The following is a 114,772-nucleotide window of genomic DNA, read 5'->3' as shown; positions in this document are numbered from 1 at the left end:
TCTTTACAAATAGATTTCAAACCGGCTGAGAAGCCTTTCCTAACTATATAGACTCAGGATTCAGTTGAATCATCTCCCAAGTCGTATAGGTTCCAACTGGACTCCAAAGCACATAGGGGAGTAATAAAAGAGCCGATAATCCAGAAATCGGTAATACAAACAATGCTAAAAGAACCCCTAAAATAACGCCCGATCCCCCTAATAGCGTACCGACTGTAAGGCTGCGGAGTCTGAGCGTGGTAGGAATGTAAGCGACTGTGACAATTTCCAAGAGTAGGTAAAGTGCCATCAACAACCAAGTTTTGAGGCTACCTGGATCTTGTTCCCAAATTATGGTTGCTGATAAAGCTCCGCCTGCAAAAACAATCGTCCAGATAAACGGAATCAGAGGCTCAAAGACAAGCCAACTAGGTCGGGTCAAGTTTTTGACCCATTGAGTATCGCGCGGTCTAAACAAGAGACTTCCTAGCGCAACGAATAAGGTCACGCCCCCAATAATCATCATTGAATTAATCATTTTTTTACCCTCTGCGATCGCCTAGCGTGCCAAATGGTTTATCGCTATACTTGCGCTCCCGATTGAGCTGAAGCAACCTGTACAAATCGATCGTGTCAATTTCAAGAATGACTTTAATCAGTCTTTGGTGTGAGAGTGTGGGTAATTTTGACTGTTATTCGCTTCACAGCACCCTTTATCTATCAAAAGATAGATTCAAAATTTCAATCCATTCTAGATATAGAACTTACAGTTTTTTCTACTATTTCTGTGGTGGTAGATGAATCTCATAAATGAAGGGAGTTTAAATAAAGTATTGATTATGCATCTTCCTTAAGTCTGGCTTGTTTTATCTAAACCAAAACTTCATAAAGTTTCAGTAGAACTACTTAAAGCCAGACCGACCGAATCATCGGGTCTTTAAGGGTTTTTTCGTTTTCTTGGCTCTTCAAAGTTTATTGTTTTGATAAAGATTCAGTATAACTACTAGCATTTTTCTTAAAAAATATGTGAAACTTTCATGACAAGCGAAAACACTCTAAAAAACCTGGCGATCGCCAGATTACCAGCCTAAGTAATTTCCGCAAATATTTATCGCTTCTGTTGAGCGCCAAAGATACACAGTTGCCCTTGGTAAGACAATTGTGGCGATCGCACTTTGGATCATTTCCAATATCAAAATTAAGCTTTACGGAGGGAGGGTTATTTTATGTCTATTTCAACTACTTGGAATAAGTTATCAATGGCTGTTGCCGGTGCAACATTGATTGTAGGAACATTTCATTCGGCTCCTGCGAACGCCATAACATTTAAATTTCAAGGGGATGCTGAAGACGCAGGCTCAGTTGAAGGCAGCTATACCGTCGCCGATGATATCCTCAAAACCTTAGTTAGCGATGTACGGATACAAGCTCCTTTCCTACAGGTAGAGAATCCTTTGGATTTTTTTTCCTTTACCGTGAATGGCAATAACATCTTCAGTGGCAAGCCATCATACTCATCTTTAACATCTTTAATTCCGGTAAATGGAGTCTTTGCTTTCAGGGAGGTTTTGAGACTAGACGTTATAGATGATCGGGGCCTATTTTTCGCCTTTAAGCTAGATGTCGCAACCGCTGATGAAGGACTGATAGAACCGGTTGACCAGTGTTTAGTTAAAGAATGTCAAGGATTTCTGGGTTTTGCCCTTGGAGGTGGAATCAACTCTCCACCAGGCGTTATCGGAGGTGGCTTTGTTCCGCATAAACCTGTGAATGATGTCGAATCCGTACCAGAACCAACGGCAGCGATCGCGCTAGGTGTCATCGGCGCTTCTATGCTAATCCGCAAAAGAAAATTATCGTCCTCGCCACACGCCTAAACTAGATTTCAATTAGCAATATTTGCCAGAATAAACTGCTTTGCTACAGCTGGCAATCCCTAAGAATTTGGCAGATTCATGACGATTGCATAGGCAGTTAAAAGCACCGAGTTTATCAACATTCAACTTTACTGAGGCTCGTTTTATGTCTACTTCAACAATGTGGAAGAAATTTTCAATAGCTGTTAGTGCAGCATTTTTGGCTTTGGGAACAGTTAATTTGGCTCCTGCGAACGCCATAACATTTAACTTTCAAGGGAATCTTGACGGAGACTCAGTTGAAGGCACTTACACCGTCGCCGATGAAATTCTAGACTTATTAGTCAGCGATGTACGGATAGGAAATTATCTAGATGTCAAAAATCCTTTTGATTTTTTCTCCTTGAGCGTGAATGGCAATAATATCTTTAGTGGCAAGCCATCAGACTCATCCTTAACATCTTTAATTCCAGTAAATCAAGTCTTTGCTTTCAGAGAGGTTTTGAGGCTAAATGTTAAGGAGACAAATTTGGACTTTCAGCTAAGTGTAGCAACGGCTGATCAGGGGCCAAGAGAACCTGTTTCCCAGTGTTTAGTTAAAGAATGTCAAGGATTTACGGTTTTTACGGCTCCAGGCGTTAACGGATATGGATTTGTTTCCCATAAACCCGTGAATGTTGTCGAGTCCGTACCAGAACCAACGGCAGCGATCGCGTTAGGTGTCATCGGCGCTTCTATGCTAATCCGCAAAAGAAAATTATCGTCCTCGCCACAGGCCTAAACTAGCTTCCAATTAGCAATATTTGCCAGAATAAACTGTTTTACTACAGTCTGCACATTCTGGCAAATTTTTGGTAATTGCAAAACAAGTAACTCCTCTTGTCGCTAGTCACTCCATTTCAAAAGAGAAATAGCTATGAAATTACACTTGAGCATTCCCACAGCATTGATGGGCTTATGCCTCAGCTTTTTGGCAGCGAGAGAAGTGCAAGCTGCCAGCTTCACCTTTACAAAAATTGCGGATACAAGCGATCGCTTCAGTTCCTTTCTGTCATCTCCCGCCTTAAATAATGCTGGAACCGCCGCCTTTTTGGCTGGACTAGATACAGGGAGCATAGGTATTTTCACGGCCAATGGCTCCACAATTACCACGATTGCCAACACCAATAATTTCTTTAGTAGCTTTCGTACTCCTCTCTCCATTAATGATGGAGGAACCGTCGCCTTCAGCGCTGTCCTAGCTCAGGTAGCCACAGGTATTTTCAAGGGGAACGGAACAACAACGCCCACTCCTGTCGCCCTTGCTTTCCCTCAATCCGACTCGAATGGTGTTGAGTCACCCTGGATTGATGATGACGTTATTGTCGCGAAGGACTACTTTAGCGATTTTTATTCGCCCTCGATTAATAATGCTGGAGTTGTAGCTTTCGTAGAGAGACTTTACCGGGGCGAACGTATTCTCACCAGCGAAGGAAAAGTTATCGATACTATCTTTTATGGCAGCGTCAATTCTCCCTTCATCAATGATGAAAGAACTGTAGCCTATAGAATTGAAAGTGGGAATCCTAGCACGGTAATTGTTACGAGTAACGGCACTACAAGGACTATCGTTGCCAGCCTTGGAAATAATTATCCTGAGGATTCTGGCTTTGGTTCCCCTGCCCTCAATAATGTAGGAAACGTTGCCTTTTATGCTCCCCCGGCTATTGATCCAAGCAATGATTGGTATACTCCGCCAGAGCCATTTGTGGGAGGAAAAAATGCAGCTTTGTTCGCTAGCAATAGCAAAACAACAACCTTAATTGCAGACACGAGCGGCTCCTTGAACGGCTTTCTTGGCGTTCCCTCAATTAATGATGTGGGAACTATTGCCTTTTTTGCTGAACTGGATGCAGGCGGGACAGGGATCTTCACTGGAGCCGATCCCCTAAAAGATAAGGTAATTAGTACTGGTGATACTCTATTTGGTTCCACCGTAACGTCCCTTAGTTTTTCGCGGGAAGGATTAAATAATGCTGGTCAGGTGGCATTTCTTGCCAGTCTTGCGGATGGCACTATGGGCATTTTCCGCGCCGATCCGGGAGTGTCTAGCGAACCGCCAAAGGATGTTCCAGAACCCGCTTCAGGTTTGGGTTTACTCGCATTGGGTGCTTTGGGTGCTGGTTCAGTGATGCAGCGTCAACAGAAACAGCAGATCGACGACTAATTATAGATAGCGATCGCATTCCACTTTTACCCATTCCCACTTGCAACTTCTACAATTTTTGAGAAATAGCTTGTATGGCTACCTTCAGAAAAACACTTTCAGCCTTAGTCTTCAGCACAGTCTGCTTTTCCTTATCTGCCCTGATGGTACCTAAAAGCGTGCAGGCTGCTACATTGACTACATTAACTTTTGATGAGCTGCCGACTCAACCAGCGGATGATTTGAGTTTTAAGGGCGTTACATTTGGCTTTAAAGTAAATGGAGAAAACTCAACTGCTGCCACCTACAATGTTGAAAGAAAATTGAATCTCGGAGGTTTGTTCGGCGTTGAAGAAGCATTTTATTTCCTTGATTTATCACCCCCCGTCTTAGAGATCGGTGCGCCGGGAATTTTAACACTTGACTTTGCCATGTCTACTTCTAATATTATGTTCGACGTGGCGAAACTAGGGGATTTTCGATTTCAGCCTCTACCCAAATTAACTGTCCAACTCTTTGACGAAAACTTCACTTCTCTGTGTATTACAGAGGTAACTCTGGATAAAACATTCGTAGACGACTTTCCTTCCCCGCTTAGAATTAGTGTTTCCGGCACTACTTTTACCTACAGCGGCACCCCTGTAAAACGGGCAGTTGTAGATTTCACTAACAATTCAGGTTCATGGGGATTTGACAACCTTAGTTATCTAACCGCCGATCGAACCGCTTCGGTTCCCGAACCAGCTTCTGTATTCGGTTTACTGGCATTGGGTGCTTTCGGTGCAACTTCACGACTTAAGCGCAAACAGAAAAAGTAAACTAACTCGGCATCCTAGACAAAGCAACCACCGATTTAGGAAAGCGACTCTTTAACGCGGGTATCACCGGACACGGTTTTTTCTCCTGTAAATTGTCTTGATTATTCCAGTTGAAGGTGTTCCAGCGGAAAGGTCCCTTTTGAGCAGCTGCCATCCAGAGTAGGCGCTTCGCTCGTGTCATCGCCACGTAGAGGAGGCGGAATTCCTCTGCGTTTTTGAGCTGTCCCGCTTGTTCCCAGGCTGCGGGTGCTGGGGGTAAGGGATATTGACCGTGGAGACTGGCGCGAATCTGCGCCCTAGCGACCTCTGCTAGGGTAAAATCGCCCAGGAATTGGGCAGCAGTAGGCACCCAAGGACTGCCGGGAATACTATCTTCGTGCAAAAACGGCATAAAGACATAATCCCAGTCCAATCCCTTGGCTTTGTGCATCGTAATGATGGTGAGTTGACCGGCGCGGACATAGCGGGCGTCTGTGTCCTCAGTTTCTACGGGTTCAAAGCGTTCGGAATTCACAATTTCGCTTAAGACTTCCAGAGTAGAACTCATGGAACTGTTGCCGTAGGTTTGTTGGGCGATGCGTTCGGCTAATTTATCCGCTGTGGCGAGTTCGGACGGGTCGTATTTTAAGGTGAGAGCGAGAAAGGTGGGCAATTGGTAGTGGGGCAGTTCCAAGCGGGCGCGAAGCAAACTGCGACAGTACCGCGCCGCCTGATGCACGGGTGGCGTTTGGGGAGGATCGAGCGGGCCGGGATAGAGAAATTGCTCTGGAAAAGTGGCGAGGGCGTTGAGGTCTTGGGTGGGAATCAGCTGACGCTGTACGAGTACCTCTAGTGCGGCTTTTATGTAGTCGGGGGAGTGGGGACGATCGAGAAATTGTAAGAGGGCGAGGATTTCGGTGGGGACGTTAGAGTGGCGATCGCTCTGGGAAACATCGTACACCTGAATTTTGTGCTGGCTTTGCAGATAACTCAGCCTTTCAGCCACAAATCGGGCTTGCCGATTTTCCCGCACCAAAACCGCCGCCCGACCTTTGGGATTTTTCTCAAATAATTCGATCGTCCGTTCTCCGATCAGCTGGACGGTATGGTAAATGTCGCGGGGGGTGTAGATTTCCAATCCTCGACCCGTTGGTTCCGGGTTGGCGTCAGATTGGGGATCGCCCGCGTCAACGGGATGAATGGTTTGGGGACGAAAGGGCAGTTCAGTTGGGTTTTGGGAGGATTTTGACGAAGTTGTTCCTCTACGGTCGGGTTTGCCTCCATAGGTGTGATTCACCCACTCCAGGACGAAGTTCGCGGCGTCAACAATGGTCTGACTACTCCGACCCGCCCGATCCATCGTTGCCAAGCGTTGCTGGCCTTCGCAGGCTTCGCAGAAGCGACGGAAGTATATCGGATCGGCAGGGGTGAAGGTGGAGTTAATTGCCTGGTTGGGGTCTCCCACGCGCACCAAGTTGAGGGCTGGGGAATTGCTGGCGGGTTGAGCGGCGAGAATTTCTAAAAGTCGGCTTTGGAGGGGGCTAGAGTCTTGGGCTTCATCTTCAAAGACGGCAAAGACTTGGTTTTGCCAAAGTTTGCGGGCGCTTTCGTTTTGCAGCACCCGCAGGGCACCGAGAATCATTTCGTCGTAGTCGATCAAGTCGCGCGATCGCAATAAAGCTTGATATTGTTCGTACAACCCAGCAGCGACGCTCAAAATTCCATAATCATCCGGCGTCTGTCTTGCCAGTTCCCACAAATTTTCCGGCAACAATCCAGAGCTTTTTGCTTCGTGAATCACTGTGTTAGCAAGACTGGGCAACACTTCGGTGCGTAAAACTGCCTGACGGCGCAACCGCTCGGTTTCTTCCCCATCAAATTGCAATCCCTCCAACAGCGTGGAGTAGCGCTGAGGATTGTGGGAAATCCATCGCTCTACGCAGTCTCGAATCAAGCGGTGGCTTTGGTTTGGAGAAACCAAAGTTACCGTTTCCAAATTCAAACCCGATAGCTCTGGATGACGGGTAGCAATATTCAGTGCCAAACCGTGTAACGTATGGACAACAAAGCCCGTTTGCGGTAGTCGCAAATCCTCCCGCAGGCACTGCCGAATCTTGGCTTTAATATTTGCCGCAGCCGAGCGAGTAAAGGTGACAACGACTAAATAGCGTCGAGTATGCAATTGGTAACGAGCGATCGCTAATGCCGCCGCCACTGCCATCCCGGTAGACTTACCCGCACCGGGTACGGCAGAAACCGCTAAAGGGCCACCTCGCCAGTCAGCCATGCTTTGCTGCCCCGCTCGCAACCCATTGCGGAGTCGCTGCATTGCCTGTTCGCGCACTGCTGCTAGCGACACCTGAGCCAAATCCGGCACCATTTGGGCTGCTGTACCATCTGGGTGAATAAGATTATCGTCATTCATGGCTAATGGCTTGTGAGAGTTTTGAGTTGTAGAGTCGCGGTTTGTCGCGTCTAAGGTTTAAGTTTTGAGGTTTGAGTTGTAGAGTCGCGGTTTATCGCGTTTGAGGTTTGAGTTCCAAGAGAATTTTTTAGTTCAAAATTTAACACTTAAAACTTTTTACTAATTAGCAGCTAACAACAGAAAAACATGAATCGCCTAAAGTTCTTTCTACATTATTTAGCGCTAGCTGGGGTAATTGTCTTGGGCGCTGCTTTGCGGTTTTGGCATCTTGACCTGAAACCGCTGTGGCTAGATGAGGTGATTACAGGGTTATTTAGTTTGGGACGGACTTACAATGATGTCCCGCTTGACGTAGTTTTTCCCCTATCAACCTTAAAGCAAATTTTTACCCTGAAGCCAGACGTTAGCTGTGCTGAAATTGCTCATACACTTGCAACTCAGTCTACCCATCCTCCCCTATTTTTTTGCCTGATGCACGGCTGGCTAAAATTACTCAGCCATGAGTACGGACAAGGCGCTACCGTCCCCCTACTGCTCAGCACTGACTTGCGATCGCTTCCTGCAATTTTCGGAGTCGGCGCGATCGCGGCAATTTACTGGCTGGGACGCATCGCCTTCTTCCCCGCGGTCGGTTTGATGACCGCCGCAATCATGGCGGTTTCCCCTTTTGGCGTCTACCTCTCCCAAGAAGCACGGCACTACACCCTTCCGGTGCTGTTGATTACCTTGGCACTGGTAGGATTCATTCAAATTCAGCAAGACCTGGAAAAAAATCGGCAGACGGGATGGCGCGTTTGGCTTGGCTGGGGCGTTGTCAACAGTATTGCCTTCTACGTCCACTACTTTTTTGTCTTGGCTTTCGTGGCGCAGCTGGTGACGCTCCTGACGATATTTTACTGGCGGCGGCGATCGCTTAAAATTCACACCTGGGTTGGGCTGAGTCTGACAATTTTGGGGATTGTACTCAGCTTTCTGCCTTGGTTGCCGGTACTACTGGGACATTCTGGACGTTCCGAAACCAGTTGGCTTCCGTCTCCCCATAATGTTGCGCCTTTATACCAAACTTTGGTCGGTTGGCTGCTGATGGCGATCGCCCTACCCGTAGAAAGTCAGCCTTTATGGATTGCGATTCCATCGGGGCTGCTGATGCTTCTGTTTGGCTGTTGGCTGGGAAGGCAAATTTATAATTTTTTTAAGGGAAAGAGGCAATTAACCGCCTCTGGAGGGCACACGCAGGTAAATCCAAGTCGCTTTAAAACCCTCTATTCCTCAGCAATTTTCGCCTTGGCTAGTTTCACTTTTTGCGTACTGCTGCAATTCTTAGCCATTGTCTACCTGCTGGACAAAGACATCACCATTGCCCCTCGCTATCACTTTGTCTATTACCCAGCTTTGTGCGCCCTTTTGGGAGCTATCCTCACCATCGGGACTGCGGCAAAAGAATTGCCGACTGAAGATGCCCAAGAAAATTTTGATGGAAATGCACGAACTCAGCACCAAAGCCAAGATCCATACTTACTCCTGAGTCCTCAGTCCTCAGCTGTACTGCTAGTTTGCCTTCTCAGCAGCGTTTTTGTCGTTTTTAACCTGGCATTCTTAAAGCCCTTTAACCCCCTGCAAGTCTCCCACCACATGAACTTAGAACCGACCGTTCCTCTAATGGTTGTGGTGGGATACCATGATTCCCAGGATGTAGCTTTGGGGTTAAGCTTTGCCCTTGCTGTCGATAAAATCCGGGCACCCCGCGTCGGTGATTTTGAGCCGGAGGGCGAAAAAGCCTACTTTGCTTTCTTAAACGCGAAACCTAGTTATGATGCCCTTTGGCAAAATCTCTCTGCCATCCAAACTCCTTTGAAATCGCCACTGAATTTGTGGGTGGTTGCCCCTGGACTCAAGCGGGTCGATTATCCCCAGTCTTTGGCACTTGCCGAGCCAACGAGTTGTACGATTGACTCTACTCAGCACTACCGAATCGGGGTTCCTTATCAGCTATATCGATGTCGTTAGCCAGTTTTGAGTTTTGAGTTTTGAGTTTTGAATTTAGGACTTACGCACCAGGAACGGAAAAATGAACCATCTTCGCTTAAGACACGAAGAAATAAGAGTGTGAGAGAGTTTTTGCATAAGTCCTGGAATGAAAAATTCTCTTGTAACTCAAAACTCAAAACTCATAACTCCCATCAACTATTCTTCGATCTGCCATAAATCCTTAGTCATGTCTTCATCGACAATTTTCTTCGGACGCAACACCAGGAGGATTTGTCCCAAAATGGGCACAGTAGGAGCATCGGGGAACCAGTGAAGTTGCAGCTCTCCTGACTGGTCAACGATAAAATAGCTGCTGTCATTCCATTCTTGTCGAGATCGATCGATGAGAACTAGAATTCCTTCCGGTTTGTTGGTATGTTGGCTGGGCAACTGGCTGCTGTTGCAGAGAATGACGACCGGGTCTTGTGCGTTCAAGACGACTTGCCAACCGGGTAGAGACACCCAAGATCCACTCCAAGAAGTTTGCACTAACCGGAACGGCTCAATCTGTTCTACTGGGGGAACCAATTGCAAGTCTGCGGGTGTCAAGGGCAAGGCACCGGCGACGGGTATCGTGCGAGGGAGTTGTTCGTCCTCATCCAGTCGGTACAGGGGCAAAGAGGGGGCACGACGAGGGGCAGCACCGGCAATTCCTTCGGTTAGCAGCTGTTCGATTTGATTTCGGGCAGTTTGGCTGTGGGCAAACATTAAGCCGCGTGCAATAAAACGCGATCGCTCTTGCAAATTACTTAATTGTTTTGCCCGTCTCCAATACTGATAAGCAACCGCGTCTCCAGGATGGTCGGTAAACCCCTGCGGTAGAGTCCGCATCCGGGACAATTCTTTCACATCTTTGGCGACTTCACGGGCAACATCGGCGTCGAGGTTTCTGGATCGGATAAAGTCTGCCGCGGCGACCCGTTCCGGCTCAGTCAGAATCCGCAATTCGTATAAAATATCACTGCCAGTGCGAGAATAGTGCGATCGCACTTCTTCTACTGCCCCACCGTTCACCAACGACGTATAGACTTGTGAACCTACAATTACTTGATTCTGATGTATTGGCTCAAAGCCAGTTGCCTCAAAAATCGCTTGGGTACTGTAACCGGCTTTTTGCAATTTGGCACAGGCGTGTCCCCAGTCAACCCAGGTTCCTTCTTTACGTCGGAGCAAGAACAGCAAATCTTCAGCATTCACGTTCGCTGACTCTGGTTGAAGGCTACGATCGGGAGTGTCTGCGGAAGGTGTTTCAGTCATAATGACCTCAAAAAGCTTTTCATCGCTATCAAGCGACCAGGAACGTTTTTAAATGTATCGCGTTCGGGTCACGAATAAATTTACATGGCAAGTTTAGTTTGATGTCCGGTCTGTTTGACGCAAACCAGGAATTCCTAGTTATGTCATTTGTCCCGAAAGCGCTACTAAACAATCGGTCTTAAGATAGATGTTTTGTGTATCTGAATTTGCCTGAACAAGTTGACCAAGAGTTTGTTGTATCGTTATGGACAATGCTATTCCAGAGCTTGATAGTATCAGCCGTCAGTTAATGAGCCTAGAACGCCCCAAGAAGCCCAAAATGTTGGTGGTAGACGATGAGCCAGATAATTTAGACTTGCTCTACCGCACTTTTCGACGAGATTTCAATGTGCTGAGAGCCGAAAGCGGTATTCACGCCCTGGAAGTGCTGGCGACAGAAGGGGAAGTAGCCGTGATTATCTCCGATCAGCGGATGCCAGAAATGAAGGGAACGGAATTTTTGAGCAGAACCGTGCCCAAGTTCCCGGATACGGTACGAATCATCCTCACGGGTTTTACCGATGTGGAAGATTTGGTAGAAGCGATTAATTCTGGACAAGTCTACAAGTACATTACCAAGCCTTGGGACCCCAACGAATTAAAGGCGGTAGTCCAGCGGGCAGCAGATACCTATGAATTGCTAAAGCAACGCACGGAGGAACTGCATCGCGCTCAAGCACAAACGGCACTGCTGGCAACGATTGTGCAAGTGGCTCAGGAGTCTCCCAATGTAGAGGCAACGCTAGAACCCATCGCCAGTGCCTTTGGCAGAAATTTCGCAGCAGATGGCTGTATTTTACAGCAGGTAGATGGCAATCAGCTGGTAGCGGCAAAAGGAACTTATAGTGCTGTAGGCGACACGGAAAACTGGCTGGAAAAAGACCCTCTGGTACAGGATGCGATCGCCTCTCGAAAACTTCAGGTTTGGGTAAATACTCCGGGAACGACTCCTCCAGCAAGTATCGAACAATACCAAGCTTCCGGTCTCCAGGCGCATCTAGCGATCCCGATCATCTATCGGAGCGACGTGCTAGCGTTGCTATCCCTCCAGTGGAAACGACCCTGTAAACTACGCGAAGATGAGTTGAAATTCATTCACTTATCCGCCCAGCAAATTGCTCTGGTTCTAACCACGACCCGCACTCATCAGTAATCGTTAAGGGCTAATGGTAATTTCCTAATTAGCCATTAGCCCTTACCTGTTAGTAACTGAAACATCATGACCTCTGAGCATATTCAAGCCATCTTTGACCGCATTGCACCCGTTTACGACGAGCTTAACGATCGCTTAAGTCTGGGACAGCACCGCGTATGGAAGCTGATGACGGTGAAGTGGAGTCATGCAAGTCGGGGAGATATTTGCTTAGATGTCTGCTGTGGGAGTGGTGACATCGCGCAGCTACTGGCGCGACAGGTAGGGGAGAAGGGTCAAGTATTTGGGGTAGATTTTTCACCGGCGCAATTAGCGATCGCCAGAGAGCGGTGCGAAAATAGGGACACCCAAAAGGAGTGCCCTATCACCTGGATAGAAGGAGATGCCCTCAATCTCCCCTTCCCCGACAACTATTTCGACTGCGCCACAATGGGTTACGGACTTCGCAACGTCACCAATATTCCCCGCTGTCTTGAGGAATTGCACCGCGTCCTCAAGCCGGGTGCCAAAGCCGCTATCCTAGACTTCCATCGTCCCAGCAATCGTTTAATGCGAAGCTTTCAGCAGTGGTATCTCGATACCATCGTCGTCCCAACCGCCAAAGACATGGGATTGACTGAAGAATATGCCTACATTAGCCCTAGCTTAGATAAATTTCCCACGGGCAGCGAACAAGTGGATTTAGCCGGAAAAGCGGGATTTACCGCCGCGACCCACTATCAGATTGCGGGTGGGGTCATGGGCGTATTGGTAGTAACCAAAGCCTAAGATGGTAGTAGGGGGTAGCAGATGAGTTTTGAGTAATCAGTGTTGAATTATCAGTTATGAATTGACCCTAACTCAACACTCAACATTCAACATTCATAACTTCCCTTAAAACGTAACCCCTGCCTAATTGGATCGCCGCCTTGAATTGGTCTAACCTCTGGCTTTACGTCAGCCCCCCGATTGTTGGTGCAATTATTGGCTATTTCACCAACGATATCGCCATTAAAATGTTATTCCGCCCCTATCGGACTCTTTACATCGGTGGGCGGCGCGTCCCTTTCACGCCTGGATTAATTCCCCGAAATCAGGAACGCCTAGCCAACCGGGTTTCTGACACCATCATGGGTTCTCTGCTGACGCCAGAAGAATTGCAAAATCTGGCACGACGGCTGCTGCATACAGAACGGGTGCAGGGAGCAATTCTTTGGTTACTCCGGCTAGCGCTAGAGCAGGTCAAACCCGATGCCGAGCAGAAAACCGCTAAAATTATGGCGGGAATTCTGCGGGATTTGCTGGGTGAATCGTTTCCTCGCCTGCTGAAAGTTTTAGCCCGCCGCGAGGATTTTCTGGAAATCCAACTTAATCAAATTTTTGATAAGGTTTTGCTGGAATTTCAGCTGAGTGACGATCAGGCAAAGAAGCTTTCTGACTGGATATTGCAAGTGGTGCTACCACCAGATATTGTGCGGCAAGCTTTGATAGATTTTTTGACTGACCGCAATATTCAAGTCATTGATGAAGGCTTTCGGGCAAAGACGAGTGGCACTTACTGGGTAGTGGCGAATTTGTTTGGTCTTCGCAACACTCTGACGCGCCTGCGGACGTTTTGCCTGGATGAAAAAGAGGAAACAAATCAGCGGATAACAGAGTTGATTCTCTCTTTGGGAATTCGAGAACGTTTGCAGGAATGGCTGCAAAATCTCTCTTTACAAAATTTGCCGGTTTCGACGGTGCGCCAGTTGCGGAAAACGATGCGCGATAGCGTCCGCAGTTATATTCAAGAGCGGGGCGCTGATTTGTTGCAGGGATTGAGTGACTCTGTGGACTGGGAAAATATTGCTAAGTTAATCCTGGGTCGGCTGCGAACATCGCCTGCTGTCAACGCTTCCTTAGAAGTGGTTAGCAAAGAATTGGCTTTAATTTTAGAGCGCTATTTGGAGCGGGATCTGGAAAAAATTGTCGCTCAAGTAATTCCGATTTTGTCGATCGATCAGGTGATTATTGACCGAGTCAAGGGAACATCGGCGGCGGAATTGGAAATGGCAATTCAAGGCATCGTCAAAAGTGAGCTGCAAGCAATTGTTAATTTGGGGGGCATCTTAGGGTTTGTGGTGGGTTTGTTACAGGGGGTTTTGTTGTTGCTGCGTTAAGCTGTGCAAAAATTAACACGGTTCGTTTCGGAGTCGTTGGTAAGCTATGGCTTGGGCAGCTGGGCAGAGGTTATACGGCGATCGCTATATCATCGAAAGACCCCTGGGTCAGGGTGGTGTTGGGATTACCTATCTTGCTAAAGACAGAAAAGGCAATCAAGTTGTCATCAAGACGCTGAAGGACGATGTCCTCAACAACCCAGAACTCGCTTCTTTCCGGGATAAATTTCAGCGGGATTTCCGAGATGAGGCGCTACGCTTAGCCTTATGTCGTCATCCGCATATCGTGCAGATTGACAATGCTTTTCAGGAAGGCTCGCTTCCCTGTATGGCGATGGAATATGTGGAAGGGGAAGATTTATGGAAGTGGGTGAACAGGTGGGGACTGCTGTCGGAAATAGAAGCACTGCGCTACATTCAGCAGATTGGTGAAGCGCTTACCGTCGTTCACGATAAAGGGTTGCTGCATCGGGATGTAAAGCCGCACAACATCATGCTGCGTTCTGGGAAATTAGAGGCAGTTTTGATTGATTTTGGGATTGCACGGGAGTTTATCCGGGATACTACCCAAGCTCATACTCAAGCTTTAACCCACGGTTTTGCACCGATTGAGCAATATGCTGAGGAAGCGAGGCGAGGCGAGTATACGGATGTCTACGCCCTCGCTGCCACTCTGTATTATTTACTCACGGGAAAGCGCCCGACTCCGGCTTTTGCCAGGGCGGCGAAAGTTCCCTTAGAGGCACCGAGACAAATTAATTCTAGTATTAGCGATCGCGTTGAGCTGGCAATTCTCCTGGGAATGGAGTTTGAACCAGAGAATCGTCCTGCTTCAGTGCAAGCTTGGTTGGATTTATTTAATTTCAGCAGTCTCAATCAAGATGCGGCGACGTTACCCATCCGAAACGTTGAATCAGTCATTACTACGTCTGACATCACGCTTCCCACGACAATGTTTGTCTCTTCAGACGCTTCCCACAATAAGCTGAGTCCGGAGGTGGGGGAAAATTACCGTCAATTGCGGGATTTATTAGCAGCAGGGAAGTGGAGAGAAGCCGATATGGAAACGGCGGCAATTATGCTGAAGGTAGCCCGTCGGGACGAAGAATGGCTGGATTACGAACACATTGAATCGTTTCCAGGGCAAGATTTACGCACCATCGACACTCTCTGGGTAAACTACAGCAACGGACGCTTTGGCTTGAGCGTCCAGAAGCGGATTTACAACGAGTGTGGGAAAGATTTTGTCACGTTTGGCGATCGCGTGGGTTGGCGCGTCAACGAAACTTGGTTGTGGTGGAATGACCTCAATTTCACTTCCGGTGCTCTCCCCGGACATCTTCCAGGGTGGCGAGTTGGGGGTTCGGGGGGTGTTTGGGGTTGTTTTGTAACGGTTGGCGAGTCGCTGCTGGCGCGTCCCGATTTGTAAGCGGATCAACTCAAGAGCGATCGCTTTGTTTTGAAGCAGCTGGTTCGCAAGATTTCTGGAAATTAATTCTTAAACAAGTTGAATTTGAAAATTTTCCATTGCTTGTTTTTTCTGGGCGTAGAGACTCCGCAACCTCCGCAATTGAGCCTCTGACAGCACAGATTTAATGACGCTCAGCAATTCCCCCCATCTGTACATTTCTGCCAAGGAAGGGGCTGTGTTTAGTTTCTGCTCGTAAAAATTTACCCAAAAGCCGGGGGCTTTATATTGATGCTTTCTCCAACGCTTGCGCCATCTGAGGAAATCTTTGGCAGTGGGTGTCTTTGCGCCTAAAACGGGTGGCAGATCCGCATAGCTGACAAACGTACTCACGCCTTTGCCAACAACGTGGATGACATATTGCCAGCAATCGATCCGATATATCTGTTCGGGGTTGAGGTTAAGCAAAAGCGCGATCGCTTCTTTCGTCACAAACCGAGCCAATTGATGAACAACCCTTGCTTCAGGCTGTGAGCTTGATATCATAATAATTAACTCCAATATCATGGAGTTTTTGTGGAATTAGCGATCGCTCTTCAGTTTCCGACGCCAAAGGGCGATCGCTTTTTACTGGATAAAATATTTTAGTCGAAATTTAAACTCTATGTCAAGAACAGAGTTAATAAAGTTGCGGATTAGGGAGTTTGCCGCCAAGGAAGGCTGGACGCTGAAGGAGGTTTCCGAACGTTCCGGAGTCTCCTACAGCACCATCAAAACTTATGCAGTGTCGCCGGGAATGGTGATGGCTGACTTAGCTGCTTTACGAAAGTTAGCGCGAACCTTTGATGTGTTAATTGAAGATTTGTTGGAAGTGGTACAAGAATAAGCGGCGTAACATTCAATAAAGTTTAAGTGAGCGATCGCGCTGTGGGGACATTTCTTGGTACTGTGTCAAAATGAACCCAAGCGTTTCAACATTGCAATCGATGGTTTGGGGCGGTGCAATTAATTTCAGCAGTAGGAATGGACTACAGCAGACTGCAAGATTGACTAGTAGATGGAAATGGAAAGAAGCTGATAAAGAAACTGCGGCTGTTGTACTTAAAATAACCAATCGAAAAAGAAGGTTTGCTAGATATAGAAGCGATTAAAAAGATTCCCTATCCAGACTTTTGTACTATCGAAAAACTATGGTTAAGATACAGCAACGAGCATTTTGGTTATAGCGTACAAAAGAGTATCTGGCAGAGTGTCGGTGGTAAGCTGCACGCTGGCGATAAAACTTGGCAAAGTTTTGGCGATCGCTTGGGATGGTTTGAACAAGGTTGGTGCGAATATGATGAACTTACCTTCAGCTTGGATGCACCAGCAGGACATCTTCCTTGGATGCGATCGCTTAATTTCTATCTTAATGGGGACGTGGGTTCTTCATTTTTAATTGTGGAAATGTCTTCTCTCGCGTCGAGACTGGCAACTTGTAGCCAAAAGTAATTTATAGCGGTTTGTAAGATTTGTAAAAGACGAGTGATGGGAAGCGATCGCTCTCTCTTGTCATCTAGTTTTCACAAGCGATCGCTTCTGGCAAGATAAGGAGAAGCGTCACATTCACAAAGGTCATCAGTTGCTATGCGTTTGAAGCGAATCCTTGGCTTTTTGGTGTTGTGTGCGGGTGTTAGCAGCCTCTTCATCTGGCAAGAAGGGCGATCGCTACCCGTCTCCCAAGCTCAACCTCCACCCTTGCCGGAGGGCGTGCGATCGCAGACTGATGTGCCCTATGTGCCAACGCCTAACGAGGTGGTGACAGCAATGCTAAAGATGGCTGACGTTACTCAAGATGATGTCGTTTACGATTTAGGTTCTGGCGATGGCAGGCTGGTTATCGCAGCCGCGAAGGAATTTGGCGCGAAAGGTGTTGGTTTCGAAATTAACCCGCGACTAATTCAGGAAAGTAACGAAAAAGCTAGATTAGCAGGTGTGAGCGATCGCGTGAAGTTTGTCGAGCAAGATTTGTTCCAAACTGACCTCAGCGAAGCTACCGTGGTGACGCTTTACCTGTTGCCTAAAGTTAACGTCCAACTGCGACCAAAACTGCTGCGCGAACTCAAACCGGGAACGCCCGTTGTGTCTCACCAGTTTGACATGAAGGAATGGAAACCCGATCGTACTGAAGTGTTGCGGGTTGGTTCTCGCATTCATAGAGTTTTCTATTGGGTGATTCCCGCACAGGTAACAGGAACCTGGCAATGGAATATGCAATCCGTTGGCAGCAAAAACCCCTACACGCTGCAATTACGTCAACAGTTCCAAGAAGTTACGGGAACGGTGAGAATGAGCAATGACGAAATACCAATTACTGAGGCGAAATTAACCGGCAACCAACTTAGCTTTAAAGTTACACAGCCGAAGCAAGGGAAGCTAGTAACCATGCAGTTTAATGGGCGCATTTCTGACAACACCATTATTGGAAGCGTGGATATATTAGGCGGTGCCAAAGTAGATAGACGCAACTGGTCAGCCCGACGCTAATACTAAATTGGTCAAACTCCTTTGATGCAAGAGTTTTAACTTTTACTCTAACGCGAGCAACAAAAGAGCGATAATTGCCCGAATTAAAGGAGTTAAACAGATTGTATCAGTCTGATGAAATGATAGTTAGCCTGCTTCGTTTCTCGGTGGGCACGTACCGTAACATTGTCTGTAGAGTGTCATCCTTAGACCTCCTGCATGAATAGGAAAGCAATGTACCAGTTAGCGATTAAGGTAAAGGAGAATCGGGAAAACCTTAGGAAGAAGGACGGCAAGAGGGAGTTAAAATGCCCTATAGCGAATTAGAACATCTATCCGGTAGAAACTTTTTAGCGACTTCTGGCAAGATTAGGAGTCTTGAAGAGGTCATATTGAACCAGCAGTTTCCCTGGCAGCTTCTCGCAGCCGCTCCACATCACGCATCGGTGGTGCACCAAAGAGCCGCTTGTATTCCCGGTTGAAGTGCGAGGCGTCATCATAACCCACATGGTAGGCAGCACTGTTAGCGTCAAGGTTTTGCCCCAGCATCAGACGGCGAGCCTCTTGAAGCCGTAGTTGCTTCTGAAACTGCAAGGGACTCATAGCAGTGACCGACTTGAAGTGATGATGAAAGCCTGAGACACTCATTCCTAGATCGCGTGCGATGCTTTCAATCCGAAGCGGCTGGTTAAAGTCTTTGCGAAGTCGATCGACAGCTCTAGCGATGTGGTGAGTGTAGCCACCTAAAACGGCAATCTGACGCAGCCGATTTCCTTGCGTTCCCATTAGGAGTCGGTAGATAATTTCCCGTTTAATCAGGGGTGCAAGCACATGGGTTTCGGCAGGAGAATCGAGAAGCCTGACAAGCCGCACCACAGCATCCAACAGGTCTGCATCCAACGGACTCACGTCGATCGCTTTTACACTAGCACCCCGTTGCACTGAGGGATAGCCTGCCTCAACCATAGCTGAGCCAACGAGGGTAGGGTCGAGATCGAGACGAATGCCTAGGTACGGTTTTTCCTGAGTTGCTTCTAGAATTTGGCTGGCAATCGGCAGTTCGACTGTCCCCAGCAGATAGTGCATCGGATCGTACTGATAGCGATCGCTGCCTAGAAGGACTTCTTTACTGCCCTGAGCAATGACACAAAAGGCAGGAATAGAGACACTATGAAAGCATTCCGAAGGAGAGGAGGTGCGATAGAAGTGCAATCCTTTGAGCGGCTCTTTCGCTCCATCTTGACAAATCGCTTGGGCAATTCGCTCCGTTAGTTCCTCTCGGTTGGCTTGCGCTCTGTCTGCCTCGCGCTTTGCCTGTGGGGTGTTAGTTAAATACATATTGAAAACAGAGGTTTGAATTGTAAAACATTGACAGGAAACCGCACAAATCAAATTTCATCTGAGTGCTTCAAGTTTGCTGAGTAGGAGGTTAACGAACACTATAAAAGCTCCTCCCTCTTCTGGAGATGGATCAACTAAGCGATGAGCAGACGGGTTACGAAAAGTCCCAACGATGCCAGCGTATAAATCTCGGTAGCCCTGTCGTTCTGAAGCAACTGTGAACTTCGAGGCTAACGTTCCTTTGTCACTAAATACGTTGTTCACTAGGGCAGAGCCAGTGCAATTTGGATCGGAGATGGAACCGACATCACGCAATCGCTCTTCTAGGATGACACCTGCTGTCCTTACAGCGGAATCCCACAGCATGGAATCTGAGCTTCCTGCACCTAAAATTGGTAAACACCGCTTTTTTAATTGCTCATCAAAGTTACTGATGTCTGCTAAAGGAGTTAAGTGAGTAATGAAAGATGTGTCGGGGGCGCTAAAGTCTGCGTCTATAGCCTCGTACGCTTTGCCCATTACAGTACATTTACGTGCAGTCTCATTCTGTCTTCCTGACTTATCTATTTTGTAAACGATATCGCAATGGATGAGTTTATTTTCTGCCAGAACATTTAATGCGCCTTGAGTAATTGAAATTTCAGATAACTCTTCGTCAGTTCCTTTAAAATCAAGCATTACAGCTTCAAGCGATGGTGCATCAAAGGTAGGAACCCACATAATTCCGAATTCCTCATTCAATTTTCCTTCTTGAATTTTTTGAACGAGCCATCGGACAAGGTCTTTTTGCTGATTTGTCAGGTTATACATCTGTAGAAGAATCACGACAGAAAAAATTAAGCAAAGGCAGGAATAGAGACACTATGAACCAGCCCTGTATAAGAATCTAGCGTGGCTTGAATCGAAATCGGTGCAAGTTTGCAGGATTGTACAACCATCCTAGACGATCGTTTTATTGCTTGCCTTTCAGGATTCATAGAATGAAGTTAAAGCAATGAAACGTGATTCCGGCTTCTTGTAAGCGTCTGGATTTTTCTTCAAGAGAATACTCAAGTTTATTTAATCAAGCGCTTCTCGCGATCGCACGAGAAGCATCATCAAATCCACGGCAGGCATTGGTCGCTGTGGGAAAGCTTTGCATGACAAAGCACAAATTGGAGGAACAGAAATGAAACGGCTCACGATACCTGTCATGGCATTTTCCTTATTGGCTTTGGGGTTCGCGCAGGCAGGTCATACTCAAGTTTCATCGGGCGATCGCCCACAGACGGTAGAAATCACGCGGAACGGTTCGCAGCCTTCCACTGAAGGATCTGCCGAATATTTCACGGGTTCTGTACGCATCAATCCTCTTTTTCCGGCGCACGATCCATCCCGTGCATCTGGTGCAAGTGTCACCTTCAAGCCAGGTGCCCGAACCGCATGGCACACCCATCCTTTGGGGCAAATTCTGATTGTGACGGCTGGAGTTGGCTGGGTTCAGCAGCGGGGCGGTCAAATTCAGGAGATTAGACCCGGTGATGTTGTCTGGATTCCACCGAACGTAAAACACTGGCACGGAGCCACAGCAACTACAGCCATGACCCATACTGCGATTCAAGAACAACTTGACGGCACCCCTGTGAACTGGATGGAACAGGTCAGCGACGAACAGTACGAAGGGAGATCCTGATGCTTTCGAGATGGCTTCCCACTAGAGGAAAAAACGGTCAGAAGCGAATGCTGATTTTGGTTCTCGCTTTAGCAATGTCCCTAAGTTCCTCAGCCTGCCATGCCGATAACAGTATCACCAGAAATGCCCCGTCAGAGATACCAACTGAACTATCAACCGAGCAGGCAAACAGGATGAAGATCAACATCCAGCTCGGAAACAAGGTCGTAACAGCCACGTTGATTGACAGCAAAACCACTCAGGATTTTATTTCCCTGCTGCCATTAACACTGACGTTAAAAGATTACGCAAACACCGAAAAAATTAGTGATTTGCCAAGACGATTATCGACAGAAGATGCACCTCCGGGCACCGAGCCTGCGGTTGGAGATATTGCTTATTACGCTCCCTGGGGGAATTTAGCGATGTATTACAACGATTTTGGATACTCAAACGGACTCATTATCCTCGGAAAAATTGACGGTGACATCGAGGCATTGAATGTGCCTGGTTCTGTAGAAGCGACGATTGAGTTGCGATCGCAGTAAAGAGGGTACGAAATGAAACTGCTTGCGACGACTATTGAGCCAAAGTGAACTCGCTAAATAAACCCACACATACGAACAAATTAATGAAACACCGCGTTCTAATACCAACCCTCTTGATGAGTGCAATCTGTGCAACGGCGGCATTTGCGCTCGACAAAACACACGTCTGGCGTAATAGCCCCCAAGCACTCGCGCAGCAGTCCCCTGTGGTCGAGGGGGCGGACAACTTCTACAAGAGCGACAAGGTGACGGTGCAGAAGGTTACATTCAAAAACCAATACAACATGCAGGTTGCTGGGACTCTCTTCATCCCCAAAGCCTTGAATCAGAACGCCAGGAATCCGGCAATCATTGTCGGGCATCCAATGGGCGCAGTCAAAGAACAGAGCGCAAATCTGTATGCCCAAAAGCTGGCTGAGCAGGGATTCGTCACCTTGTCCCTCGATTTGTCTTTCTGGGGCGAGAGTGAGGGGCAGCCTCGCAACGTTGTTTCGCCGGATATTTATGCCGAGGATTTCAGTGCTGCGGTCGATTTTCTGGGCACCCGACCATTCGTTGATAGAGATCGGATTGGCGCTCTTGGAATTTGCGGTAGCGGTAGCTTCGTCATCAGCGCCGCCAATATCGATCCGCGAATGAAGGCCATTGCGACGGTCAGTATGTATGACATGGGTGCTGCTGCTCGCAACGGGCTTAAGCATTCTACGACCCTGGAACAAAGGAAGAAATGGATCGCAGAGGCGGCTGAGCAGCGCTATGCGGAGTTCACAGGTGGCGAGACCAAATACACAAGCGGGACTGTGCATGAACTAAATGAGAACTCCAGCGCCATTGAGCGTGAGTTCTATGACTTCTACCGCACTCCCAGAGGCGAATACACCCCCAAAAGTTCGTCGCCGAAACTGACAACGCATCCGACACTTACCAGCAACGTCAAATTCATGAACTTTTACCCGTTCGATGACATTGAGACGATTTCGCCTCGTCCCATGCTGTTCATCACGGGTGACAATGCCCATTCTAAGGAGTTCAGCGAAGATGCCTACAAACGCGCAGCCGAGCCAAAGGATCTCTATATCGTTCCGAACGCGGGACACGTCGATTTGTACGACCGGGTGAACCTTATCCCGTGGGACAAGCTTGCGTCCTTTTTCAATCAGCACCTCAGTCGGTAAGCGAGAAACTGGCAGGAGAATATATGCTACTCAACTCGAATGGAAACTTCACAGATAAGGTGGCTTTTGTCACCGGAGCAGCGAACGGCATCGGTCGAGCGACAGCGCTGGCATTTGCTCGTGAGGGCGCTAACGTGGTGGTCGCTGACATTTCAGAACAAGGCAATCAAGAAACAGTCCGCATAATTGAGGAACTCGACGGGCGGGCGGGAGCTTCGCTGCTGCCGAAGGCAATCGCCATCAGGTGCGACGTGACGCGAGCCGAGGACGTGAAGGCGGCTCTGGATAAGACCATTGAGATTTTCGGGCGACTGGACTTTGCCTTTAACAACGCTGGTGTGGAACAGAAGATAGCGGCGACTGCGGAACTGGATGAGGCAGATTGGGACCGCATCGTCAACATCAACCTGCGCGGCGTGTTCCTGTGCCTGAAGCACGAAATCCTGTTGATGCTTAAGCAAGGAAGCGGCGCGATCGTGAATACCTCTTCAGGTGCTGGAGTCAAAGGCTTCAAAGGTCAAGCTGCTTACGTGGCTGCAAAGCACGGCGTGGTCGGACTAACCAAGGCAGCGGCTCTCGACTACGCCGCGCAGAACATTCGCATCAATGCTGTATGCCCCGGAATCATCGACACCCCGATGATGGATCGCTTCAGCGGCGGCACTTCCGAAGGACGAGAACGAGTGATCTCGCAGGAACCAATTGGCAGGATGGGCCAGCCCGAAGAGATCGCCAACGCCGTCGTCTGGCTGTGTTCGGATGCGTCCTCCTTCGCCGTCGGGCACGCCCTGGTCGTCGATGGCGGTCAAACGGTGTAGTGATGTGCAGCGCCAACCCGATCGAACCCTAAACGCACGACAATAAAGCATTGTCGCCATCGTCTCCTTCACCGCCAACGGCGATGACTCATATCGCTACTCAGGAGGTACTCGACCCCAAGCCCTTAGACTGGATGGAAAAGGTCAGCGACGAACAATACCAGGACAGATTCAAGACCGAGTAGAAGTAAACCAGCTTATCTTCCAGATTGGAGCATCAATTTATGTACAACGCCAAAGCTTACTCCGCAGTCAGTGCAACATCACCCCTGGCCTCCGACACGATCGCACGGCGCGATCCAACCGAGCACGACGTTCAGATTGAAATTCTCTTCTGTGGCATCTGCCACTCCGACCTCCATTCAGTGCGGGACGAGTGGAGCGATTTCATGTCCACAACCTACCCGATCGTTCCCGGTCATGAGATTGTTGGACGGGTCACTCAAGTCGGTTCAGCAGTGACCAAGTTCAAGTCGGGCGATCTAGTGGGAGTTGGCTGCATGGTCGATTCGGATGGTCACTGTCCCAAATGCAAGGCTGGCTTTGAGCAGTTTTGCCAAAATGCGATCTTCACCTACAACTCCCCAGACGAGCACAAGACCGCTCCAGTTACCTATGGTGGCTATTCCAATAGCATTGTTGTCGATCAACGCTTCGTGCTGCGCGTTCCCCCAAACCTCGATCTAGCTGGAGTTGCGCCGCTCCTGTGTGCAGGCATTACCACGTATTCGCCACTCCGTCATTGGGGAGTTATAGAGGGTAAGAAAGTAGGTGTGGTCGGTCTGGGCGGATTGGGGCACATGGGCGTGAAGCTTGCTCATGCAATGGGAGCGCACGTTGTTGTCTTTACCACGTCCCCCGACAAGAAAGAAGACGCGCTCCGCCTGGGTGCCGATGAAGTTGTTGTTTCCCGCAATGCTGACGAGATGCAAAAGCACGCTGGTAGCTTCGATTTTATCCTCGATACCGTCGCTGCCAAGCACGACATTAATGCTTATCTCAACCTGCTGGACCTCGACGGTAACATCACCCTGGTTGGTGCGCCTGAAAAGCCTCTAGATGTCGCGGCATTTAGTCTGATTATGAGTCGCCGCAGTCTTTCTGGCTCTATGATCGGCGGCATCGCCGAAACCCAAGAGATGCTCGACTTTTGCGGTGAACACAATATCACCGCCGATGTTGAAGTCATCCCCATCCAGAAGGTCAACGAAGCCTACGAGCGACTGCCCAAGTCCGATGTGAAATATCGCTTTGTAATTGATATGGCTTCTCTGAAATCTGAATAACCGAGGTGAAACTTCGCAGGAGTACCAATGCAAACGGGCTTACGAGCGCTTGGTGAACAAGGACGCGCGCTATCGCTTCGTCATCGACATAGCCCCGCTGAAGGCAGGCGCGTCGAACCGAAGCTAACCCGCTAGATAAACCCACACATACGAACAAATCAATAAAACACCGCGTTCTAATACCAACCCTCTTGATGAGTGAAATCGGCGCAACGGCGGCATTTGCACTCGACAAAACACACGTCTGGCGTAATAGCCCCCAAGCACCCGTGTAGCAGTCCCCTGTGGTCGAGGGGGCGGACAACTTCTATAGGAGCGACAAGGTGACGGTGCAGAAGGTTACGTTCAGAAACCAATACAATATGCAGGTTGCTGGGAATCTCTTCATTCCCAAAGCCTTAGATCAGAACACCAAGAATCCGGCAATCATTGTCGGGCACCCAATGGGCGCAGTCAAAGAACAGAGCGCAAATCTGTATGCCCAAAAGCTGGCTGAGCAGGGATTCGTCACCTTGTCCCTCGATTTGTCTTTCTGGGGCGAGAGCGGTCGTCGGATCGAGCGCCCGTTTGCGACCACCTTCCGTGGAAGCTCAACTCCGGAGAGCGACGTGACAACGAGTAGCCTGACGAAATCCCCGAAGCGGTTCTTTGGCTTGATTCGGATGCGACTTCGTTTGTAATTGAACATGCCGATGTCCGTCGATGGAGGATTTGTACGCTCCCAAACTGAGGAGGACGCTTCAGGGGCGACACTGGCACTAATTTGACAACAGGATGGTTGTCTTTCGAAATCGTGATTTCTTCACCACGAAGTGCCACCTCAATTAATTTGGGCAGAGGTTGAGATGCCGCAGCGAGATCGATTTGCTGCATAAATCTAACCCTCTTTTTTATTCATCTTCCATCTTTTCTGAAAAATCCGTGTCTTGATACACTTGGTCAAGTGCCTGCTGTTGAGTGCGCCGGGAAGGACGACGGTATTTTTTTGCTTCCAACCGGGGTTCGTATTGACTGTGCCCTTTACCCTTCGTTTTCATTTTCAGGGTGGCGTCGGGATCGGCTTGTTGGTTCAGATGAGTAGAAAGAGCGATCGCATCTTTCAGAAAATCTAGATAATGCTCGTAACGTTCCCAATCCCCTCGCACCGCACAATTCGGCTCATCCCGATGCAGACAGTCACTAAATTGACATCGGGCAACGGCTAAGCGCTGTCGTGCCTCTGGGAAATAATGCACCAAATCTTCCGGGGTCGCATCCAAGTCTGGTTGGTTGAAGCCAGGGGTATCTGCAATGAATCCGCCTGTCGGTAATTCAAACAATTCAACGTGTCGCGTCGTATGACGCCCTCGGCTGAGCTTGCCGGAAACTTCCCCGACGCGCAGATTGACGCTGGGAATGAGAAAGTTTACGATGCTCGATTTCCCGACGCCAGAAAGACCCGCAAAAATAGTAATTTTATGATTTAGTTGATGCTGGAATTCTTCTAGACCTCGACCTGTGTGGACGCTGATAAATATCGGTTGGTAGCCCCACCCTTGCAAGCGATCGCGCCATTGGTTGAGTTGGTCAGTTGTCACTAAATCGCTTTTATTTAAGCAAAGGCAGACTTCTAAGCCAGTAGACTCTCCTTTTACCAGAAAACGACTCAATTGATAGGCATCCAACGTAGGTTCTTCTAGGGCAAAAACGAGAAGAATTTGCTGAGCATTTGCCACTGGAGGACGATCTAGTTCGCTTGTGCGGGGGAAAACTTCAGCGATCGCTCCCCGTCCACCTGCCCAGTCAGCTTCCTCAATCAGAACGCGATCGCCTACCATCACCTTCTGACCTATTTTTTTCAGCCTTGCGCGACGAGTACACAGGAGAAAGGGAGTTATCGGCGGGGTGTCAGCTTCCAACTCCAAACTACTGAGGTCTAGTCGCACTTGGTAGAAATTCGCCTGCACAGCCACCACCGTCCCAATTAACGGCGAAGATTCTTCCAACCGATCAACCGGATCTGGAAATTTCTCCTCCCTCTCCTCTCCTGTCGGCGGTAGCGACGGAGGTGGTACAGAACTCATAGGGAAGCTGGACGCCGCACCCTCAGGGCAAAAAAGCCTGTGCGGTCTTCAGACGCAATGAATCGCGTCTCTTCAATTGTGTAGCCCGCCATCGCTAAACTATCAGGAACCTGCTCAATTGGCTCACCCGGATCTAGCCACACTTCTAATAAGGTGCCGGGTGCCATTTGTTCCAGGCGGAGTTTAGTGCGAACGAAGTTAATTGGGCAAGGCGTCCCCCGCAAGTCCAGCTGAGCGTCCGGCACATCCGTTGCAGTCGCTGGATTGTCGATCACTTGAACAACCCTCCTAAAAATCCTTCTAAACCGCCTTTCCCAGTGCGATCGCCTTTGATTTTAGCCAGCTTTTCCAGCAGTTCGCGTTCTTCAGCCGTAATTCGATTGGGAATATCAATTCCTACATTAATTAGGTGATCTCCCCGGCTGACTGGGTTCCCTAGTTTGGGTACGCCATGATTTTCTAGCGTCAGCACCGTATTCGGTTGCGTTCCCGCCGGAATTGTTAACTCTACCGGCCCATCTACTGTATTCACTTCCAGACGGCATCCTAAGATCGCCTGCAAGTAGCTAATCTTAATCTCTGACAGGACGTTAATCCCATCCCGATGAAACTCTGCGTCTTCCTCAACAAACAAATAGACGTACAAATCTCCCGGAGGGCCACCGCGCAGACCAGCGTCTCCTTCTTTAGAAACGCGCAGCCGGGTTCCATTATCTACCCCTGGAGGGATAGTAATTTTAAGCTTTTTCGTTTCCTGTTTGCGACCGACGCCTCCGCAAGTTTCACACTTGTCCTCAATTACCTGCCCTTCACCGTTACAGGTGGGACAGACAGAGACTTGGGTAAAGCTACCAAAGGGAGTCCGTGTCGCACGACGCACTTGACCGGAACCACTGCAAGTCGGACAGGCTCGCGGTCGCGTTCCCGGCTTGGCACCTGCACCGCTACAGGTAGCACAGGTTTCTAGATGGGGAATCCGGATTTCTTTTTCGCCCCCAAAGACGGCTTCCCGAAATTCCAGCTTTAAATCTAACCGCAGGTCGTCACCGCGAACGGGACCGCTACGTCTGCGAGCAGCCGTTTGACCCCCGGCACCCCCAAACCCACTGAAGAAGCTTTCAAAAATATCGGCAAAGTTACCAATATCGCCTAAGTCTGGGCCAGCTCCGACACCAGAAGCCACCCCGGCTTCTCCATAGCGATCGTAGCGAGTCCGGGTTTCTGGTTCCGAAAGGACTTCGTATGCTCGATTGATTTCTTTAAAGCGTTCTTCCGCCCCTGGCTCTTTATTGACATCCGGGTGATATTTCCGGGCCAGACGGCGATAGGCACGCTTAATTTCCTCTTTGTCTGAGTCACGGGAGACCCCGAGAATTTCATAGTAGTCGCGGGCCATAGAACGCTGCTTCTTTAGGGGTTAAGGGTTAGGAGAACGGAAAAATGAAAACTTTAGATATCCTTCAATTTTTCATTTTTCCTTTTTTATTTTTAATTGATTTAGTCAACTGGCTCGTAGTCAGCCTGAACGGTATTATCGTCATCAAATCTAAAGTCATCGTCATCGGGTGTGGAGTCAGGCGCTTCACGAAACTCTGGGGATATGCCACTTTCCAAGCTTTCGTAATCATCCGGTGTCTCGCGTCCGCTGGCTTGCTGGTACACGGCAGCACCAATCGCAAACAGTGTCTGCTGAAAATCGTCAATCTGTTGTTTGATCTCCTCAACACTAATTGAGGGGTTAGCCAGCGCCGCTCGCACCGCTGTAGCCTTCTTATTTGCCTGCGTTTTGATATCCTCTGCAACCAGCTCCCCGTTATCATTTAACGTCGATTCATAGCTGTAGAACAGGCTATCAGCCTGATTTTTCAGCTCCACTACTTGCATCCGACGCTGGTCTTCTTCGGCATAGGTTTCAGCTTCGTGCCGCATCCGTTCGACTTCGCTGGCACTCAAGCCGCCGGTATTGCTAATCCGGATACTCTGCTCTCTCCCAGTGCCTTTGTCTTGAGCCAATACTTTGAGAATTCCATCAACGCCAATTTCAAAGGACACTTCAATTTGAGGGATGCCTCTGGGAGCGGGGGGAATTCCTGCTAGGAGGAATTTGCCAAGACTTTTGTTATCTTTCGCCATCGCCCGCTCACCCTGTAAGACGTGAATTTCCACGCTGGTTTGTCCGTCGGTGGCGGTGGAAAAAACTTGGGATTTCGTCGTGGGAATTGTGGTGTTGCGCTCAATAATTTTTGTAAACACTTCTCCCAAGGTTTCAATGCCCAAGCTTAGGGGGGCAACATCCAATAGCAGCAGATCCTCGACTTCGCCGCTTAAGACGCCTCCTTGGATCGCTGCTCCCAGCGCCACTGCTTCATCCGGGTTGATCGACCGATCGGGTGCTTTGCCACCAAAAAACTTCTTAATCGCATCTTGAACGGCAGGAATTCGAGTTGAACCTCCCACCAGGATGATCCGGTCAATCTCATTGGCTGTCAAACCGCTGTCTTTGATCGCCTGAGCTACAGGCTCAATGGTACCTTCCACCAAATGGTTGACGAGTTCTTCAAACTGGGCGCGGGAAAGTTCCATCTCTAAATGTTTTGGCCCGGTTTCATCGGCGGTGATGAATGGCAAATTGATGGAGGTGCTGCCCATGCTGGAAAGTTCGATTTTGGCTTTCTCTGCTGCCTCTCGCAACCGCTGGAGAGCCATTTTGTCGGTTCCCAGGTCGATGGAATCTTGCTGTTTGAAGTTTTCGATCATCCAGCGGACAATGCTGTTGTCAAAGTCATCTCCGCCTAGATGGTTGTTTCCAGAGGTAGCTTTGACTTCAAAAACACCGTCACCCAATTGGAGTACGGAAACGTCGAAGGTGCCGCCCCCTAAGTCAAACACCAGAATGCACTGCTCTTCATCTTGTTTATCTAAGCCGTAGGCAAGAGCAGCTGCCGTGGGTTCGTTGATGATCCGTAAAACTTCCAGTCCGGCAATGGTACCGGCATCTTTTGTCGCCTGCCTTTGGGCGTCTGTGAAGTAGGCAGGTACGGTGATGACTGCCTGGTCTACCTGTTCGCCAAGAAAGTTTTCTGCATCCTGCTTTAGCTTTTGCAGGATCATCGCTGAGATTTCTTGGGGGGTGTAGTTGCGTCCCCGAATTTGGACATCGACGGTATCATCGCGACCTTTGATACAGGTGTAGGGCACGCGCGATCGCTCTACTTCGGTGTCATCCCAGCGGCGACCGATAAAGCGTTTAATGCTGTATACCGTATTTTCGGCATTGGTGACAGCTTGCCGTTTCGCTAGTTGACCAACTAGGCGATCGCCGCCCTTGCCAAATCCCACGATACTTGGGGTCGTTCTCCCTCCTTCTGTGTTAGAGATGACGATGGGTTGACCCCCCTCTAAAACAGCCACGCAACTATTGGTCGTGCCCAAGTCGATGCCAATGACTTTTCCCATAGCTAGCTGTAGTAAAGGTTTACAGGATTTGTTAAGTAGCCGTCGAATTGCTTGTCCGAAATGGTTCGGACCCGGCACCAGATTTCCATCAATTTGATTGTAATTTCTGACGCCTTCAACCGTCGATGCAGTGCATCAAACTCCATTAACTTTCGCCAGAAAGCGGATGACCTTCCTCTGAGGTTACCACGGGCTCCATACCAGCAGCAACTTTGACTAGGGCGTGGCGCAAGACGCGATCGCCCAAGAAATAGCCGCGCACCAGCTGTTCGATCACGGCTCCTTCTGGATATTCATTCGTTGGTTCCCGCATCACGGCTTCGTGGAGATTGGGATCGAAATCTTGACCCTCCGGACGCATGGGAGATACTCCGATGCGCTTGAGAGCGTCTGCCAGCTGTTTGTAGACACTCTGGTAGCTTTTGTGGATGCTCCATTCTCCATCAGTTTGCGGCTTGATCTGCGATCGCGCCCGCTCAAAATTATCCACTACGGGCAGTAACTCAGTAATGGTTGTGCACTTGATCTGCACCTCCGAGTCTTCCTTCTCTTTGAGAGTCCGCTTGCGGAAATTTTCAAAATCTGCGGCTATCCTCATGTACTGAGTTTTGAAAGAGTCACACTGTTGCGTGCGCTCTTCCACTTGCGCTTTTAAAGCCTCCACTTCCCGCGTCAATGCTTCTACAGCCGCTGTGTTGCTGGCTGCTTCTGCGTTACTTTCGTCTCCGCTGGCTCCGGAGGTTGCACTGGCATCTGATACCACATCAGATGTTTGGCTTGTGCCATACACTGACGCCTCCCCTAATGGTTCTCCATTTAAGGTTCCCGTTTCAGATAATGGTTCATTCCCCATTTCCTGTGCCACCGCCTGGTTATCAACCATTGGAGGTGAAGTATTGTCTTGCTGATTTTCTTCCTCGTTCATTGGGCTATCATCCCAGCTAAGAGACTGCTCGCGCTCATTTTAATGGGTAGTCCTGTCGATATCGCCACTACCACCTCCCCTTCTGTATCAGGTTGGTGTCTCACCACTCCCTGAGTTAGGGATGGAGAGAACCGGCGCATTGCCACAAAACTTTCCCCTTTCTAGAATCATAGTGTGCCCAGGCATCCTGCCAATACTCTTTAAAGCTTTTGGCTTGACTTTCTGACAAGCTTGGGTGGGAAAACCGTATCAACACGCCAACCCTACCTTAACCCTACATTGTGCCAAGCTATGCCATCCGCTGGCATTTGCACAGAATTTTCTTTATAGAAGCAATTGCCTACTTTCAGATTGTAACGTCATCTTCACGAATTTCAGAACAGCCATTAAGCGAGTGGGCGTGCCAGACATCAGAATCTAGACAGTAGACTATGTATGAATCGCAAAATAAATTAAGACAATCCTACGCCTAAGACTTGGTTAAGGCTATTATCGTGAATGTTCCCTACCACGTTCAGCCTTACACGCTCTTTGTGATTAACCAAGTCGTGTCCGAGTCTTCCAAGGCTCCGGCAGGTCTTAAATCTTAAAACTTACAGCATCGTTGTACGGATATTACTGCTTGCGGCTAGTGAGGAGCAAATTGGCTTATCGCGTCAATTTTGCCTTTAAAATCGCCGCAACGGCTCAGCATAAGTGATGAAACGGTCTGGTGATACTGCGGGGGCGCAAGCCTAAGTCGCGATCTAGATCGTAAAAATTTAGTTTTGGGCTGACGATAGCAATTTTCCTTCATGGTTTTGGGAACAATTTGTAAAGAGGTATTCTCACGGATCTATGACTCAATCCTCACCACGAAATCGCGCCCTTGCTGTCCGCAATGAGTTTTCGCCCTTCGGCAACCAGCTGATTCAGGCAGGCTATGTTGACACCGACCAAATGCGGCAGGCTATGGTAGAAAGCCGCAAGTCTGGTAGACCCTTAACCGAGGTTCTAGAAACGATTACTGGGCGATCGCTTCCCCCAGATTTGCTACGTCAGTATAAAAAACAACAGCTTTTTGAACTCAAAATTCTTTACGGAGTTGAATCTCTAGATCCGGAAATCAGCCAAATTCCCACTTCTCAGATTGGGTCTTTGATTGAAACCCTGATTCCGATCGATATCTGTAGCCGCTATAAACTGGTACCTTTAACGAAAAATGACACCCAGCCCCCCTCGGTACTGGTGGCAATGGTCGATCCAGATAATTTAGCGGCTCAGGACGATCTCAACCGCATCTTACGACCCCAGGGCATCGCCTTGCAGCGAATGGTGATCACTCTGGAAGACTGTTTGAATCTAATTAACCAATACAAGGATGAGCAAACCAGGAAAGAGGAAGTAGCGCGAATCCAAAAGTCTGTGGATGTCTCAGACGTTCTGGATAATTTGAACGACTTAGGCGATGCGCCTCCTGAAATTGAAGATGACCTGAATGTAGAGGATGCACAGGGCGCTCCCGTCATCAACCTGGTTAACAGAATCCTCCTCAAGGGTCTGCAAGAGCAGGTTTCAGACATTCACATTGAACCCCAAGAAGAATTCTTACGCATTCGCTTCCGGAAGGATGGGGTGCTACAACAAGCCTTCGATCCGTTTCCGAAAAAAATCATCGCAGCCGTCACAGCTCGCTTCAAAATTATGGCTGAGCTAGACATTGCCGAGCGACGGATGCCCCAGGATGGTCGTATCCGGCGGGTGTTTGAAGGGCGTAAGGTTGACTTTCGGGTGAATACCTTACCCAGCCGCTACGGCGAAAAGGTGGTCTTGCGAATTCTCGATAACTCTTCCACCCAGCTAGGTTTGGATAAGTTAATTTCCGATTCAGAATCGCTAGAAATTGTCAGAGAAATGGCAAGCCGTCCCTTCGGCTTGATTTTAGTAACCGGGCCAACTGGGTCTGGTAAATCTACCACCTTATACTCGGTTCTGGCAGAACGGAACGATCCGGGAATTAATATCAGTACCGCAGAAGACCCGATTGAGTATGCCTTGCCTGGGATTACTCAGGTACAGGTAATTCGAGAGAAGGGAATGGATTTTTCCTCGATCTTACGAGCCTTCATGCGCCAAGATCCGGATGTAATTCTGGTGGGTGAAACGCGGGACAAAGAAACGGCGAAAACCGCAATTGAAGCAGCACTAACCGGACACTTGGTGCTGACAACCCTGCACACCAACGATGCCGCCGGTGCGATCGCCCGCTTAGACGAAATGGGCATCGAGCCATTCATGGTATCGGGTTCGCTGATAGGCGTTCTGGCGCAACGCTTGATGCGGCGTGTTTGTAGCGAATGTCGCCTTTCCTATTCACCCACTTCACAAGAACTCGGTCGATTTGGTTTATCGGCTTCTGGGGACGGGGATATTACCTTCTACAAAGCCAATACTTTACAACCCGATGAAGCGAAGGAAGCCAAAAGCAGAAATGCTCTGTGCCAAAAATGTAATGGCATTGGCTATAAGGGACGTGTGGGTGTTTATGAAGTTATGCGAGTGACCGAACGCTTGCAAAATTTAATCAGCCAAGGTGCCCCCACTGAGCGCATTAAAGAAGCAGCCGTGGAAGAAGGGATGAAGACATTGCTGGCCTACAGCTTAGACCTGGTACGCCAAGGTTATACCACTCTCGAAGAAGTAGAACGGGTGACATTTACAGATTCTGGCCTTGAGGCAGAACTCAAAGCCAAGCGGAAGAGCGGTCTAGAATGTGTCACTTGCACTGCTGAGTTAAAACCAGAGTGGCTAGATTGTCCTTACTGCATGACGCCTCGCTTTTCAGAATAAATGTCAATCGTCAATCGTTAATGGCGAATGGCAATCACCCAAGCTACGCCCTTAGTCACGGAAAATTAGCAACTGAGAAATCAAGAATCACCCCAGGAGACAGCCTCATGGAATTAATGATTGAAGACTTGATGGAGCAACTCATTGAAATGGGCGGCTCAGATATGCACATCCAGGCAGGAGCGCCGGTTTACTTTCGCATTAGTGGGAAACTCAACCCCATTGGGGACGAACCGCTTCCTCCCCAGGAGTGTCAGAAACTCATCTTCAGTATGCTGAACAACACGCAGCGTAAGGAATTAGAGCAAAACTGGGAACTTGACTGCTCTTATGGGGTTAAGGGATTGGCTCGCTTCCGCGTCAATGTGTACAAAGAGCGGGGCTACTATGCGGCGTGCTTAAGAGCGTTGTCTTCTAAAATTCCGAACTTCGATCAGTTGGGTCTACCAGACGTCGTGCGGGAATTGACTCACAGACCGAGAGGAATGGTGTTGGTGACGGGGCAAACGGGTTCTGGGAAAACCACCACCCTGGCTGCGATGCTCGACTTGATCAACCGGACGCGGGCAGAACACATTCTAACGGTGGAAGACCCGATTGAATATGTTTACCCGAACATCAAGAGCTTGTTTCACCAGCGTCAAAAAGGCGAAGATACTAAGAGCTTTGCGAATGCGCTGAGAGCCGCGCTCCGGGAAGACCCCGATATTATCCTGGTAGGGGAAATGCGCGACCTAGAAACCATTGGTCTGGCGGTATCAGCGGCTGAAACAGGTCACTTGGTGTTCGGCACCCTGCACACCAGCTCAGCAGCAGGTACTATCGACCGGATCTTGGACGTATTTCCTCCAGAGCAACAGCCCCAAATCCGCGCTCAGTTGTCTGGTTCGTTATTGGCAGTCTTCAGCCAATGCTTAGTGCCCAAACATAATCCGAAACCCGGTGAATATGGTCGGGTAATGGCGCAGGAAATCATGCTGGTAACACCAGCGATCGCTAACTTGATTCGAGAAGGAAAATCTGCTCAAATTTACTCTGCTATCCAGACTGGAGCAAAATTGGGAATGCAGACGATGGAACAGGCTCTAGCTGGCTATGTCAAAGCTGGTGCCATCTCCTTTGAGGCGGCAATGGGCAAATCATCTAAGCCTGAAGAATTACAGCGTATCCTGGGGACATCGCCCGCGACGGGGGCAAAAGCTGGCGCTCGGTAGGTTCGAGGCGGTGTAAAACCTATTGCACTAAGCTTGTATGATGCCAGGTAGTCCAGACCGAAATATCTTCGGTCTGGACTACCTGGCAGCCCTCAGCAGAAATTGTCAAAAACCTCCCCGGAAGACACCTTCCCATTACACAAATTTTCCTTTAAAAAGCCATTCTTCTTTCACTTAGAGGTGAGGTATGCCTACCTATATTGCTGATGTTCGGGACTCTAAAGGAGCCGCTAAGAAAGACAAAATAGTTGCCGACTCCCTGGGCAGTGCCCGCGACGCCCTGCGCGAAAAATGGGTTTCTGTTGCAAATATCAAAGAAACTCAAAGCTTTGACCTGAGCAAATTAAACCTACAAGACATTCAAACTTCTTTAGCGAAGGTTACAGTCAAGGACAAAGCCGTCTTTTCTCGTCAATTTGCTGCGATGGTCAATGCGGGTGTGGCGATTGTTCGATGCTTGGGTGTGCTTTCCGAGCAATGTACCAATCCCAAGCTCAAAAAAGCGCTTGTGGAAATTAGCTCTGAGGTTCAACAAGGTGTGAATCTCTCGGATGCGATGCGTAAACATCCGGAGTGTTTCGATAATCTCTACGTCAGTATGGTGCAAGCTGGAGAGGTCGGTGGTGTCCTCGATGAGGTACTCAACCGATTAGCCAAAGTCCTAGAGGATATGGCACGCCTGCAAAACCAAGTCAAAGGAGCAATGGCATACCCCGTGGCAGTGGGCATCTTGGCAATCATTGTCTTTATTTGTATGACGGTGTTTTTGATCCCGATCTTTGCTGGCATTTTCCAAGATTTGGGGACAGAATTGCCTGCGCTAACCTTGTTCATGCTGTGGCTCAGCGACATCCTCAGAAGTTGGAAGGTCATCATCCCTATCATTAGTGTTATCTTTGCCTCTTTTGTTTACAGGCAGTATTACAAGACGCCGGTTGGTCGTGTGACAATGGATCGCTTTTTCTTGAAAATGCCGCTATTGGGTGACTTGAATGAGAAATCATGTGTTGCTCGTTTTTGCCGCATTTTTGGAACCTTGACTCGTTCTGGAGTGCCCATTCTCACTTGCATGGATATTGTGAGAGATACGGCGGGGAACCAAGTAATTGCCAACGCAGTGGAGGCAGCCAAGCAAGACATTCAACAAGGTGGGATGATGAGCTTAGCTTTGCAAAAAGAGCAAGTTTTCCCAATCCTGGCAATTCAAATGATTAGTATTGGGGAAGAGACAGGTCAGTTAGATGCCATGATGATGAAAGTGGCAGATTTCTATGAAGATGAGGTTGAGCAAGCGGTGAAAGCACTCACCAGCGTTCTCGAACCCATCATGATGGTAGTGTTAGCGGGGATGGTCGCGGTGATTTTGCTTTCGATGTATCTCCCCATGTTTAAGGTGTTTGACGAGCTAGGCTAATCAATTTCAGGTTTTGGATTTTTCTCATTCCCAGATTTATCTGGGAATGAGATTTGGGATGGAGGGCTTATGGTACTTAACGATGACCTAATCTCCAATCTAAGATTGAAAATTTAAAATCAAAATATGTTTGTTAAGCAATCCTATTACGAAGCTAGCTTGGCAGAGTACAGTGACCTGTCGGGAGCGATCGCATTGCTCAAGCAGCACCGACCTTATCTGGAGATGATTCCTAGTATGCGCCGGTCTGAGGAGAGCGCGATCGCCATTCCTTTGCCGGTGGTGCGGATTCGCCATGCCTTATCTAAAGCAGAAAGCGCTAGCGTTGTTACATCTAGAGGAGAAGCCATTCGTTTGCCCTGTGATGTAGCAATTTTAATGTGTGACCCCGAATGGAAAATCAAAATGGGGGTGGAGATTTTTGTCTTTATTCACCGTCCCCAAGAAGACTTCTCCGACTTGTTGAGTCGCTGGCGGCAGACCCAAGTGTGGCTGGACAAAGAATATGAGTGGTTGATGCCACCTCGCCATCAACACATTTTCAGCGAGGGCGCTGACAAGCTATATCCTTTGTTTGTTGTATTTCCAGAGACGCCAGAACGAATTAAGCGAGGCTTAATGGGAGCCTGTCTCCCCTTTGTCATCCAGACCCCAATGTTGGATGTTGAGGAACAGGCACAGGAATCTTTTTTGCCTGAAAGTCCCAACGTTTGACGGTTGAAGCAGGTTGAAGTGTAATCAACCTGCTAACGTACCCATTTTCAACCTGTTAACTACTTGACAAACTGCGGCATGACTTCGGCGGCGGTCAACAAACCGTAGATGCCTCGACGATGGAGTGCGACTCCGGCTTTGAGATAGCCGAAGGCAGGGCCGCAGACATTGGCTGCCATACTGGTTTCATCGCCAAGGGTAAAGGTATGGGTAGAAATCTTGCCTTCAAAGGTGCGACCTGTCACTTGGACATTCGTGCTGAGTGGTTTTTTGGGATTGCGGGTATCGACGACGCCGCCGACCGTAACGCGATCGCGCGGACAAATTCCAGCTAGCTCTAGCATCACATCATCAGCGTGTTCCATATTCTCCAGAGCCAGGATACCGTTGGTTTGATCCAGCAATGCTTCCACTTCGGCATCACTCATGGCTCTGGCGCGCTCCACATCGTATCCGGGTAGATGGGCAATATCTTCCCGAATCGTCGCTCGGTAGGCTTCCCAATTTGCAATCCCTACTCCAAACGTAATCTTGACGCTATGGATTTCGGCATAACTTTGGGCGGCAAGAGCCGCTGCCGCGGTCAACAATCCAGGCGTCGCCCCACAGCCAGTCAGATAAGTAATTCCTGCTGCAAGAAGTTCCTCTTGCAGATCCAGTAGCTGCTCGACAGCGCTGGTACGCTTCATGGCGTCTACCAGAACCCCCCGCCAGCCAGATTGAATAAATTGCCGCGCGACGGACGCCATAAAGGTGTTGGGCAGATTGGGCAGTGCTAGGAAATATCCATCTACCGGCTTAGCTCGTTCGATTAAGTCCTGGATGCTCTGGCTGCTGAGGGTGCCTGTCGGCTCTAAATAGCCAAGAGAACCCCTTGTTTGGTAAATCCCAATGCTGGCATCTGGATCTAACCCTTGGGCGGCGTAGGTATAGCCTTTCTGGTCAGCAGCTGCAACCCAGATCATCTCGCGTTTTGGCGCAAGCACTCTGGCGGCAGCCTGCCCCAGTCCACCAAAGCCCAAGACGCCCACTCGAATGGGGGTTGGGGAGTTGATTGAACCTGTGACTTGCTCTGCACTCATAGCGTCTTCTTGCAATTGAACAAACTTTAATTATCCAGGCTCCTGGACGCGCCGGTTCGTTCACTTTTGAGAGCTTGAGCGATCGCTCAAGAAGTCTGTTGGCTTTTTTGCTCAATTTCGGATAATTTCTCTATCTTGACGCAGATGTAAAGTTAAGCGACACTGACAAATAATCAAAGTAAGACTCGCCTAATTAATTAAGTTTTGTTACGTTTTAACTCGTTGTGACTCAATTGCTCAACATTTGAGCAACATTAATTTATTAATATCCCAGCGAGTCAGTTCTAAGAAAGATGTCTTATCCGGCAGCATCAGCAGTATGGTTCGTGCCGCCGCCTAACTTGAGCAATCCCTAACCAATGAGCATGGAAACGCTAGAGTTTATCATTTATCCGGATGGTCGGGTGCAGGAGAAAGTCACCGGAATTACTGGGAAATCCTGTGCCGAAGTGACTGCCGCTATTGAAGCCCAATTGGGTCTGGTACTAACTCAGGAACCGACTTCTGAATTTTTTGCCTCAGTGATTCATCAGAGTGCGACGGCGACAGCCGGGGCAACTTATAGCGAGTGGTAAGGTAAGTTTTTTTTGAGTCCAACTTAATTTATTTGAAAAAATCGTCATGTCACACTTTAGCAACATCAAAACTCAAATCCGCAATCTTGTCTCGTTAGAAGCCGCTTTGACCGACTTAGGAATAGATTGGAAATCTGGCCCGCAAACAGTGCGCGGCTATCGCGGTCAAACCCTTACGGCTGATGTTGCCATTGAGCAAAAAAATGGTTATGACATCGGTTTTCGTTGGAACGGTCAAGAATACGAACTTGTTGCTGACCTACAGTATTGGCAGCAAACGGGTTCTGTAGAGCGGTTTCTCAACCGAGTGACTCAGCGTTATGCTTACCACACGGTTGTCAAAGAATCTGCAATGCAGGGCTTCCAAGTTGCCGAGCAAAAACAGAATGAAGATGGTTCAATCCGCCTAGTAGTGCAGCGCTGGAGTGCCTAATGTCTGATTACCCAACTCCTGAACAGCCAACTCCCGAACGTTCTGGCTTGGAGCCAGAGTTAGGTGGTATTTGGCGGGATGCCCCGGAACGTTCGGGTTTGGAGCCGGAGTTGGGTGGCACCCTGCGGCAAAAAGGCGTCTATGTTGATGAAATAACCTGTATTGGCTGCAAGCACTGTGCCCATGTTGCTCGCAATACTTTTTATATTGAGCCAGATTATGGGCGATCCCGTGTAGTTCGGCAGGATGGAGACTCGGAAGAAGTCATTCAAGAAGCCATTGACACCTGTCCGGTCGATTGTATCCACTGGGTCGATTACACGGAATTGAAAAAGCTTGAACAAGAGCGGCAATATCAGGTGATTCCATTGATCGGATTCCCTGCTGACCATGCGATTACGGCTGTGAAGCAGCGGCAAAAGAAGGTTAAGAGAAAGCAACAGAAATCCGTAGACTAAAGATTTGCTGGTATAAAAAGTGCCCGTCTGTACGGGCTAAATAAATAAAAGCCCCAACCGCATGCAACGGTTGGGGCTTTTATTTAAAGCATTGCACTCAGTTTCTAACGAGAAACCCCTTGCACGACTGGACGCACACCAGAGCCAGGGAACGGTTCCGGAGTACCCAACCAGTTAAAGTCATTAAGCCGAAAACTGATGGAACCCAGCTCCAAAACAGGGTTGTAGCGCAGGACGATGTTGTAGGTGCGGCGGCTGTATTCCAGAAAGTAGTCGGTGCTGATGTTCTCCTTAGTATTTAAATTGACCGAGGTTTGAAAACCCAGGCGAAACGGGCCATAAATCTGTTGGGTAATGCCCGCGGAAAGGACGTTGGTGTCCACGAGGCGGTCAAATAAGAAAGGTGATATACCACCACGAGCAACTTGAGAGTAGGTAACGTTAAACCCGGTGTAATCTAAAAAAGGTCGGGAGAAATGACCGAATTGCCCTTGCACCCCAATGCTCCCGCTCAGGGATTCCTGGCTATCCCCACTACTGTAACCACTATAAACGCCGGTGACGCCCGTCGTTAATAGTACATAGGGAACAACTGGCACGGGTGTGTAGCGCAGTCCTTCGGTGGGGGTGGCAGGCAACCCTTTACCCCGCCAAAGTAAAAAGTTGCGGTTGAGGGAGGCACTGGCTTGATAGCGACTGAGACTGACGCGATTGTTGGTTTGCCCTGGTTCGAGCAAGTCTAAACGGTCTGTATCTGCGTTGATGAACTGGGCACCCGCTTGATAAGTGAGGTTGATGCCAGTATTCCCTAAGGGAATGACCGGAGAAGTCAGAACTGCGCCTAAACTACTCTGGACCGTTTGATAGCCGAGGGAGCCGTTGAACAGGCGATCGCGGTAGCTATATTCTAAATTTAAGGTATGGGGTAGACGGGTGCCGATAATCTGGCGCAGCCGCAGGCTCGCTCTTAGCTGGTCGTCTGCGATCTCTTCGGGATCTAGACTGGTGAAAACAGCCGACCCTCTCAAGGTTGTGGTGGGACTGAGGGTGGCATCTAGTCTAGTCCTGAGACCAAACACGGAGGGATCGAGGAAGCTCCCCTCAGAAACCGCTTTTTGAAGAAAATATTGCGGGGTGACGCGCAATCGCACGCGGTTGGTAGAAATCAGTTGAAAGGTTCGTTCCGCAAACACACCACCTCGGTCTTCAGCATCATACCCGAAGGTGACGAGACCCGGTTCGGTTTCGCTCCGGTCAATCACTCTGCGATCTTGAAAAATTGGGATCGAAAAACCCTGGTCAAAAACGACGCGGGAGCGGGTGGTGGTAATTTCATCTACCAGGGGCGAAATCCGCCTAAATCTGGCTGTATCTGCCCGTACCTCAAGTTCTGGTGGCGAAAAGGGATCGTTGGTTAGGCGAACATTGGTAGCAAAAGCTCCTTCAGAGTCGAAATCCACCCGGTCGGCTTGAAAGCGCAGCCGGTTAATTGCGCCCCCTTCCTGAAACGGCTGCTGGTTTTGGATGTTCTGGCTAGCCCCAACGACCAGTCCGTAGCCGCCAGGACTGGTGATATTCGAGACGGGTTGGTTGGCGGTAATGCGATCGCTTAACGGTCGCACTGACGCAGCCGCAGCACTGACATCATTGGGTAAAGGACTCGAAAAATCTGCCCCTGCTGAAGGCTGGTAAATCTCGCCACTGGCATTTAAGAGGAAACCGCTATCCTGGGCAAAATAATACTCAACGCGATCGCCCCGCAGCACTTGTTCGCCTCGCGTCATGGCGACATTCCCGTCGCCCACTACAACGCGATTCGGCAAGTTTACCTGTAGCCGATCCGCATCTACTACCGCACCCTGGTAGCGCAAGACAACATCGCCTTCTGCTGTAACGACTTGTCGATCTACATCGTATTCTTGCTGGTCAGAAGTTAATTCCACAACGCCTCCCGTACCGCCAGAAGTCGTAGGCGGAGGTGGCGTCGTACCGGGGGCGGGGGCGGGTGCTGGTTGATTTTCTGGGGTGGGAGGTGCGGGTGCTGATGCCGGTGCCGGTGCCAATTCTTCTTCAGGCCAAGGCTCACCCTCCGACACGGGCGCTGGAGGAGCCGATTCTATCGGAGTTTCACTCGGCGAAGATTCCAGAGCTTCCAGAGATTCTGAGGGTTCTGGAGGCTGTTGCTCGACACTCGGCAGCTGCTTTTGCAACATAGGAGTTGCCGTGCGTTCTTTTACGTTTACAGCCTGACTTCCCGCGTTCTGAGTGCTAGGTTCTGACTCTTGATTTTCTACCGACGAAGCACCAAATTCAGCAACGTTCGGAAAATCCTGATCTGGGTATGCGTAAGGGCGAAGCCGTTGTGCTGACAATGCAGGGTCGTCGTCATTCTGGTCTGTCTGCACAGATGCTTCTTCCCTACCACTCCCATTCCTGACAATTGGATGACCCACTGAAATTGGGGCACCAAGGGGGGCAGCTTTTCTGGTGGGGATAGAAATTACAGAGAGCGAGGAAGAAGACTCCGGCGCAAACGTTTCCGGCTGCGTCGGGGCAGCAAGGGTCTCAGGTTGCAGGGTTCGCTGGGAATCCGATGCAATTGTTTGAGCGGAGACAGCTAGAGAAGTGACATCCTCTGGCGGCAACGTGTTGATAATCGCAGGCGGTGGGGGCGGCGGAACTGGTTGGGGCATCTTCTAGCAACAGGAGTTGAGCGGACAGCACCAATGCCTATCCTCAACTGCACTCTGAGTAGGGTGCCTCGCAGTGGACTGCTGCCCCGACATCGGCCTGAGGCATAAAGCGATCGCTGTTTATTCCAGATCCCGGCGTTTTGGGTTACGGGAAGGATCGCTGGACAAAAATCCAAACACAAAGAGCAGGCTGAAGAAGGCAACGACTATATAAACGACAATTTTGAGAGTCACCATACCGATATCTACTCCAGACGGGAAAGGCTGAATGTTGCTGCCTTAAAGGCAGAACAACTTTCTCATAATACCGAAATATTGCTTCATTTTTGCCTTGAGTCTGGAGTGATTGTTGACCTCAAGCGGTCAGTCCAGCCGTCGTTTGAGCTGCTTAAACTGCTCTGACGATTGCCAGAGCGCGAAGTTTCCCTAGCGATCGCTTAGTTGTTATACCACGAGATCGCACCCGGTTCCTGGGTTTTAACTTTTCCCTAGCTCAAAATCAAGGAAATTGCAGAACCCGGGAAATACTGAAATCCTTGCTAGGGTGCGATCCCAGATAGCTAAGGTGTTTGGACGCCAGGAGGATAAACACGCGAATGCCACTAAATGCCACTAATGGTGCCCAAGGGCAGCGTTGCAAGAGACGCGATGTTCACCGCTTTTAGGCGATCGCTCCTAGCACGGGAGCGCTTTTCTAAACAAATTTTCTCAATATTCCCTGAAAAAACTAGGATTTTAGATTGAAAGCGGCAGCTTGCTAAGGGCAGCTAGCTGGATAAAGGGATCAACATTTCCAGTCCAAAAAAAGAGTATAAAGAGCATCCAACTTGTAGCGGAAGTGAGTACACAATAGCTCTATTAAGACTTGAGAGGCTTTGTCAATGCAGCCGATTCGGACATTTAACGTTTCCCCCGCTTTGCCGTCAAGGCTAGAACCCTTACGAAAACTGGCATACAACCTGCATTGGGATTGGAACTTTGAAACCAAAGAGTTATTTCGCCGCCTAGACCGCGATTTGTGGGAATCCAGCCGTCACAATCCAGTGCTAATGCTGGGAACTATTTCTCAAGCGCGGCTACAAGAAGTTGCTGAAGATGAAGGCTTTGTTGCCCACATGGAACGAGCCAGCCGCCAGCTAGACGACTACCTGCAAGAACGGACGTGGTATCGCAAACACAGGAATGAGGTGAACGGTCAGAGGACTGAGAAGAAACAAGAAAATTCTTCTGCTTTCTCGCTCCGTCCTCAGGACTCAGGACTCAGGACTCAGGAGTGTTATGCCTATTTCTGCGCGGAATTTGGTCTAACCGACTGCCTGCCCATTTACTCTGGTGGCTTGGGCGTTCTCGCGGGAGACCATCTGAAATCAGCCAGTGACTTAGGCTTACCCCTCGTTGCCGTCGGCTTACTCTATCAGGAAGGGTATTTTGCCCAGTACCTCAATGCCGATGGTTGGCAGCAGGAACGCTATCCGGTTAACGATTTCTACAATATGCCGTTGCACCCGGAGCAAAATCCTGACGGTTCGGAACTGCGGATTTCTGTAGAGTATCCAGGGCGCACCGTCTATGCCCGTGTCTGGCGCGTGCAAGTGGGCACTGTGCCCCTATACCTGCTCGATACCAACATTGAGCCGAACAATCCCTACGACCACGACATCACCGACGAGCTGTATGGTGGTGACTTGGATATGCGGATTCACCAGGAGATGATGTTGGGCATCGGGGGCTTCCGGATGCTGAAGGCGCTGGGATACAAACCCACTGTTTACCATCTGAATGAAGGTCACTCAGCGTTTCTGATTCTGGAACGCATCCGGATGCTGATGCAGGAAGAGAAACTGGATTTTGCCGCCGCTAAACAAGTGGCGCAAGCAAGTCAAGTTTTCACGACTCACACGCCTGTCTCTGCTGGGTTCGATTTGTTCCCCCCGGATAAGGCTCTTTATTACGTGGGGCACTATGCCGATATTTACGGACTTTCCCACGAAGAGTTTCTCGGCTTAGGACGGGAGGACACTGGGGATTTGGCGTCACCGTTTAGCATGGCAGCACTGGCGATGAAGACATCGAGCTTTGTCAATGGGGTTGCTCAGCTGCACGGGTTGGTGTCGCGGAAGATGTTTCAGAGTCTCTGGAAAGATTTTCCACTCAATGAGGTGCCGATTACCGCGATTACGAATGGAGTCCACGCCCGCACTTGTGTAGCGAAGTCAACGCAGGAGCTGTATGACCGCTACCTTGGCCCTCAGTGGTCTGACGCGCCAGTAGACGATCCGTTGTGGGAGCGGGTGCAGTCGATTCCGGATGAGGAGTTGTGGCGCAATCACGAGCGTCAGCGGTCAGAACTGGTGGTGTTTGTGCGCGATCGCCTAGTGAGAAAGTTGCGCGATCGCGGTGCTTCTCCCTCTGAGATTGACCAAGCGCAGGAAGTATTAGATCCAACGGTGCTAACAATCGGGTTTGCCCGTCGTTTTGCGACTTATAAGCGGGCAACTCTGTTTTTGCGGAACCTAGACCGGATCAAGAAAATCTTGTTGGGCGATCCAAATCGGCGGGTGCAATTCGTCATTGCTGGAAAAGCTCATCCCAAGGATATGCCTGGGAAGGAACTGATCCGGGATATCATTCATTTCTCGCGGGAAGAAGGAATGAATGCCAGTGTGGTGTTTATCCCGGACTACGATACTTATGTTGCCCGGTTAATGGTGGCGGGTTGTGATGTTTGGCTGAACACCCCCAGACGTCCGCGAGAGGCATCTGGCACCAGTGGAATGAAGGCGGCGATGAATGGTTTGCCAAATCTGAGCGTGCTGGATGGCTGGTGGGATGAGGCAGATTATGTCCGCACTGGCTGGCCCATCGGTCACGGGGAAGACTATGAAGACCTCAATTATCAAGATGATGTGGAAGCGAATGCTTTGTACGACTTGCTAGAACAGGAAGTCGTGCCGCTGTTCTATAACCGGGATGGAGCTGGAATTCCCCGCAAGTGGACTGCCAAAATGAAGGATTCGATTCGGTTGAATTGTCCGTTCTTCAATACGTCGCGGATGGTGCGGGAGTATGCAGTGCGGGGATATTTCCCAGCAAGCGATCGCTACTCTACGATGACCGCAGACAACTACGCCCCCGCCAAGGATGTAGCCGCCTGGAAGCAACGAATCTTCGAGCAATGGTACAACATCAAAATCGAAGAAGTTGATGTCTCTGAACCGGCTGGGATTATGGTCAACCAAACCGTTAGCGTCAAAGCGCGGGTTAATCTGGGGGAACTCAGCTCCGATGATGTTCAAGTTGAACTTTATCAGGGTGCAGTTGGTGTCGATGGGGAAATTGTCAACGGCATTCCCGTAGTGATGGATTACCAAGGCAAAGATCAACAAGGATGTAGTATTTACACTGTTGATATTCTTTATACCTCCAGTGGTTTGCAGGGTTTCTCTTTACGGGTTTTGCCAAAACACAATAATCTATCAAGCCCCTACGAATTGGGACTGATTCTTTGGGCTTAGAAAGTTTTGAGTTTTGAGTTATTAATTCAAAATTTAAAACTCAAAACGATTTTTGGGGACAACAATATATCCAGTGGTGTCATCTCCCAGCACCAGATTTCTTTCTAATCCCCAGTACCACCAATGAGCGCCCACATAGGCACAGATGAGGCTATCTAGCTTATCTTCTAAGGCTTTAAAGGTTGCAAGAGTACTGGGGATTTCTGCAAGCATCGAACCCCAAAGATGGAGAATCGGCACAGAGGATGAAGAGACATTTAGGGCAGGGTGGAAAGTTGGTAAGCTATTGACAATATACTGGCGGAGTTTGATTAGTTCTAATTGACGCTCTGCCAGCTTGCCTTTTTTGTATTTAAGAATCCGCTCTAAGCTGAATAAATTTACGATGGCTGGGTGGGGAAATACTTCGATTTGATAGCGTCCCGGTTGCTGGGGTTTGATAATTGGTGCGTGAGCAAATCTACGGGATTCAAGGCTGAGTCCAAATCCTACGATGCGTTGGGCGAAGGGGAGTCCTAGATTCTCTGGGTAGCAACCCGCGTGATAGCGACCAAAATATTTGTGGGTAAGTTTATCAGGTAGTCGTGTCCCGGTGGTATTAGGAATCAGCGTTGGGGCATCAACGGCAATCATCGCTGGTTCTGCTGCGGGTGCCCAGGTATCAATCCAGTTGAGAATCTCTTCTATTGTTTCGAGTCTATCTAAATCCAGCAGATGCAATTGCCCATCTTCCCAAGCGAGGCAGCATAATCCGCTGGGTTGCGATCGCCATCCCAAATCAATGCCTAAAAATTTCATCACACTGAAATTTTATTATCTATGGTCATCTTAAGGGATTTATGGAATCCTCTGCTTTGTTTTTCTTTATGTCCTTGGTTGGCGTTTTTAGGAATTTATTTAAAAATGCTTTGGAAATAAAATAGAATTACTGTGTTAATTTTATTAGATTGAATTGAGTTTTTAAAAAACTAGCTTTTTTATCACTTTTTTCCGCCCATGTAATCTACTAAAATTTCGCTTTAAAATAAAGATAAAATAATTTTTTATTAGCTATACTTGAACAACTCTCAAAAAATGAATTTTAGCGAGTCTATACTACCCGAAGATGTAATCATTTTGGTTGTCTATTTTGTGCACCCAGAATCTCTAGATGCAGTTCTGGAATTTAGAGAAATAATCTGCCAGTAAATTTACCAATAAAACTCCTGAAAAGCGCGATCGCATTCTGAGTAGGGTTGGTTATTTTCCATCCCAGCAAAAAAACTGATTATGGGTAAAATGGAGCGTTTAGGTAACGAATAATTGCAAAAGACGCGATCGCTCCTTTACTTCTGGGCTGTTAAAATAACGCCGCGCTGATTCCATAAAATGTCAAACTAGATAGATAAGTTTTGTTAACGCAGGCATCAAAACTGCGCTTCTAGATAGCTAAATTGAAATTCATGGTTAAGCAACGCGTTCTCTCTGGGGTTCAACCAACGGGTAATCTGCATCTGGGTAACTACTTGGGAGCAATCCGCAACTGGGTAGAAGGGCAGAGTCAGTACGAAAATTTCTTCTGTGTGGTGGATTTGCACGCGATTACCGCGCCCCACGATGCCAGTACGTTAGCTGAAAATACTTATAAAATTGCTGCTTTGTATTTGGCTTGTGGGATTGATTTGGAAGATTCTAGTATTTTCGTACAATCCCACATCCCGGCTCACAGCGAACTGACTTGGCTGCTTAACTGTATTACTCCCCTTAACTGGCTGGAAGATATGATCCAGTTCAAGGAAAAGGCACTTAAGCAGGGGGAAAATGTCAATACTGGCTTGCTAGACTATCCAGTGCTGATGGCGGCAGATATTTTGCTCTACCAGGCGGATAAAGTGCCGGTGGGAGAAGACCAGAAGCAGCACTTAGAATTAACCCGCGATATTGCGAATCGGTTTAATTACCAATTTTGCCGGGAAAAGCCGGTGCTGAAACTGCCAGAGCCGCTGATTCGGACTGAGGGTGCTAGAGTAATGAGTCTGACGGATGGCACTCGGAAGATGTCGAAATCCGATCCTTCGGACATGAGCCGAATTAACCTGCTCGATACCCCAGAGCAAATCCAAAATAAGATTAAACGCTGCAAAACTGACTCAGTGCGCGGTCTAACTTTTAATGATTCGGAACGACCCGAAGCCCGAAATTTGCTGACGCTATACATGGTGCTTTCGAGCAAGACGAAGGAAGAAGTCGCAGCCGAGTGTCAGGATATGGGCTGGGGACAATTTAAGCCCTTGCTGACGGAAACCACGATTAACGCCCTGAAACCGATTCAGGAAAAGTATCAAGCGGTGATGGATGACAAAGGCTATTTGGAGTCCGTGTTGCGCGATGGTAGGCAGAAAGCGGAAGCGATCGCGTCCGTTACTCTCGCCCAAGTGAAAGCTGCCCTCGGTTATTCGGTTCCCCTTTAACCAGATATAAGTTATCAAGGATGGAAGCGATTAGTGATTGATGCTTCAGAATGAGTTATTTAATTCAAAATTCAGCAGGAACGCGGGAACCCCGCCCCTACAAGACCAATTTGCGTACTGCTGTGGAATCGGGTGAATTTTTAGTGACCGCTGAGGTTGCCCCTCCCAAGGGCGGCGATCCCTCCGAGATGCTGAAAATGGCGCAAACCCTTGAAGGTCGGGTTCATGCGGTCAATATTACCGATGGCAGTCGGGCGGTGTTGCGGATGTGTTCGATGGCGGCTTCGATCATATTGCTCCAGCATGGAATCGAGCCGATTTGCCAGATTGCTTGTCGCGATCGCAACCGCATCGGATTGCAAGCTGACTTGATGGGTGCCCATGCGTTGGGAATTCGCAATATCTTAGCTTTGACTGGCGATCCTGTAAAAGCTGGAGATCATGCCGATGCCAAGAGTGTATTTGACCTAGAATCCGTGCGGTTGCTGGGATTAATCAAAAAAATGAATCTCGGCTTCGACTGGAACGACAAACCCTTGAGTGATGGGGCGACTGACTTGTTCGTGGGTGCGGCTATCGATCCGCAATTAGCTAGCTGGTCGGGGTTGCAAAGTCGATTTGAGCGGAAATTAGCAGCAGGGGCGCAGTTTTTCCAAAGTCAGCTGATTTGCGATTTTGACCGCCTAGAAAAATTTATGGATCAAATCGCGGCTGGTTGTGGAAAGCCAATTTTGGCAGGAATTTTTCTGCTCAAATCTGCTAAGAATGCCCAATTTATCAATCGATGCGTGCCTGGAGTAAATATTCCCGACCACATTATTGAGAGACTCGCCGCTGCTTCAGATCCCTTGCAAGAAGGGATGCTAATTGCCGCCGAACAAGTCAAATTAGCTCGTCAACTCTGCCAAGGGGTTCATATGATGGCAGTGAAACGAGAAGATTTGATTTCGCAAATCCTCGATTTAGCCGGAATTCCACCGCTGACTCCGGTGGCGACAGCAGGAGAAAATAATGAACGCACAAACAACAAAGCAGTTGCCGATTCCGCCTCACTTTGATGCCAAAAAGGTCGGGGAAGTCTGGCGGGTGCCTTATCAGCAACGGGCAGCGGATGCGAGAGAGTGGGCGAAAAAGCATCAGATTTCAGCGGCGGCTGAGGACAAAACTCGCATTTGCCTATTGTTAATCGATGTCCAGAATACGTTTTGCATCCCCGATTTTGAATTATTTGTCGGTGGGAGAACGGGTACGGGTGCGGTAGAAGATAATCGGCGGCTGAGTGAATTTATTTATCGGAATTTGGGAGTCATTAGCGCGATCGCTCCCACAATGGATACTCACACGGCAATGCAAATTTTCCACCCCATCTTCTGGATTAACAACGCCGGAGAACATCCCACCGCCGCCGTCACGATGATTACACCGGAGGATGTTCACCAAGGCGTGTGGAAGGTGAATCCAGCCGTTGCTGGAATTGCCAGTGTCGATTACGCCGAACTTTCCTCACACGCTTTGCATTATGTCAAGCATTTGAGTGAAGCAGGTAAATATCCGCTGACAGTGTGGCCTTATCATTCCATGCTGGGTGGAATCGGTCACGCTTTAGTGTCAGCGGTAGAAGAGGCACTCTTTTTCCACTGTATTGCCCGGAATAGCCAAACGCAGTTTGAAATTAAAGGCGACAATCCTTTAACTGAAAATTATTCTGTCCTCCGGGCGGAAGTTTTGGAAAGTACAAATGGACGCCCGATTGCTCAGAAAAATACCAGCTTGATTCAACAGTTACTCGCGTTTGATGCGGTGATTATTGCTGGTCAAGCGAAGAGTCACTGCGTTGCCTGGACAATTGATGATTTGTTATCAGAAATAACAGCAAAAGACGCTAATCTGGCGAAAAAGGTGTATCTGCTAGAAGATTGCACCTCACCTGTTGTCGTTCCTGGAGTGGTGGATTACACGGATGGAGCAGAAGAAGCTTTTGCTAGATTTGCCGCAGCGGGAATGCATCTGGTTCAATCCACTCAACCCCTAGAAACCTGGGCTGACTTTCCTAAAATTGGGAATGGGTAAGTGAGTTTTGAGTTTTAGAGTTTTGAGTAACAAGAGAGTTTTGAATAACAAGAGAGTTTTTTAATCTGAAAATTAACCTTAAAAATTATTACTAATTACCATTCACCAATCGCCAATCACCCCTTACCAATTACCGATGACTAGCAGCAACGATGCAATTCAGGCACTGCGCGAGGCTCTCCGATTTTCTCCGGATAATGTACCCTTGCGACAACATCTTGCAGAGACACTTTTGAGCCAGGGTCAGGCAGAGGAAGCCGAGCAAGAATACCGCCTCGCCTTAGCGCGATCGCCCGAAAATCAGCAGTTGAAATTGGGATTAGCTCGTGCCTTCTATCAACAAGGAAAGCATCCCCAAGCACTGGTTATTGTGGAAGATCAAATAAAGCGCTTGGATTGTCCAGCGGGTGCTTTTCTGCTTCATGCGCGTCTTCTTCTCAACACGGGGGCTGTGGAACAAGCTGTCCGTCAGTATCGCAGGGCAGTCGAAGTCGATCCATCTGTCAAAGATGCTGATTTTGCCGAAAGGTTGGGAATTGGGGCACAGGAGGACGTTCAAGAGGTCGTAGACGGGAAAATTCGGGCAGGGGTGGGAGACTTTCCGAACTCAGAAGAAGATACTCCAGTCGAAAAACCCGCGATCGGATTCCGAGATGTTGGCGGTATGGAAGCGGTCAAAGACGAAATTCGGATGAAAATTATTTATCCCCTGAAACAGCCGGAACTGTACAAAGCTTACGGGAAGGCAATTGGGGGCGGAATTTTAATGTACGGCCCTCCGGGTTGCGGTAAAACTTACCTGGCTCGTGCGACAGCTGGCGAAATTAATTCTAGTTTCCTCTCTGTCGGAATTAACGATGTATTAGATATGTGGTTGGGCAACAGCGAACGCAACTTGCACGACCTTTTTGAACAAGCTAGACGCAACCAACCTTGCGTATTATTTTTTGATGAAGTTGATGCTTTAGCTGCCAGTCGTACGGATTTGCGACAAAATTCTAGCCGCATGGTAATTAACCAATTTCTATCAGAATTGGACGGAGTGAGGAGTTCTAATGAAGGGGTATTAATTCTAGCTGCAACGAACGCTCCTTGGCACTTAGACTCAGCCTTCCGTCGTCCGGGTCGTTTTGACCGCATCTTGTTTGTACCACCGCCTGATGCAGAAGCAAGAGCTGCCATTTTGCGCTTGTTGTGTCGGGGTAAGCCAGTGGAGGATATTGACTACAACCACCTAGCGAAGAAAACTGAGAATTATTCAGGCGCAGACTTAATGGCAGTGGTGGATGTGGCAGTAGAAAAGAAGTTAGCAGAAGCGATGAAAGTAGGTATCCCGAAGCCACTGACTACCAAAGATTTAGCTTCGGCGGCGGGAAGCGTGAAACCTTCGACAAAAGAATGGTTTTCAACGGCTCGTAATTATGCCTTGTATGCGAATGAGAGCGGTTTGTACGATGACATCCTGAAATATCTGAAACTCTGATGGGCGTACATTTGGAGCGTGCCGAAATCCTCATGGCTCAATCGCGTTATGAGATGGCGGCGCAGGAATTGCAGCAGGAATTAGCAGTCGATCCAGATAGCGCCCAGGCTTATGCGTGGCTAGGCTGGTGCTTGAGGTTTCTCAAGAAGTACGAGGAAGCAATAAAAGAAGCTGAGCAAGCAATTAAGCTGGCACCAGATTGGGAGAATGGTTATTACGTTCTGGGTTGGATTCTCTGCGATCGCAATCAGCTTCTGGAAGCTGAGAACGTAACCAAAGAGGCAATTCGCCTAAATCCTGAAAATGCCAACCATTTCATCCTACTATCAAACATTCGAGTTAAACAAAAGCGATGGCAGGAGGCACTAGAAGCAGCGACGCAGGGGCTTAACATAGAGCCAGAGAATGTTGACTGTTTGAATAACAAAGGAATTGCCCTATTCGAGTTGGGTCGAACAGAGGAGGCAATCGCTACGACTGAGCAAGCGATCGCGCTTGACCCGGAGAATGCCCTCAACTACAACAACTTGGGATGGATGATACTGAATCGGGAAGGAAGCCCCACGAAAGCTTGGGAGTATTTCCGCCAAGCACTCCGACTCAACCCCAATTTGGAATCTGCACAGGATGGACTCATCCAAGCGATCAAGTTAAAAAACCCACTATACAGACCAGTTTACAGGTGTGTAATATTCCCGTACCGCCGTTTACAACTAGGCAGATTTTTGAGCGGGAAAGCTTTGTTGGGCTTCTTTGCCTGCTTGTGTTTGGGATTCCGTATATTGCTGAATCTTGCTGCAACTAATCCCAATCCTTTGATTTGGTTAGCGCTGATTGTTTTGTTTTGGTTAATCTTTTTGCCTTGGTTTGTAGACCTCTTGATAACCCTATTACTCGAATTGAAGTTTAAGCAATCCTATTGGCTCACGACTTTAGTTTGGGCAATACTAAGCGCATTTTATTTGTGGTTAATGACCGGAAATTCTAAAACTCTGTTTGCTCCCGTTTTATTTGGATTGTTGCTTCTGCCTGTATCGGCAACATTCCGATCTTCAGCAGGGTGGCACAGCAACCTCATGGTGGGATATACAACCATCATGGGGTTAGTTGGGCTGGCAGGGCTAGTTCTTCCATTACCAGGGCTACCTTTTGTAAGTGTTGACGTTTGGTTCTGGTTGACTTGGTTCATCGTTCTCGCATTGGGAACGCTTTTTTCCTTTTCTTTGAGCAGAAGAAGCTCTCCCAAGTTAAAGTAGTGCCTGAAAAAGAATGGTTTTTGACTGCTCGTAATGATGCCTTATATGCGAATAAGAGCAGTTTGTACGACGACATCCTGAGATGACATCCTGAAATATCTGAAACTCTGATGGGCATACATTTGGAGCGGGCACAGCTGCTGATTGAGCAGTCGCGGTATGAAATGGCAGAGAAAGAACTGCGACAGGAACTGGCAATGGAGCCAGATAGCGCGATCGCGCATACTCTGCTCGCCCTGTGCTTGAATTATCGCCAAATGTACCCGGAAGCCACCCAGATGGCTCAGCAAGCGATTCGCTTGGCTCCCGATTGGGGTTACGCTCACTACGTCCTAGCCTATATTCTGTGCGATTACAACCAGCTTCTAGAAGCGGAAACGGTACTGAAAGAGGCTTTGCGGCTGAGTCCCGATAACCCCAGCTACTTCGCCCTACTCTCGCGCATCCGATATAATCTACAGCTTTGGCACTCAGCACTTGAAGCGGCAACCCAAGGGCTTGTCGTTGACCCAGAGGACGTGGAGTGCCTAAATTACCGAGCGATGTGTCTGATGCAACTCGGTCGCTTACCAGAAGCTCAGGCGGTCATTGAGAGTGCGATCGCGCTTGACCCAGAATATGCGGGAAGCTATGCCAACCGCGGCTGGATACTCCTGGCGCAGGGAGGATATCCCGCTAAAGCGTTAGAGTGTTTTCGCGAAGCACTACGGCTTCAACCAACCTTTGAGTGGGCGCGACGGGGAATCGTCGAAGCGCTCAAGGCAAAGAACCCGCTCTACAGGCTGATGCTGCGCTACTTCTTGTGGAGTTCTAGGCTGAGTAACGGAGCTAGGTTGGGCTTCAGTATCGGCTTGTACTTCGCTTTCCGCCTGCTAGTGGGCGGCATCGCTGCAAGTAGCAACCCTTTGCTGTGGTTCGTAGTGATTGCCTACTGTCTGTTTGTCCTGCTTACCTGGATTGCTGACCCCTTATTCACCTTATTACTCCGGTTTGACCGCTTCGGGCGATTAACCCTTTCCGAACAAGAGGTTAAAAACTCAAATTTAGTCGGGGCAGTATTTCTAAGCATCTTAATGGCAATTGGTCTGTGGTTGGTGACTAAAAACACCAACATCCTCATCGTCGCCCTCTCACTAGGACTTTTGTTGCTACCGATAACGGCGATGTTAAATTGTCCGGCAGGATGGCCCAGAAAGTTCATGGCAACCTACACGATCGTTTTAGCGATCGCATGGCTGGCGGCTATCGGTCTATCATTAGCCGAGCCGCCTCTGGGAGAAATTGGCGTTCAGTTTGCCGGAATTTCCCTAGCTTTTTTCTGGCTTGGTTCGATACTTTCGAGCTGGTTGGCAACTGTACTGATGGGCGTCAAACCAAAGCAGTGAGTGCGAGGATCTCAAGTATGTTTTCTTTACCTGAAAATCCTTCTCGAAGGTATTCCCCATAGGTTTTTAGAGCGGTTAAAAGGTTAAAAATATTTGCTCAACACTTTTAAGCTCAACACTTTTAAGCTCAACACTTTTAAAATACCTCCCAATATTCCAGCGCTCGTTGCTTCCCCTCTGCTACAAACTACTTTCGACCATAACTGCGGGACCGACTGGCTGCGGAGGTAGGCTAGAGGGTTCTAAGGTAACAGCTAAGGTTGAGGTTGTAGCACCACAAGCACCGACGGGAATGGAAATCTGCTCTAAAACAGTTCCCCCCTGACTTGCCCCAAAATTTGCACAAGGTATCTTTTTCTCGTCAACAATTGCCCAAAGTCGATAAATTTGACTAGATGGGACAGCCGGAAGATTTTGAAAGGCGATTACCGCTTTTTGTTCGTCCAGATTAACGAGAATACTTCCAGACGCCGTATTTGCTTTTTCTGTACCTGTGAGCGTATATAAGCGGGTATTCCGCTGTTGTAGAACCTCAAGGGCATCTTTCTGAGCCTGCACTGTTTGAAGTTCTTGCCGCAGCCGAGACTGCGCTATCTTTAGATTTTGGCGCAGACGATAATTGTCAAAAGCCAAAGCTAGGGCTAACAGTGCTACCAAACTAGCAAAAAGTTTGCTCCAAGGAAAAGAAACCTGTTTTGGAGCGGGTTCGGGGTTAACTGTCGGATTGGCAGCTTCCAGAATCGTCGAACGCAGATGTGGGGGAGGTGTGACTTCAGGAAGGGCGTAGGGCAAGAGTTCAAGCGATGCCTGCAAACGACTCACTTCTTCAGCCAGGTGCGGATTTTTTTCGAGAATTTGCCTAAATTCCTCCGCTTCTTCAGCGCTAAGATCGCCGAGGACATAACCTGCCATTAATTCTTCTAAGTTTTCGGGATTTAAAGGTTCGGTCATGGTGCAACTATTTTAGAAAATCTTGTAACGTTTGCCTCAATTTCAGTAGTCCCTGACGAGCGCGAGTTTTGACCGTCCCTAAGGGGATATTTAGTTGAGCCGCAATTTCCGATTGACTGAGACCCTGGTAATAGGACATTTCTAAGATTTGACGCTGATTTTCTGAAAGTTGCGCCAAGGCGTCCCGAACTTGCTGCGATCGCTCTCCTAACGAAGCTTGCTCAAAAGGGCTTGTAGAGCTGATTTCAGTCGTCATTGTTTGACGCCAACGCTCTAGAAATTTGTGGGTGGTGCCACGAGAGCGAAGTTTGTCAATCGCCCGCGATCGCGTCATTACAGTTAAAAAGCTGCTAAGAGAACCACGAGCCGGATCGTAAGTATTAGTACGCCACAGATGCAGAAAAATCTCTTGAGTGAGGTCTTCTGCTTCTTGGGGATTTTGCAAAATTTTTAATGCTAACCCATAGACAAGAGCGCCATAGCGGTCGTAAAGAGTGCCCAGAGCAGAGGATTGACCAGCTTTAAGTGCTTGAAATAGCTCTGTATCCATCCGGGGCGTTGTATTTGTTGATTTGCCATCGAGAGAGTCAGGATGCATGCGTTCTGGAGAGTAGATCTAAGCCAATCACTCTTCAGAGTCAATTGCAGGACTTGATTGCTCTGCATCTCTCACAGGAGATAAATTCTCTTTTTCTTTAATACGATCTAAAAGATTAATTGGATTTATTTCAACAAAACCGCTGAACGCCTCCGTAATTCTACGAGTAGTGGAATCCAAAATCTCAGTAAAATCATAAGATTTGAAAATACTGTTAATTTGTCAATGAGGTTTCTACTTAATTATGTCGCCAAGCAAGCTTTGAGTTTTTGAGGAGCATCGAATGGAATGGTTCTGGACAATCGCTGGGGTGCTGACTGCGCTCTTGGATGCGATCGCATCCAAGCTTCCAAGAGATACCGCCTTGGTTTCTGGGCTTTTTTGAGTTGGTTCATCATGCCAGAAAACCAGGCAAAGCCTTACTAGCAGTTTTATTTACTTCAACCTCTTTTGGTATACATCTGGGGAATCCATCTTGAGCTAAAAGTACAAGGAATTCAGATGATTGCCCATTAATGTCACCAATCGTTGAGTAAAGGCAATGGAAAGAAACGATACTCCCTGGCTAGAGCAATCCGAGAAGCTGGTGAATATATGGGTTGAGACGGAGAAAATGTGGAAAAGCTGGTTCGATCTCATGAGGTCTGTTACAACTCCGGAAACACTCGTCAATGCTCGCGCAGAGGTCAAGGACGCCCAGCCGCTTTTGGACACTCAGGCGGTCTTTGTGCGTTTCCTGGAGAGATTGACCAGCTCCAGTAAGGACACAAATTTTTTGGTTGAATTGGGCAAGGATTGGCAACCCGTCTTCAACAATTACGCTGATTTGTGGCAAATCTACGAAAAGAATCTGCAAAACTTAGGTCAATTTTGGGCAGAACCACTGCGGCAACCACTAGAGATGGCGACTCAGGCGATGAGCGGCGATCATGCAAGGTCGCCGTCCACCAACCTCTACTGGGACTATCAACAGACCTTTGGCAACTTTCTTTTAAGCCCAAGCCTGGGATATACCCGTGAGTTCAACAACAAACTGCTGAAAAGCTTTGATGCCTGGACAAATTTCTATAAAGCAAGCTTTGACTATCAGTTAGTGCTGATCGATGTTTGGATGAGAGCCTTTGAGCAGCTGGTGCGATTGGCATCTTCCCAGGAAAAAGGCGAAACGCTTCAGAACTGGCGGCAGTTTCAGCAAGTTTGGAGTAAGGTATTTGACCAAGCATTCGCACAGACGTTCCGTTCAGAAAATGCCCTTCAGATCCAGGGTAAGTTCTTGAATGCAGCCATGACCTACAGGCTCCACCAGCAACAGCTAATGGAAGTGTTTCTGAAGATGAATGACTTGCCAACTCGCAGCGAAGTCGATGAGATGCACCACAGCATCTACGAACTGCGGAAGGAAATTAAAAGCCTGAAAAAAGCTTTAGCAGAATCCCAACGCCGCGAAGTGTCTTGAGGATGCAATGCACGAGTTTACCGAGCTAACCGAAAAACTGTTTAAGGGTGCCCATAACTTAAGTCACCTGCGCGAGGAGGACATTCAGATTGGGGTGACACCCAAGGAAGAGGTTTACCGCGAAGATAAGGTGGTGCTGTACCGCTTCACTCCCAAGGTGGAGCCTTCGCTGAACATCCCCATCCTGATTGTTTACGCTCTCGTTAACCGTCCCTACATCGTCGATTTACAAGAAGGGCGATCGCTTGTTGCCAATTTGCTCAAGCTTGGTATGGATGTTTATCTGATTGACTGGGGATATCCGAGTCGAGGCGATCGCTTTTTGACCCTTGACGACTACATCAATGGTTATATCAATAACTGTGTGGACGTAGTACGCGATCGCTACAATCTAGAGCAAATCAACCTGTTAGGAATTTGTCAGGGAGGCGCTTTCAGTCTCTGCTACAGTTCCATTTACCCAGAGAAGGTGAAAAACCTAATTACTATGGTCACTCCAGTGGATTTTCACACCCATGAGGGACTGCTCAATGTTTGGGGTGGAAGCACTCTGGGGTCACAAGCTCTGGATGTGGATTTAATGGTAGATACTCTGGGGAACATCCCTGGCGACTTCATGAACTTAGAGTTTTTGATGCTAAAGCCCTTTCAGTTAGGAATTCAGAAGTATATTGACTTTCTGGATACTATCGATGAGGACAAGTTGCTCAACTTTCTCCGCATGGAAAAGTGGATTTTTGATAGTCCTGACCAAGCTGGGGAAGCTTATCGACAGTTTATGAAGGATTTCTACCAGGGAAACAAACTCATCAAAGGCGAGATCGAGATTGGCAAGAAGCGAGTCAATCTGGAGAATATCCGCATCCCAATTTTGAACATTTACGCCGAGCAAGATCATCTAGTTCCTTCGACATCTTCCTTGGCTCTTGAGAAGTATATCGGGAGCGAAGACTATACCGTGCGCTCCTTCCCAGTCGGGCATATCGGGATGTATGTGAGCAGTAAGGTGCAGCGAGACCTTCCTCCCACGATTGTTGATTGGCTTAAGGCGCGAGTCTAGAACAGTTGGCATCTAGCAATTCTCTATTGGATGCAGTAAGGTTTAACCCCACCTCTGCCTTTCCCCGCGAACGGAGAGGGGTTCAATATTCTCCCCTCTCCGTTTACGGAGAGGGGATGGGGGTGAGGTTCCGAGTGTATATTGCACTAAGAGTGAGAACCGCTATATATAAGCTTTGCGGAGCGCTTTTCGGAAGGCTTTGCTAACGCTTTACAGCAGCTGGCGATCGCACGATCGCAACCCTCCACACCCCCACCTCTTAGGTCTGTGCCGCCTATACCGCAAGCGGTATAGGCGGCACAGAATTTTAATTCGCTAGCATATATGAGCCAGGTTTTCAGTTCCTGGTCAATTAACACCTCAAGACATTCGGACTAGGGTCTAAATACTTCTCCCGATGCCGTCAGTTGTTTCTTGCAACGGCTCAACCCTAGAACATTCCTAATACCCGATGTCCGAAGCCTCACCCAAGCCAGTCAATCAACTGCTAGCTGCTCTGCCAGATGCTGAGTACCAAGGCCTTGTTCCCAATCTAGAGCACGTCCCGCTCTCTTTTAAACAAGTCCTTTACGAGGTTGGTGAACCAATTAAATACGTCTATTTCCCCGATCGGGCAATCGTTTCTTCCCTCACCACGATGGCAGATGGCTCGATGGTCGAAGTTGCTTTAGTGGGAAATGACGGAGTGGTCGGTCTCCCCGCCGCTTTGGGAGATAACATCGCCACTACAATCGCAATGGTGCAGGTACCAGACTCTGCCATGAGGATGAAGGCAAGCGTGCTGAAAACCGAGTTTCAGCGGGGTGGTTCACTGCAAAGTCTGTTACTGCGCTACATGCAGGCGCTGCACGCCTTCGTTTCCCAAAATGCTGCCTGCAATCGCCTCCATTCTCTGGAGGGGAGACTGGCTCGTTGGCTGCTGCTCGTCTGTGACCGTGTAGAGTCAAAGGAGTTGCCCATGACTCATGAATTTATGAGCCAGATGCTGGGTGTACGACGTGCGGGTGTCACGGAGGTGGCTAACGCTCTTCAACAGGCAGAACTGATTCGCTACACTCGTGGCAAAGTTACCATCCTGAATCGGGAAGAATTGGAAGCGGTTTCGTGTGAGTGTTATCAAATCATCCAGGGCGAGTACGCTAGGTTGCTAGGCACTAAGAACGGTTGAGAGTTGTTGTTAGAGGAAGAAGCGATCGCTTCTCTCTAGCTGCTCTCGCAGCTCAATATTGATGAAAGTTGATGAAAGCCGTTGTCTGGCAACCTGTCTAGGCTAGATGAGCTTACTGGTGTTAGACACTGACACCGCCAGTACCGCTAACCCTACAGCTCCCAGTACAGCGATCGCATCCCACCTTGCGGTTAGATGAGTTTCCAGCCCAGTGGAGTAACTGTTCGCCCGTGAGTTCTTGGTGACATCTCCTGCACCAACCTGAGTACAGGTATGGTGTAGGCTTCGCAACCAATCCGGCTATTGCTTTCACTAAATCGTTCCCTTGCTCAAAAGATTTAGCTAATCAACATCAGTTCTGTTCGCTTTACGGGCGATCGGGTTGCTGTCAATATCATCCTCAGCGGAATCAACCAGTACGAATTGCAGTTCGCGCCGCACATCTTCCGTTAACTCAAGTTAACGCTATAGCAAATTATCGATTTCTAACTTTATCTTTAGGATGATTTATCCAAGGATTTATAGATAAGTTATAGAGAACCAAATGTGAGAATTATCACGTTTTATAAAAAATAGTTTCCCTCGCCTTTGTATTTTGAGTAACACATTAATTTAATATTTCACTTATTTGGAAGATAGGTTGATATGGCGATCGCTCTTACTCAGTGCATACCATTAGCTAGAGGATAAAAAATGAATCGCAGCTTAAGATGTCGAATAACACAGGGAATTTCATCAAGGAACGATGGGCTTATTACTAATAGACATGGATGGCACGCTCCGCGAACCACTCAGCGGACACCAATACTTCCAACATCCCAAAGATCAACGCATTATTGAAGGTGCTGATATTGCCATTCGCGCCCACAAAGATGATTGGATTATTGTTGGCATCACCAACCAAGGTGGAGTTGCCGCAGGTCATAAGTCTATGCAACGGTGCATCCAGGAACAGCAATACACGCTTGAGTTATTCCCTGAGTTGAGAGAAATTTACTTTTGCCCAGACTTTGAGGGTAAAAAATGTTTCCGCGTCACTCATCACAATGTTCATAACCACAGCCAAACCAAGTGGTCTGGACAGTACCGCAAACCGCAATCGGGTATGTTGCAGCTAGCAATGGTCAGACACAAACATACTCCGCAAAATTCGCTCTATGTAGGAGATCGCCCCGAAGACGAACAAGCTGCCCAACGAATAGGTGTACCCTTTCAATGGGCATGGGACTGGATCGCACAACATCAACAAGCGATCGCTCCCAACCTGACAGAAGCACGGTAACAAGAGAGGATAGTCATGGAACGAGAGATTACAGATAGCGACGGCATTACCTGGACGTGCATTCAAGCCTATTCTGGGCTTGACAACAACGCAGAAAACCGGGATGCGGCGCAGGTTAAAGGGCAGGAGGATACCTACTGGGTCGTTTGTACGCCCAGTGGTGGCGCGAAGTCGGTGCGGCTCAAACTTCAGGGTGAATGGGAAAAATCCTACTCTGACGAGATGTTGCTCGATGAAATTCAAGCACAGCAGGAGGTATGATCGCAGCAAAATTCGCTGTATGTAAGCGATCGCCCGAAAGATGAACAAGCTGCCCAACGAGTAGGTGTACCCTTTCAATGGGCATGGGACTGGACCTGTGCAACATCAAACTCTAGTCTTAAGTATTCTCTTGGCAGCATCGATACCTGATAAAGCAGCACCTTCCATAAAACCTTGCCACTCGTAAAAAGAGTTAGCGTGTTCGCCAGCAAAGTAAATATTTTTAAACGGTTTACCTTCATTACCTGCAATTGTTGTGAAATAACCGGGGTGATTGCAGGTGTAACTGCCCTGGAATAGGGGGTTAGAAGGCCAGTGTTCTAGATGCACTAAAAAATTATTGCCGTTGCGTGTGGCTGCCTTTAAAGTGCCAGGAAAAACGCGGTTAAGGTCGTTGAGAAAAGCCCCTGCTTCCTGCTGAACTTGATTAGGATTAATGTTTTTGCCTCGATTTCCACCAGAGTAGTCGGTCAGCACTGCTCTATTATTAGTTGAATTTTGTGGGTTTGTTTCCCAAGTGTTTTGATGATTTGATAAATCTGAATAGGATGAGCCGTCACTGCCAAGAGCAACCCAAGGGCGACTATTAAAGCCAACCATCATCTTAGCGTTGGTTCCATAGCGCAAATTATTAATCGCAAATAGTTTCTCGGCAGGCAGTTGAAGACCTTTTAAATCAACTTGGCGCAAAGTTGAGAAGGGAATCGCAAAGACAACTGCATCATATTTGGCAGATGAGGCATCATTAAATGTTAATTCTACTTTGCCTGCACTATCAAAGCGGACTCCTACTAACTGCTTGTTATAGTTAATTTGTCCTTGCAGTCGGCTACGCAGACCTTCAACAATTTGCTGGTTGCCGTTAATGACGTGATAGCGCTCATCGCTGAAGACACCAAAGGGTGTAAACTTCGATCGCTTGTCGGCGTGAATGAAAAAGAGAAAACTGAGGCTGCTTTGCTGGTCAATCTCTAAACCGTACTCGGCAATATAAGCAGCTTTGATAACACCTTTGATTAGGTTTCCGGCATTACGGCTATCTAGATAGTCTCGCAGACTGAGCAAGTCGAGCTTTTTGTCAGCATCAGTATAATTGTCGGCGGTGGGCTGTGCAGATAGCGATCGCAAGTCGGTACGCATAGCGGCAACAAAATTGCGGAATTCATCCACAACTGCTGACTCTGAATAGCGCTGACCGTTGAAATAGTAAAAAACTTCTCCTGGTTGTTTTGATAAATCTTCTGTCTTGAGGTTAAACTCCCGCACGTATCCCAGCATTGTCTTGTGCAAGTTGTCAATCAACTCGCCGCCTCTTTCCACAACCTGACCGGGAAAATTAACACTCCCAGCAAAATCGCCTCCCAGAGAATAACAGCGACCGCCACTTCTATTGCTTGCTTCAAATACGGTAGCGTTAATCCCGTTTTTCTTCAGTTCGTACCCGCAAGCAAGTCCGGCTAAACCAGCCCCCACAATTCCAACTTTTACATCTGCTTGTACAGGAGCTGCGAGGGTACGGTGAAGCAATCCTGAGCCTACTCCTATTGTCGCGCCGATCGCACTCAGCTTGCCCATATCAGTAAGAAATTCGCGCCGATTCGTGCGCCGTACCGCCATCAATGCCTCTAGAGATGCAATTCGCTCAATTCCCTCGTTGGTGGAGATATTTTGCTCTTGGCAATAGCGAGCAATGCGGATAGCACGTGCTAAGTTGTCGAAGAGTGGGGAACGACTCATGATAGCTTTTTCTCCTCACGCAGAGATTAATTAACGTCCTGTGCAACTTTATACTCAGAACCCTCGTTGTTATCGGGGGCTTTCTTAAAGTTACACGTTGCGCGATCGTCAGTTGAGTGATTCAAGGACGTAAAGCTATCTCTTGCATTGATACTGAAACGAGCGCAAAAAAAGTAGTCCCACAAGGACTACTTTTGCATTACAGAATCAGAGCCAAGGAGGGCAGATGAAATAATTTTCGGCCGTAAGCCTTAGAACACTGTCTCTACTTCGAGAAGGTATTCTGGTTATGCGCTAGGTTGAGCATTCGATGAACTTGGCATAGCGATTTCTGCTGACTTCACAAATCCGAAGTAGAAAGCGATCGCAGCAGTTAGAGCATTGAGCCAGATATTATTTCCAAAAAGTGGTGTAAGCCCAAACAGCGTATTTGCAAAGGGCAGCAATCCTAAAATAGCACCTGCTGCATAAAGGATAGCGAAGATGCGATTGAACACAATTGCTCCGCTTAAGCTAGTAAATGCCGCAATTCCCCAAACACCCACTAAAACGCCAATTGCATTATGAAAATAGTTGGTGGGGAATACTCCGAATATATAGCCAAAGCCGGGTTCGGAGGTAAAGGTCTCAGAAGGAGTAACAAAACCAGGCATAAATCCAGCTAAGCCAAGTGACAAGAAAAGGAGACCTAGGATTAGAGCAGCGTAACGAATTGAGGAAACTGAAGATGTTGATGTTTGCGATGTTGATGTTTGCATGGCAGTATTTTGGTTTTTTAAAATTTTTGGTGTGGGCTAAACAAGTGTTTTGCTGCTGTTGGAGAAATACAGACAGCTTCTAACTGACCATTCAACTTCTAGCGAACGAGGTGGAGTACATCCCGAAGAACGCTATAACCAGCCATATCCCAAAGAAGATAGGCAACAAAACCCAGCATTGCTAGGCGACCGTTCCATAGCTCTTGCTGTGGGTTCCAGCCAAAAATCCAGGCATTGCGATCGGAACCGTTATAAGCGGGAGCGACCGTAGGGGTTTTAGCAGTATTGATGGTTGAGTTCTTCATAGTGAATCGTTCTCAATGACGTTGTTTTGATTTCATGCTATCGAGTAGATTTGCTAGTATTGTCTACCGTTAGGATTGCATTCTACCTATATCTAAAGATTCGATTTGTAACGTTCAACTGTTAATATCGGCACAAGAAAAAGCATCCTTATTTACCGATAAAATTGGGAAGAAAAGCCCGAACTTTTATTCCGGATGATTGACTTCAGGATCGAGCGGAAGTTGAATTGGGTCAGTATCGGGTAGCGTTCCTTGAGCATCGCTACCAGGTACGTCGGGATTGTTGTGAAGATTAACGCGACCTTTTTCCGACTGCTCGCCATCTGCCGCATAAGAGCCTGCAATCGTTGCAGCTCCAGCAGTTTTGGCATCGCCTGTGGTCCTGGTTGTGGATGAGAAATTAGAAGCAATGGGATGAGCGATCGTTTCTCCCTCTGGGTTTGTGCTGACTCCTGCTGCAATGTTTGCATCTAAAACAGCACTTCCACCTGCATCGGAGAATGCAAAAACTTGAGCCTGTTGAGATGCGCCAACTTCTTGATTTGGCTCACGTGCTTGATTCGGCATGGATGCATTACTCTTTTCTAATTTCTCGGTGAATCTCTTAGAACAATTACTGTGGTATCAACCTCTCCCCTTCCACTAGCTTCACTCGCGATCGCCATCAGCCACAACTAGGGCGAAATACACAAGCCAGAAGCAGCATTTCAGAGAGAGCAACTAGCACTTCAGTTCGTTGTATAGAGCGGCGAAACTCAACAGACAAACCTTGAGTTGGGTTTCTTCCCTCAACCCAACCTACAAAGTTAGCTGAGATCGCATACGTGTTTGGTTTTGCGATCGCTAAATCTAGCTCTCAACCCAGAATCCTTGGAGCAGCGGGATAGAACCGAGCCGAGCAGTTCATTTTCATCAAAGACTTGCCTAATTTTCAGGAATCTTTAATCTTTTTAACGAGAATCAGTTCCTTGATTCGGAGCGCCTACCACCTTAGGAGAAGCTCCTGGAGCTTCAGGTTCCGCACCGGGACTGGTTTCAGAATCGGCTTGTTGACTCGTCATACGATATCTCTCATCAAGCGGAGTGTCCCCCTCTTCTGTGGTTGGTACAGTTGTTTCGCTTCCAGGATTATCTTGAGGGTCATATTTAACCTCATCTTGCCGATTGTCTTGAGGATTTTCTATTGTCATAAACTGCACCTTATAAATCGGGCTATTCTACTAGGATATTCTTTAGTTTCTTAAAGGTTTTCTATCTCCGGTTAGGACTGCCTCTATGACTAATTTAATAGGAGATATTACTGGGTAATTAGCCAAAAAGTATGATAAAGCACAATTAGAGTTCACATTTGCTATTGATTTGAGCGAGAAGCAAGACTTGCCATCAAGCAAATTGTGATTCTTCTAGGAAGGTGTGTAAAATAGCTGCTTTGATGAAAGTCGATCTAAAAGCTATCATTTGCAATGGACGGTTGTAGAGATTGTCATCGATCCTCAAGCGTTGCGATTACAACTGTTTACCCCATTTCGCCGACGTTGGGTACACCTACCCCTGTCCGATGTTCTTCGTATCGAACTGTTCGATGAGAGGTATGTGGTGCTATTGCGCTATCAACACGAGCGGTTGTGTATCATCCGTACCCGTTATCAAGACTATATGATTGGCTCCAGATTACGGCTCGTTGAACAGGAGTGGCTAGTCACACAATTGTCTGCATTACTGAAACAGATGTAGGGTTGCGATCTTGAGAAATAGCAATAAACTTGCGATCGCGTCTTCGATCACGTTGGCATCAATTGCTGAATCCGCTGTGGTTCCTCTCCCAGCCAATCTAGATGCTGGGCAGTGCTGTCGAAAATTGATGAGGTTTTGAATGGCTCAAACTCGCCGCGTGATGCCGCTTGTGCTGTTTTTGCTAAGAGCGATCGCACCTGCTCGTCATTCATTGGCTGGAATGTCCGCACCGCCTCAAACGCCTGATCGAGAATCTCCATGCTGTCAATTCCCGTAATCACAACCGATGTCGGCAGATTCAATGCATAGTGCAGACACTCAATTGGCGTTACCGTATTTGACCGTAACAGAATCCCGTTTGCCATGCTTTTCATCCCCAGAATGCCAATGTCCTGTTTAACCAGTTCTGGCACAACTAGCTTCGCAAAGCTTCGGTAGTGTGCATCCATCACATTCAGCGGCAACTGAGCCGCATCAAATTTAAACCCGTTACTGGCTGCAACTTCCAGCATATGCAGATGAATCTGGGGGTCTTTGTGCCCGGTGAAGCCAATATATCGGACTTTGCCAGCTTCCCTCGCCTCTATCAAAGCGGCATTTGCCCCTTCTGGGTCGAAAACTCGATGCGGGTCCTCGAAGCGAAGGATTTCGTGGTGTTGGACGAGATCGATGCAATCAACTTGCAGACGTTCCAGTGATTCGTCTAGCTGTCTTGCAGCTTCTTTCTTGGAGCGACCGTCAATTTTCGTCATCAGGAATACTTTGTCTCGGTAGCCATCGCGCAACGCTTTCCCCATGCGAATCTCGCTGACTCCGCCGTTGTAATCCCAACTGTTATCCATAAAAGTGATGCCACGATCGATCGCAGCGCGAACAATCCGGATACCCAGTTGCTCATCAACGTTCTTCAATCCGATGTGCCAGCCACCGAGTCCGATCGCAGAAACGCGCTCTCCTGTACTGCCGAGAGTTCGGTATAGCATTTCTGAGTTTGGCGTACTTTCTGACATGTGTTCTCCTTATCTGCCAGCTATTGCTTAAGTGCATATAGCTATGAGCAAATTCAAACGCAAGGAAAAGTTCGCAACATCTTGCTAGAGGCACACGAGAGCTGGATCTTGTAATAGCGGTGTTAGCCCTGTACGCTAAATGACTTATGGAATGAGACAACTCCACTGGGTATCCGTGCGCCGAATGAAATCGCTTGAAAGTATTCAGGTGGAACATCGGGTAGAACAAGATTTGGCTGGCTCTTGAAACCAAAACGGTTGTAGTATTTTGGTTCGCCAAGCAATACACATCCACCTGCACCAAGCTCCCGTAGAGTAGTCAACGCCTGCTTCATAAGCTGTGACCCGATTCCAATGCCTTGATGTTCCGGAGCGACAGAGATCGGACCGAGTCCATACCAATCCTGACTCCCATCGGAAATGGAAACCGGGGACACAGCAACATGACCAACGATTTGTCCATTCACCTCGGCAACGAGAGAAACTGTCAAGTTCCCTGAGTTACGCAAGGCATCAACAATAAACTGCTCAGTGTGGCTAGTATGGGGGGCATTGAGAAATGCGGCAGTTGTCAATGCTTTGATGTCCGCCACATCAGAAGTAACTTCTTTTCTGATTGTTAGATTCATTACGGAGGATTACTTGATTGATTGTGTTGCAAAATTCATAAGCGATCGCGGAAGCTAGCTGTTAGGGTTTGCATGGGTGCGTGGCATTCAGTTTCTAATCTCACTCTTAGGAGGGGCAGCCATGTCTTCTATCGAGGACAACAAAATAATTGCTCGGCGCTGGTTTGAACTCATCAACGAACACAAGATTGAGGATATCTGCGAGATGACTGCCCCGACTTGGAGGATGCATGGTGGTCCGCCAGAGCTTATCCCTGGACCGGACGGGGTTCGCGAACTCTTTCGGACAATGGGGCCTATCGAGCAGAAATGGACGATTGAAGACGTAATTGCTGAGGGTGACAAAGTTGCCGTGCGTGCGATCAACACCTGTGTCCAAGACAGTTTCCTTGGTATACCCGGTCGCGGTCAGCCTCAGACATTCATGGCTACGTTCATTCATTGGATTGCTGACGGCAAGATACTTGAAACTTGGCGAAACGCTGACGATCTCGGACGGATTCTTCAGCTTGGGGCACGGATTGAGCCGGGAACGTCTGAGCAGTAGCCTGAGCAGTAGCCGTGGAGGTAGACTTGATAGTTCAAAAGGTGCCTAGCGTATTTTTCAGTACTGCGATCGCGGGCGGTAGCCTGAAGGATGGCGGTTCAAAAGTTATTTGCCTGATTCAATATCTTCAGTGAATTGTAGATAGGGCGGTGATTTAATCGTGTCGATTTTTGGCAAACTTGGGCGATTTGTAAGCTTTTGGTTGGTCGCTACTCATACCCATCCAGGTTAATTATCTTCTCCTGACTTAGCGTTTCGTGGCTCATCACCGCCTGCCTAACTAGGCTAGCTCGCCTATTTGCTTGTTCGGATTTTTGCAAAAAGCGTTCCGCCATCTCACTATCGTTCGTTTCGCCCAGATGTTTAGCCATGTGGCTCATTAACATTTCGCTCTCCTCGATCCCGCGAAGTGTTTTCCAAAGTGAGGCTTCAATAGACTCCGTTACTTCTACAAGCAGAGAATTTAGGGAATAGGCATGTCCTGTATGGCAACGGAACCGGATAATGTTGCCTTCTTTCAGTTGCAGAAGCATCCCGTGGCACTCTGGACAGGTATAGGGAGAGAGCTTCCCAAGCTTCATGATGCCGCTCTCAAAAGCATTGTCTTCCCGCGCTACTTTGACTTCAATGTCCATCTGCTCAGACACCAGATGTCCTCCTTTCTTCTCGACGGCTTCGTTTGTCATCTCAATCAATAAAGCGCCCATTTCTGCGACGGGGACGCACCAATCAACCTCTACCGCTTTCATCGCTTGGATAGGCATGGAGGCGTGAAGTGCATCAAAAGGGTCTTGGACAATCGCTTTCCCGCCTTGCTCCTTCACTGCGTACAGCCCAGATGCCCCATCATCAAGCATTCCAGTAAGAACCACCCCGATCGCTTGATTTCCATAGCTCCGAGCGGCGGAGCGGAATAAGACGTCAATCGAGGGACGAAAGCGATTTTCTTTCGGTCCCTTCGTGACTCGGACATACCCCGATTCGACAAGCAGATGGTGATCGGGGGGAGCAACATAAACCCGTCCCGGTTTGATTGCCTCTTTGTCAATTGCATGGGCGACTGGCAGCGAGCAAACCCGATCCAGAATTTGGGGCAAAACACTTGGATACGCTGGGGCAATATGCCAAACAATAAAAATAGCACCCGGAAAATTGGAGGGGAGTTGAGCAAGGAGCTTTTTCAGGGCTTCCATCCCTCCCGCCGATGCTCCAATGACGACGATCTCAGGCTTTATCACTTATCTTCCTTGACTAAAAGCGATTACCTTGCGGAATTCATGATTTTTAGCGAGAGTAGAACGCATCTACTCACTCAAGTCCAGTCGTTTATGAATGGTAAAAATAGTAAGTGGTATCCTCTTGTGACTGCTAACAGCAAAAACTTATAGGCTGCTTGCGCTTGTTCGTTTCTTCCAGCTTATCGAAACTCGCCTTTGTCTAGCAGGGGAAAAATGGTCGCTAAGAGCAACTGTCTGATTGTTGGTCAATCTAGGCAAAATTCTCTTCTCAGGAGGAGAAGACAAAACTAAGCCTGTAATGCTCTTTCTATCAGCATTACAGGCTTAACAAATCGTATCCACTGCTGATTTAACGCCTTAAATCAGCGATCGCTCAACCACCATCTGATGAAATCTCCTCAATTCCGGTCAAAGTTTAGTGACGGGTTTAAGATTTGCCAGACCCCTATGAAATAGGGCATCCTGTACAATTATTTCTGGCAAAACATCCTTGAACATTTGCACCGTCTGCTGAATCCGCTCGAAATCTTCGGGATTGTCTAAGCGATCGCGTAGCGTCTCCGAAAGAGAATCGCGCACTTCTCGCTCACCAATCGCAACAACCAACTTATTTATCCCTTACCGATCATTCATGTAGGGGCATACTGCCATGCCCCTAAGCAAGGAATTGAGGGTGCTTCGCGCTTTCCTGGTATCGTTTACTGTGCGTCGTCTGCGGTGTTCTTGTCGCCCTGTCCCAGCAAGGCGCGAGTAGCGGCAATCACTTCAGGCGCTGCCAGCACTAGAGACGTTAACGAGCAAACCGTCGCCACCTGGCAGTACTCGCAAAAGGCTTTGTTCTCGCTCCACTCTTCACGAGCTAGCTCAAGATTAGTCACCACGTCAATCAGGATCTTGATACCCATTGCAATGGGTAAGAGCGGGTTGCGTCTAGCGCGATCGAGACCACCCGCAGCCGCCAACCAGGCGGTGATGGCGTAAGTAAGCACCATTATCGGGCCATCGGGTGAGTTAAATCGGCTGTAAGCATAGTTAGATGCGTCAACGCGGTCTGCATCGAAAAGCGTTTGTCCGGGAGGATCGGGTAGGTGGCTAATAATCCCGGTCTGATATAGGCTAACAAGCTGTCCCATCGAACCCCCTAGCATAGACAAGCCGATAATCGCTCGGCGACGGCTCATGTGAGGGTTTTGTCCTTTCCGCAGTTCCTGACTTAGTTGTTGTGGCTCCATGAAGCGCAATCCTCAATAACGTATGCGTTGACGGTCGCATCGGCTTGCACGGAGTTTTCAACCGACGAATAGAATACGCAGTCTGCATCCAATTCGGCAGCAATCGCGCCCAATGCTGCCGATGCTGATACTCGAATAAATTGCTTACCATTTTCACGAATCGGTTTGATGCCTACCTCTGACGCTGGAGGTAGTTATAAAATGTTACAATTCATATTTTTTTGTATTCAAGATTACAAATTGGCTTAATATTTAGATTCTTTTTTCTTCTCACGATTTTCCGTTGGTTTAAGTGAAACTCCCCTTAGGTAAGAGGTTAGCTAGTAAGCAAATAACTATTATTTAAAAGATTGGAAAATTTAAAAGCTTTTATAAGCATCTTTCCCCAAATGGAGGGTCGATTTTATGGTATCGTCTCAATCTCAAGCTAAACGCATTTTATTGGTAGATGATCTAGAGGATAATGTATCCCTCCTAGAGGAGATTTTGGCGGAAGAAGGGTATGAGATTGATAGCGCTAGAAATGGTAAGTCAGCGTTAGCCAAGATAGAAGCATCGCCACCGGATTTAGTGTTGATGGATGCCATGATGCCAGGAATGGATGGTTATGAAGTAACTCGGCGGATTCGGGAAAATCCGCAACTCCCTTTTATTCCGATTCTGATGATTACGGCAAGTGAGAGTGCTAATATCCCTCAAGGATTAGAGTTAGGAGCGAATGACTTCATTCGGAAGCCGATTGATTTTGAGGAGTTAATGGCAAGAATTAAAGCCTCTTTGCGATTGAAAAGTATCGTTAATCCTGCTCAATAATTTCAAGAATTATACAGTTAAAAGAAAAACCAGATAAAACCAAAATTCAAGAAATTGATTCTAGGGTTTTCACTTCTAGGGGCAAGATGACGGTGAAGGTGGAGCCAAGGCCAACCTGGGATACCAGCTCGATTTTGCCTTGCATTAGGTTTACCAGTTGGGCGACAATTGCCAAACCTAAGCCAGTGCTATCGGGCATGCGATCGCGAGTTCCAGCTTGAAAGAAAGGGTCAAAAACCCGCGCCTGGTCTTCAGGAGCAATGCCAATACCAGTGTCGCTCACTGCAATAGACCAGCGGTTATCAGATAACATCTGACACGTTAATTGGACACTTCCTGTCTCTGTGTAGCGAATTGCGTTGCTTAAAAGATTCGTGACAATTTGCTGCAATCGCAAGGCGTCTGTCAGCACTTTTTCAGGAGCGCGTGCAGCAGAACTATCGGCACTAGCCGAATCACAATTAACCACCATTTGTAGCTCTTTGGCTGCTGCCAAAGGCTCCAACATTTCAACTACATTGTTGATTAAAGAGCGTACATCTATTAGTTCTGGGTGCAGTTCTATCTTCCCTGCTGAATACCGGGAAATTTCCAGGGTATCGTTGATCAGGCGCAGTAAGTGCCTGCTATTGCGTAGCACGCGCTCAATGTGTTCCAGATTCGGGAAATTGTCTTGAACTTCAACATTCTTTCGTGAAGAGCGTAACATCAGCTCCGAGTAGCCAATAATCGAATTCAGAGGATTTTTCAGTTCGTGGGCTAGTTGAGAGAGATTATCCTGATTCGCTTTTACCAAGCGAGTGAGTTCTTGATTGGTTAACTCTACCTGACTTTGCACCTGCTGTAGTTCTTGCAATCGCTCCTCTACATAACTTTTGAAGCATTGGGCGATCGCTTCGTCGATGGTCGCGTCAATTGCATTGTAGGTTCGCATCACTTCCGGAACCGTACCCTCTAGTAAATCTGCCTCTAAAGTGGAAAAGATCGTCTGGCGCAGTAGACGATACTCTCGCGCAATTTCAGTGGTAGCGAAACCTTGTTCAGCCCGCAGAACACCATGATGCAAACTGTTCTGGACGATGGACTGAATATCGTTTTCTTGGGAGCGGGAAAGTACAGTTGCCATCGCTTTTAGCACATCAGGAATATGATTCCGGATCGCCGATCTGGGTAAATCGTCAGTGCTGGAAATCTGCCTATCCAAGCGGACTGCTTCAACCCAGTTTTTGGCGATCGCGTCTATTTTTCCAACAAGCAATTGGCTAAAATCCATGATGGCAAGAGGCGTGAGGAGGAATCGGTCAAAACCTTCTTGGCATCATTCTACATTGAGCGATCGCGCAGTTTACTTGTCGGGTAACTGGACTTTAGGAAATCTTTCTAAAGTTCAGCTTCGCCTTTTGTATTCAAAAGTACAAGCTTGCTTAACATTATGTCCTTTCTGTAGGTAGAGGATTAAATAAATTAGCAGGTTTATTTTGGTTTGTGGCTTGTTTACTAGATTGAAAGCTTTGATGATAAGAAGCGAATATAAAAATTTTTTCCAAAACTGTTTTATAGTAAAAAAAGCTCCCAAGAAATACCTTGGCGAGCTTTATTAATCCTTAGAGGATGTTTGTAAAGTAAATTGTTTTACAAACAAACTCTAAAAAACTGAAACCACTCGTATCTCAAAAACAACTCTAATAGTCACTCAGATTTTTGGCTCTGTGTACTCCGGATCGTATTAAAATATCCCTCCCACAATTGCTTCTGAGTTTCGATTGACAGACGAGCCAACAAAGCCTGAAATTGCAGAGAACTTGCCAGCACTTCTTCCTGAAATTTCAAAGTTTTCTCGAAATTCTCCCGGTAATTGGGTATATTGAAACCTTGCATAGTCGGCATGGTAGAAGTCCAGCTCTTGAGAATACCACTCTGCAACTCGCTTAACTGTCTGGTAAACTGCTCAAAATTATTCGCCCAATCTATTAGTGTTACTCCTGTTACTTTCTTATGGAATACCGATGGCTTGTCCACTATTTTAATCAAATAATAATTGGTGATTAGCTCTAATGGATGATTTATAAATAAACTAAATTTTTTAAGTTAATTGTAAATATAATTTACAAAAAAGCGTCTCTTGAATTTCGGCGTTACGGTCTTGGGAAAAATCCCTTTGTCGCAGAATAGGGGTTAATTTATCTGCGGGAAGCTATCACAATTGCTGGCTTGATTTCGACTTTATTGTAGATGGTGAAACCTTCCTGAAACTAATGAAAGTAGCCTCAAGAAATATCCCGCCTTAAGTTAGTAAAGTTACAAGACCTGACATTGTAAAAAATAATGAGGATGTATGCAAGAAGCCTATATTGTCTCGGCAGTACGGACACCGCTCGGTCGGTTCGGAGGTGCGTTAGCGGGTTTTTCCCCAGTAGAATTAGGTGCCCACGTCATGCAAGCAGCGTTGGATCGGGCAGAAGTTTCGGGGGAAGCTTTAGACCTATATATCTTTGGTAATGTACTCAGGGCGGGACACGGGCAGTCTTTGCCCCGTCAGGCAGCTTTCAAAACCGGGATTCCCCAGACGGTGAACGGGTATGCAGTGGATATGGTGTGTTCGTCGGGAATGATGAGCGTGATGAACGCCGCCACAGCTATCCGCTCTGGCGAAGCGGAAATCGTACTTGCTGGCGGCATGGAATCCATGTCCCAGGCAGGGTTTTTCCTATCGCATCGAGCTAGATGGGGGTATAAAACGCTACTGGGTGCGCCAGAGCAACTCAGGGATATTTTACTTGAGGACGGTCTTACCGATTCCACGACCACCGAAACGATGGGAGAGCAAGCTGAGCGGCTGGCGGAAGCTTACCAAGTGACGCGGCAGGATTTGGACGAAGTAGCGCTATATTCACAAGCTAGGGCAGCGATCGCAACCGAGAACGGCTGGTTCAACAAGGAGATCGCACCAATAAAAATAGAGGGCAAAAAAGGTTTGCAACTCGTGGACAAAGATGAGGGAATTCGCCCCGAAACCACCTTGCAGAGCCTTGCCAAGCTAAAACCTGCTTTTCGGGAAGATGGGGTGTTCACGGCTGGAAACAGCAGTCAGATATCCGATGGAGCCGCAGGTTTAGTTTTGGCAAGTAAAACGGCGGTGGAACGCTATAAACTCAAACCTATAGCTCGCATCCTTGGGGGAGCGTCGATAGGCGGAGAAACTTGGCGCTTCCCGGAAGTTCCGATTTTGGCAGTCAACAAGCTTTTAGACAAGCTCAAGATGAGAATCTACGACTTTGACTTGTTCGAGAACAACGAGGCTTTTGCTTTAAGCAGCGTGTTGTTCAACCGAAAGCTGGGCATTCCTTACGAGAAGCTGAATGTCTATGGAGGAGCGATCGCGCTGGGGCATCCCATCGGTGCGTCGGGGGCGCGAATTATCGTCACGCTGCTCAACGCCTTACAGGAGCGAAATGGACAGATGGGACTGGCATCGGTGTGTCATGGAACTGGTGGCGGAACTGCGATCGCAATTGAGCGGCTTTGATAATTGACGCTTCCAAGGCATTTTGAGGATGTTTGAATTATCTATGTGACGCTGAAATCTTGGAGATCCCCCCTAAACAAGAGGGGAAAATCTTCAAAGTCCTCCTTTTTAAGGAGGATTTAGGAGGATCTCTAACCCATAGCGTTTGAAAAAGCACTTTTCAAACATCCTCTTACAACGTAAAGCCGTAGAATTCTTGGATCTGTAATCCAACTCAGCTTTTCGTGGACTAAACCAAAACATCTAACCTGGGCTAGGTGGAAGAGAACTGGATTAACGACAAAATCAAGATATTCAATGTTTTTTTCGCTTGAAATAACCCATTTCCAGAACTAAGGTAATGGTGTTCGTTCGGGTTCTCAAAGCAAGGGGTGAACAACGCCTCTAAAAGCTCTGTGAGTAATATTTGGGTAACTTGTATTGAGCTACATTATCTCTGCGATGAAGCGGGTATCAATCAGATTATTTTCCTACAGGATAACAAAGCATGGTTACAACAATAGACGATACAAAGCGGATGGCGATTGGCGAAAGATTGGCAGACCTGAGAGCCTTTCAAAGTTTAATCATTTCTAACGATCAAAAACTCATTGATGCCTGCCCTTATGAAGATGTTCGCGAACGTCTCCAAAATATGCTTTCGGATGACCAGAAAAATCTGGGCATTATAGACACTGTAATCGTTCAATACGGCATTCAATCCGAACCTAGTGCTGCAACCAAGATATTTATTCCGCAGTTTGAGCAGATGATGTCCGGCGATGAGTTTACTTATTATCAGAAACTCATTCACCACGAACTGATGAAGCATGGTCAAGCCATGAGTGGAATCATGATCCACAAAGCCGCTCAGGTAGTAGGGGCGGATATTGAAGTGGCAATTGGGCCTCTCAATACTGTCAACTTCGAGGGTCGCGCTCACCAAGAACAGCTCAAGGGGATGCTCGAACAGGTGGGAGTCCGCGAAATGACGGGTCAAGACGCGCATCAGGGACTCTGGGCAAGGGTGCAAGATGCAGTTGCTGCCCTATCAGGTGTAGCTGGCAGTGTGGTTACGCAAAACACTGACAAGCAAGATATGAATATCCAGACCCTTATCCGGCTGGATCACGAGAAAGTGAATACAATTTTCACTGAAGTTGGAGCGACAAAAGATCCTCAAAAGCTCCAAGAGTATTTCGGGCAAATCTACAAAGATTTATTAGCACACGCTCAAGCAGAAGAAGAAGTCGTGTACCCGAAAGTACGCTCGTTCTACGGCGATGACAACACTCAAGAGCTTTACGACGAGCAAGCGCAAATGAAGCAGATGCTCGATGAGATTAAGGCGATTGACCCCACTAATGCCGACGAGTTCAGATCGAAAATTAAAGACTTGATGGATGTGGTTGGCGACCACATTCGCCAAGAGGAATTTACGATGTTCACGGCGATTGACAAAAATTGCAGCGCTGAGCAGAAAGAGCAAATGGCTACTGAATTTAAAGCTGCCAAGAGCAAGATTCAGCAAGAAATGTCAGCCTAATTGCAATAATTTACGGCTCTTATAGCAGTCCTAAATGATTCGTGAAGGCGAGATCCCCGACTTCTCAAAGAAGTCGGGGATCTGAACCGCTAGCTCACAACATTCATAAGCATTTGTTGGGTTTCACTGTGGCTCAACTACAGGCGAAGACACTGGAATCAGTAATAGAAATAGGGGTGAAAGTGGCTCATGGTGTCTTTGGGACTGGAAGATAAAGTCATCTTGGTAACGGGCGGTAGTAGAGGGATAGGAGCCGCTATCGTCAGTTTGCTGGAGGAGCTGGGAGCTAAAGTAGCTTACACCCACCGCAGTATTAGCTCTATTAATGGTCAGCATGGAGCGATCGCAATTCAAGCTGATGTAACCGACAAGGCAGCGATGGAAGCAGTAGCAGAACAGGTTGAACAGAAACTAGGGTCGATTTATGGGATTGTGGCGAATGCTGGGATTACCCAAGACAACTTTTTTCCCAAACTGACGACCCAAGACTGGGATACCGTAATTGACACTAACTTGAAAGGAGTTTACAACACCTTGATGCCCGTTATCCCCAAGATGTACGAGCGGAAAGAAGGCTCTGTGGTTTGCATTAGCTCGATTTCGGGTGAGCGGGGAAACATCGGTCAAACGAACTACGCCGCAACCAAGGCGGCTGTGATTGGTTTAACCAAGTCCCTCGCTTTAGAGGCGGCTCGTTATGGGGTACGAGTCAACGCTGTATCACCGGGATTTATTGAGACTGATATGGTTAAGTCGGTGCCAGATAAGGTGAAAGAGCGCATTGTGTCCGAGATTCCGCTTCGTCGCTTCGGTAAACCGGAGGAAGTTGCTTGGGCAGTTGCATTCCTGCTTTCACCGAGCGCAAGCAGCTACGTCACTGGCGAAGTTGTGAGAGTCAACGGCGCTCATCACACTTAAGGGCGATAGCGATCGCATTCGGTTGAATGCTCATTCAACACTAATAACTATTCATAATTTACATTGGAGCCAAGCGTGAAAACCAAAGTTAAAGAGCGGCGAATCAATGTAAGCGGTTTAAGTATTCGCTACTTTAAAGCAGGTGATGATGGTCTACCGTTAGTGCTGCTACATGGAGATAGTGCCAGCGCTCTTGATTGGTCTTGGGTGCTTCCCAAACTGGGAGCTACCTATCGTGTCTATGCACCGGACTTTCCCGGTTTCGGTGATAGTGCCAAACCATCTCTTGAGTATACGCCAGAGTTTCTTAAGCAGTTCTTGGTCGATTTTCTTGATGCGCTTGGAATTGAGCGGGCGGTGCTGGTTGGCAACTCCCTAGGCGGTCAAGTTGCATTACGCTTTGCCCTATCCCGTCCGGAACAAGTCGCAGCTTTGGTGCTGGTAGATAGTTCCGGGCTTGGTTACGCAGTTAGCCCGTTACTGTCCCAGTTAACTTTACCTGGGTATGGGGATGTAGCGATCATTGGGTGCCAAACGCCTCTTGGTGCTAAGATGCGGTCTTGGTTACGGGCGACACTGTTTTTCGCCCACCCCGCGCAGGCTCCCGCGGTGTGGATAGCAGAGCAAGAGCGAATGTCTCAGATGCCCGGTTTTCTTCAAGCTACTCTGACCTCGCTGCGCGCCCAGCTTAATGTATTTGGACAGCATCAAGTGTTTCTCGACTCTCTAGGGCAGCTACCGATGCCGACTCTTGTCGTCTGGGGGACTGAAGATTTGGTTCTTCCAAAAGAGCAAGCTCACGACGCGGTTAGCCGCCTAAAGCAAGGACACCTCGCCTTAATCCCCGACTGCGGTCACTTACCCCATGTCGAACGCCCAGAAATTTTCAGTGCTGAGTTGAGCCAGTTTCTCGCTGGAGTTGGTGCTTAGACAACTGTCAACCCTGCGGCTGATGTAGGCACGCTGGCTCTGGCTTATTTATTGGGTAGAAGTTGAACTCGTAGATTTCAATTAAATCAAGCATTTCTAGATTGACTTCACCTCCAGGGGTGAAGAATTTTTAATGAGAACTTTAAGGAGTAGCATTGATGCAACTGAAGCCAATCAATCAGCAGGTCGTTGCAGTCGTGGGAGCGAGCAGCGGCATCGGGCGGGAAACAGCCCTCCAGTTTGCCAAGAAAGGCGCAAAGGTCGTTGTTTCATCTCGCAGTGAATCGAAGCTAGCGTCCTTGGTGGAAGAGATTCAGGGCTTTGGTGGTGAGGCAACTGCTATCGTCGCTGATGTGACGGTATTCGAGCAGGTGAAAGCGATCGCAGACCGTACTGTAGAGGTGTACGGGCGACTCGATACCTGGGTGCATTGCCCCGCGATTGCCGTTTATGCCGCCTTCGATAAGACAAAACCAGAAGAGTTCAAGCGCGTCATTGATGTCGGGCTAATCGGGCAAGCATACGGTGCGATGGCGGCGATACCCCATCTCAAGCGTGAGGGGCGAGGGGCGCTGATCCATCTCTCTTCCGTCTTGGGCAGGCGCAGTCTCCCGCTTCAGAGTTCCTACTGCACGGCAAAGCACGGTATGGAGGGATTTATTGAATCCCTGCGCGTCGAACTGCAACATGAGAAAATCCCCATCAGCGTCACGAGTGTCAAACCCGCTGCCGTCAACACACCTCTGTACAACAATGCACTCACCCGGTTAGGTGTGAAGCCAGCTAGCCTCCCGCCTTTCTACGAACCGAGTTTAGTGGCTGACGCGGTTCTCTACGTTGCCGAACATCCCACTCGTGACTTCCTCGTTGGGGATGCGGCGAGAACGATAGATTTCCTGCAACGGCTTTCGCCTGGACTGGTAGATGCCATATTGCAGCGAGTTGCCTTCAAACTCCAGCGCACCGACGAGCCAAAATCAGACGATGCGCCAAACAATCTTTACGAGCCTGTCCCAACCCATGACCGGGTTAAGGGAGATTTTAGCAACTTAGCGATACCGAGCCTTACCGACTGGGTGGATAAAAATCCCGCTTTCAAGTGGGGCGCGATCGCAAGTGTTGTTGTACTCGGAGCGATCGCCCTGCGAACCCTGCCAACAGAAGTCACTCTCCCTCACTAGCTGCTGTTGAGCGTTCGGCATCTTCAGTCTCTTCCTGGTAGTCCGTTGCTTCTGCTTCTTCCGACAGTGGCGAAATAATTAGCGGGTTGCTTGCCGAATCGCCTAAATTAACATAGGCATCTGGAGCTGGCATCGATGGTGTATCTGGTGTATCAATGTTTCCAGTGATTTCTAGGTCTATTGGTTTGGTGTCGGGATCTGGGGTTGCCATAAACTGCTCTTAGTTAGGATTAATCTAGATTGATAATTTTTTTCTGGGAGTTCCCTGATTGCAAGGGTTTACTGGAATCTCACTGAAAATGCGATCGCGCTCCACACAATACTCAATGCTCCGGATAATCTTCCGCAGACATGGGGTCTAACTCCCATCGACCAGCGTCCCGTGACTCCAAAATATCGTTTGTCTGAAGAGATACGCCGTCGTCATAATCAAGCCCAACAGCAACTCCGAGTTCGTCAACAACATTCTGATCGGGAGTCGCAACAGTTCCCCCTACTGCTTCGTCACCAACCGCTTCCGCCTGATCCCAACGGGCATCGATATCTCCTCCGGTTAGTTCTGGGCCAGCCGATGTGTACTGCTCCATGCGATCGCGCATGGTTCGCCCACCAATTTCTAGTCCTGGCTCTTGGGCAACACCCGTTCCCAAGGATTCAGTAATTGCCTGGGGTAAATCTGAAATAATTGGTTCGCCAGTATCTTCTACGGGGATATCTGAAACTAGGTCAGTATCTTCAATGGGTATATCTGAAAGATTTCCTTGTTTGCGTGTATTGCCTTCGTTGTCTGCTTTCCTAGTTTTATCAGCCATAATGCTTTATGTGAATCCTGCGAATACCTATAAATGCAACATATCTAAAGATGAGACTAGCAAAATCCACAAATAGGATGAAAATTTATTATTCCTGCAAATAAAAAACTTTGTTCATCGTGAATTTAAAGCTCTATGTATCTACGGGCACTTCGTAGCTTAATGCTAAACCATGCTTTGGGTAGAAGTTGAGTGAAGGCATAGTAATTATTCTGCTTAGAAGCACATAAATTTGTCTGAATAGTTATCAGTAGATTGAGCAAGCGCTCGCGGCTTACAATATGCCCCTTTTAACTGATGAGGAATCAGGCAAGATCCTAATTTTTGATTTTTACAATATCCAGAGCGCTTTTAACTCTGCTTAAGTACAATGTTTGTTTCTCTATTGCTTAGTATGATGTAATTATTGAAAAGTTAATTTTGTAGATTCCAATTAGACCAAACGTTCTAGAAAAACTTTACCTTTAAGGTGAATTTTTTGGCATAAAAACTTTAAGGAGTAGCATTAATGCAACTAAAACCAATCAATCAGCAGGTTGTTGCCGTCGTTGGGGCGAGCAGCGGCATCGGGCGCGAGACAGCCCTTCAGTTCGCCAAGAAAGGGGCAAAGTTAGTTGTCTCAGCTCGTAGTGAGTCGAAGCTAGCATCCTTGATGGACGAGATTCGTAGCCTTGGTGGTGAAGCAACGGCTGTGGTAGCTGATGTGTCAGAATTCGAGCAGGTGAAGGCGATCGCAGATCGTACCGTAGAGGTATACGGGCGGCTCGATACCTGGGTACACCTCCCTGCCGTGGGCATCTTTGCCACATTCGACAACACCACACCAGAAGAGTTTAAGCGCGTTATTGATGTTAGCTTGATGGGGCAGGTATACGGTGCAATGGCGGCGCTACCCCATCTCAAGCGAGAGAGACAGGGGGCGCTAATCCACATCTCTTCAATGGAGGGCTTGCGAAGTCTCCCTTACCAAAGTGCATACTCCGCAGCAAAGCATGGGATCGAAGGATTCCTAGAAGCGATGCGCGTTGAGCTGCAACATGAGGGTATTCCCATCAGCGTGACGAGTGTGAAACCAGCGGTGATCAATACACCCTTCTGGAACAATGGTCTCACCAAGCTAGGCGTGAAGCCGTCAGGGATACCGCCCTACTATGACCCCAGGCTGGTCGCTGACGCGATCCTCTACGTCGCTGAACATCCAACTCGTGACTTCTTGGTTGGGGATGCTGCTAGAGCGCTAGATGCGCTACAGCGGCTATCGCCGGAACTGGTGGATTCTTTGTTGCTGCTCGTTGGCTTCCAAGCTCAACGCACCAACGAGCCGAAGTCCCCAAGCGATCGGAACAACCTTTATGAGCCTGTTCCCGGCGATACTAGAGTTGATGGAGATTTTAGCAATCTGGTGATACCGAGCGTTTCTGACTGGTTGGCTAAAAATCCTGCTCTCCAGTTGGGCGCGATCGCTAGTACCGTTGCCTTAGCTTTGCTCGCGACACAAGTTTTCAAAAACGAAGAGTGAATTGAGTGCTGTGTCGATCGTGTTTTAAATATCTGTAAGGGCATGAAACTACCATGCCCCTACTTCTCAAATCAACATTAACCAGTAATCGACTCTTTAACCATTCACGTCATTTAAGCGCGAGGTGATAAACCGATCCATCCATTTCGCTAAATAAGCTTGATTCGCTGCTTGCTCAGAGGGATCGGTGGTGTCAATGGGGTGGGGTGCAAGTCCCAAAATTGCAGCAGTCGTCACGCAAAACATCGACTTTTGGAAACTGATGCAAATTTGCACCCGCAAATCATCTTCTCCCCGAAGGCTGCGACGGTATAACTCGTATAAATATTCGGGTATAAAATGACGCATATCTTGCATCAGTTGCGTCGGTGGAATTCCAGCACCGCCAACCGGCAGTGGATCGGCATAGAGAGCGCCGTATTCAAATCTACTTTGATCGGGAGAAATTTGCTGAGCCTGGGCATTATAGGAAACCGTTCCTAAGAAAGGCGTCCCTCTAAAGAAAATCGTTTCCACATAGGGCACAGCGACATCAGGTAAAAAGGTTAACCCGGCTGATTTGGGAATGATGTCATAAACCTTGTCTTGAATTTTTACTGAGTAAGTAATTGGCGAAGCCGCCGCTGCGACCAAACCCGCCAGGATATGTTCTACCACATCAGGGATTGATTTGATTTCTCCTCGGTCATAGCGGTCAGATAAGGTGAGAAACATTTCGCTCATCACCTCCCAGAATTGACCGAGAGCGCTGTAATAAACTTGCTGACGGACTTGTTCGAGCAAAAACTCTGGAAACAGTTTGTCCAGACCTCTAATGGGCAAGTTTGTTTTAATTTTGGCTTCGATTGCGGTTCTCGCGTGCTGGTAAAACTCCGGTGAATCTAAGTAAGCATCCATACTACCGCCACCGTGCCATAGCATCACCTTCATCACGTACTCAGCGTACTCATAATTAATCCGGTCGTGCCACCAATGGCGCAGCAACTTCTTAAAAGTAATCTCGCCATTGAAGTATTTAAAGAAGGGAAACAGCACTAAGAATTGATGGTCGGCAATGTAGAGGAGATTTTTATAATAAGCATCCAGGACGATTCCATAGCTTTTGAGAATGCCGACAACTTCTAATACATTCTCTGGCGTATCCTCAAGTAAAGCTTTTCCAGATTGCAGCCGGTTAATATACGCGGCTAGAGGGTGATTTGAGAATTTTAAAGCGGTGCTTGGCATGAGACTTATTCGTAACCGTAAAATGTGTATGAAAAAATTAAAAGAGGAAATATTTTCAGAACTGCCTGCTGATTGACTCCCCCGACTCCTTCCCTAAGAGGGGAGAGGAGTCATTTTCCCGCTTCCCTGGTCGGGAAGAAGGTTGGGGTATTCGGTCTATTCGGTTTTGATATCCACCGATTTAGCAATCGGAGAAACTTCCGCGACCATACTCGATCGGTTGAGCATGGCTGTCATCGTGGATTCACTCCAACGCACCATCCAGTTAGGCTGTATTCCCAGGATGACAATCAGAACTGCTAAAAGCATCGCCGGGTAGCGATCGCTCCACTGGACGGGTGGCAAATTCATAGCTTTTTCAGACAGGCGTCCGAAAAAGGCGCGGTTAACCAAAAGCAAAAAGTACACGGCGGTTAAACCTGTTCCCACCAGACACAGGAGGGTTTGAACCGGAAACACGGGGAAACTGCCCCGGAATACCAAAAATTCTGAAATAAAACCTACCATGCCGGGAATCCCGGAACTTGCCATGACCCCGACTATCATCAAGCTACCAATTAGGGGCAAGCCGCGCTCTGGATTGAGCAAACCCTTGAGAGTTTCTATATCGCGGGTGCCTGTCTTGTTGTAAACGACACCTACCACCAGAAACAGGAGCGATGAAATTAAGCCGTGGGCAATCATTTGGAAGACGGCTCCCATCAGGCTTAGGGGGGTGGCGGCGGCGGCGGCTAATAGGATGTAACTCATGTGAGCAATGGAGCTATAAGCCACCATTTTTTTCATATCTTTTTGAGCGATCGCATTGAATGCACCATACAACGCGCTCACGACCGCCCAAGTCGCTAACCAAGGTGCTACAACCGCCCACGCTTCAGGGAACAAACCCAATCCAAACCGCAGTAACCCATAGGTTCCTAACTTCAACAACACACCAGCCAACAGGACGGAAACGGGCGTTGAGGCTTCTACGTGAGCATCCGGCAACCAGGTGTGGAAGGGAACTAAAGGAATTTTGATGCCAAAGCCTACCAAAATTCCTGCCAACAGCAGAAATTGTGTTCCCAAGGGTAGGGACAGGGCATACAATTTTTCAAATTCAAACGTTGAGGCACCACTGAGTAGCACTAACCCAAAGAAAGATGCCAAAATTAGAATTCCAGAGACTGCCGTATAAATAAGAAACTTTGTGGCTGCGTAGCCTCGCCGTTGTCCTCCCCAGATAGCAATCAACAGATACAGCGGAATCAGTTCTACCTCATAAAAGAGGAAAAACAACAGCAAATCCTGCGCTAAAAAGGCACCAGAGACAGCCCCATTCAACAATAAAATTAGAGCGTAATAGAACCGAGGTCTCTGAATAGAGTCATTCGTGCTGTAAAGCGCTATTCCTGTTAAAAGACTATTTAAAACGAGCAAAGGCAAAGACAAGCCATCCACACCGAGATGGTAGGTCAATCCTAAGGTGTCAATCCAAGGGATAAACTCAGAAAACTGTAACAGTCCCTCTGTATATTGAAACTGGCTCACTAGGAAAATAGACCAGATAAAGACACCACTAATAACAGCCAGAGCCACTTTCCGGGGGACTTGCGGGTTCATGGTTCCGGGCAGAAACCCGATTATCGCAGCGCCTATTACCGGCAACCAAATCAAAGCACTGAGCATACTAGGGAACGGGTAATTTTTAATGGGTAGTTGGTAGTTGGTCGTAAGGGTAAGAGGGAATGGATTGGGGATTCCATTACCCATTCCCTCTTACCAATTACCTAAGGACAACTCGGAACTCAAAACACTTAAAATGGGCCAGAGTATGAGAATGCTTAAAACGCTTAATCCTACGAGGATGGTGAGTAAATAAAACTGGGACTGACCTGTAGCGTTGTACTTTAAGCTTTGCCCGCTGAAAATTGTGGCAACGCCAACCAAGTTAACGAATCCATCTACTACATAGCGATCGATCCAAGCATTTAACCGCGAAAGTCGGTCAACTGCAAAAACCACACTCACGCGGTAAAGTCGGTCAATATAAAAGTCGTAGGCGAACAAGTCTTGCAGAAATCTGAAGGGAATCCGAACGGATCTAGACCAAGTTCTGGGTAGATAAATCACGCTTCCTAGAACTGTGCCAATTAAGCCGGAAAGCACCAGTAGCAGCAACGCTTGTTGGTTGAGATATTCCCAATCAGGCAGCAGTGACAAGCGCTGCATCATCACAGGGACGAGCAGTGTGACTACGATCAAAGACACCATCGGCACAGCCATCGGCCAAGGAACCTCTGGTGCCCTGCGAGTTTTTGCCTGGGGTTCGCCCAAGAAAACCAGACGAAACACGCGAGTTAAATTTACGGCAGTCAGGCAGTTAACTAAGAGCAAGACTGCTACCAGCCACGGTTGGTTTGTGAAAAAGTCATCAATCCCCAGGCGCAGCGCCCAAAAGCCTCCCAATGGTAAGAGTCCGACTAATCCAGCGCTGCCGACCAAAAAGGCAGTGGTGGTCGCTGGCATCCGCGACCAGAGACCGCCCATTTCGGTAAGGTTTTGGTTGTTGGTGGTGATGATGATGGAACCGATACTCATGAACAATAACGCTTTGGCGATCGCGTGGGCAAACAGCAACATCAGGGCAAAACCCGTCCATTGCAACCCGACGGCGATAAACACCAAACCCAAGTAAGCGCTGGTGGAATGGGATAAAGCTCGTTTAATATCAATTTGCGCGATCGCCACCAACGAAGCACCAATCGCCGTCATTGTGCCAATCGCCACCAAGGTCGCCGAAGCCACCGGGGAAAGGATTAAGATTGGCTGGAGTTTAATCAGCACATAAGCACCACAAGCCACCACGACCGAGTTTCGCAAGATTGAAGCCGGGTTAGGCCCTTCCATCGCCTCATCTAGCCAAAGATGCAGCGGGAATTGGGCACATTTTCCCACCGGCCCAGCAATCAATGCCAATCCTAATAACGTGGATGTTAATGGCGATAAGGTAGCCGTTTCCGCCCACTCATATAAATCGGGAAAATCCAAGGTTCCTGCTACAGTCGATAGCGCTACCACCCCCATCAATAGCAAGATGTCTCCCACCCGCTTGGTTAGGAAGGCATCTCGCGCGGCTGTCACCACTAGCGGCTGAGCATACCAGAACCCTACCAGTAAATAGGTGGAAAGGGTCAGCACTTCCAACAAGGCATAGGTGAGAAACAAAGAGTCGCTAATGGCTAAGCCACTCATCGCCCCTTCAAAAAATCCCATCAAGGCAAAGAAGCGAGCTAATGCCCAGTCTTTCTCCATATACCCCAAGGCAAACAGTTGCGCCAGGAGGCTTAAGCCCGTCACTAGCTCCATTGCCCCAACACTTACGGCTGAGATATCCAAAGCAACGGTCAGATCTAAATCTGCCACCTGTAGCCAATGGAATACAAGCTTTATCGGCTCTTGGTTCCAGGTACTTCTGAAGACAATCGTGCCGTGTACAAACGCCAAGATAGTCATCAACAGGTTAAAGTAAGCTGCTGGGCGTGGGCCTGTCCGACGAATAAATCCAGTTGACCACGGCAGGGTAAGAACTGCCCCCAGTAATCCATAGAAAGGCACCCACCAACTTGTCTGGGTGAGAAACTCTGTCATATTAGGAAAGCCCTTGCTATTTTCTTCATCAATCGACTTGCTCACCAAGAGGCACTCGGAAGTAGTTCCCAGGCAAACTATGGCGATCTTGTAAACGTCAGATTAATAGGTTTATTTTTTTTTCAGTATGACGTTTTTTTGCTGTAAATTAACACTTGAGAACTCCAAAAATTATTTATACTCATCTTGAACTCTCCTCATAGCTATTAAAAACATCGGTATGTTTACCTACTATACCTATGTTTATAAAGCAAATTTGAAAAATTTATACCTTGAAAAGCTTTAGCTTATTAGTGTCTAATTTTGACACGGACTAAGCCCTAGGAAAGTCTTCATTTTTTTTTGAAAATCCCCCCCAGTGCGGTTTACAGGAGATAATCCTGTAGACTATTCAAAAGTAATAAAGAAATTATAAAACATAAGGAAGCATTCCAGAAACGGATAAGCTTTTATTGAACAGAAACGCCATTTTGACGACCGTTAAGTTTTCTTAAACTCTTTAATATAAAAATATCATAATAGTTTATATTGTCAAGTAAGCCTCGCTTCTCTATGCTTAATGATGCGAGGCTAAGCGATAGTTCTTGAGATGAAAGAATGGGTGTCCTCGTCCAAATTTTACAAGAAGTACAAATTAAGGCGAGTGTAGGTCCCACTAGGTAGGAGATAATAAATGCCAATTGCGGTTGGAATGATTGAGACCAAGGGCTTTCCAGCGATTGTAGAAGCTGCGGATGCGATGGTTAAAGCGGCTCGAGTTACACTGGTAGGCTATGAAAAAATTGGCAGTGCCCGGGTAACGGTAATTGTTCGGGGGGATGTGTCTGAGGTGCAGGCGTCAGTATCCGCCGGAGTGGATGCAGCCAAGCGCGTGAATGGCGGAGAAGTTCTGTCCACTCACATCATTGCGCGTCCTCATGAGAACCTGGAGTATGTGCTACCGATTCGATACACGGAAGTTGTCGAACAGTTCCGGACGTAAGGAGGGTGAAGACGCCAGCAGCGCTCCGGTGGCGGTGTTCCCTTATATATTTTTAGGTCGCGTCTCAACTCGAAACCCCGAAAAGTCCAAATTTTCAAGTCAAAACACTTAAATTAAGCGAAGGAAGAACTGATGGCAATTGCAGTTGGAATGATTGAAACACTAGGCTTTCCTGCCGTTGTGGAAGCTGCGGATGCGATGGTAAAAGCTGCCCGCGTCACGCTAGTGGGTTATGAAAAAATTGGCAGCGGTCGCGTCACCGTGATCGTTCGGGGAGATGTCTCGGAAGTACAGGCTTCTGTATCGGCGGGCGTTGATTCCGTGAAGCGAGTGAATGGCGGTCAAGTACTGTCCACTCACATTATTGCGCGTCCCCACGAGAACCTGGAGTACGTTCTGCCCATTCGTTACACGGAAGCTGTTGAACAATTCCGGGAAAGTGTTAGTGGCATTCGTCCTTTCAATAGGCCGTAAGATTAGGTCATGGGTAAGGGGTAATGGGTCATCGGTAATGGGAAAAGACCTTTTTCCCAATTACCAATTACCTTGTTTCCTTTTTTCCCCAATTACCGATCATGCAAATTGCCAAAGTTCGTGGCACGGTTGTTAGCACCCATAAAGAGCCTGGCCTTCGAGGCGTCAAGCTATTGCTGTTGCAATTTATTGATGAAGAGGGGCAGATCCTACCCCAATACGAGGTAGCTGGCGATCAGGTAGGCGCTGGTATAGATGAGTGGGTTCTGGTTAGCCGTGGGAGTGCTGCCCGGATTGTAGATGGCAGCGAAAAGCGTCCTCTCGATGCGATGGTGGTGGCGATTATTGACACGGTCAGTGTAGACAATCGCCTCCTGTACAGCAAGAAAGAACAATATCGTTAGTTACTTTGTTCAGTTAGTGAGGTTTAGAGATATGGCAGCCCGCAGCTTTGCGGCTCCCCCGACCCCTTGGTCAAAAAGTTTGGCGGAACCGAAGATTGACGCAAGCGCTTACGTGCATTCTTTTTCCAACATTATTGGAGATGTGCGGATTGGCCCTCAGGTGTTAATTGCACCGGGAACTTCGATCCGAGCCGATGAAGGAGCGCCATTCTACATCGGCGAAGGCACGAATATCCAAGATGGTGTCGTGGTTCACGGTTTGGAACAAGGTCGAGTCGTTGGGGATGACAATCAGGAATACTCGGTGTGGGTCGGGAAGAATGCTTCCTTAACCCATATGTCTTTGATTCACGGCCCCGCTTATGTCGGGGATAATTGCTTTATTGGCTTCCGCTCTACGGTATTTAACGCTAGGGTGGGCAAAGGCTGCATTGTGATGATGCACGCCTTGATTCAGGATGTAGAGATTCCTCCAGGAAAGTATGTCCCTTCGGGAGCGGTGATTACCAATCAGCAGCAAGCTGACCGCCTATCGGATGTGCAAGCACAAGATACCGACTTTAGCCGTCATGTCGTTGGGATTAATGAGGCACTAAGAGCTGGCTATCTGTGTGCTGGAGATACTGCGTGTATTACACCTATTCGGGATGAGATGAGTCAACCCAACCAAGGTGGGCGCGATCGCCGTGCTGCTACATCAGTCTCGACGAGTGCCTCTTTTAGCGGCGACTTGGCACAACAAGTGCAAAGCCTGCTGAATCAAGGCTACAAGATTAGTACCGAATATGCGAACGAACGCCGCTTCCGCACCAGTTCCTGGACGAGTGGGAAAGCAATCGAAGCTCGGTCAGCGTCAGAAGCGATCGCAGCGTTAGAAGCAATCGTAGCCGAACACCCAGGTGAATACGTGCGCTTGATTGGCATTGACTCCAAAGCCAAGCGACGGGTGCTAGAGCAAATTATCCAACGTCCCGACGGGCAGGCACCCACACAAGCCAAAGCAACTAAAACTGCTAACACTAAATCTAATAACGGTAGCACCCAATCACCGGCTAACACACCTAGCTTCCAGGGTGGGGACTTGGCACAACAAGTGCAAAGCTTGCTGAATCAAGGCTACAAGATTAGTACCGAATATGCGAACGAACGCCGCTTCCGCACCAGTTCTTGGACGAGTGGAAAACCAATCGAAGCTCGGTCGGCATCAGAAGCGATCGCAGCGTTAGAAGCGATCGTAGCCGAACACCCAGGTGAATACGTGCGCTTGATTGGCATCGATTCCAAAGCCAAGCGACGGGTGCTAGAGCAAATTATCCAACGTCCCGACGGGCAGGCACCCACACAAGCCAAAGCAACTAAAACTGCTAACACTAAATCTAATAACGGTAGCGCCCAATCACCGGCTAACACCGCTAGCGCACAGCTCGGCGGCGACTTGGCACAACAAGTGCAAAGCCTGCTGAATCAAGGCTACAAGATTAGTACCGAATATGCGAACGAACGCCGCTTCCGCACCAGTTCCTGGACGAGTGGGAAAGCAATCGAAGCTCGGTCAGCGTCAGAAGCGATCGCAGCGTTAGAAGCGATCGTAGCCGAACACCCAGGTGAATACGTGCGCTTGATTGGCATTGACTCCAAAGCCAAGCGACGGGTGCTAGAGCAAATTATCCAACGTCCCGACGGCGCACCCACGCCCAAGAGTGCTAAAACTGCCCCAGCCAATAGTTCAACAGCTAAGAGTTCAACAGCCAGCGCTCCGCAGATTGAAAACAGTTCTCTGTTAAATTCAGAAGCGATTGAGCAGGTGCGAAATATATTGGCTCAAGGCTACAAGATTGGCACGGAACACGCCGATGAGCGCCGCTTCCGCACCAGTTCTTGGCACACTTGCTCTCCGATTGAAACAAATCGGGAAGTAGAAGCGATCGCTGCTTTGGAAGCTTGCATGGCTAGCCACGCCGGAGAGTACGTACGCTTCTTTGGAATTGACCCCAAAGCCAAGCGTCGCGTCAACAAACCGTTGCTGATTCAACAGCCAGCGAAGAGCGGTAGCCGCTAGAACAAGGATGAAGAATGTAAGGATGAAGAATGAAAAATTTCATTCTTCATCCTTTAGCAGGGATGAAGGGTAAAAAAGAAAAATTCAATTCTTGTTCCTTCAGCCAAAAGTTATTTCGCCACTCCTTACTTTCTAGCCCCATGCACTTGCCGCTACTGCCGCCACTTGGCAACTCTCAAGTTTATGTGAAAGGGGATGTAAGCATTGAAGACGGTGCTGCGATCGCTCCGGGAGCGATCCTGCAAGCAGCTCCAGACAGTAAAATTATCATTGCTGCGGGTGTCTGCATCGGCATGGGAACTATTCTTCATGCCTACGAAGGCACCATAGAAGTGGAAACAGGGGCAGTATTGGGAGCTGGCGTCCTTGTCGTCGGCAAAAGCAAGATTGGTGCGAATGCCTGCATCGGTTCCACGACGACGGTTTTTAACAGTAACGTGGAGTCTTGGCAAGTCGTGCCACCGGGTTCTCTGTTCGGAGATAACACTCGTCAAATTGCCGATACTCCAACTGCTGACACCCCAACTGCCGACACCCCAACTGCCGCTTCCAGCGAGGCTGTTTTAGATCCGCAAGTCAACCAAGAGGACGTCCCCGCAGCATCCACTGGCGAGGAAACTCAAAATGGGCAAGCGATCGCTTCTACTCTCTCCACATCCAGCAGCGAAGACACCCCGAACGAGCTAACGCCGTCATCTCCAACCGCTGGGACTCCAGTCTATGGACAAGCGAACCTCAATCGGCTGCTGACGACTTTGTTTCCTCACTATAAATCCGCCAACCACCCCCCCAAAGACACTCAAAGTTCATAGTTTTGACTTTTGGCAGTTATCAGCACTAGCAATTATCAACTAATCTGTGACTGTGGGCATACTAAAGTTAGGCGCAAGAATAGTTTCTCTGGGAGGTCATCGGTGGAGGTACAACAGCCAGGACTGGCTCGATTTGAGCGGCAAAGTCAATCCAAAAGCTTTAAAGACACTGCTTTGGGCATGGTTTCGACTCAGAGTTTCCCTGCCATCATCGGCTGTGCCGATATGATGCTGAAGTCCGCTGGGGTAACGCTCATCGGGTTTGAGAAAATTGGTAGTGGTTACTGTACCGCGATTGTCCGAGGTGGCATTGCCGATGTCCGTTTAGCCGTCGAAGCGGGTGCCCAGACTGCCGAACAGTTTGGTCAGTATATTTCCTCTTCGGTGATTCCTCGCCCCCTGCCAAATTTGGAAGTCATTTTTCCGCTTGGGAAACACTTATCCCAACTTACCGATAACAACGGTTACAGCCGTCTCAGCAATCAAGCGGTTGGTTTATTGGAAACGCGGGGCTTTCCGGCGATGGTTGGAGCTTGTGACGCCATGCTCAAAGCAGCAGAAGTGTATCTGTCTTCCTACGAAACGATTGGCGGTGGTTTATGTACCGCGATTATTCGGGGTTCCGTGGCAGATGTCGCCGTGGCTGTCGAAGCGGGGATGCAAGAAGCCGAGAGGATTGGGGAATTTAATTCTTTAATGGTGATTCCTCGACCGTTGGACGACCTGGAGCAATGCCTGCCTGCGGCGGCTTGTTGGATAGAGGAGAAACCCCAACCCCTGAAATTGCCAGTCGCTATCAAGGAACAGGAAAAACAGCTGGTGGAATTGCCAGATTTAGCCAAGTTACCAATTCAGGTTCAAGAATAATTTAAATCTTAGATTGTGAATGTAGCACTCAGTAGAGAGGCTGAAAATTTCAGCCATAGGGAAAGCGTTGCACATTTATGACTCTGATGTTTGGGGGAAATCAGCCTGCAAAACACAGGATGAAAATGAATGATAACTTCCCAAACCAAGCATCAAGTAAATGTACAACGCCTTTAGGAAGGAAGACTGTTACTTTGTTCAGTGATTCAATCATAACCTTGAATCTTCATGGATAAAAGGTATTATTTGCGATAGGTACAATAGAGTTTTATCTATAACTGGCAGGAGAAGGGCGTTTGAAGCAGGCAACGCTACACCAGTTGAAGGTTTTTGAGGTGGTTGCTCGCCACGGGAGCTTTACCCGTGCGGCAGAAGAACTATTTCTCACCCAGCCTACTGTCTCTATGCAGGTGAAGCAACTCACCAAGGCTGTTGGGACACCGCTGTTTGAGCAGGTGGGCAAGCGCCTTTATCTTACAGACGCCGGACGCGAACTGATGGTAACGTGCCGGGAAGTCTTCGAGCGATTAGCTCAATTTGAGATGACTCTGGCTGAAATGAAAGGGCTGAAACAGGGAAATTTGCGGCTGAGTGTGATTACAACCACGAAGTATTTTATCCCGCGTTTATTAGGGCCATTTTGCCAGCGTTATCCGGGAATTGATATCGCCCTCCAGGTGACGAATCACGAGCGGATTCTGAGCCGTATGAGCGAGAATCTAGACGATTTGTATATTCTGAGCCAAATACCAGATCATCTGGATATCCGCTGCCACCCGTTTCTAGAAAACCCGTTGGTGGTGTTGGCACCTATCAATCATCCACTGGCTCAGCAAAAAAATATCCCTCTCTCTAGTCTGACGGGTGAGCCGTTTATTATGCGCGAGGCAGGATCGGGGACGCGCTCATCGGTGCAAAATTTATTCGAGCGGCATGAGGTTGCGGTGAAAGTCCGGTTGGAGTTGGGGAGTAATGAAGCGATCAAGCAAGCGATCGCAGGTGGCTTAGGGATCTCTGTCTTATCTCGCCACACCCTAGGGCTGGATGGTGTCAGCAGCGAACTCACTATCCTCGATGTGGAGGGCTTTCCCATCAGCCGTCATTGGTATATCGCTTATCCGGCTGGCAAACAACTCTCCGTTGTCGCTCGCACGTTTTTTGATTATCTCTTGGAAGAAGCGAAGCGAATTGCGGGTGAGACACCGGCAAGTAGTAATTAGATTTTTCTGGGAAGCATTTGCCGTGGAGACTTAGCTGGAATTAAGCCGGGGATAGGTGTATAGAGACACGAAATGCTGAAGTAATGGCGCAGCTTCAGTTGTAGGCGACCCAGTTGAGCCTACCCAACTTGCTCAGGTAAAGGATGAAACTATGTCGCAGATGGAAGAAGTTCGACAGCTAATTCTAAATTCCCTAGATGAAACAGAACTCTATCTGAGTGACAGCCAGCTCGCGTCCCTGCCAGCAGAGATTGGGCAACTGCATTCCTTAACAGAACTCTCTGTGAGCGGCAGCCAGCTCGCATCCCTGCCACCAGAGATCGGACAACTGCATTCCTTGACATATCTCCAACTGGACTACAACCAGCTCGCATCCCTGCCACCAGAGATCGGACAACTGCATTCCTTGATAGAACTCTATCTGGACTACAACCAGCTCGCGTCCCTGCCACCAGAGATCGGACAACTGCACTCCTTGACAGAACTCTATCTGGACAGAAACCAGCTCGCATCCCTGCCAGCAGAAATTGGGCAACTGCATTCCTTGACATATCTCGATTTGAAGTACAACCAGCTCACATCCCTACCAGCAGAAATTGGGCAACTGCATTCCTTGATATATCTCGAGTTGAAGTACAACCAGCTCACATCCCTGCCAGCAGAAATTGGGCAATTGCATTCTTTGACAAAACTCAATCTGAGTGGCAACCAGCTCACATCCCTGCCAGCAGAAATTTGGCAACTGCATTCCTTGACAGAACTCTATCTGAGCTATAACCAACTCACATCCCTGCCAGCAGAAATTTGGCAATTGCATTCTTTGACAGAACTCTATCTGAGAAGAAACCAGCTTGCATCCCTACCGGCAGAGATTGGGCAATTGCATTCTTTGACAGAACTCTATCTGGACAGAAACCAACTTGCATCCCTGCCAGCAGAAATTGGGCAATTGCATTCCTTGACCTCTCTTGACCTGAGCGGCAACCAGTTCGCATCCCTGCCAGCAGAAATTGGGCAACTGCATTCTTTGACAAGACTCAATCTCGAAGGCAACCAGCTCGCATCCCTGCCAGCAGAAATTGGGCAATTGCATTCCTTGACCTCTCTTGACCTGAGCGGCAACCAGCTCGCATCCCTGCCAGCAGAAATTGGGCAACTGCATTCCTTAACAGAACTCAGGCTGTGGAGAAACCAGCTCGCATCCCTGCCAGCAGAAATTGGGCAACTGCATTCTTTGACAAGACTCGATCTCGAAGGCAACCAGCTCGCATCCCTGCCAGCAGAAATTGTGCAACTGCATTCCTTGACCTCTCTTAACCTGAGCGGCAACCAGTTCGCATCCCTGCCAGCAGAAATTGGGCAACTGCATTCTTTGACAAGACTCTCTATGAGCTTCAACCAGTTCGCATCCCTGCCACTAGAAATTGTGCAACTGCATTCCTTGACAGATCTCTGGCTGAGTGGCAATTCCCTTCAAGATTTATCGCTGTTAGCCAACCATCCCAATCCAGAACTGACGGTTTATTGTTTTGATGTTGAGCTTCCTCGCCGCTACTGGACGCACCTGAACCAGTGGCAAGCCGAATGGCTGCTGACTGAACCCAATGCGGAAGTCCGGCGAGTGTTGATTCAGCAGATTGGCTGCGATCGCATTTGTAAGGAGTTGGCGGCGCAAGCGATGGATACCTGGCGCGAATACACCCTACTCAAAATTGATGCAAACGTTGATGTGGAACCCATCCATCTGCTGAAAATGACCTGTCCCAGTACGAACCACCTTCACGTCCTGCGCGTTCCACCCACCCTCACCTCTGCTAGAGAGGCGATTCGCTAGGTAAACTGGGACGTTGACCCAGAAGCGTTTGCCGTCGAAACCTAAATCGACTCTTACATGGGAAATATGCACTTGAACGTGAAATTAACAGCTATCTCGTCCAAGCCAACCAATTAGAAAACAACTTCTTCACAAACGGCGTTAGACGAGTGCGGTTATAAGCATCTGCTGCCTTGCGAATCGCTTCGGCTTGCGTGGGATAGGGGTGAATAACCGTAGCAAGCGTTTTCAAGCCAACATTTCCTACCATCGCTAAGGTGACTTCGCTAATCATGTCACCTGCGTGTCTCGCCACAATGGTTGCACCTAAAATTTTATCGGTGCCTTTCTTGACGTGAATTTTGGCAAATCCTTCTTCTTCGCCGTCTGCAACTGCTCGATCCACCTCACTCAATGGAATGAAGTAAGTATCCACCTCCATTCCTTTTTCCAACGCATCTTTCTCGTACATCCCCACATGGGCAATTTCTGGAGCAGTGTAGGTACACCAAGGCATTGTCAGCGTACTAAGTTTTTTGCGCCCAAAAAACAAACTATTCTGAATCACAATCCGGGCAGCAGCATCAGCAGCATGGGTGAATCTCCATTCCATACAGATATCACCAGCAGCATAAATGCGAGGGTTTGTTGTCTGAAGCTTGTCATTGACAATTACCCCTTTTTTGGTGTCATATTGTACGCCTACCGTCTCAAGATTTAAGCCTTCAACATTAGGCGCTCTCCCAACTCCAGTCAGGATTTCATCAACTGTTACTGAAGCTTCTTTTCCATTCGCTTCGTAATAAATAACTTTTCCAGCGCTGCTTGTTTCAACTCGCTTAATTTTGGACTGCAATATTAACTTAATCCCCTCCTGAATAAACGCCTGTTGCACAATTTCGACTGCATCAGCATCCTCTTTGTCAAGAATATGGGCATTTTTATGTAACAGCACCACTTCTGAACCAAGCCGCTGGAACGCCTGAGCCAGTTCGCAGCCGATAGGACCACCGCCAATTACTGCTAGTCGTTTTGGTCGTTCTGTGAGGGAAAATACGGTTTCGTAAGTGAGATAACCTGCCTCTTGTAACCCTTCAATCGGGAGATTAGCTGCACGCGCACCTGTAGCAATAACTGCTTTTTTAAAACGTAATTTCTTTCCCGCGACTTCGATAGTGTCAGAACTAGAAAACCGAGCATCTCCCAAAAATACATCGATACCCAACTTTTGAAATCTTTCCGCAGAATCGTGATGACTAATCCCGGCACGAATTCGCCGCAGCCGCTCCATTACGGCAGAAAAATCAACTTCTGTCCCTTCAGGAACGCGAACACCAAATCGCTCTGCATCCCGAATATCTGCAACAACACGAGAAGAGCGAATCATGCATTTCGAGGGAACGCAACCCACATTGAGGCAATCCCCACCCATCAAATGCCTTTCAATTAACGCGACTTTAGCGCCTAAACCGGCTGCACCTGCGGCTGTCACCAGTCCCGCAGTACCCGCTCCAATTACAACCAAATTGTAACGAGGTGCAGGTTCGGGATTCACCCAATCAGGCGGATGTACGTGAGCCACCAAAGTTTGGTTATAGACATCCATTGGTGACACAGTAACCCGTTCAACTCCTAGCTGTGGCATTATAATTCCTCCTGATTAACGCTTTCTTCTAATGCTTTTCGAGCGATGCGCGTAACATAAATCGTCACAGCAACAGTGGCAATAAATCCAACGATGCGAACTACCCATTGGACTGTTTCAGTTTCGGGATTTTTGGGCTGTACTGCTCCAATTGTGGCAATACTACCAGCTAAAGAACCGATATAAACATACATAATCGTTCCTGGAATCATGCCAATAGAAGCTAAAAAATAATCTTTCAGGGAAACTTGGGTGATTCCAAAAGAGTAGTTTAAAAGGTTGAAGGGAAAGATAGGTGAAAGCCGAGTTAAAAGAACAATTTTGAATCCTTCCTTGGCAACAGCTTGGTCAATGACTTTAAACTTAGGATTGTTTTCTATTTGCTTGGAAACCCACCCACGAGCCAAATAACGCCCCACTAAGAATGCAGCAGCGGCTCCGAAAGTGGCTCCGATGAAGACGTAAATTGAACCTAAAATTACACCAAAAACCACACCCGCTCCCAAGGTGAGGATGGAGCCAGGAATGAACAGTACCGTGGCTAGGATGTAGATAACCATAAAAGTCACGGGTGCCCAAAATCCCAAGCTGTCAATCCACTCTAAAGCGCTTTTCAACTGTTCCTGGACATTAAAATATTTAGCTGCAAAGATGAGAGCAGCGATAAGAGCAGCAACTAGAAAAAACCCAAAAATCCGTTTTATCTTTGAACTGGAGGGGCTTTGTACTGATTCATTCTCCATAACCTACCTCACTAACACAGATATGGAAGCTGACACTTAAAGATTAAGCTAATTTTTACAATCAAATTTGGCTAACAAATGATTTTTACCTGAGAATTGATAATGATTTTATTAAAAAAATGTTAGATTTTTCTAAAAATAAGCTTAAAGTGTCCCGCAAAAAACTACTTCTTTAGAAAGGTGTGAAAAATAAAAAGTAGAACTAAACAAAAGCTAGAATGGATGAAAGCTGAGATGTGAGAGGAAGTATATGAGACTATAAAATACTAGCTTCACCCAGATGCGATCGCTTGCGTTGGCGATTTAGTTATACCATTTCCATTTTGATGTACTACATGAAGCTCCTCCTAACCACCCAAGAGAATAAACGGAGAACAGATGTGTAGTATCAGCACCTTGAATTGGAATTGACTGTACGTAAAAAATCTAAGATCTTAACCGGAGACCTAAGGACATGGATGAGGAAATCATTAAACAACTGAATATGGAAGTTGAAGCGATGAGCTTCAACGAGTTAAACGAACTTGGCAATAGAGCAGTTAGTTTAGGGCTGATTTTGGGTCACGGTTATCGAAGTAACCAGTACGAAATCCTTCGCAAAAATGAGGTAGTCATGCTACCACCCAAAGAAGCAACCGCTTATCTAAAAAAATTGATTGGAGAAGTTGGGGGCTAAATGCTAATAGGTAATGGGAGTAAAATTGGGGATAGGAAAAGTGCATCTACCATTTACTTCCTAGTAACAGCTATCAATGACCCGAAATTAGCAATTATCAGTTTTTTATAAATTTGCAGACATGACAAATCAGCATGTATTTATTTTCGAGGGAGAACGCGCCGGAAATTATGATAAAGAAATTCTTTTCTGGGTGCCTGGATATGAGCTGATACACGATTTGTTGCAGGCGGTGCTTCAAGTGCGCCTCCCGGAAGAGTCCTCACTGTTAATTTCTGGTTCGGGTTCGGGTAAAGAACTTGAGATTCTGGGTAAGGCAAATTCTTCATGGCGGCTGCTGGGAGTAGATCCGTCTCCGGAGATGATGAATATTGCTAGCGATCGCATCCAGAAAGCGGGACTCCAAGAGCGCGTCAGCCTTCATCAAGGCATTGTGTCTGACTTACCTGAAGATATTTTGTATGACGCCGCCACGTTGATTCTAGTCATGCATTTTTTCCCCGATGACGGAACCAAGCTAGCAATGCTTCGCAGTATCGCTCAACGGCTCAAGCCAGGTGCTACTTTTGTGCTCGTGGATTCATACGGGGAGTCGAATTCGGGTCAAGTTGAACGAAAGTTTGAAATCCTGAAGAATTACGTTCTCAAAAAAGGTATTCCTCCAGAACAGGTACAGCAGAGGCTGGAAAATATTCCTAAAAACATCCACTTGGTGCCGGAAGAGCGGATCGTTGCGCTGCTTGAAGAGGCTGGTTTTGGGATGGTGGAACGCTTTTATAGTGCCTTACTCGTCGGTGGTTGGATTGCGAAACGTGGGGAATAAATAGCGCGTTGTATTAGTTCATTAGATGAAGGATAAAAGGGACAAATTCCCTAATTAGTGACAATCTCAAACTCTAGCTGATGACTTTCCTGAAAGTTATGGGTGAAATGATCGACTACATTTGTATCACTGAGTTCAAGATTGTAGAAATCTACAAATTCCTCATCAAAATATGGTCCAGCGTGCCAAGTTCCAACTTCTAACTTGATAAAGCAATTGCCTGAAATGTGGAAAGCTTTAATATCTTCTAATGTCGGTTGGTCAGTATTATGATTTGGAGGCGCAACCGCAATCAACCAGTCTTTCCCTTCCAGCGAACCTAGACATTGAGTGCATTGGACGTGGCGCGTAATTTGGTGAAACTTGCGACCTTTGTGTTGCAGCCGCATAATGTAAAACCGGGGAACTCCATTTTGCAGGTTTAACTGCGCTTCTTCAGAATCATAAAGTTTGCCGTCAACACTTGCAGAGATGACTTGACCATAACGCCGAAAATTTTCTGGTGTTATCAATTCTGCGTGTAATTGCTGCACTATTTTTGATGTATTCATATCAAACTTGTTTGTATTTTCATCATTTTAATGGTCATTTTCATCCGAAAAAACCTAGGAAAGCAAATTACCCACAAACTGGAAGTTTGGGGCTATACAAACCAATTCCGCCTACGCAGACTTAATTTAGCCTGCGGAGGCAGGCTTTGTTTGTGTAGCTTTGTTTGTGTAGCCGCGATTTCAATTGCCAGGTATTTTGCTTACTCAGTTTTGGGTTTGTATGGAATAATTGAAGCTTGCTTCTCCCCATCACTTGGTCTTGTATACCACCAAGCCCAAGCAATTAAGACTGCTTGGAAGGGAAGTCTTATTGCTTGGAACCAAGGTGAGTTTGGAATAGGATTGAGGTCGATACTATTCACTGCCATATTGATATTTGCAGGGAAAACAAAGATAAAAAGAGTAAGCAATCCCCAAGCAGCCGCATGACTTACGGGAGGGACTAATAATCCAATCCCACCCAGGATTTCAAAAAAGCCGCTGATATAAACCAGTTCCAGAGGGTAAGGAAGTTGCGACGGCACGAGTTTAACAAATGGTGCTGGGATGGCAAAGTGCGCTATGCCGACGCCGATGATACACACACACAGAATCACTCGCAACAGTTCTTTGTTCTTTTTGATGTATTCCATCTCACCCTATACAGACTAACGATTAGAATTTGCTGACAAATTTTGTCGCTTCTTCAGTTTATTCAGTTTGATGTTACTTTGTTTTCAGCCAACAGTTGGAAAAATAGACTGGCGTTAGCATAGCGATCGCATCCCGGAATCGCGCAAAATTAAGACTATCTATCTGAGGGCGATCGCATGATGGAATATAGTCGGCGCAAATTTCTCCTGTATGGTTCAGCTACCTTGGGTACCAGTCTATTGCTGAAGGCTTGCAATAGCAGTCCTACCCCGACAGAAACAGCAGCTAGTGGGGATACTTCTGCTAAAACGGGTAAGGATTTCAAAGTTGCTATCGTTTTGCCAGGGATTATCACAGATAAAGCTTGGAACCAGGCTGGCTATGAAGGCGTGACAACTGCTAAAGAAAAGCTGGGAGTTGAAATTGCTCACGTTGAGAAGGTGGAACAAGCGGATCAGGCAGAAGCTTTGTCAGACTTTGCGCGTCGTGGCTACAACTTAGTGTATGCCCACGGGGGACAATTTGATGCAGCAATTGAGCAGGTAGCAGCGCAATTTCCGAAGACGTTCTTTGTCGGTGTCAATGGTACGGTGAAAGGCGATAACATGGCGTCTTTGCGAATCGATCACTTGCAAACCAGTTATCTGTGCGGCATCATAGGTGCCTTGATGACAAAATCAAATAAAATGGCTTATCTAGCGGCTCAATCTTTTCAAGCAACTGATGAAGAATTGCGGGGATTAGAGTTAGGTGCAAAATCTGTTAAGCCAGATATTAAAATAGCTGCCAGTTACATAGGCGATTGGAATGATGCAGCTAAGGCAAAGGAAGCGACGCAAGCGCTGATTTCTTCTGGCGTTGATGTGGTTTATCAGTGGCTGGATAATGCTTCTCCTGCGGTGCTGCAAACTGCCGCTGAGAAGGGAGCTTTTGCTTTCGGCAATACAACAGATCAGCTGGATGTTGCGCCAAAGGCGGTATTAACCAGTGCGGTGAAGCGAATTGACTTAGCGATCGCATACTTAGCCGATCTTGCTGTGAAAGGCAATCTAAAAGGTGAGATTTATACAATTGGTTTGGAAAATCCTGAGATTCTCTATCTTGGTAAATTTGGGGCAATGGTGCCAAAAAATGTAGAGGAAAAAGCACTTAATACGAAGCAGGCAATATTAGCTAAGAAAGTTACATTTGAGGCGTGTAAAGAGGGAGGAAAAGATACTCGGTGTGTGAAGCAAGCTTAATTCAGTTGATATCTCTTCGCCTATCACCCGCCGGGGAATTAATTCCCCGGCGGTATATTGGCTAAGCCAATTACCAAAAAATATTAAAAATGACCTATTTACGTCTTGAAGGTATTACCAAACGGTTTGGCACCTTTATCGCTAATAACAACATAAACTTGAGCGTTAGTTGCGGATCAATTTATGCTCTGCTAGGCGAGAACGGAGCTGGTAAAACTACTTTAATGAATATCCTTTGCGGACTTTATCAGCCAGATTCCGGTCAAATATACTTGCAAGATAATCCAATACAAATTGCTTCAGCAAGTGACGCGATCGCGCATGGAATTGGCATGATTCACCAGCACTTTATGTTGGTGCCGCAATTGTCAGTAACCGAAAATATTATTCTTGGAACCAGCTTCGATTTGCGGCTAAATATAAAAGAGAAAGCGCAGGCGATCGCGCAACTCGCTCAGTCTTATAGTTTAGATGTAAATCCATTCGCAAAAGTGGGGGATTTACCTGTAGGAGTTCAGCAACGGGTAGAGATTCTCAAAGCACTTTACCGCAACGCCAAGTTGCTGATATTAGATGAACCAACAGCGGTGCTGACGCCGCCAGAAGTAAAGATATTAGCGGCTATCTTGCGCCAACTTGCTAAAGAGGGACATACGATTATTTTTATCAGCCACAAGCTAGAAGAGGTGATGAATCTCTGCGATACTATCACCGTGTTGCGGCGGGGTGCGGTGGTAACGACAACTAAAACCGCAGATACGAATACTCAAGAATTAGCACGATTGATGGTAGGGAGAGAAGTCTTATTTCATCTAAATAAATCTGCTCATTCTTCTGGTGAAGTACTGCTAGAAGTACAAAAGTTGCAGGTTCAGGATGAGCGGAATTTGCCAGTTGTGAAAGATATATCCTTTCAACTCCACGCAGGCGAAATACTGGGAGTTGCGGGGGTTGATGGCAATGGACAGCGAGAGTTAGCAGATGCGATCGCGGGTTTGCGTGCTATTACTTCGGGTAGAATAATGAACCGCATTAGGGAAGCCATGCGCGTTAGCGCTTTAGACGCCAAGAACACAAGGGAAAGAGGAGAAGAAAGAATTACAGCTTATATTCCAGAGGATAGGCAGAAAATGGGTTTGATAATGGGATTTAGTATTGCCAGAAATCTCATTCTCAAAGTTTTTAAATTTCTGCCATTTTGCCGCCGTTGGTTCCTCCAGTATGAGGTAATTAATCATCATGCGGTTGAGGCAATGCAAAACTTTGATATTCGCGCTGAAAATCCATCGATTAAAGTTAGCCAATTGTCCGGCGGCAATCAACAAAAAGTGGTGTTAGCACGAGAACTTTCTGGCAATCCAGCTTTGATTGTGGCAATGCAACCGACACGCGGTTTAGATGTCGGTGCGACTGAATACGTGCAGCAACGCTTATTAGCTGAACGAGAACGAGGTGCGGCAATTTTGTATATTTCTACCGAATTAGAAGAGATTATGGCAATGAGCGATCGCATTGCCGTCATGTATGAAGGACAATTCGTGGATATCTTAGATGCTGCCACTGCCACAGTGGAACAAGTTGGTTATTTAATGACTGGTGGTATTTCGGCGGGTGTTGAAGGGTAGCGACCGCTGCTAAGTTCAACTGTTGCCTGACGGCTGAAATCGTAGCTACACAAATAAAGACCGCCTGCGCGATCTAAAATACAAAAATTATTCTCAGCCTGCGTAGGCAGGCTGAGTTTGTATAGCCCCAGACTTCAGTCTGTGGGAGTCTTGGCGAAGTCCCACAGTTATGACAACAAATCGGATTCAACCTGTACTTCTGCCAATATTATCGCCGCTTGTCGCGATCGCATCCGCCCTCATCGTTGGTGCTATCCTCATCTTGCTGGCAAAGGCGAACCCCATCACCGCCTACGGCATTCTATTTAAAGAATCCCTTGCAGATTACTACGGCATTGGCAATACGATCGCCAAAACCGCACCCTTATTATTAGCGAGTTTGGGGGTGCTGGTGCCTTTGAAGGCGGGTTTGTTCAATATTGGCGCTGAAGGGCAAATTTACATGGGGGGACTCGGTAGCGCCTTGGTGGGGCTATCTCTGCAAGGATTACCCGCATTAATTCACGTACCGCTGGCGCTGTTGGGGGGATTTTTATTAGGGGGAATTTGGGGATTCATTCCGGGTTATCTGAAAGCAGTGCGCGGTGTAAATGAAGTGATTACCACGCTGCTACTCAATTATGTGGCGCTGAACTTTGTCGGATATCTAGTGAATAATCCCTTGAAGGCACCAGGTGCGCCGAGTGCCTTTTCTCCTTTAATCGCAGAATCCGCCCGATTACCGATTATTTTGCCGCAAACTCAAGCTCATGCGGGGATTTTTATCGGATTACTCGCTACAGGATTGTTGTGGGTATTGCTGACGCGATCGCCTTTAGGATACCAAATCGAAGCTGTCGGACAAAATCCCACAGCCGCTCGTTACGCGGGGATGTCGGTAGAACGCACCATCATCGCTGTGATGGCATTCGCTGGAGGATTAGCGGGATTAGCGGGTGCAGGCGAAGTCATGGGCTTGAAATATCGACTATTCGACCGTTTTTCACCCGGCTATGGATTTGACGCGATCGCGATCGCTCTCCTCAGTCGTGGTAATCTCGCCGGTATCGTCCTCACTTCCGTATTCTTCGGTATCCTCCGCAGCGGCGCAAACGTCATGCAACGCAGCGCCAACGTCCCAGTCACCGTCGTTTACGCCATCCAGGGTTTAACCGTTTTATTCATTGCGATTAGTTTTGCAGTTGAACGTCAAATTAAGCTAAAGAGTTAATTTTTAATTATCTGTAAACTGGCAGCGTGAAGTGAAAAATACTCCCCTTATCGAGATTTGAGTCTACCCAAATCTGCCCATAATGCGCCCGAATAATCCGCTGGCATAAGCCAAGACCAATCCCATACCCGTCTCTTTCTTGATCTCGCTCTAGGCGATAGCGATCTTCAAAGATGCGCTCTTGATTCTCCGCAGGGATACCAAAACCCGTGTCGCCAACGCTCACCTGAATTTTCTGAGTCGTGCGGTGCAGCATTGCAACTTGAATCCTGCCACCTTCCGGCGTGTACTTAATCGCGTTATCCAGAAGGTTGACTATCACTTGGCGCACCCGTTCTTCATCCGCATAGACATAGGGCAAATCCTGGGGAATATCGGTTTCCAAACATTGAGATTTCCCCTGACACCGAGCTTTCAGTGAATTAATGACCTCATGACAAAGCGCCCCCAAGTCCAACTTATGCGGTTGAATATGCAATTGGGCACTCGTACCCCTGGCGGCTTGCAGAATATCTGCGATCATCCGATCCATCACGCGGATTTGGGTACGAGCCTGCTTGCTTAACTGCTCGGTCAGTGCTGGTGTTAGCTTGGCGTGTCTGTTGCTATTGTTTGAATTTAAGCTTAATTCCAAGGTTTCCATTGCTAGAGAGGCGGCTGTGAGGGGACTCCGCAGGTCGTGAGCTAACATAGCGAGTACCCGGTCTTTGAACTGTAGCTGCTCTAGCAGTTCTTCTTTTTCTTTCTTGAGGCGAAAAATTTCGTCAGACAGTTGAATCAGTTCTGCGGAATGAGCAACAGACCGAATCGCTGAGGTTTCTGCGGTGGTCGGTGAATCTGTCTCCCGGTCCTGTGCTAAAGTCTCCTGATATTCTTCGGCACACAGCTGCCAGCGAGGCCAACAATTCTTCAATTGAGCGATCAAATTACTCCCAGCTAGCGTCTGTCGGGGTTCCGGATGAATCTTGATCAAAGCTGGGGTTGCCACCAGTTTAAAGTGTTCGGCTAAATACGGCTGCTCTCCGACCTCGACCATCTGAAGTTCAAAAGGAACCTCGGTCTTTAAGCTCTCCAGATACGTTTGGATTTGCTGGATCTGTTTACGCGAACTCGGACGCTCATCGACAAACAGCAGTAGCTGTAGCGATGCTTCAGAATGGGTAGGTTTTTCAAGAGCTGCCTTTATGTAATCTGGTTTCAGCACTGGGAACCAACCGATGACACTTTAATTCTTAGGGGTATTGACTGAGAGTGGACGAGAAGCGAAGCTCCGCTTTCAATTTAATATCTATTTAACATTTATAAACGATTGTGAGTGATGTTGTTGAAATTACACAAGCAGCCAGCGTTACGGATGGTGATGGGTGCAGCGATCGCATTTTTTTTGTTTGCTCTCTTTTTCACCCTGCATCGGCACTTCACCTTTTATTCCTCCTACGATCAAGGCATCTTTAACCAAGTCTTCTGGAACGGCATTCACGGTCGCTTCTTTCAGAGTTCTCTTTCTTCGCAGCTTTCTACCAACGTCGTCCACAATGGCGAAGTCCCAGAAGTTTTTTATCACCGCTTAGGGCAACACTTCACCCCAGCCCTTTTGCTGTGGCTACCCTTGTATGCCCTGTTTCCTTCACCCGCAACGCTCACTGTTTTGCAAGTTACGCTCGTAACCGCTGCCGGTTTGGTTCTATACGTCCTTGCTCGACAGCATCTGGAACCGGGGATTTCTGCCCTAATAACTATCAGCTTTTACGGCGCTAACGCCGTTCTTGGCCCTACCTTAGCTAATTTCCACGATATTTGCCAAATTCCCCTCTTTACCTTTGGATTGCTCCTGGCAATGGAAAAGCGCTGGTGGTGGCTATTTTGGGTGCTGGCGGTTTTGATTCTGGCGGTTCGGGAAGATTCGGGTGTGAGTCTGTTTAGTATCGGGTTTTACATGATCCTGAGCAAACGCTATCCCAAGGCGGGTCTTGCGGTCTGTACTCTCAGTTTTGCTTACATGATTGTCCTCACCAATCTGATCATGCCGCTGTTCTCCGAGGATATTTCTCAGCGGTTTATGATGGAGCGGTTTGGGCAATATGCGGATGGCGAAGAAGCTTCTACCCTGGAAATTATCTGGGGAATGGTAAGTAACCCTTGGCGGCTTATCGTCGAGCTGTTTTCACCCTTCTTTGGCACGATTAAGTATTTATTAGGTCAATGGTTGCCCTTGGCTTTTGTGCCAGCAATTTCTCCTGCTTCTTGGATGGTAGCGGGATTTCCCCTCTTGAAACTTTTATTAGGGAAGGGACAGTCGGTTCTCGCCATTAATATTCGCTATGCGATGACAATCGTGCCGGGGCTATTTTACGGGGCGATTCTCTGGTGGGCAGGGCAAAGCGACTTTAGAATTTGGATAAGAGATTTTAAAGGGGGGCGAAAAGCTCAGACATCAGAGAGGGATGAGGCTGAGAGGGATGAGGCTGAGGTTGCAGATAATTATCCCAAATCGGTTTCGCCGTCGTTTCGGCGTTTTTGGATCGTCTGTCTCTGCCTTTCAATATTTTTTACGTTCACTTCAAACCCTAATCGGACTTTTTACTTCCTGATCCCAGAGTCGATTCAGCCTTTGGTTTATATTCCCGTGACGCGGCAGTGGGAACACGTCAGCCAAGTTCGCCCTTTATTGGCTCAGATTCCGCCTGACGCTAGTGTAGCGACTACCACCTATCTTGTACCCCATCTTTCGGGTCGCCGCGAAATCATCCGCTTTCCTTCTTTGCAACTCCGCAATGATGCTGGTGAAGTGGTCAATGTAGATTACATTATTGCTGATTTGTGGCAAGCACAGCAGTATCAAGCTGCTTTCAACGAAGAACGGGGATTATTGCAACAGAGTGTTCCCGCGATCGATCGGCTATCTGGTAGTGGGGAGTATGGCATCATTGACTTCAAAGATGGCGTTATCTTAATGCAAAAAGGAGTTGTCTCGAACGAGCAAGCGATCGCGGCTTGGCAGGCATTTCGCCAACAGATTTCTCTAACTTAAATTCGTCTTTTGTCCCATCTAGCGGCAGACTATGCGATCGCACGTACCGAGCAATTCCATATCAACCCGGCAACATCCGCATTCCCACGGAAGTCAGAGATGTTCCCAAATGGCAATATAGATGGCAAATAATGCCTTCTTTTTCACTATTAAACCAATGGGTAAGAGCATCGTTCTGGGGTGCTTAATTAATCTGAGAATTATTGTGGAAAAACCGGATAGGCAATTGAAGTGTCTTTTAGAGTTTATTTAGGGACAAACTTTGTTATTGAAATGCCTATTCGCAGTACATCAAGAGCTAGCGGTAGCCTGAAAGCGATTGAGGTATAGAGCCAGAAAAGGAATAAATTCTTGGCTTCACATTTCATAATTTATTCTTTTCTTACTTCTTATTGTATTAACTGTTTATCCCTCAAATAAAAGCAACAATAGAAATAGATTGAGTGTTTATCTTTGCTCAGGGTTAAAAGATTATTTAAATCTATCACACCCTCATTGTCCCAACTAGGAGACTATAATTTTTAGAACTATGTCGATCTGTAGCGATTTGTAACTGAATTGAGGGGATTGGGGGAAATGAAGATTCTAGTCCTGACTTGGGAATTTCCGCCGCGCATTGTCGGAGGAATTGCCCGCCATGTAGGGGAGTTATATCCAGAACTGATTAAACTAGGGCATGAAGTCCACTTGCTAACAGTAGAGTTTGGTCACGCGCCGCTGTACGAGGTGGTAGATGGCGTCCACGTGCATCGGGTGCCAGTGGGCTACGGTTATGATTTCTTTCACTGGGTCGTGAATTTGAACCAGAGCATGGGGATTCACGGCGGGAAGCTGATGATGGAAGATGGCCCGTTCGATTTGATCCATGCCCACGATTGGTTGGTGGGAGATGCCGCGATCGCTCTCAAGCACAATTTTAAAGTGCCGCTGATTACTACGATTCACGCCACAGAATTTGGTCGTTACAACGGCATCTACAACGACGACCACCGCTACATTAGCGGCAAAGAAAAACTTCTCGCCTATAACTCTTGGCGGATTATTGTTTGTACCAACTATATGCGCCAAGAAGGAGAACGAGCGCTAGAAACTCCTTGGGATAAAATGGATGTCATATACAACGGCATCCGACCGGAAAAAAAACCACGCTGGCACGAGTTTGATGCGTTGAACTTCCGTCGTCAGTTTGCCGACGATCGGGAGAAAATTGTTTACTATGTGGGTCGAATGTCCCACGAAAAGGGCGTTTCCGTGTTGTTGAATGCTGCCCCGAAAGTCCTTTGGGAAATGGGGGGCAATGTCAAATTTGTGATTATTGGCGGCGGCAATACTGACCCCTTGAAGCAGCAAGCTTGGAATTTAGGCATTTGGGACGACTGCTATTTCACCGGCTTTATGTCAGATGCTGACCTAGATAAATTCCAAACCGTTGCTGACTGCGCCGTATTTCCCAGCCTCTACGAACCTTTTGGCATTGTTGCCCTAGAAAGCTTTGCCGCCCGCGTGCCCGTTGTGGTATCAGACACGGGGGGTTTACCGGAAGTCGTGCAACACACGAAGACTGGGGTTGTTACCCAGACGAACAACTGGGATTCTCTCGCCTGGGGCATTTTAGAAGTGCTAAAAAATCCAGGTTACGCCCAGTGGCTAGTTGACAACGCTTATGAAGATTTAGAGCGTCGGTTCAGCTGGTCGAAGATAGCGAAACAAACTGAAGCAGTTTATCAAAGAGTAGTGCAAGAGCGATCGCACACTCACTGGGCTTAATCATCATTGGACTTAATCAAAAGTTGAAGGTTTGTTCTTCGTTCCCAAACTTAGCCAGAGAACCAGAATTTGGATACTCTGGATCGCAACTATCGCTAAAATTCAACAATTCCAGCCATCCAAAGCTGACCGGCTTGATTTGCCTGCCAGACTTTCCCGCTGGTTCCATCCAGGCAAATCAGCCAACCTTCATCGTAAACTCAGGTATCGATACAGACAGATGGCGTAACCGAGATTGACTGGCACGCTACTTCTTTGGCTAGTGTGTCCGCCAGCAACCATCGTTTTGCCAGACGTTCCCAAGAACAACATAAACTCAGGTTGTTCCGATAGCGGTAGGGGAATGTCGCCAATGGCAGGAATCCCGATTCGGCAATCAATCCTTCAGAAGCAGCTGACGTCGGTGAGCGTGCAACAGCTGAAACTCCCGCCCCGTCACTTGCTCCAACATCAAGACGATATGCTCCGGTTTTAGTACAGTTCCATCATTTTGACAACTGCCCAAATAGCGCAGAACAACGCCTTCTGCCGCTTTTTCTTGGCAAGCTAATGGGATATTACCCTTCGCTCCGCTGGCGCTTCTTTGAGGCTCATTAACCTCCAATTCAAACAAGCGATCGCGCAGATTTATCTGTTTCTTCTTCCCAGACTTCGTCGTTTGCTCAATTAAAATGCTCTCAGTGGCTTTAATCGCCTCTACCCAGCTTTGCCACTCCTCTGGTGACGCAGACTCAACCGCTGCCACCGCAATCAAATACTCGGCTTTTTCCAACAACTGAGTCGCGGAAGGAGCCTTCAAATCAACATCTGCCACCCGATAAACCGGGATATCAGACGGCAACTGGGCAGCTAACTTCTCCTGGAATGTCGCCACATCCATCGCCTGGGTTAGCTCAAAGTCCACAATTTCACCTTCACTGGTTGATCCCAATGACAGCGCACTCGCTGGAGAAATGCGGGGACTGGGATGAAACCCGCCCGTAAAAGCAACTGGCAATGCCGCCCGACGCACAGCACGGTCAAACAGGCGCACCAAATCTAGATGACTCACCAGCGCCATATCGCCCAGCTTACCCAACCAAACCCGCAACCGCTGCACCCTATCTGTATTCGGCGTGAAGTGTCCGGCAAATTCTGGAATCGGCAGCGGCTTGATAACAATATTGTGCCCAAAGTCAGACCCGCAAATGCCACAGTGAGAACAGCCTTCAAACGAGCAATCCGGCACTATCGCAGCTTCTAAAGCCCGTTTCAGGTCAGCGATTAGCCAGTTCTTATCAATTCCCGTATCGATATGATCCCAAGGCAACGGCGCATCGAATTGGGGATTGGGAATTGCGGATTGGGAATCGTCAATGGGTAGCGGTTGATTCCGATTCTCCACCCAGTTCCATTCGCCATTTTCAACAAGGCGGTATTTCCAGGTTAAGCCTGATTCTGCGATCGCTTCTCCCCAAGCCGCAAAAGCCCGCTCCACACTATCAAACCAGGCATCCATCCCCGCACCCAGTTCCCAAGCACGACGCAGCACCGATGCCAGACGCCTATCGCCCCGTCCAATAAAATCTTCCATCGCCGAAAGTCTCACATCGGTGAAGTTTACCTTCACCCCCCTCATCCCGCGAAACTCGTCGCGGAGAAGTTTCTGCTTCTGTTGAAACTCAGTTGTAGACACAGAGTGCCACTGGAAAGGCGTGTGAGGCTTCGGTGTAAAGTTGGAAATCGTCAGGTTGAAATGCAGACGCTTTCTACCTTCAGTCCGACATTCTTGGTGTAGCCAACGGATTGTTTCGGCAATACCGATCACATCGACATCCGTCTCTCCAGGCAGACCAATCATAAAATACAGCTTAATTTTTTCCCAACCCTGCTCGTAGGCGGTTTTCACCCCCCGTAGCAATTCTGCGTTCGTCAACCCCTTGTTGATAATGTCCCTCATCCGCTGGGTTCCAGCTTCCGGCGCGAAAGTCAGCCCACTTTGCCGCGTCCCGCCAAGAATATTCGCGATATCTTCATCAAAGCGGTCTACCCGTTGACTGGGTAAAGAGAGGGAAATATTTTCATCTTTGAGACGATTTTTGATTTCCATCCCTACCGCCGGTAGAGATAGATAATCCGAACAACTTAAGGAGAGTAGGGAAAACTCGTTATATCCCGTCGCCCGCATTCCCTTTTCAATTGCCTCTACGACTTCCTGCGGTTCCACATCCCGCGCCGGACGAGTCAGCATTCCTGGCTGGCAGAAGCGGCAACCGCGAGTACATCCGCGCCGCACTTCAATCGTCAGTCGGTCGTGGACTGTCTCCACATAAGGCACTAGCCCGATGGAATAAGCTGGCAGGGGGGCGGCAACTCGCCGTAAAATCCGCTGGGGTACATCCGGGCGATTGGGATGGACTGAGCCATCTTCTGCCATGTCGTAAAACTGCGGCACATATACGCCTGGTACTTGTGCCAAATTCAGCAATAGTTGTTTTCGACTGAGTTGAGCTTTTTTGGCTTTTTCCACTACCCAGCCAATCTCTGGTAGCACTTCCTCGCCATCTCCCAGAGCCAAGAAGTCAAAAAAGTCTGCGTAGGGTTCGGGATTCGAGGTTGCGGTCTGCCCCCCAGCAAAAATTAGAGGATAATTCCAGGGAAATTCTTCATTTTCCCTTGCGTCTGTGCTGGTGAGCCTCTCCCGCCACGTCAGGGGAATCCCTGCCAAATCCAGCATTTCCAGGATGTTGGTGGCTCCTAGCTCGTAGCTGAGACTAAAGCCCAAAATGTCAAAATCTGTAAGACTTCGCCGCGACTCCACGGCAAATAGGGGCGTCTGTGTTTCTCGGAGTTTCGCCGCTAAATCTGGGGCTGGTAAATATGCGCGATCGCACAGCTGCCCCAATTGAGCATTCAATATGTTGTAGAGAATAATATGCCCAAGATTCGATGCACCCACTTCATAGATTTCTGGGTAGGTCAGAACCCACCGTACTGCCGCCGCTTCCCAAGGTTTGTGGACGGCTCCTAGCTCGTTTCCCAAATAACGAGCTGGTTTCTGTATCTCTGCTGTAAGTAGTTTCTCAACTGCGATCGCCACTGCAAAACGCTCCCTGCTTCCAGTGCCTCAGATTCAACCCTAGCACCAATTCAGGATTAGCACTCAGCAACAGCGCTCAACCTCTCAGTTTTTCCTTTAGAAGTATTTCCTTGTTCCTATACTCCAATGTTTGCTTCCAAGGCGGCAGGACTTTCTAAAATTTCAAAGACTCCGTCAAGTTGAGCCAGTTCAAAAATCATCCGAATGGAGGGCGACACTGAAGAGAGGCTAAACCGCCGTCCTAGACTGTGTGCTAAACGGTGAGCCGAAACAAACGCCATCAAGCCAGCACTATCGAGGAACTCTACTTGCGCCATATCAACTAGCACAATGGATTGATCGGGTGAAGAAACAGCTGCTGTCAGTTGACCTTGGAACTCAACCGCATTCGATGCATTGATATGACCTTGGGGGCGAATAACTGCAACGTTGGGGCGAACTAGCGTATTTTGCATGACAATATCCTGTTTCAACTCTAAACAAAAATTTGTGTAATAGCTTCGACAATAAACGGTAAATATGATATTGCCTACCCCCTTTTAGGTAATTTGCTAAATCTTCATTAGTTACCTCCTTTTATATAAAGTTTTCAATAAGATTGCCTGAGAACGTGTTCTCTAATACGGACTTTCTAGAAGTTCTATATTAAGAAAATTCTTCTATCCATCTTTTACAATCGCTGCATCTAACCAAAGACAGATGTATTCTTTGTATAATCCTATGCGAAGCGCATTTCTGCAAGGCAGGGGCTTAGGTCTTCAAACAGACATCTGCGGCTATTCTTCACACGATTAAAACTCATCAACGATAATATTATTGCTATAAAGCATCAACTCCGAAGCTTCATGGAGTTGTCGGAAATTATTTAAAAAATCAGCGGCAATTGGGGCGAAACTCACAGTGATTTAGATCACTTTACAGTCTAGTTTTAGATCACTGGTTCATCTATATATTCAAACGATAATTTTTAAATGCGGAGTTCTATCGGTTTTTATGAGAACTACATACGCGATTCGTCAACTGGTAGAAAAAGCTCTCTATATTAAGAAATTAACTCCAGATATAGAGAACGAAATAAATTATGAATTGACCAGAATGGGTCACATTTCTGACGTTGATTATGAGGCACTGGAATTACTCATGTCAGAGATGGATGCCGGTCGAATTCAACTGGTACCAAGTGCATGAAAGACATTAAAAATTTAAGGCAGATTTAGTCGATGGCACGAGACAATACTTGTGCCGTTGGAATCTTTGTAAACCAATCTCTCATCCGTTTGACTCACCTGGCGGTCAACTGTCTAATTGTTTGCACTTGCTCTTTTTTTCAGTTGTTAAATCGTCGTGCAGTTTGCCAAACGTTTAGAAAAGACCCCGTCCTACCTATTTGCCAAGATTAATCGCAAGCAGCATGAAACGGTCGCCAAAGGGTGGACATCATCAACAGTGGAGTTGGCGCTCCAGACCGCCCGACGCCAGCACATATTGTCCAGGCGATGCATGAGGCGATTGACGAGCCTTCGACTCTTAACTATCCCCCCGATTGGGAACTAAAGAATACCGCAAAACTGCTGCGGATTGGATGGAACGCCGCTTTGGTGTCGCTGGCTTAAACATAGAATTTCAAAGTTTATCTAAGTCTTACAATATGACCGCCGGGCGGGTTGGTTTTGTTGTGGGGAATCCTAGCGAAATTAAGGGACTGGGACGCGTTAAAACCAATGTAGATTCTGGCATCTTTAAGGCAATTTAACGAGTAGCGATCGCTGCCTATGAAACCTCACAAGAAGAACGCCAAGCGGTGATGTCAGTTTACCAAAACCGTCGTAATATCATCGTCGAAGGATTGCAATCTTTAGGATGGCCTATTGAGCCTCCCAAAGCAACCTTCTATATTTGGGTACCCGTTCCCAGAGGTTATACTTCAACGGAATTTGTCACCCTGTTACTGGAGAAATGCGGTCCGATCGTGCCCCCTGGAAACGGGTCTGGTGCTGCTGGGGAAAGCTTTTTTCGGATTGCTCTCACCGTGGCAGATGAACGGATGCACGAAGCGATTCAACGCATCAGAGATGCTGAAATTCGCTACGAAGCCTGAAAATCACTCTGATTGGCTTGCCAAACTTGGCGGACAAACCAACTGAGTTGCCGATGGGCCTCAGAGGCGTCTGCTGTCGCATCTGGGGCGTCCAGTTGCATTAACAGGGGAATCACCTCGGTATCCAGTGCTGGTCGAAACAACGTTACAGGCCATACTAAATCGGCACCCTGACGCAAATCGTACAGCGTTGGTAACACGTTGGCATTATCGTCTGAAACGATAGTAAGCATCAAAGGACGCACCCAGCATATCTGCCGTGAATCGACAACTTGTATCACGTCAGCGTACAGACGAGTATTTTCATGGTCTAAACAAACAATCTGACAAGGCTGAAAGTTAGGGGCGGAACCGCTTGAGGCTTGCTT

General features: G+C 47.9%; 108 protein-coding genes and 3 pseudogenes (2 of these 111 only partly in view). 65 read left to right on the top strand and 46 right to left on the bottom strand.

The genetic code is table 11. The features are described 5' to 3' along the window. Positions 1-43: 43 nt before the first annotated feature. Entirely contained in the window at positions 44-517 is a 474-nt protein-coding gene (locus NDA03_RS05490; RefSeq protein ID WP_190413802.1) for a tryptophan-rich sensory protein, read from the bottom strand. Positions 518-1,205: 688 nt separating this feature from the next. On the opposite strand from NDA03_RS05490, the gene NDA03_RS05485 reads away from it, so the two are divergent. From NDA03_RS05485 to NDA03_RS05470, 4 genes are all read left to right on the top strand, one after another. Continuing rightward, the gene (locus NDA03_RS05485; RefSeq protein WP_190429711.1) at positions 1,206-1,856 is read left to right on the top strand and encodes a PEP-CTERM sorting domain-containing protein; all 651 of its coding nucleotides are present in this window, start codon (positions 1,206-1,208) and stop codon (positions 1,854-1,856) included. Between the two features lie 145 nt (positions 1,857-2,001). Next, the gene (locus NDA03_RS05480; RefSeq protein ID WP_348237508.1) at positions 2,002-2,616 is read left to right on the top strand and encodes a PEP-CTERM sorting domain-containing protein; all 615 of its coding nucleotides are present in this window, start codon (positions 2,002-2,004) and stop codon (positions 2,614-2,616) included. Positions 2,617-2,751: 135 nt separating this feature from the next. Then, the gene (locus NDA03_RS05475) at positions 2,752-4,041 is read left to right on the top strand and encodes a choice-of-anchor tandem repeat NxxGxxAF-containing protein (protein ID WP_348237507.1); all 1,290 of its coding nucleotides are present in this window, start codon (positions 2,752-2,754) and stop codon (positions 4,039-4,041) included. Between the two features lie 74 nt (positions 4,042-4,115). Then, entirely contained in the window at positions 4,116-4,838 is a 723-nt protein-coding gene (locus NDA03_RS05470) for a PEP-CTERM sorting domain-containing protein (RefSeq protein WP_348237506.1), read from the top strand. A gap of 1 nt (position 4,839) precedes the next feature. Here the strand turns inward: NDA03_RS05470 and NDA03_RS05465 are convergent, their stop codons facing one another. Beyond that, positions 4,840-7,197, bottom strand: a complete 2,358-nt coding sequence (locus NDA03_RS05465; RefSeq protein WP_348231990.1) for an ATP-dependent helicase — start codon at positions 7,195-7,197, stop codon at positions 4,840-4,842. 231 nt (positions 7,198-7,428) lie between these two features. On the opposite strand from NDA03_RS05465, the gene NDA03_RS05460 reads away from it, so the two are divergent. Further along, positions 7,429-9,249: a glycosyltransferase family 39 protein gene (locus NDA03_RS05460; protein ID WP_348237505.1), complete on the top strand. Its 1,821-nt coding sequence runs from the start codon at positions 7,429-7,431 to the stop codon at positions 9,247-9,249. Between the two features lie 177 nt (positions 9,250-9,426). Here the strand turns inward: NDA03_RS05460 and NDA03_RS05455 are convergent, their stop codons facing one another. Next, complete coding sequence (locus NDA03_RS05455; protein ID WP_190526909.1) at positions 9,427-10,527, bottom strand: RuBisCO accumulation factor 1; 1,101 nt, start codon at positions 10,525-10,527, stop codon at positions 9,427-9,429. Positions 10,528-10,771: 244 nt separating this feature from the next. On the opposite strand from NDA03_RS05455, the gene NDA03_RS05450 reads away from it, so the two are divergent. From NDA03_RS05450 to NDA03_RS05435, 4 genes are all read left to right on the top strand, one after another. Continuing rightward, positions 10,772-11,719, top strand: a complete 948-nt coding sequence (locus NDA03_RS05450) for a response regulator (RefSeq protein ID WP_190413807.1) — start codon at positions 10,772-10,774, stop codon at positions 11,717-11,719. Between the two features lie 66 nt (positions 11,720-11,785). Further along, positions 11,786-12,487 (top strand): bifunctional demethylmenaquinone methyltransferase/2-methoxy-6-polyprenyl-1,4-benzoquinol methylase UbiE, encoded by a 702-nt coding sequence (gene ubiE, locus NDA03_RS05445; protein WP_348237504.1) that lies wholly within the window; start codon positions 11,786-11,788, stop codon positions 12,485-12,487. 140 nt (positions 12,488-12,627) lie between these two features. Further along, a complete protein-coding gene (locus NDA03_RS05440) occupies positions 12,628-13,857 on the top strand; it encodes a DUF445 family protein (protein ID WP_190666230.1) in 1,230 nt (409 codons plus the stop codon). Positions 13,858-13,903: 46 nt separating this feature from the next. After that, positions 13,904-15,286, top strand: a complete 1,383-nt coding sequence (locus tag NDA03_RS05435; RefSeq protein WP_348237503.1) for a serine/threonine-protein kinase — start codon at positions 13,904-13,906, stop codon at positions 15,284-15,286. A 69-nt stretch (positions 15,287-15,355) separates the two neighbouring features. On the opposite strand, the gene NDA03_RS05430 is transcribed toward NDA03_RS05435, so the two are convergent. Further along, positions 15,356-15,811 carry a hypothetical protein gene (locus NDA03_RS05430; RefSeq protein ID WP_190678258.1) on the bottom strand — a complete coding sequence of 152 codons (456 nt, stop codon included), beginning with the start codon at positions 15,809-15,811 and terminating at the stop codon, positions 15,356-15,358. A 118-nt stretch (positions 15,812-15,929) separates the two neighbouring features. Here NDA03_RS05430 and NDA03_RS05425 point away from each other — a divergent pair, with 118 nt between their 5' ends. From NDA03_RS05425 to NDA03_RS05415, 3 genes are all read left to right on the top strand, one after another. Further along, positions 15,930-16,151: a helix-turn-helix transcriptional regulator gene (locus NDA03_RS05425; RefSeq protein ID WP_190413812.1), complete on the top strand. Its 222-nt coding sequence runs from the start codon at positions 15,930-15,932 to the stop codon at positions 16,149-16,151. 242 nt (positions 16,152-16,393) lie between these two features. Beyond that, a complete protein-coding gene (locus NDA03_RS05420; RefSeq protein WP_348237502.1) occupies positions 16,394-16,756 on the top strand; it encodes a GUN4 domain-containing protein in 363 nt (120 codons plus the stop codon). 135 nt (positions 16,757-16,891) lie between these two features. Then, a complete protein-coding gene (locus tag NDA03_RS05415; protein ID WP_348237501.1) occupies positions 16,892-17,791 on the top strand; it encodes a class I SAM-dependent methyltransferase in 900 nt (299 codons plus the stop codon). Between the two features lie 366 nt (positions 17,792-18,157). Here NDA03_RS05415 and NDA03_RS05410 read toward each other — a convergent pair whose 3' ends face one another. Together NDA03_RS05410 and NDA03_RS05405 are read right to left on the bottom strand one after the other, a co-directional pair. Further along, positions 18,158-19,108 carry an AraC family transcriptional regulator gene (locus tag NDA03_RS05410; protein WP_348237500.1) on the bottom strand — a complete coding sequence of 317 codons (951 nt, stop codon included), beginning with the start codon at positions 19,106-19,108 and terminating at the stop codon, positions 18,158-18,160. Between the two features lie 57 nt (positions 19,109-19,165). Then, complete coding sequence (locus NDA03_RS05405; RefSeq protein WP_190986269.1) at positions 19,166-19,921, bottom strand: TIGR02391 family protein; 756 nt, start codon at positions 19,919-19,921, stop codon at positions 19,166-19,168. Positions 19,922-20,279: 358 nt separating this feature from the next. Here NDA03_RS05405 and NDA03_RS05400 point away from each other — a divergent pair, with 358 nt between their 5' ends. The 6 genes and pseudogenes from NDA03_RS05400 to NDA03_RS05375 form a co-directional block, all read left to right on the top strand. Then, complete coding sequence (locus NDA03_RS05400; protein ID WP_348237499.1) at positions 20,280-20,783, top strand: cupin domain-containing protein; 504 nt, start codon at positions 20,280-20,282, stop codon at positions 20,781-20,783. Beyond that, entirely contained in the window at positions 20,783-21,310 is a 528-nt protein-coding gene (locus NDA03_RS05395) for a cyclophilin-like fold protein (RefSeq protein ID WP_348237498.1), read from the top strand. Before NDA03_RS05400 ends, NDA03_RS05395 begins: the two co-directional genes overlap by 1 nt. Before the next feature lie 83 nt (positions 21,311-21,393). After that, complete coding sequence (locus NDA03_RS05390; protein ID WP_348237497.1) at positions 21,394-22,485, top strand: alpha/beta hydrolase; 1,092 nt, start codon at positions 21,394-21,396, stop codon at positions 22,483-22,485. Between the two features lie 23 nt (positions 22,486-22,508). Beyond that, on the top strand, positions 22,509-23,303 hold the full coding sequence (locus tag NDA03_RS05385) for an SDR family oxidoreductase (protein ID WP_348237496.1): 795 nt from the start codon (positions 22,509-22,511) through the stop codon (positions 23,301-23,303). Positions 23,304-23,527: 224 nt separating this feature from the next. Next, positions 23,528-24,589 (top strand): NAD(P)-dependent alcohol dehydrogenase, encoded by a 1,062-nt coding sequence (locus NDA03_RS05380; RefSeq protein WP_348237495.1) that lies wholly within the window; start codon positions 23,528-23,530, stop codon positions 24,587-24,589. A 161-nt stretch (positions 24,590-24,750) separates the two neighbouring features. Further along, positions 24,751-25,134, top strand: a pseudogene (locus tag NDA03_RS05375) (alpha/beta hydrolase); the annotation flags it as partial. Here the strand turns inward: NDA03_RS05375 and NDA03_RS05370 are convergent. The 6 genes from NDA03_RS05370 to grpE form a co-directional block, all read right to left on the bottom strand. Further along, a complete protein-coding gene (locus NDA03_RS05370; protein WP_348237494.1) occupies positions 25,097-25,462 on the bottom strand; it encodes a type II toxin-antitoxin system prevent-host-death family antitoxin in 366 nt (121 codons plus the stop codon). The pseudogene NDA03_RS05375 and the gene NDA03_RS05370 sit on opposite strands and share 38 nt — an antisense overlap. 17 nt (positions 25,463-25,479) lie before the next feature. Then, positions 25,480-26,652 (bottom strand): small ribosomal subunit biogenesis GTPase RsgA, encoded by a 1,173-nt coding sequence (gene rsgA / locus NDA03_RS05365; protein WP_348237492.1) that lies wholly within the window; start codon positions 26,650-26,652, stop codon positions 25,480-25,482. Beyond that, positions 26,649-26,924 (bottom strand): sulfurtransferase TusA family protein, encoded by a 276-nt coding sequence (locus NDA03_RS05360; protein ID WP_190413870.1) that lies wholly within the window; start codon positions 26,922-26,924, stop codon positions 26,649-26,651. Before NDA03_RS05360 ends, rsgA begins: the two co-directional genes overlap by 4 nt. Then, entirely contained in the window at positions 26,924-28,048 is a 1,125-nt protein-coding gene (gene dnaJ, locus NDA03_RS05355; protein WP_190526929.1) for a molecular chaperone DnaJ, read from the bottom strand. Before dnaJ ends, NDA03_RS05360 begins: the two co-directional genes overlap by 1 nt. Before the next feature lie 101 nt (positions 28,049-28,149). After that, the gene (gene dnaK, locus NDA03_RS05350) at positions 28,150-30,108 is read right to left on the bottom strand and encodes a molecular chaperone DnaK (RefSeq protein WP_190532660.1); all 1,959 of its coding nucleotides are present in this window, start codon (positions 30,106-30,108) and stop codon (positions 28,150-28,152) included. Between the two features lie 145 nt (positions 30,109-30,253). Next, positions 30,254-31,033, bottom strand: a complete 780-nt coding sequence (gene grpE, locus NDA03_RS05345) for a nucleotide exchange factor GrpE (protein ID WP_190532658.1) — start codon at positions 31,031-31,033, stop codon at positions 30,254-30,256. Positions 31,034-31,870: 837 nt separating this feature from the next. On the opposite strand from grpE, the gene NDA03_RS05340 reads away from it, so the two are divergent. The 4 genes from NDA03_RS05340 (at position 31,871) to NDA03_RS05325 (ending at position 37,204) form a co-directional block, all read left to right on the top strand. Next, complete coding sequence (locus NDA03_RS05340; RefSeq protein ID WP_348237490.1) at positions 31,871-33,862, top strand: GspE/PulE family protein; 1,992 nt, start codon at positions 31,871-31,873, stop codon at positions 33,860-33,862. A gap of 107 nt (positions 33,863-33,969) precedes the next feature. Next, the gene (locus NDA03_RS05335) at positions 33,970-35,076 is read left to right on the top strand and encodes a type IV pilus twitching motility protein PilT (protein ID WP_190413828.1); all 1,107 of its coding nucleotides are present in this window, start codon (positions 33,970-33,972) and stop codon (positions 35,074-35,076) included. Positions 35,077-35,263: 187 nt separating this feature from the next. Beyond that, positions 35,264-36,490: a type II secretion system F family protein gene (locus tag NDA03_RS05330; protein ID WP_190413829.1), complete on the top strand. Its 1,227-nt coding sequence runs from the start codon at positions 35,264-35,266 to the stop codon at positions 36,488-36,490. A gap of 126 nt (positions 36,491-36,616) precedes the next feature. Further along, on the top strand, positions 36,617-37,204 hold the full coding sequence (locus NDA03_RS05325) for a hypothetical protein (RefSeq protein WP_348237489.1): 588 nt from the start codon (positions 36,617-36,619) through the stop codon (positions 37,202-37,204). Positions 37,205-37,263: 59 nt separating this feature from the next. Here the strand turns inward: NDA03_RS05325 and NDA03_RS05320 are convergent, their stop codons facing one another. Beyond that, a complete protein-coding gene (locus NDA03_RS05320; protein ID WP_190526940.1) occupies positions 37,264-38,286 on the bottom strand; it encodes a saccharopine dehydrogenase-like oxidoreductase in 1,023 nt (340 codons plus the stop codon). Positions 38,287-38,651: 365 nt separating this feature from the next. Here NDA03_RS05320 and NDA03_RS05315 point away from each other — a divergent pair, with 365 nt between their 5' ends. The 3 genes from NDA03_RS05315 to NDA03_RS05305 are packed head-to-tail and all read left to right on the top strand — an operon-like array spanning position 38,652 to position 39,752. Continuing rightward, a complete protein-coding gene (locus NDA03_RS05315; protein ID WP_190413832.1) occupies positions 38,652-38,861 on the top strand; it encodes a DUF2997 domain-containing protein in 210 nt (69 codons plus the stop codon). Positions 38,862-38,907: 46 nt separating this feature from the next. Next, complete coding sequence (locus NDA03_RS05310) at positions 38,908-39,294, top strand: DUF1257 domain-containing protein (RefSeq protein ID WP_190413833.1); 387 nt, start codon at positions 38,908-38,910, stop codon at positions 39,292-39,294. After that, a complete protein-coding gene (locus NDA03_RS05305; RefSeq protein ID WP_190413834.1) occupies positions 39,294-39,752 on the top strand; it encodes a ferredoxin in 459 nt (152 codons plus the stop codon). Before NDA03_RS05310 ends, NDA03_RS05305 begins: the two co-directional genes overlap by 1 nt. A 104-nt stretch (positions 39,753-39,856) precedes the next feature. Here NDA03_RS05305 and NDA03_RS05300 read toward each other — a convergent pair whose 3' ends face one another. Continuing rightward, the gene (locus NDA03_RS05300; protein ID WP_348237488.1) at positions 39,857-42,445 is read right to left on the bottom strand and encodes a DUF3769 domain-containing protein; all 2,589 of its coding nucleotides are present in this window, start codon (positions 42,443-42,445) and stop codon (positions 39,857-39,859) included. Positions 42,446-42,565: 120 nt separating this feature from the next. Further along, a complete protein-coding gene (locus NDA03_RS05295) occupies positions 42,566-42,682 on the bottom strand; it encodes a photosystem II reaction center protein I (RefSeq protein ID WP_190413836.1) in 117 nt (38 codons plus the stop codon). 644 nt (positions 42,683-43,326) lie between these two features. On the opposite strand from NDA03_RS05295, the gene glgP reads away from it, so the two are divergent. Further along, positions 43,327-45,960 (top strand): alpha-glucan family phosphorylase, encoded by a 2,634-nt coding sequence (gene glgP, locus NDA03_RS05290; RefSeq protein WP_190532646.1) that lies wholly within the window; start codon positions 43,327-43,329, stop codon positions 45,958-45,960. Between the two features lie 33 nt (positions 45,961-45,993). On the opposite strand, the gene NDA03_RS05285 is transcribed toward glgP, so the two are convergent. After that, complete coding sequence (locus tag NDA03_RS05285; RefSeq protein ID WP_348237550.1) at positions 45,994-46,758, bottom strand: DUF429 domain-containing protein; 765 nt, start codon at positions 46,756-46,758, stop codon at positions 45,994-45,996. Between the two features lie 644 nt (positions 46,759-47,402). Here NDA03_RS05285 and trpS point away from each other — a divergent pair. The 6 genes from trpS (at position 47,403) to NDA03_RS05255 (ending at position 54,604) form a co-directional block, all read left to right on the top strand. Further along, entirely contained in the window at positions 47,403-48,410 is a 1,008-nt protein-coding gene (gene trpS, locus NDA03_RS05280) for a tryptophan--tRNA ligase (protein WP_190678209.1), read from the top strand. Between the two features lie 50 nt (positions 48,411-48,460). Next, a complete protein-coding gene (locus NDA03_RS05275; protein ID WP_348237487.1) occupies positions 48,461-49,468 on the top strand; it encodes a methylenetetrahydrofolate reductase in 1,008 nt (335 codons plus the stop codon). Further along, positions 49,422-50,480: a cysteine hydrolase family protein gene (locus NDA03_RS05270; protein ID WP_348237486.1), complete on the top strand. Its 1,059-nt coding sequence runs from the start codon at positions 49,422-49,424 to the stop codon at positions 50,478-50,480. The genes NDA03_RS05275 and NDA03_RS05270 overlap by 47 nt, the downstream gene beginning before the upstream one ends. 136 nt (positions 50,481-50,616) lie before the next feature. Beyond that, positions 50,617-51,963 carry an AAA family ATPase gene (locus NDA03_RS05265; RefSeq protein WP_348237485.1) on the top strand — a complete coding sequence of 449 codons (1,347 nt, stop codon included), beginning with the start codon at positions 50,617-50,619 and terminating at the stop codon, positions 51,961-51,963. Beyond that, entirely contained in the window at positions 51,963-53,219 is a 1,257-nt protein-coding gene (locus NDA03_RS05260; protein WP_348237484.1) for a tetratricopeptide repeat protein, read from the top strand. The genes NDA03_RS05265 and NDA03_RS05260 overlap by 1 nt, the downstream gene beginning before the upstream one ends. Positions 53,220-53,329: 110 nt before the next feature. After that, positions 53,330-54,604, top strand: a complete 1,275-nt coding sequence (locus tag NDA03_RS05255) for a tetratricopeptide repeat protein (RefSeq protein WP_348237483.1) — start codon at positions 53,330-53,332, stop codon at positions 54,602-54,604. Between the two features lie 180 nt (positions 54,605-54,784). Here NDA03_RS05255 and NDA03_RS05250 read toward each other — a convergent pair whose 3' ends face one another. Both NDA03_RS05250 and NDA03_RS05245 read right to left on the bottom strand, forming a co-directional pair. Continuing rightward, entirely contained in the window at positions 54,785-55,555 is a 771-nt protein-coding gene (locus tag NDA03_RS05250; RefSeq protein ID WP_348237482.1) for an anti-sigma factor, read from the bottom strand. 7 nt (positions 55,556-55,562) lie between these two features. Further along, a complete protein-coding gene (locus NDA03_RS05245; RefSeq protein WP_348237481.1) occupies positions 55,563-56,153 on the bottom strand; it encodes a sigma-70 family RNA polymerase sigma factor in 591 nt (196 codons plus the stop codon). Between the two features lie 541 nt (positions 56,154-56,694). Between NDA03_RS05245 and phaE the strand changes: the two genes are divergently transcribed. The 3 genes from phaE to NDA03_RS05230 all read left to right on the top strand — a co-directional run bounded on the left by phaE (position 56,695) and on the right by NDA03_RS05230 (position 59,837). After that, complete coding sequence (gene phaE, locus NDA03_RS05240; RefSeq protein WP_190429201.1) at positions 56,695-57,609, top strand: class III poly(R)-hydroxyalkanoic acid synthase subunit PhaE; 915 nt, start codon at positions 56,695-56,697, stop codon at positions 57,607-57,609. 7 nt (positions 57,610-57,616) lie between these two features. Then, complete coding sequence (gene phaC, locus NDA03_RS05235; protein WP_348237480.1) at positions 57,617-58,669, top strand: class III poly(R)-hydroxyalkanoic acid synthase subunit PhaC; 1,053 nt, start codon at positions 57,617-57,619, stop codon at positions 58,667-58,669. A 451-nt stretch (positions 58,670-59,120) separates the two neighbouring features. After that, complete coding sequence (locus tag NDA03_RS05230; RefSeq protein WP_348237479.1) at positions 59,121-59,837, top strand: Crp/Fnr family transcriptional regulator; 717 nt, start codon at positions 59,121-59,123, stop codon at positions 59,835-59,837. Positions 59,838-59,939: 102 nt separating this feature from the next. Here NDA03_RS05230 and NDA03_RS05225 read toward each other — a convergent pair whose 3' ends face one another. After that, entirely contained in the window at positions 59,940-60,128 is a 189-nt protein-coding gene (locus NDA03_RS05225) for a hypothetical protein (protein WP_190689618.1), read from the bottom strand. Positions 60,129-60,582: 454 nt separating this feature from the next. Between NDA03_RS05225 and NDA03_RS05220 the strand changes: the two genes are divergently transcribed. Then, complete coding sequence (locus tag NDA03_RS05220; protein WP_348237478.1) at positions 60,583-61,119, top strand: HAD-IIIA family hydrolase; 537 nt, start codon at positions 60,583-60,585, stop codon at positions 61,117-61,119. Positions 61,120-61,134: 15 nt separating this feature from the next. Next, positions 61,135-61,380, top strand: coding sequence for a hypothetical protein (locus tag NDA03_RS05215; RefSeq protein WP_190429206.1), 246 nt, complete (start codon positions 61,135-61,137; stop codon positions 61,378-61,380). A 105-nt stretch (positions 61,381-61,485) separates the two neighbouring features. Here NDA03_RS05215 and NDA03_RS05210 read toward each other — a convergent pair whose 3' ends face one another. The 5 genes from NDA03_RS05210 to NDA03_RS05190 form a co-directional block, all read right to left on the bottom strand. Then, positions 61,486-63,117: an NAD(P)/FAD-dependent oxidoreductase gene (locus tag NDA03_RS05210; RefSeq protein WP_348237477.1), complete on the bottom strand. Its 1,632-nt coding sequence runs from the start codon at positions 63,115-63,117 to the stop codon at positions 61,486-61,488. Between the two features lie 287 nt (positions 63,118-63,404). Further along, a complete protein-coding gene (locus tag NDA03_RS05205; RefSeq protein ID WP_348237475.1) occupies positions 63,405-63,875 on the bottom strand; it encodes a DUF4383 domain-containing protein in 471 nt (156 codons plus the stop codon). A 98-nt stretch (positions 63,876-63,973) separates the two neighbouring features. Further along, positions 63,974-64,180 carry a chlorophyll a/b-binding protein gene (locus NDA03_RS05200; protein WP_190413854.1) on the bottom strand — a complete coding sequence of 69 codons (207 nt, stop codon included), beginning with the start codon at positions 64,178-64,180 and terminating at the stop codon, positions 63,974-63,976. 186 nt (positions 64,181-64,366) lie between these two features. Continuing rightward, complete coding sequence (locus tag NDA03_RS05195) at positions 64,367-64,747, bottom strand: hypothetical protein (protein ID WP_348237474.1); 381 nt, start codon at positions 64,745-64,747, stop codon at positions 64,367-64,369. Between the two features lie 383 nt (positions 64,748-65,130). Next, complete coding sequence (locus NDA03_RS05190; RefSeq protein ID WP_190436200.1) at positions 65,131-65,370, bottom strand: hypothetical protein; 240 nt, start codon at positions 65,368-65,370, stop codon at positions 65,131-65,133. Between the two features lie 268 nt (positions 65,371-65,638). Between NDA03_RS05190 and NDA03_RS05185 the strand changes: the two genes are divergently transcribed. Next, complete coding sequence (locus NDA03_RS05185; RefSeq protein ID WP_348237473.1) at positions 65,639-65,914, top strand: hypothetical protein; 276 nt, start codon at positions 65,639-65,641, stop codon at positions 65,912-65,914. Positions 65,915-65,961: 47 nt separating this feature from the next. Here NDA03_RS05185 and NDA03_RS05180 read toward each other — a convergent pair whose 3' ends face one another. Together NDA03_RS05180 and NDA03_RS05175 are read right to left on the bottom strand one after the other, a co-directional pair. Continuing rightward, positions 65,962-66,924, bottom strand: a complete 963-nt coding sequence (locus tag NDA03_RS05180) for an aldo/keto reductase (protein ID WP_348237471.1) — start codon at positions 66,922-66,924, stop codon at positions 65,962-65,964. A 122-nt stretch (positions 66,925-67,046) separates the two neighbouring features. Next, entirely contained in the window at positions 67,047-67,553 is a 507-nt protein-coding gene (locus tag NDA03_RS05175; RefSeq protein WP_348237470.1) for an N-acetyltransferase, read from the bottom strand. A 121-nt stretch (positions 67,554-67,674) separates the two neighbouring features. Between NDA03_RS05175 and NDA03_RS05170 the strand changes: the two genes are divergently transcribed. Continuing rightward, entirely contained in the window at positions 67,675-68,100 is a 426-nt protein-coding gene (locus NDA03_RS05170; protein WP_190412126.1) for a nuclear transport factor 2 family protein, read from the top strand. 209 nt (positions 68,101-68,309) lie between these two features. Here the strand turns inward: NDA03_RS05170 and NDA03_RS05165 are convergent, their stop codons facing one another. The 3 genes from NDA03_RS05165 to NDA03_RS05155 form a co-directional block, all read right to left on the bottom strand. Further along, the gene (locus tag NDA03_RS05165; RefSeq protein WP_339380190.1) at positions 68,310-69,338 is read right to left on the bottom strand and encodes a chemotaxis protein CheB; all 1,029 of its coding nucleotides are present in this window, start codon (positions 69,336-69,338) and stop codon (positions 68,310-68,312) included. Between the two features lie 408 nt (positions 69,339-69,746). Then, positions 69,747-69,944, bottom strand: coding sequence for a hypothetical protein (locus tag NDA03_RS05160; RefSeq protein ID WP_190412127.1), 198 nt, complete (start codon positions 69,942-69,944; stop codon positions 69,747-69,749). A 92-nt stretch (positions 69,945-70,036) separates the two neighbouring features. After that, positions 70,037-70,570 carry a vitamin K epoxide reductase family protein gene (locus tag NDA03_RS05155; protein ID WP_190412128.1) on the bottom strand — a complete coding sequence of 178 codons (534 nt, stop codon included), beginning with the start codon at positions 70,568-70,570 and terminating at the stop codon, positions 70,037-70,039. A gap of 405 nt (positions 70,571-70,975) precedes the next feature. Here NDA03_RS05155 and NDA03_RS05150 point away from each other — a divergent pair, with 405 nt between their 5' ends. Further along, a complete protein-coding gene (locus NDA03_RS05150) occupies positions 70,976-71,383 on the top strand; it encodes a response regulator (RefSeq protein WP_190412129.1) in 408 nt (135 codons plus the stop codon). Positions 71,384-71,429: 46 nt separating this feature from the next. Here NDA03_RS05150 and NDA03_RS05145 read toward each other — a convergent pair whose 3' ends face one another. After that, complete coding sequence (locus tag NDA03_RS05145; protein ID WP_348237468.1) at positions 71,430-72,656, bottom strand: sensor histidine kinase; 1,227 nt, start codon at positions 72,654-72,656, stop codon at positions 71,430-71,432. 416 nt (positions 72,657-73,072) lie between these two features. Continuing rightward, entirely contained in the window at positions 73,073-73,270 is a 198-nt protein-coding gene (locus tag NDA03_RS05140) for a hypothetical protein (protein WP_348237467.1), read from the bottom strand. A gap of 448 nt (positions 73,271-73,718) precedes the next feature. Between NDA03_RS05140 and phaA the strand changes: the two genes are divergently transcribed. The 5 genes from phaA to NDA03_RS05115 all read left to right on the top strand — a co-directional run bounded on the left by phaA (position 73,719) and on the right by NDA03_RS05115 (position 79,463). Beyond that, positions 73,719-74,909: an acetyl-CoA acetyltransferase PhaA gene (gene phaA / locus NDA03_RS05135; RefSeq protein ID WP_348237466.1), complete on the top strand. Its 1,191-nt coding sequence runs from the start codon at positions 73,719-73,721 to the stop codon at positions 74,907-74,909. A gap of 487 nt (positions 74,910-75,396) precedes the next feature. After that, entirely contained in the window at positions 75,397-76,434 is a 1,038-nt protein-coding gene (locus NDA03_RS05130; protein ID WP_348237465.1) for a hemerythrin domain-containing protein, read from the top strand. Between the two features lie 189 nt (positions 76,435-76,623). Beyond that, positions 76,624-77,352 (top strand): acetoacetyl-CoA reductase PhaB, encoded by a 729-nt coding sequence (phaB, locus tag NDA03_RS05125; RefSeq protein WP_348237464.1) that lies wholly within the window; start codon positions 76,624-76,626, stop codon positions 77,350-77,352. 75 nt (positions 77,353-77,427) lie between these two features. Continuing rightward, positions 77,428-78,282: an alpha/beta fold hydrolase gene (locus tag NDA03_RS05120; RefSeq protein WP_348237463.1), complete on the top strand. Its 855-nt coding sequence runs from the start codon at positions 77,428-77,430 to the stop codon at positions 78,280-78,282. A gap of 158 nt (positions 78,283-78,440) precedes the next feature. Then, positions 78,441-79,463: an SDR family oxidoreductase gene (locus NDA03_RS05115; protein ID WP_348237462.1), complete on the top strand. Its 1,023-nt coding sequence runs from the start codon at positions 78,441-78,443 to the stop codon at positions 79,461-79,463. Here the strand turns inward: NDA03_RS05115 and NDA03_RS05110 are convergent. Together NDA03_RS05110 and NDA03_RS05105 are read right to left on the bottom strand one after the other, a co-directional pair. Further along, positions 79,447-79,674, bottom strand: coding sequence for a hypothetical protein (locus NDA03_RS05110; RefSeq protein ID WP_190426079.1), 228 nt, complete (start codon positions 79,672-79,674; stop codon positions 79,447-79,449). The genes NDA03_RS05115 and NDA03_RS05110 overlap by 17 nt on opposite strands. 112 nt (positions 79,675-79,786) lie before the next feature. Next, positions 79,787-80,275 (bottom strand): DUF6335 family protein, encoded by a 489-nt coding sequence (locus NDA03_RS05105; RefSeq protein ID WP_190412138.1) that lies wholly within the window; start codon positions 80,273-80,275, stop codon positions 79,787-79,789. Positions 80,276-80,783: 508 nt separating this feature from the next. On the opposite strand from NDA03_RS05105, the gene NDA03_RS05100 reads away from it, so the two are divergent. Continuing rightward, positions 80,784-81,794: an SDR family oxidoreductase gene (locus tag NDA03_RS05100; protein WP_348237461.1), complete on the top strand. Its 1,011-nt coding sequence runs from the start codon at positions 80,784-80,786 to the stop codon at positions 81,792-81,794. 96 nt (positions 81,795-81,890) lie between these two features. Here the strand turns inward: NDA03_RS05100 and NDA03_RS05095 are convergent, their stop codons facing one another. The 3 genes from NDA03_RS05095 to NDA03_RS05085 form a co-directional block, all read right to left on the bottom strand. After that, positions 81,891-83,021, bottom strand: a complete 1,131-nt coding sequence (locus NDA03_RS05095; protein ID WP_190528613.1) for a CO2 hydration protein — start codon at positions 83,019-83,021, stop codon at positions 81,891-81,893. Between the two features lie 156 nt (positions 83,022-83,177). Continuing rightward, on the bottom strand, positions 83,178-84,689 hold the full coding sequence (locus NDA03_RS05090) for an NADH-quinone oxidoreductase subunit M (protein ID WP_190412282.1): 1,512 nt from the start codon (positions 84,687-84,689) through the stop codon (positions 83,178-83,180). A 90-nt stretch (positions 84,690-84,779) separates the two neighbouring features. Next, on the bottom strand, positions 84,780-86,651 hold the full coding sequence (locus NDA03_RS05085) for an NAD(P)H-quinone oxidoreductase subunit F (RefSeq protein ID WP_348237549.1): 1,872 nt from the start codon (positions 86,649-86,651) through the stop codon (positions 84,780-84,782). A gap of 673 nt (positions 86,652-87,324) precedes the next feature. Between NDA03_RS05085 and NDA03_RS05080 the strand changes: the two genes are divergently transcribed. From NDA03_RS05080 to NDA03_RS05045, 8 genes are all read left to right on the top strand, one after another. Next, on the top strand, positions 87,325-87,633 hold the full coding sequence (locus tag NDA03_RS05080; protein WP_190412141.1) for a carbon dioxide-concentrating mechanism protein CcmK: 309 nt from the start codon (positions 87,325-87,327) through the stop codon (positions 87,631-87,633). A 132-nt stretch (positions 87,634-87,765) separates the two neighbouring features. Further along, positions 87,766-88,107 (top strand): BMC domain-containing protein, encoded by a 342-nt coding sequence (locus tag NDA03_RS05075; RefSeq protein ID WP_190412142.1) that lies wholly within the window; start codon positions 87,766-87,768, stop codon positions 88,105-88,107. Between the two features lie 101 nt (positions 88,108-88,208). Then, positions 88,209-88,511, top strand: coding sequence for a EutN/CcmL family microcompartment protein (locus tag NDA03_RS05070; RefSeq protein WP_190412143.1), 303 nt, complete (start codon positions 88,209-88,211; stop codon positions 88,509-88,511). Positions 88,512-88,542: 31 nt separating this feature from the next. Further along, positions 88,543-90,570, top strand: coding sequence for a ribulose bisphosphate carboxylase small subunit (locus NDA03_RS05065; protein ID WP_348237460.1), 2,028 nt, complete (start codon positions 88,543-88,545; stop codon positions 90,568-90,570). Between the two features lie 29 nt (positions 90,571-90,599). After that, positions 90,600-91,382 carry a transferase gene (locus tag NDA03_RS05060; RefSeq protein WP_348237459.1) on the top strand — a complete coding sequence of 261 codons (783 nt, stop codon included), beginning with the start codon at positions 90,600-90,602 and terminating at the stop codon, positions 91,380-91,382. 102 nt (positions 91,383-91,484) lie between these two features. Beyond that, positions 91,485-92,249, top strand: coding sequence for a BMC domain-containing protein (locus NDA03_RS05055; protein WP_347275941.1), 765 nt, complete (start codon positions 91,485-91,487; stop codon positions 92,247-92,249). A 296-nt stretch (positions 92,250-92,545) separates the two neighbouring features. After that, a complete protein-coding gene (locus tag NDA03_RS05050; protein ID WP_190412145.1) occupies positions 92,546-93,469 on the top strand; it encodes a LysR family transcriptional regulator in 924 nt (307 codons plus the stop codon). A gap of 151 nt (positions 93,470-93,620) precedes the next feature. After that, positions 93,621-95,303, top strand: coding sequence for a leucine-rich repeat domain-containing protein (locus NDA03_RS05045; protein ID WP_348237458.1), 1,683 nt, complete (start codon positions 93,621-93,623; stop codon positions 95,301-95,303). A 91-nt stretch (positions 95,304-95,394) separates the two neighbouring features. Here NDA03_RS05045 and NDA03_RS05040 read toward each other — a convergent pair whose 3' ends face one another. Together NDA03_RS05040 and NDA03_RS05035 are read right to left on the bottom strand one after the other, a co-directional pair. Next, positions 95,395-96,927, bottom strand: coding sequence for a mercuric reductase (locus NDA03_RS05040; protein ID WP_190678133.1), 1,533 nt, complete (start codon positions 96,925-96,927; stop codon positions 95,395-95,397). Continuing rightward, on the bottom strand, positions 96,927-97,670 hold the full coding sequence (locus tag NDA03_RS05035) for a TVP38/TMEM64 family protein (RefSeq protein ID WP_190678129.1): 744 nt from the start codon (positions 97,668-97,670) through the stop codon (positions 96,927-96,929). The genes NDA03_RS05040 and NDA03_RS05035 overlap by 1 nt, the downstream gene beginning before the upstream one ends. A 454-nt stretch (positions 97,671-98,124) precedes the next feature. Here NDA03_RS05035 and NDA03_RS05030 point away from each other — a divergent pair, with 454 nt between their 5' ends. Then, positions 98,125-98,346, top strand: coding sequence for a hypothetical protein (locus tag NDA03_RS05030; protein ID WP_190412149.1), 222 nt, complete (start codon positions 98,125-98,127; stop codon positions 98,344-98,346). Between the two features lie 121 nt (positions 98,347-98,467). Continuing rightward, the gene (locus NDA03_RS05025; RefSeq protein WP_348237457.1) at positions 98,468-99,169 is read left to right on the top strand and encodes a methyltransferase; all 702 of its coding nucleotides are present in this window, start codon (positions 98,468-98,470) and stop codon (positions 99,167-99,169) included. 50 nt (positions 99,170-99,219) lie between these two features. Here NDA03_RS05025 and NDA03_RS05020 read toward each other — a convergent pair whose 3' ends face one another. Both NDA03_RS05020 and NDA03_RS05015 read right to left on the bottom strand, forming a co-directional pair. Then, entirely contained in the window at positions 99,220-99,720 is a 501-nt protein-coding gene (locus NDA03_RS05020) for an ureidoglycolate lyase (protein WP_348237456.1), read from the bottom strand. A gap of 200 nt (positions 99,721-99,920) precedes the next feature. Next, positions 99,921-100,343 carry a DoxX family protein gene (locus tag NDA03_RS05015; protein ID WP_190412286.1) on the bottom strand — a complete coding sequence of 141 codons (423 nt, stop codon included), beginning with the start codon at positions 100,341-100,343 and terminating at the stop codon, positions 99,921-99,923. A 186-nt stretch (positions 100,344-100,529) separates the two neighbouring features. Between NDA03_RS05015 and NDA03_RS05010 the strand changes: the two genes are divergently transcribed. The 3 genes from NDA03_RS05010 to NDA03_RS05000 all read left to right on the top strand — a co-directional run bounded on the left by NDA03_RS05010 (position 100,530) and on the right by NDA03_RS05000 (position 104,429). Continuing rightward, the gene (locus tag NDA03_RS05010) at positions 100,530-101,594 is read left to right on the top strand and encodes a BMP family protein (protein WP_348237455.1); all 1,065 of its coding nucleotides are present in this window, start codon (positions 100,530-100,532) and stop codon (positions 101,592-101,594) included. 89 nt (positions 101,595-101,683) lie between these two features. Further along, the gene (locus NDA03_RS05005; protein ID WP_348237454.1) at positions 101,684-103,219 is read left to right on the top strand and encodes an ABC transporter ATP-binding protein; all 1,536 of its coding nucleotides are present in this window, start codon (positions 101,684-101,686) and stop codon (positions 103,217-103,219) included. A 169-nt stretch (positions 103,220-103,388) separates the two neighbouring features. After that, positions 103,389-104,429, top strand: a complete 1,041-nt coding sequence (locus NDA03_RS05000; RefSeq protein WP_348237453.1) for an ABC transporter permease — start codon at positions 103,389-103,391, stop codon at positions 104,427-104,429. A gap of 7 nt (positions 104,430-104,436) precedes the next feature. Here NDA03_RS05000 and NDA03_RS04995 read toward each other — a convergent pair whose 3' ends face one another. Then, positions 104,437-105,633 carry a histidine kinase gene (locus NDA03_RS04995; protein ID WP_190436131.1) on the bottom strand — a complete coding sequence of 399 codons (1,197 nt, stop codon included), beginning with the start codon at positions 105,631-105,633 and terminating at the stop codon, positions 104,437-104,439. Positions 105,634-105,747: 114 nt separating this feature from the next. On the opposite strand from NDA03_RS04995, the gene NDA03_RS04990 reads away from it, so the two are divergent. The 3 genes from NDA03_RS04990 to NDA03_RS04980 all read left to right on the top strand — a co-directional run bounded on the left by NDA03_RS04990 (position 105,748) and on the right by NDA03_RS04980 (position 109,227). Then, positions 105,748-107,460 (top strand): DUF2079 domain-containing protein, encoded by a 1,713-nt coding sequence (locus NDA03_RS04990; RefSeq protein WP_348237452.1) that lies wholly within the window; start codon positions 105,748-105,750, stop codon positions 107,458-107,460. Positions 107,461-107,469: 9 nt separating this feature from the next. Further along, positions 107,470-107,592 carry a hypothetical protein gene (locus NDA03_RS04985; protein ID WP_277877544.1) on the top strand — a complete coding sequence of 41 codons (123 nt, stop codon included), beginning with the start codon at positions 107,470-107,472 and terminating at the stop codon, positions 107,590-107,592. Between the two features lie 444 nt (positions 107,593-108,036). Then, positions 108,037-109,227: a glycosyltransferase family 4 protein gene (locus NDA03_RS04980; RefSeq protein ID WP_190412157.1), complete on the top strand. Its 1,191-nt coding sequence runs from the start codon at positions 108,037-108,039 to the stop codon at positions 109,225-109,227. Between the two features lie 16 nt (positions 109,228-109,243). Here the strand turns inward: NDA03_RS04980 and NDA03_RS04975 are convergent, their stop codons facing one another. The 4 genes and pseudogenes from NDA03_RS04975 to NDA03_RS04960 all read right to left on the bottom strand — a co-directional run bounded on the left by NDA03_RS04975 (position 109,244) and on the right by NDA03_RS04960 (position 112,761). Next, positions 109,244-109,396 carry a hypothetical protein gene (locus tag NDA03_RS04975; RefSeq protein WP_190436125.1) on the bottom strand — a complete coding sequence of 51 codons (153 nt, stop codon included), beginning with the start codon at positions 109,394-109,396 and terminating at the stop codon, positions 109,244-109,246. After that, positions 109,323-109,524: pseudogene (locus NDA03_RS04970) on the bottom strand (serine/threonine protein phosphatase); the annotation flags it as partial. The gene NDA03_RS04975 and the pseudogene NDA03_RS04970, both read right to left, overlap by 74 nt. Before the next feature lie 79 nt (positions 109,525-109,603). After that, complete coding sequence (locus NDA03_RS04965; RefSeq protein ID WP_348237451.1) at positions 109,604-112,306, bottom strand: TIGR03960 family B12-binding radical SAM protein; 2,703 nt, start codon at positions 112,304-112,306, stop codon at positions 109,604-109,606. A gap of 116 nt (positions 112,307-112,422) precedes the next feature. Continuing rightward, positions 112,423-112,761 (bottom strand): STAS domain-containing protein, encoded by a 339-nt coding sequence (locus NDA03_RS04960; RefSeq protein WP_190429570.1) that lies wholly within the window; start codon positions 112,759-112,761, stop codon positions 112,423-112,425. 538 nt (positions 112,762-113,299) lie between these two features. On the opposite strand from NDA03_RS04960, the gene NDA03_RS04955 reads away from it, so the two are divergent. Next, positions 113,300-113,494: a hypothetical protein gene (locus NDA03_RS04955; RefSeq protein ID WP_190412161.1), complete on the top strand. Its 195-nt coding sequence runs from the start codon at positions 113,300-113,302 to the stop codon at positions 113,492-113,494. 156 nt (positions 113,495-113,650) lie between these two features. Then, positions 113,651-114,404: pseudogene (locus NDA03_RS04950) on the top strand (aminotransferase class I/II-fold pyridoxal phosphate-dependent enzyme). Here NDA03_RS04950 and NDA03_RS04945 read toward each other — a convergent pair. Then, positions 114,392-114,772, bottom strand: the 3' portion of a protein-coding gene (locus NDA03_RS04945; RefSeq protein ID WP_190412162.1) for a hypothetical protein. It continues 3 nt past the right edge of the window; the window shows 381 of its 384 coding nt (coding positions 4-384); its start codon lies beyond the right edge, outside the window; it ends in the stop codon at positions 114,392-114,394. The pseudogene NDA03_RS04950 and the gene NDA03_RS04945 overlap by 13 nt on opposite strands. Next, positions 114,767-114,772 carry the beginning of a hypothetical protein gene (locus NDA03_RS04940; protein WP_190412163.1) on the top strand. Its footprint extends 138 nt past the window's final position, so 6 of the gene's 144 nt are visible here — the first part of the coding sequence; it begins with the start codon at positions 114,767-114,769; its stop codon lies beyond the right edge, outside the window. The two genes, NDA03_RS04945 and NDA03_RS04940, sit on opposite strands and share 9 nt — an antisense overlap.

Origin of the sequence: Trichocoleus sp. Lan, assembly GCF_039961855.1 — a bacterium.
Classification (GTDB): Bacteria; Cyanobacteriota; Cyanobacteriia; order Cyanobacteriales; family FACHB-T130; genus FACHB-T130.
This window is presented reverse-complemented; position numbering and strand designations above follow the sequence as displayed.

What these genes read in the sequence shown, in the direction of transcription:
- NDA03_RS05490 (WP_190413802.1), bottom strand. Translation starts at nt 517, where the DNA reads ATGATTAATTCAATGATGATTATTGGGGGCGTGACCTTATTCGTTGCG.
- NDA03_RS05485 (WP_190429711.1), top strand. Translation starts at nt 1,206, where the DNA reads ATGTCTATTTCAACTACTTGGAATAAGTTATCAATGGCTGTTGCCGGT.
- NDA03_RS05480 (WP_348237508.1), top strand. Translation starts at nt 2,002, where the DNA reads ATGTCTACTTCAACAATGTGGAAGAAATTTTCAATAGCTGTTAGTGCA.
- NDA03_RS05475 (WP_348237507.1), top strand. Translation starts at nt 2,752, where the DNA reads ATGAAATTACACTTGAGCATTCCCACAGCATTGATGGGCTTATGCCTC.
- NDA03_RS05470 (WP_348237506.1), top strand. Translation starts at nt 4,116, where the DNA reads ATGGCTACCTTCAGAAAAACACTTTCAGCCTTAGTCTTCAGCACAGTC.
- NDA03_RS05465 (WP_348231990.1), bottom strand. Translation starts at nt 7,197, where the DNA reads ATGGTGCCGGATTTGGCTCAGGTGTCGCTAGCAGCAGTGCGCGAACAG.
- NDA03_RS05460 (WP_348237505.1), top strand. Translation starts at nt 7,429, where the DNA reads ATGAATCGCCTAAAGTTCTTTCTACATTATTTAGCGCTAGCTGGGGTA.
- NDA03_RS05455 (WP_190526909.1), bottom strand. Translation starts at nt 10,527, where the DNA reads ATGACTGAAACACCTTCCGCAGACACTCCCGATCGTAGCCTTCAACCA.
- NDA03_RS05450 (WP_190413807.1), top strand. Translation starts at nt 10,772, where the DNA reads ATGGACAATGCTATTCCAGAGCTTGATAGTATCAGCCGTCAGTTAATG.
- ubiE (WP_348237504.1), top strand. Translation starts at nt 11,786, where the DNA reads ATGACCTCTGAGCATATTCAAGCCATCTTTGACCGCATTGCACCCGTT.
- NDA03_RS05435 (WP_348237503.1), top strand. Translation starts at nt 13,904, where the DNA reads ATGGCTTGGGCAGCTGGGCAGAGGTTATACGGCGATCGCTATATCATC.
- NDA03_RS05430 (WP_190678258.1), bottom strand. Translation starts at nt 15,811, where the DNA reads ATGATATCAAGCTCACAGCCTGAAGCAAGGGTTGTTCATCAATTGGCT.
- NDA03_RS05425 (WP_190413812.1), top strand. Translation starts at nt 15,930, where the DNA reads ATGTCAAGAACAGAGTTAATAAAGTTGCGGATTAGGGAGTTTGCCGCC.
- NDA03_RS05415 (WP_348237501.1), top strand. Translation starts at nt 16,892, where the DNA reads ATGCGTTTGAAGCGAATCCTTGGCTTTTTGGTGTTGTGTGCGGGTGTT.
- NDA03_RS05410 (WP_348237500.1), bottom strand. Translation starts at nt 19,108, where the DNA reads ATGTATTTAACTAACACCCCACAGGCAAAGCGCGAGGCAGACAGAGCG.
- NDA03_RS05405 (WP_190986269.1), bottom strand. Translation starts at nt 19,921, where the DNA reads ATGTATAACCTGACAAATCAGCAAAAAGACCTTGTCCGATGGCTCGTT.
- NDA03_RS05400 (WP_348237499.1), top strand. Translation starts at nt 20,280, where the DNA reads ATGAAACGGCTCACGATACCTGTCATGGCATTTTCCTTATTGGCTTTG.
- NDA03_RS05395 (WP_348237498.1), top strand. Translation starts at nt 20,783, where the DNA reads ATGCTTTCGAGATGGCTTCCCACTAGAGGAAAAAACGGTCAGAAGCGA.
- NDA03_RS05390 (WP_348237497.1), top strand. Translation starts at nt 21,394, where the DNA reads ATGAAACACCGCGTTCTAATACCAACCCTCTTGATGAGTGCAATCTGT.
- NDA03_RS05385 (WP_348237496.1), top strand. Translation starts at nt 22,509, where the DNA reads ATGCTACTCAACTCGAATGGAAACTTCACAGATAAGGTGGCTTTTGTC.
- NDA03_RS05380 (WP_348237495.1), top strand. Translation starts at nt 23,528, where the DNA reads ATGTACAACGCCAAAGCTTACTCCGCAGTCAGTGCAACATCACCCCTG.
- NDA03_RS05370 (WP_348237494.1), bottom strand. Translation starts at nt 25,462, where the DNA reads ATGCAGCAAATCGATCTCGCTGCGGCATCTCAACCTCTGCCCAAATTA.
- rsgA (WP_348237492.1), bottom strand. Translation starts at nt 26,652, where the DNA reads ATGAGTTCTGTACCACCTCCGTCGCTACCGCCGACAGGAGAGGAGAGG.
- dnaJ (WP_190526929.1), bottom strand. Translation starts at nt 28,048, where the DNA reads ATGGCCCGCGACTACTATGAAATTCTCGGGGTCTCCCGTGACTCAGAC.
- dnaK (WP_190532660.1), bottom strand. Translation starts at nt 30,108, where the DNA reads ATGGGAAAAGTCATTGGCATCGACTTGGGCACGACCAATAGTTGCGTG.
- grpE (WP_190532658.1), bottom strand. Translation starts at nt 31,033, where the DNA reads ATGAACGAGGAAGAAAATCAGCAAGACAATACTTCACCTCCAATGGTT.
- NDA03_RS05340 (WP_348237490.1), top strand. Translation starts at nt 31,871, where the DNA reads ATGACTCAATCCTCACCACGAAATCGCGCCCTTGCTGTCCGCAATGAG.
- NDA03_RS05335 (WP_190413828.1), top strand. Translation starts at nt 33,970, where the DNA reads ATGGAATTAATGATTGAAGACTTGATGGAGCAACTCATTGAAATGGGC.
- NDA03_RS05330 (WP_190413829.1), top strand. Translation starts at nt 35,264, where the DNA reads ATGCCTACCTATATTGCTGATGTTCGGGACTCTAAAGGAGCCGCTAAG.
- NDA03_RS05325 (WP_348237489.1), top strand. Translation starts at nt 36,617, where the DNA reads ATGTTTGTTAAGCAATCCTATTACGAAGCTAGCTTGGCAGAGTACAGT.
- NDA03_RS05320 (WP_190526940.1), bottom strand. Translation starts at nt 38,286, where the DNA reads ATGAGTGCAGAGCAAGTCACAGGTTCAATCAACTCCCCAACCCCCATT.
- NDA03_RS05315 (WP_190413832.1), top strand. Translation starts at nt 38,652, where the DNA reads ATGGAAACGCTAGAGTTTATCATTTATCCGGATGGTCGGGTGCAGGAG.
- NDA03_RS05310 (WP_190413833.1), top strand. Translation starts at nt 38,908, where the DNA reads ATGTCACACTTTAGCAACATCAAAACTCAAATCCGCAATCTTGTCTCG.
- NDA03_RS05305 (WP_190413834.1), top strand. Translation starts at nt 39,294, where the DNA reads ATGTCTGATTACCCAACTCCTGAACAGCCAACTCCCGAACGTTCTGGC.
- NDA03_RS05300 (WP_348237488.1), bottom strand. Translation starts at nt 42,445, where the DNA reads ATGCCCCAACCAGTTCCGCCGCCCCCACCGCCTGCGATTATCAACACG.
- NDA03_RS05295 (WP_190413836.1), bottom strand. Translation starts at nt 42,682, where the DNA reads ATGGTGACTCTCAAAATTGTCGTTTATATAGTCGTTGCCTTCTTCAGC.
- glgP (WP_190532646.1), top strand. Translation starts at nt 43,327, where the DNA reads ATGCAGCCGATTCGGACATTTAACGTTTCCCCCGCTTTGCCGTCAAGG.
- NDA03_RS05285 (WP_348237550.1), bottom strand. Translation starts at nt 46,758, where the DNA reads ATGAAATTTTTAGGCATTGATTTGGGATGGCGATCGCAACCCAGCGGA.
- trpS (WP_190678209.1), top strand. Translation starts at nt 47,403, where the DNA reads ATGGTTAAGCAACGCGTTCTCTCTGGGGTTCAACCAACGGGTAATCTG.
- NDA03_RS05275 (WP_348237487.1), top strand. Translation starts at nt 48,461, where the DNA reads ATGAGTTATTTAATTCAAAATTCAGCAGGAACGCGGGAACCCCGCCCC.
- NDA03_RS05270 (WP_348237486.1), top strand. Translation starts at nt 49,422, where the DNA reads ATGAACGCACAAACAACAAAGCAGTTGCCGATTCCGCCTCACTTTGAT.
- NDA03_RS05265 (WP_348237485.1), top strand. Translation starts at nt 50,617, where the DNA reads ATGACTAGCAGCAACGATGCAATTCAGGCACTGCGCGAGGCTCTCCGA.
- NDA03_RS05260 (WP_348237484.1), top strand. Translation starts at nt 51,963, where the DNA reads ATGGGCGTACATTTGGAGCGTGCCGAAATCCTCATGGCTCAATCGCGT.
- NDA03_RS05255 (WP_348237483.1), top strand. Translation starts at nt 53,330, where the DNA reads ATGGGCATACATTTGGAGCGGGCACAGCTGCTGATTGAGCAGTCGCGG.
- NDA03_RS05250 (WP_348237482.1), bottom strand. Translation starts at nt 55,555, where the DNA reads ATGACCGAACCTTTAAATCCCGAAAACTTAGAAGAATTAATGGCAGGT.
- NDA03_RS05245 (WP_348237481.1), bottom strand. Translation starts at nt 56,153, where the DNA reads ATGCATCCTGACTCTCTCGATGGCAAATCAACAAATACAACGCCCCGG.
- phaE (WP_190429201.1), top strand. Translation starts at nt 56,695, where the DNA reads ATGGAAAGAAACGATACTCCCTGGCTAGAGCAATCCGAGAAGCTGGTG.
- phaC (WP_348237480.1), top strand. Translation starts at nt 57,617, where the DNA reads ATGCACGAGTTTACCGAGCTAACCGAAAAACTGTTTAAGGGTGCCCAT.
- NDA03_RS05230 (WP_348237479.1), top strand. Translation starts at nt 59,121, where the DNA reads ATGTCCGAAGCCTCACCCAAGCCAGTCAATCAACTGCTAGCTGCTCTG.
- NDA03_RS05220 (WP_348237478.1), top strand. Translation starts at nt 60,583, where the DNA reads ATGGGCTTATTACTAATAGACATGGATGGCACGCTCCGCGAACCACTC.
- NDA03_RS05215 (WP_190429206.1), top strand. Translation starts at nt 61,135, where the DNA reads ATGGAACGAGAGATTACAGATAGCGACGGCATTACCTGGACGTGCATT.
- NDA03_RS05210 (WP_348237477.1), bottom strand. Translation starts at nt 63,117, where the DNA reads ATGAGTCGTTCCCCACTCTTCGACAACTTAGCACGTGCTATCCGCATT.
- NDA03_RS05205 (WP_348237475.1), bottom strand. Translation starts at nt 63,875, where the DNA reads ATGCAAACATCAACATCGCAAACATCAACATCTTCAGTTTCCTCAATT.
- NDA03_RS05200 (WP_190413854.1), bottom strand. Translation starts at nt 64,180, where the DNA reads ATGAAGAACTCAACCATCAATACTGCTAAAACCCCTACGGTCGCTCCC.
- NDA03_RS05195 (WP_348237474.1), bottom strand. Translation starts at nt 64,747, where the DNA reads ATGCCGAATCAAGCACGTGAGCCAAATCAAGAAGTTGGCGCATCTCAA.
- NDA03_RS05190 (WP_190436200.1), bottom strand. Translation starts at nt 65,370, where the DNA reads ATGACAATAGAAAATCCTCAAGACAATCGGCAAGATGAGGTTAAATAT.
- NDA03_RS05180 (WP_348237471.1), bottom strand. Translation starts at nt 66,924, where the DNA reads ATGTCAGAAAGTACGCCAAACTCAGAAATGCTATACCGAACTCTCGGC.
- NDA03_RS05175 (WP_348237470.1), bottom strand. Translation starts at nt 67,553, where the DNA reads ATGAATCTAACAATCAGAAAAGAAGTTACTTCTGATGTGGCGGACATC.
- NDA03_RS05170 (WP_190412126.1), top strand. Translation starts at nt 67,675, where the DNA reads ATGTCTTCTATCGAGGACAACAAAATAATTGCTCGGCGCTGGTTTGAA.
- NDA03_RS05155 (WP_190412128.1), bottom strand. Translation starts at nt 70,570, where the DNA reads ATGGAGCCACAACAACTAAGTCAGGAACTGCGGAAAGGACAAAACCCT.
- NDA03_RS05150 (WP_190412129.1), top strand. Translation starts at nt 70,976, where the DNA reads ATGGTATCGTCTCAATCTCAAGCTAAACGCATTTTATTGGTAGATGAT.
- NDA03_RS05145 (WP_348237468.1), bottom strand. Translation starts at nt 72,656, where the DNA reads ATGGATTTTAGCCAATTGCTTGTTGGAAAAATAGACGCGATCGCCAAA.
- NDA03_RS05140 (WP_348237467.1), bottom strand. Translation starts at nt 73,270, where the DNA reads ATGCCGACTATGCAAGGTTTCAATATACCCAATTACCGGGAGAATTTC.
- phaA (WP_348237466.1), top strand. Translation starts at nt 73,719, where the DNA reads ATGCAAGAAGCCTATATTGTCTCGGCAGTACGGACACCGCTCGGTCGG.
- NDA03_RS05130 (WP_348237465.1), top strand. Translation starts at nt 75,397, where the DNA reads ATGGTTACAACAATAGACGATACAAAGCGGATGGCGATTGGCGAAAGA.
- phaB (WP_348237464.1), top strand. Translation starts at nt 76,624, where the DNA reads ATGGTGTCTTTGGGACTGGAAGATAAAGTCATCTTGGTAACGGGCGGT.
- NDA03_RS05115 (WP_348237462.1), top strand. Translation starts at nt 78,441, where the DNA reads ATGCAACTGAAGCCAATCAATCAGCAGGTCGTTGCAGTCGTGGGAGCG.
- NDA03_RS05110 (WP_190426079.1), bottom strand. Translation starts at nt 79,674, where the DNA reads ATGGCAACCCCAGATCCCGACACCAAACCAATAGACCTAGAAATCACT.
- NDA03_RS05105 (WP_190412138.1), bottom strand. Translation starts at nt 80,275, where the DNA reads ATGGCTGATAAAACTAGGAAAGCAGACAACGAAGGCAATACACGCAAA.
- NDA03_RS05100 (WP_348237461.1), top strand. Translation starts at nt 80,784, where the DNA reads ATGCAACTAAAACCAATCAATCAGCAGGTTGTTGCCGTCGTTGGGGCG.
- NDA03_RS05095 (WP_190528613.1), bottom strand. Translation starts at nt 83,021, where the DNA reads ATGCCAAGCACCGCTTTAAAATTCTCAAATCACCCTCTAGCCGCGTAT.
- NDA03_RS05090 (WP_190412282.1), bottom strand. Translation starts at nt 84,689, where the DNA reads ATGCTCAGTGCTTTGATTTGGTTGCCGGTAATAGGCGCTGCGATAATC.
- NDA03_RS05085 (WP_348237549.1), bottom strand. Translation starts at nt 86,651, where the DNA reads ATGACAGAGTTTCTCACCCAGACAAGTTGGTGGGTGCCTTTCTATGGA.
- NDA03_RS05080 (WP_190412141.1), top strand. Translation starts at nt 87,325, where the DNA reads ATGCCAATTGCGGTTGGAATGATTGAGACCAAGGGCTTTCCAGCGATT.
- NDA03_RS05075 (WP_190412142.1), top strand. Translation starts at nt 87,766, where the DNA reads ATGGCAATTGCAGTTGGAATGATTGAAACACTAGGCTTTCCTGCCGTT.
- NDA03_RS05070 (WP_190412143.1), top strand. Translation starts at nt 88,209, where the DNA reads ATGCAAATTGCCAAAGTTCGTGGCACGGTTGTTAGCACCCATAAAGAG.
- NDA03_RS05065 (WP_348237460.1), top strand. Translation starts at nt 88,543, where the DNA reads ATGGCAGCCCGCAGCTTTGCGGCTCCCCCGACCCCTTGGTCAAAAAGT.
- NDA03_RS05060 (WP_348237459.1), top strand. Translation starts at nt 90,600, where the DNA reads ATGAAAAATTTCATTCTTCATCCTTTAGCAGGGATGAAGGGTAAAAAA.
- NDA03_RS05045 (WP_348237458.1), top strand. Translation starts at nt 93,621, where the DNA reads ATGTCGCAGATGGAAGAAGTTCGACAGCTAATTCTAAATTCCCTAGAT.
- NDA03_RS05040 (WP_190678133.1), bottom strand. Translation starts at nt 96,927, where the DNA reads ATGCCACAGCTAGGAGTTGAACGGGTTACTGTGTCACCAATGGATGTC.
- NDA03_RS05035 (WP_190678129.1), bottom strand. Translation starts at nt 97,670, where the DNA reads ATGGAGAATGAATCAGTACAAAGCCCCTCCAGTTCAAAGATAAAACGG.
- NDA03_RS05030 (WP_190412149.1), top strand. Translation starts at nt 98,125, where the DNA reads ATGGATGAGGAAATCATTAAACAACTGAATATGGAAGTTGAAGCGATG.
- NDA03_RS05025 (WP_348237457.1), top strand. Translation starts at nt 98,468, where the DNA reads ATGACAAATCAGCATGTATTTATTTTCGAGGGAGAACGCGCCGGAAAT.
- NDA03_RS05020 (WP_348237456.1), bottom strand. Translation starts at nt 99,720, where the DNA reads ATGAATACATCAAAAATAGTGCAGCAATTACACGCAGAATTGATAACA.
- NDA03_RS05010 (WP_348237455.1), top strand. Translation starts at nt 100,530, where the DNA reads ATGATGGAATATAGTCGGCGCAAATTTCTCCTGTATGGTTCAGCTACC.
- NDA03_RS05005 (WP_348237454.1), top strand. Translation starts at nt 101,684, where the DNA reads ATGACCTATTTACGTCTTGAAGGTATTACCAAACGGTTTGGCACCTTT.
- NDA03_RS05000 (WP_348237453.1), top strand. Translation starts at nt 103,389, where the DNA reads ATGACAACAAATCGGATTCAACCTGTACTTCTGCCAATATTATCGCCG.
- NDA03_RS04990 (WP_348237452.1), top strand. Translation starts at nt 105,748, where the DNA reads ATGTTGTTGAAATTACACAAGCAGCCAGCGTTACGGATGGTGATGGGT.
- NDA03_RS04980 (WP_190412157.1), top strand. Translation starts at nt 108,037, where the DNA reads ATGAAGATTCTAGTCCTGACTTGGGAATTTCCGCCGCGCATTGTCGGA.
- NDA03_RS04975 (WP_190436125.1), bottom strand. Translation starts at nt 109,396, where the DNA reads ATGGAACCAGCGGGAAAGTCTGGCAGGCAAATCAAGCCGGTCAGCTTT.
- NDA03_RS04960 (WP_190429570.1), bottom strand. Translation starts at nt 112,761, where the DNA reads ATGCAAAATACGCTAGTTCGCCCCAACGTTGCAGTTATTCGCCCCCAA.
- NDA03_RS04955 (WP_190412161.1), top strand. Translation starts at nt 113,300, where the DNA reads ATGAGAACTACATACGCGATTCGTCAACTGGTAGAAAAAGCTCTCTAT.